The 115,343-nt window shown below is 37.1% G+C and carries 104 protein-coding genes and 4 tRNA genes (1 of these 108 running past the window's edge); 43 read left to right on the top strand and 65 right to left on the bottom strand.

Going from position 1 to position 115,343, the window contains the following annotated elements:
- Positions 1-837, bottom strand: partial view of a hypothetical protein gene (locus AC5YGD_RS00540; protein WP_496141622.1) — the start only. It extends 1,410 nt beyond the left edge of the window; 837 of the gene's 2,247 nt are visible here — the first part of the coding sequence; the start codon lies at positions 835-837; the stop codon falls past the left edge of the window.
- Positions 838-1,099: 262 nt separating this feature from the next.
- Between AC5YGD_RS00540 and AC5YGD_RS00535 the strand changes: the two genes are divergently transcribed.
- Complete coding sequence (locus AC5YGD_RS00535) at positions 1,100-2,731, top strand: choline dehydrogenase (protein ID WP_496141621.1); 1,632 nt, start codon at positions 1,100-1,102, stop codon at positions 2,729-2,731.
- A gap of 44 nt (positions 2,732-2,775) precedes the next feature.
- Here AC5YGD_RS00535 and AC5YGD_RS00530 read toward each other — a convergent pair whose 3' ends face one another.
- The 10 genes from AC5YGD_RS00530 to AC5YGD_RS00485 all read right to left on the bottom strand — a co-directional run bounded on the left by AC5YGD_RS00530 (position 2,776) and on the right by AC5YGD_RS00485 (position 15,111).
- Positions 2,776-2,946 (bottom strand): hypothetical protein, encoded by a 171-nt coding sequence (locus AC5YGD_RS00530; protein ID WP_496141620.1) that lies wholly within the window; start codon positions 2,944-2,946, stop codon positions 2,776-2,778.
- A complete protein-coding gene (locus AC5YGD_RS00525; protein WP_496141619.1) occupies positions 2,915-3,898 on the bottom strand; it encodes a hypothetical protein in 984 nt (327 codons plus the stop codon). The genes AC5YGD_RS00530 and AC5YGD_RS00525 overlap by 32 nt, the downstream gene beginning before the upstream one ends.
- Positions 3,899-4,148: 250 nt before the next feature.
- Positions 4,149-4,811, bottom strand: a complete 663-nt coding sequence (locus tag AC5YGD_RS00520; protein WP_496141618.1) for a redoxin domain-containing protein — start codon at positions 4,809-4,811, stop codon at positions 4,149-4,151.
- Positions 4,812-5,123: 312 nt separating this feature from the next.
- Complete coding sequence (locus AC5YGD_RS00515; RefSeq protein ID WP_496141617.1) at positions 5,124-6,152, bottom strand: ester cyclase; 1,029 nt, start codon at positions 6,150-6,152, stop codon at positions 5,124-5,126.
- Positions 6,153-6,344: 192 nt separating this feature from the next.
- Complete coding sequence (locus AC5YGD_RS00510; RefSeq protein WP_496141616.1) at positions 6,345-6,749, bottom strand: hypothetical protein; 405 nt, start codon at positions 6,747-6,749, stop codon at positions 6,345-6,347.
- 229 nt (positions 6,750-6,978) lie between these two features.
- Positions 6,979-8,040: a hypothetical protein gene (locus AC5YGD_RS00505; RefSeq protein ID WP_496141615.1), complete on the bottom strand. Its 1,062-nt coding sequence runs from the start codon at positions 8,038-8,040 to the stop codon at positions 6,979-6,981.
- 86 nt (positions 8,041-8,126) lie between these two features.
- Positions 8,127-10,175: a serine hydrolase gene (locus AC5YGD_RS00500; RefSeq protein ID WP_496141614.1), complete on the bottom strand. Its 2,049-nt coding sequence runs from the start codon at positions 10,173-10,175 to the stop codon at positions 8,127-8,129.
- A gap of 193 nt (positions 10,176-10,368) precedes the next feature.
- Positions 10,369-11,700: a hypothetical protein gene (locus tag AC5YGD_RS00495; protein ID WP_496141613.1), complete on the bottom strand. Its 1,332-nt coding sequence runs from the start codon at positions 11,698-11,700 to the stop codon at positions 10,369-10,371.
- 173 nt (positions 11,701-11,873) lie between these two features.
- Positions 11,874-14,849, bottom strand: a complete 2,976-nt coding sequence (locus tag AC5YGD_RS00490; protein ID WP_496141612.1) for an alginate lyase family protein — start codon at positions 14,847-14,849, stop codon at positions 11,874-11,876.
- A 79-nt stretch (positions 14,850-14,928) separates the two neighbouring features.
- Positions 14,929-15,111, bottom strand: a complete 183-nt coding sequence (locus AC5YGD_RS00485; RefSeq protein WP_496141611.1) for a hypothetical protein — start codon at positions 15,109-15,111, stop codon at positions 14,929-14,931.
- A 43-nt stretch (positions 15,112-15,154) separates the two neighbouring features.
- Between AC5YGD_RS00485 and AC5YGD_RS00480 the strand changes: the two genes are divergently transcribed.
- The gene (locus tag AC5YGD_RS00480) at positions 15,155-16,738 is read left to right on the top strand and encodes a GDSL-type esterase/lipase family protein (RefSeq protein WP_496141610.1); all 1,584 of its coding nucleotides are present in this window, start codon (positions 15,155-15,157) and stop codon (positions 16,736-16,738) included.
- A gap of 1 nt (position 16,739) precedes the next feature.
- On the opposite strand, the gene AC5YGD_RS00475 is transcribed toward AC5YGD_RS00480, so the two are convergent.
- From AC5YGD_RS00475 to AC5YGD_RS00420, 12 genes are all read right to left on the bottom strand, one after another.
- Complete coding sequence (locus AC5YGD_RS00475) at positions 16,740-17,741, bottom strand: hypothetical protein (RefSeq protein WP_271558556.1); 1,002 nt, start codon at positions 17,739-17,741, stop codon at positions 16,740-16,742.
- A 23-nt stretch (positions 17,742-17,764) separates the two neighbouring features.
- Entirely contained in the window at positions 17,765-19,822 is a 2,058-nt protein-coding gene (locus tag AC5YGD_RS00470) for a hypothetical protein (RefSeq protein WP_496141609.1), read from the bottom strand.
- A 19-nt stretch (positions 19,823-19,841) separates the two neighbouring features.
- A complete protein-coding gene (locus tag AC5YGD_RS00465) occupies positions 19,842-20,063 on the bottom strand; it encodes a hypothetical protein (RefSeq protein WP_496141608.1) in 222 nt (73 codons plus the stop codon).
- A 169-nt stretch (positions 20,064-20,232) separates the two neighbouring features.
- Positions 20,233-21,687 (bottom strand): heparin lyase I family protein, encoded by a 1,455-nt coding sequence (locus AC5YGD_RS00460; RefSeq protein ID WP_496141607.1) that lies wholly within the window; start codon positions 21,685-21,687, stop codon positions 20,233-20,235.
- Between the two features lie 202 nt (positions 21,688-21,889).
- Complete coding sequence (locus AC5YGD_RS00455) at positions 21,890-22,402, bottom strand: hypothetical protein (protein WP_496140863.1); 513 nt, start codon at positions 22,400-22,402, stop codon at positions 21,890-21,892.
- Between the two features lie 128 nt (positions 22,403-22,530).
- Positions 22,531-24,213, bottom strand: a complete 1,683-nt coding sequence (locus AC5YGD_RS00450; protein ID WP_496141606.1) for a hypothetical protein — start codon at positions 24,211-24,213, stop codon at positions 22,531-22,533.
- 70 nt (positions 24,214-24,283) lie between these two features.
- Positions 24,284-25,045 carry a hypothetical protein gene (locus AC5YGD_RS00445; protein WP_496141605.1) on the bottom strand — a complete coding sequence of 254 codons (762 nt, stop codon included), beginning with the start codon at positions 25,043-25,045 and terminating at the stop codon, positions 24,284-24,286.
- A 138-nt stretch (positions 25,046-25,183) separates the two neighbouring features.
- Positions 25,184-25,690 (bottom strand): cytochrome b/b6 domain-containing protein, encoded by a 507-nt coding sequence (locus tag AC5YGD_RS00440; protein ID WP_496141604.1) that lies wholly within the window; start codon positions 25,688-25,690, stop codon positions 25,184-25,186.
- A 408-nt stretch (positions 25,691-26,098) separates the two neighbouring features.
- Positions 26,099-28,399 carry a hypothetical protein gene (locus AC5YGD_RS00435; RefSeq protein ID WP_496141603.1) on the bottom strand — a complete coding sequence of 767 codons (2,301 nt, stop codon included), beginning with the start codon at positions 28,397-28,399 and terminating at the stop codon, positions 26,099-26,101.
- A 247-nt stretch (positions 28,400-28,646) separates the two neighbouring features.
- Positions 28,647-29,870 (bottom strand): polysaccharide lyase family protein, encoded by a 1,224-nt coding sequence (locus AC5YGD_RS00430; protein WP_496141602.1) that lies wholly within the window; start codon positions 29,868-29,870, stop codon positions 28,647-28,649.
- An 89-nt stretch (positions 29,871-29,959) separates the two neighbouring features.
- Positions 29,960-31,612, bottom strand: a complete 1,653-nt coding sequence (locus AC5YGD_RS00425; RefSeq protein WP_496141601.1) for a serine hydrolase family protein — start codon at positions 31,610-31,612, stop codon at positions 29,960-29,962.
- A 59-nt stretch (positions 31,613-31,671) separates the two neighbouring features.
- Positions 31,672-33,024 (bottom strand): hypothetical protein, encoded by a 1,353-nt coding sequence (locus tag AC5YGD_RS00420; RefSeq protein ID WP_496141600.1) that lies wholly within the window; start codon positions 33,022-33,024, stop codon positions 31,672-31,674.
- A 554-nt stretch (positions 33,025-33,578) separates the two neighbouring features.
- Between AC5YGD_RS00420 and AC5YGD_RS00415 the strand changes: the two genes are divergently transcribed.
- Positions 33,579-34,847 (top strand): tyrosine-type recombinase/integrase, encoded by a 1,269-nt coding sequence (locus tag AC5YGD_RS00415; protein WP_496141599.1) that lies wholly within the window; start codon positions 33,579-33,581, stop codon positions 34,845-34,847.
- Complete coding sequence (locus AC5YGD_RS00410) at positions 34,844-36,046, top strand: hypothetical protein (RefSeq protein WP_496141598.1); 1,203 nt, start codon at positions 34,844-34,846, stop codon at positions 36,044-36,046. Before AC5YGD_RS00415 ends, AC5YGD_RS00410 begins: the two co-directional genes overlap by 4 nt.
- Positions 36,047-36,072: 26 nt before the next feature.
- Here the strand turns inward: AC5YGD_RS00410 and AC5YGD_RS00405 are convergent, their stop codons facing one another.
- The 6 genes from AC5YGD_RS00405 to AC5YGD_RS00380 form a co-directional block, all read right to left on the bottom strand.
- A complete protein-coding gene (locus AC5YGD_RS00405) occupies positions 36,073-36,660 on the bottom strand; it encodes a YagK/YfjJ domain-containing protein (protein WP_496141597.1) in 588 nt (195 codons plus the stop codon).
- A 130-nt stretch (positions 36,661-36,790) separates the two neighbouring features.
- Positions 36,791-36,997 carry a helix-turn-helix domain-containing protein gene (locus AC5YGD_RS00400; RefSeq protein ID WP_496141596.1) on the bottom strand — a complete coding sequence of 69 codons (207 nt, stop codon included), beginning with the start codon at positions 36,995-36,997 and terminating at the stop codon, positions 36,791-36,793.
- 460 nt (positions 36,998-37,457) lie between these two features.
- On the bottom strand, positions 37,458-38,063 hold the full coding sequence (locus AC5YGD_RS00395; protein ID WP_496141595.1) for an extensin family protein: 606 nt from the start codon (positions 38,061-38,063) through the stop codon (positions 37,458-37,460).
- A complete protein-coding gene (locus AC5YGD_RS00390; RefSeq protein ID WP_496141594.1) occupies positions 38,063-38,404 on the bottom strand; it encodes a hypothetical protein in 342 nt (113 codons plus the stop codon). The genes AC5YGD_RS00395 and AC5YGD_RS00390 overlap by 1 nt, the downstream gene beginning before the upstream one ends.
- Positions 38,405-38,420: 16 nt before the next feature.
- Positions 38,421-40,616 carry a tetratricopeptide repeat protein gene (locus AC5YGD_RS00385; protein WP_496141593.1) on the bottom strand — a complete coding sequence of 732 codons (2,196 nt, stop codon included), beginning with the start codon at positions 40,614-40,616 and terminating at the stop codon, positions 38,421-38,423.
- Between the two features lie 330 nt (positions 40,617-40,946).
- Positions 40,947-41,020, bottom strand: a tRNA-Met gene (locus AC5YGD_RS00380).
- A 142-nt stretch (positions 41,021-41,162) separates the two neighbouring features.
- Here AC5YGD_RS00380 and coaE point away from each other — a divergent pair.
- Entirely contained in the window at positions 41,163-41,777 is a 615-nt protein-coding gene (gene coaE / locus AC5YGD_RS00375; protein ID WP_496141592.1) for a dephospho-CoA kinase, read from the top strand.
- 27 nt (positions 41,778-41,804) lie between these two features.
- Here the strand turns inward: coaE and AC5YGD_RS00370 are convergent, their stop codons facing one another.
- Together AC5YGD_RS00370 and AC5YGD_RS00365 are read right to left on the bottom strand one after the other, a co-directional pair.
- On the bottom strand, positions 41,805-44,186 hold the full coding sequence (locus AC5YGD_RS00370; RefSeq protein WP_496141591.1) for an FtsX-like permease family protein: 2,382 nt from the start codon (positions 44,184-44,186) through the stop codon (positions 41,805-41,807).
- Between the two features lie 136 nt (positions 44,187-44,322).
- Positions 44,323-44,988, bottom strand: a complete 666-nt coding sequence (locus AC5YGD_RS00365; protein WP_271557159.1) for an ABC transporter ATP-binding protein — start codon at positions 44,986-44,988, stop codon at positions 44,323-44,325.
- A 27-nt stretch (positions 44,989-45,015) separates the two neighbouring features.
- Here AC5YGD_RS00365 and AC5YGD_RS00360 point away from each other — a divergent pair, with 27 nt between their 5' ends.
- Complete coding sequence (locus AC5YGD_RS00360; RefSeq protein WP_496141590.1) at positions 45,016-45,660, top strand: GDSL-type esterase/lipase family protein; 645 nt, start codon at positions 45,016-45,018, stop codon at positions 45,658-45,660.
- Positions 45,661-45,666: 6 nt separating this feature from the next.
- On the opposite strand, the gene AC5YGD_RS00355 is transcribed toward AC5YGD_RS00360, so the two are convergent.
- A complete protein-coding gene (locus tag AC5YGD_RS00355) occupies positions 45,667-45,981 on the bottom strand; it encodes a (2Fe-2S) ferredoxin domain-containing protein (protein ID WP_271556386.1) in 315 nt (104 codons plus the stop codon).
- Positions 45,978-46,808, bottom strand: coding sequence for a 16S rRNA (cytidine(1402)-2'-O)-methyltransferase (rsmI, locus tag AC5YGD_RS00350; RefSeq protein ID WP_496141589.1), 831 nt, complete (start codon positions 46,806-46,808; stop codon positions 45,978-45,980). Before rsmI ends, AC5YGD_RS00355 begins: the two co-directional genes overlap by 4 nt.
- A gap of 168 nt (positions 46,809-46,976) precedes the next feature.
- Here rsmI and AC5YGD_RS00345 point away from each other — a divergent pair, with 168 nt between their 5' ends.
- Entirely contained in the window at positions 46,977-47,699 is a 723-nt protein-coding gene (locus tag AC5YGD_RS00345; RefSeq protein WP_496141588.1) for a BON domain-containing protein, read from the top strand.
- Here AC5YGD_RS00345 and rnhB read toward each other — a convergent pair.
- The 8 genes from rnhB to AC5YGD_RS00305 form a co-directional block, all read right to left on the bottom strand.
- Positions 47,696-48,274, bottom strand: a complete 579-nt coding sequence (rnhB, locus tag AC5YGD_RS00340) for a ribonuclease HII (protein ID WP_496141587.1) — start codon at positions 48,272-48,274, stop codon at positions 47,696-47,698. The two genes, AC5YGD_RS00345 and rnhB, sit on opposite strands and share 4 nt — an antisense overlap.
- 1 nt (position 48,275) lies before the next feature.
- Entirely contained in the window at positions 48,276-49,541 is a 1,266-nt protein-coding gene (gene purD / locus AC5YGD_RS00335; RefSeq protein WP_496141586.1) for a phosphoribosylamine--glycine ligase, read from the bottom strand.
- A gap of 40 nt (positions 49,542-49,581) precedes the next feature.
- Positions 49,582-50,493 carry a tRNA pseudouridine(55) synthase TruB gene (truB, locus tag AC5YGD_RS00330; RefSeq protein WP_496141585.1) on the bottom strand — a complete coding sequence of 304 codons (912 nt, stop codon included), beginning with the start codon at positions 50,491-50,493 and terminating at the stop codon, positions 49,582-49,584.
- A gap of 11 nt (positions 50,494-50,504) precedes the next feature.
- Positions 50,505-50,843: a 30S ribosome-binding factor RbfA gene (gene rbfA, locus AC5YGD_RS00325; RefSeq protein WP_496141584.1), complete on the bottom strand. Its 339-nt coding sequence runs from the start codon at positions 50,841-50,843 to the stop codon at positions 50,505-50,507.
- A 14-nt stretch (positions 50,844-50,857) separates the two neighbouring features.
- Positions 50,858-53,299: a translation initiation factor IF-2 gene (gene infB, locus AC5YGD_RS00320; protein ID WP_496141583.1), complete on the bottom strand. Its 2,442-nt coding sequence runs from the start codon at positions 53,297-53,299 to the stop codon at positions 50,858-50,860.
- 51 nt (positions 53,300-53,350) lie between these two features.
- Positions 53,351-54,826 carry a transcription termination factor NusA gene (gene nusA, locus AC5YGD_RS00315; protein WP_416687119.1) on the bottom strand — a complete coding sequence of 492 codons (1,476 nt, stop codon included), beginning with the start codon at positions 54,824-54,826 and terminating at the stop codon, positions 53,351-53,353.
- Between the two features lie 9 nt (positions 54,827-54,835).
- A complete protein-coding gene (gene rimP / locus AC5YGD_RS00310) occupies positions 54,836-55,297 on the bottom strand; it encodes a ribosome maturation factor RimP (RefSeq protein WP_416695576.1) in 462 nt (153 codons plus the stop codon).
- Positions 55,298-55,339: 42 nt separating this feature from the next.
- A tRNA-Met gene (locus tag AC5YGD_RS00305) sits at positions 55,340-55,416 on the bottom strand.
- Positions 55,417-55,514: 98 nt separating this feature from the next.
- Between AC5YGD_RS00305 and gshB the strand changes: the two genes are divergently transcribed.
- The gene (gene gshB, locus AC5YGD_RS00300; protein ID WP_496141582.1) at positions 55,515-56,471 is read left to right on the top strand and encodes a glutathione synthase; all 957 of its coding nucleotides are present in this window, start codon (positions 55,515-55,517) and stop codon (positions 56,469-56,471) included.
- Here the strand turns inward: gshB and crcB are convergent.
- Together crcB and AC5YGD_RS00290 are read right to left on the bottom strand one after the other, a co-directional pair.
- Positions 56,457-56,858: a fluoride efflux transporter CrcB gene (gene crcB, locus AC5YGD_RS00295; RefSeq protein WP_416695572.1), complete on the bottom strand. Its 402-nt coding sequence runs from the start codon at positions 56,856-56,858 to the stop codon at positions 56,457-56,459. The two genes, gshB and crcB, sit on opposite strands and share 15 nt — an antisense overlap.
- On the bottom strand, positions 56,855-58,108 hold the full coding sequence (locus AC5YGD_RS00290) for an AAA family ATPase (RefSeq protein ID WP_496141581.1): 1,254 nt from the start codon (positions 58,106-58,108) through the stop codon (positions 56,855-56,857). Before AC5YGD_RS00290 ends, crcB begins: the two co-directional genes overlap by 4 nt.
- 168 nt (positions 58,109-58,276) lie before the next feature.
- Between AC5YGD_RS00290 and AC5YGD_RS00285 the strand changes: the two genes are divergently transcribed.
- From AC5YGD_RS00285 to AC5YGD_RS00265, 5 genes are all read left to right on the top strand, one after another.
- Entirely contained in the window at positions 58,277-59,443 is a 1,167-nt protein-coding gene (locus tag AC5YGD_RS00285; protein WP_496141580.1) for a lytic murein transglycosylase, read from the top strand.
- The gene (gene ruvX, locus AC5YGD_RS00280) at positions 59,440-59,868 is read left to right on the top strand and encodes a Holliday junction resolvase RuvX (protein WP_496141579.1); all 429 of its coding nucleotides are present in this window, start codon (positions 59,440-59,442) and stop codon (positions 59,866-59,868) included. The genes AC5YGD_RS00285 and ruvX overlap by 4 nt, the downstream gene beginning before the upstream one ends.
- Positions 59,849-60,808 (top strand): aspartate carbamoyltransferase catalytic subunit, encoded by a 960-nt coding sequence (locus tag AC5YGD_RS00275; protein WP_496141578.1) that lies wholly within the window; start codon positions 59,849-59,851, stop codon positions 60,806-60,808. The genes ruvX and AC5YGD_RS00275 overlap by 20 nt, the downstream gene beginning before the upstream one ends.
- A gap of 2 nt (positions 60,809-60,810) precedes the next feature.
- Positions 60,811-61,368 carry a UPF0149 family protein gene (locus tag AC5YGD_RS00270; RefSeq protein ID WP_496141577.1) on the top strand — a complete coding sequence of 186 codons (558 nt, stop codon included), beginning with the start codon at positions 60,811-60,813 and terminating at the stop codon, positions 61,366-61,368.
- A gap of 105 nt (positions 61,369-61,473) precedes the next feature.
- Complete coding sequence (locus AC5YGD_RS00265) at positions 61,474-61,842, top strand: hypothetical protein (RefSeq protein WP_496141576.1); 369 nt, start codon at positions 61,474-61,476, stop codon at positions 61,840-61,842.
- 54 nt (positions 61,843-61,896) lie between these two features.
- Here AC5YGD_RS00265 and AC5YGD_RS00260 read toward each other — a convergent pair.
- Positions 61,897-61,972, bottom strand: a tRNA-Phe gene (locus AC5YGD_RS00260).
- 68 nt (positions 61,973-62,040) lie between these two features.
- Positions 62,041-62,988: a thioredoxin-disulfide reductase gene (trxB, locus tag AC5YGD_RS00255; RefSeq protein WP_271537145.1), complete on the bottom strand. Its 948-nt coding sequence runs from the start codon at positions 62,986-62,988 to the stop codon at positions 62,041-62,043.
- 47 nt (positions 62,989-63,035) lie between these two features.
- Here trxB and AC5YGD_RS00250 point away from each other — a divergent pair, with 47 nt between their 5' ends.
- On the top strand, positions 63,036-65,372 hold the full coding sequence (locus AC5YGD_RS00250) for a DNA translocase FtsK 4TM domain-containing protein (protein WP_496141575.1): 2,337 nt from the start codon (positions 63,036-63,038) through the stop codon (positions 65,370-65,372).
- On the opposite strand, the gene AC5YGD_RS00245 is transcribed toward AC5YGD_RS00250, so the two are convergent.
- Positions 65,369-65,947 carry a hypothetical protein gene (locus AC5YGD_RS00245; protein ID WP_496141574.1) on the bottom strand — a complete coding sequence of 193 codons (579 nt, stop codon included), beginning with the start codon at positions 65,945-65,947 and terminating at the stop codon, positions 65,369-65,371. The genes AC5YGD_RS00250 and AC5YGD_RS00245 overlap by 4 nt on opposite strands.
- 271 nt (positions 65,948-66,218) lie before the next feature.
- Here AC5YGD_RS00245 and AC5YGD_RS00240 point away from each other — a divergent pair, with 271 nt between their 5' ends.
- The 9 genes from AC5YGD_RS00240 to AC5YGD_RS00200 all read left to right on the top strand — a co-directional run bounded on the left by AC5YGD_RS00240 (position 66,219) and on the right by AC5YGD_RS00200 (position 76,809).
- Complete coding sequence (locus AC5YGD_RS00240) at positions 66,219-67,793, top strand: ABC transporter substrate-binding protein (RefSeq protein ID WP_496141573.1); 1,575 nt, start codon at positions 66,219-66,221, stop codon at positions 67,791-67,793.
- 89 nt (positions 67,794-67,882) lie between these two features.
- Positions 67,883-68,860: an ABC transporter permease gene (locus AC5YGD_RS00235; protein WP_271537149.1), complete on the top strand. Its 978-nt coding sequence runs from the start codon at positions 67,883-67,885 to the stop codon at positions 68,858-68,860.
- A 2-nt stretch (positions 68,861-68,862) separates the two neighbouring features.
- Positions 68,863-69,786 (top strand): ABC transporter permease, encoded by a 924-nt coding sequence (locus tag AC5YGD_RS00230; protein ID WP_271556359.1) that lies wholly within the window; start codon positions 68,863-68,865, stop codon positions 69,784-69,786.
- The gene (locus tag AC5YGD_RS00225) at positions 69,783-71,504 is read left to right on the top strand and encodes a dipeptide ABC transporter ATP-binding protein (protein WP_496141572.1); all 1,722 of its coding nucleotides are present in this window, start codon (positions 69,783-69,785) and stop codon (positions 71,502-71,504) included. The genes AC5YGD_RS00230 and AC5YGD_RS00225 overlap by 4 nt, the downstream gene beginning before the upstream one ends.
- Positions 71,505-71,532: 28 nt before the next feature.
- Complete coding sequence (locus AC5YGD_RS00220; RefSeq protein WP_496141571.1) at positions 71,533-72,618, top strand: M24 family metallopeptidase; 1,086 nt, start codon at positions 71,533-71,535, stop codon at positions 72,616-72,618.
- 80 nt (positions 72,619-72,698) lie between these two features.
- Positions 72,699-73,838: a glycine cleavage T C-terminal barrel domain-containing protein gene (locus AC5YGD_RS00215; protein ID WP_496141570.1), complete on the top strand. Its 1,140-nt coding sequence runs from the start codon at positions 72,699-72,701 to the stop codon at positions 73,836-73,838.
- A gap of 29 nt (positions 73,839-73,867) precedes the next feature.
- Entirely contained in the window at positions 73,868-74,320 is a 453-nt protein-coding gene (locus tag AC5YGD_RS00210; protein ID WP_496141569.1) for an OsmC family protein, read from the top strand.
- Between the two features lie 39 nt (positions 74,321-74,359).
- A complete protein-coding gene (locus AC5YGD_RS00205) occupies positions 74,360-75,175 on the top strand; it encodes an enoyl-CoA hydratase (RefSeq protein ID WP_496141568.1) in 816 nt (271 codons plus the stop codon).
- A gap of 11 nt (positions 75,176-75,186) precedes the next feature.
- Entirely contained in the window at positions 75,187-76,809 is a 1,623-nt protein-coding gene (locus tag AC5YGD_RS00200) for an AMP-binding protein (RefSeq protein WP_496141567.1), read from the top strand.
- A 42-nt stretch (positions 76,810-76,851) separates the two neighbouring features.
- On the opposite strand, the gene AC5YGD_RS00195 is transcribed toward AC5YGD_RS00200, so the two are convergent.
- From AC5YGD_RS00195 to coxB, 7 genes are all read right to left on the bottom strand, one after another.
- Positions 76,852-76,927: transfer RNA gene (locus AC5YGD_RS00195), tRNA-Thr, on the bottom strand.
- 63 nt (positions 76,928-76,990) lie between these two features.
- Complete coding sequence (locus AC5YGD_RS00190) at positions 76,991-77,689, bottom strand: SURF1 family cytochrome oxidase biogenesis protein (RefSeq protein WP_496141566.1); 699 nt, start codon at positions 77,687-77,689, stop codon at positions 76,991-76,993.
- Complete coding sequence (locus tag AC5YGD_RS00185) at positions 77,689-77,907, bottom strand: DUF2909 domain-containing protein (RefSeq protein WP_271537156.1); 219 nt, start codon at positions 77,905-77,907, stop codon at positions 77,689-77,691. The genes AC5YGD_RS00190 and AC5YGD_RS00185 overlap by 1 nt, the downstream gene beginning before the upstream one ends.
- 68 nt (positions 77,908-77,975) lie before the next feature.
- Entirely contained in the window at positions 77,976-78,854 is an 879-nt protein-coding gene (locus tag AC5YGD_RS00180) for a cytochrome c oxidase subunit 3 (RefSeq protein WP_271558684.1), read from the bottom strand.
- Positions 78,855-78,869: 15 nt separating this feature from the next.
- Positions 78,870-79,391 carry a cytochrome c oxidase assembly protein gene (locus AC5YGD_RS00175; protein ID WP_271537158.1) on the bottom strand — a complete coding sequence of 174 codons (522 nt, stop codon included), beginning with the start codon at positions 79,389-79,391 and terminating at the stop codon, positions 78,870-78,872.
- A 102-nt stretch (positions 79,392-79,493) separates the two neighbouring features.
- A complete protein-coding gene (gene ctaD, locus AC5YGD_RS00170) occupies positions 79,494-81,104 on the bottom strand; it encodes a cytochrome c oxidase subunit I (protein ID WP_496141565.1) in 1,611 nt (536 codons plus the stop codon).
- 15 nt (positions 81,105-81,119) lie between these two features.
- Positions 81,120-82,244, bottom strand: a complete 1,125-nt coding sequence (gene coxB / locus AC5YGD_RS00165) for a cytochrome c oxidase subunit II (protein WP_496141564.1) — start codon at positions 82,242-82,244, stop codon at positions 81,120-81,122.
- Positions 82,245-82,569: 325 nt separating this feature from the next.
- Here coxB and AC5YGD_RS00160 point away from each other — a divergent pair, with 325 nt between their 5' ends.
- The gene (locus AC5YGD_RS00160; protein WP_271537161.1) at positions 82,570-83,535 is read left to right on the top strand and encodes a COX15/CtaA family protein; all 966 of its coding nucleotides are present in this window, start codon (positions 82,570-82,572) and stop codon (positions 83,533-83,535) included.
- A 4-nt stretch (positions 83,536-83,539) separates the two neighbouring features.
- Positions 83,540-84,202 carry an SCO family protein gene (locus AC5YGD_RS00155; protein WP_496141563.1) on the top strand — a complete coding sequence of 221 codons (663 nt, stop codon included), beginning with the start codon at positions 83,540-83,542 and terminating at the stop codon, positions 84,200-84,202.
- Here the strand turns inward: AC5YGD_RS00155 and AC5YGD_RS00150 are convergent.
- The 4 genes from AC5YGD_RS00150 to hisF are packed head-to-tail and all read right to left on the bottom strand — an operon-like array spanning position 84,194 to position 86,653.
- Entirely contained in the window at positions 84,194-84,385 is a 192-nt protein-coding gene (locus tag AC5YGD_RS00150; RefSeq protein WP_271537166.1) for a DUF2970 domain-containing protein, read from the bottom strand. The genes AC5YGD_RS00155 and AC5YGD_RS00150 overlap by 9 nt on opposite strands.
- A gap of 2 nt (positions 84,386-84,387) precedes the next feature.
- Positions 84,388-85,284, bottom strand: coding sequence for a heme o synthase (gene cyoE, locus AC5YGD_RS00145; RefSeq protein WP_496141562.1), 897 nt, complete (start codon positions 85,282-85,284; stop codon positions 84,388-84,390).
- Positions 85,284-85,820, bottom strand: coding sequence for a redox-active disulfide-containing membrane protein (locus tag AC5YGD_RS00140; protein ID WP_496141561.1), 537 nt, complete (start codon positions 85,818-85,820; stop codon positions 85,284-85,286). Before AC5YGD_RS00140 ends, cyoE begins: the two co-directional genes overlap by 1 nt.
- Positions 85,821-85,879: 59 nt before the next feature.
- Positions 85,880-86,653, bottom strand: coding sequence for an imidazole glycerol phosphate synthase subunit HisF (gene hisF / locus AC5YGD_RS00135; protein WP_496141560.1), 774 nt, complete (start codon positions 86,651-86,653; stop codon positions 85,880-85,882).
- A gap of 127 nt (positions 86,654-86,780) precedes the next feature.
- Here hisF and uppS point away from each other — a divergent pair, with 127 nt between their 5' ends.
- The 10 genes from uppS to ribF all read left to right on the top strand — a co-directional run bounded on the left by uppS (position 86,781) and on the right by ribF (position 96,257).
- On the top strand, positions 86,781-87,527 hold the full coding sequence (gene uppS / locus AC5YGD_RS00130) for a polyprenyl diphosphate synthase (RefSeq protein WP_496141559.1): 747 nt from the start codon (positions 86,781-86,783) through the stop codon (positions 87,525-87,527).
- Positions 87,527-88,327: a phosphatidate cytidylyltransferase gene (locus AC5YGD_RS00125; protein ID WP_496141558.1), complete on the top strand. Its 801-nt coding sequence runs from the start codon at positions 87,527-87,529 to the stop codon at positions 88,325-88,327. The genes uppS and AC5YGD_RS00125 overlap by 1 nt, the downstream gene beginning before the upstream one ends.
- On the top strand, positions 88,324-89,478 hold the full coding sequence (dxr, locus tag AC5YGD_RS00120; protein ID WP_416695536.1) for a 1-deoxy-D-xylulose-5-phosphate reductoisomerase: 1,155 nt from the start codon (positions 88,324-88,326) through the stop codon (positions 89,476-89,478). Before AC5YGD_RS00125 ends, dxr begins: the two co-directional genes overlap by 4 nt.
- Positions 89,479-89,491: 13 nt before the next feature.
- Positions 89,492-90,610 (top strand): peptidoglycan DD-metalloendopeptidase family protein, encoded by a 1,119-nt coding sequence (locus AC5YGD_RS00115; protein WP_496141557.1) that lies wholly within the window; start codon positions 89,492-89,494, stop codon positions 90,608-90,610.
- An 85-nt stretch (positions 90,611-90,695) separates the two neighbouring features.
- Entirely contained in the window at positions 90,696-91,571 is an 876-nt protein-coding gene (locus tag AC5YGD_RS00110; protein ID WP_496142374.1) for a phosphoribosylaminoimidazolesuccinocarboxamide synthase, read from the top strand.
- The gene (locus AC5YGD_RS00105) at positions 91,562-92,362 is read left to right on the top strand and encodes a DUF2797 domain-containing protein (protein WP_496141556.1); all 801 of its coding nucleotides are present in this window, start codon (positions 91,562-91,564) and stop codon (positions 92,360-92,362) included. The genes AC5YGD_RS00110 and AC5YGD_RS00105 overlap by 10 nt, the downstream gene beginning before the upstream one ends.
- A 7-nt stretch (positions 92,363-92,369) precedes the next feature.
- On the top strand, positions 92,370-93,218 hold the full coding sequence (locus AC5YGD_RS00100; protein ID WP_496141555.1) for an ATPase: 849 nt from the start codon (positions 92,370-92,372) through the stop codon (positions 93,216-93,218).
- Between the two features lies 1 nt (position 93,219).
- Positions 93,220-94,278, top strand: a complete 1,059-nt coding sequence (metA, locus tag AC5YGD_RS00095) for a homoserine O-succinyltransferase MetA (RefSeq protein WP_496141554.1) — start codon at positions 93,220-93,222, stop codon at positions 94,276-94,278.
- Entirely contained in the window at positions 94,275-95,306 is a 1,032-nt protein-coding gene (gene mutY, locus AC5YGD_RS00090; protein WP_496141553.1) for an A/G-specific adenine glycosylase, read from the top strand. Before metA ends, mutY begins: the two co-directional genes overlap by 4 nt.
- 21 nt (positions 95,307-95,327) lie before the next feature.
- Positions 95,328-96,257: a bifunctional riboflavin kinase/FAD synthetase gene (ribF, locus tag AC5YGD_RS00085; RefSeq protein ID WP_496141552.1), complete on the top strand. Its 930-nt coding sequence runs from the start codon at positions 95,328-95,330 to the stop codon at positions 96,255-96,257.
- On the opposite strand, the gene pyrC is transcribed toward ribF, so the two are convergent.
- Complete coding sequence (gene pyrC / locus AC5YGD_RS00080; protein ID WP_496141551.1) at positions 96,249-97,286, bottom strand: dihydroorotase; 1,038 nt, start codon at positions 97,284-97,286, stop codon at positions 96,249-96,251. The genes ribF and pyrC overlap by 9 nt on opposite strands.
- Positions 97,287-97,317: 31 nt before the next feature.
- The gene (gene secA, locus AC5YGD_RS00075; protein ID WP_496141550.1) at positions 97,318-99,981 is read right to left on the bottom strand and encodes a preprotein translocase subunit SecA; all 2,664 of its coding nucleotides are present in this window, start codon (positions 99,979-99,981) and stop codon (positions 97,318-97,320) included.
- Between the two features lie 47 nt (positions 99,982-100,028).
- Between secA and AC5YGD_RS00070 the strand changes: the two genes are divergently transcribed.
- From AC5YGD_RS00070 to AC5YGD_RS00045, 6 genes are all read left to right on the top strand, one after another.
- On the top strand, positions 100,029-100,334 hold the full coding sequence (locus AC5YGD_RS00070) for a hypothetical protein (RefSeq protein WP_496141549.1): 306 nt from the start codon (positions 100,029-100,031) through the stop codon (positions 100,332-100,334).
- An 86-nt stretch (positions 100,335-100,420) separates the two neighbouring features.
- On the top strand, positions 100,421-101,038 hold the full coding sequence (gene petA / locus AC5YGD_RS00065; RefSeq protein ID WP_271541964.1) for a ubiquinol-cytochrome c reductase iron-sulfur subunit: 618 nt from the start codon (positions 100,421-100,423) through the stop codon (positions 101,036-101,038).
- A gap of 8 nt (positions 101,039-101,046) precedes the next feature.
- Entirely contained in the window at positions 101,047-102,270 is a 1,224-nt protein-coding gene (locus AC5YGD_RS00060) for a cytochrome b (protein ID WP_271541963.1), read from the top strand.
- A 3-nt stretch (positions 102,271-102,273) separates the two neighbouring features.
- Positions 102,274-102,957 (top strand): cytochrome c1, encoded by a 684-nt coding sequence (locus AC5YGD_RS00055; protein WP_416695514.1) that lies wholly within the window; start codon positions 102,274-102,276, stop codon positions 102,955-102,957.
- Positions 102,958-103,034: 77 nt separating this feature from the next.
- Positions 103,035-103,667, top strand: a complete 633-nt coding sequence (locus tag AC5YGD_RS00050) for a glutathione S-transferase N-terminal domain-containing protein (protein WP_416695512.1) — start codon at positions 103,035-103,037, stop codon at positions 103,665-103,667.
- A 9-nt stretch (positions 103,668-103,676) separates the two neighbouring features.
- Positions 103,677-104,036, top strand: coding sequence for a ClpXP protease specificity-enhancing factor (locus tag AC5YGD_RS00045; protein ID WP_416695510.1), 360 nt, complete (start codon positions 103,677-103,679; stop codon positions 104,034-104,036).
- Here the strand turns inward: AC5YGD_RS00045 and bioD are convergent.
- Entirely contained in the window at positions 104,028-104,669 is a 642-nt protein-coding gene (gene bioD / locus AC5YGD_RS00040) for a dethiobiotin synthase (RefSeq protein ID WP_496141548.1), read from the bottom strand. The genes AC5YGD_RS00045 and bioD overlap by 9 nt on opposite strands.
- Before the next feature lie 50 nt (positions 104,670-104,719).
- Here bioD and AC5YGD_RS00035 point away from each other — a divergent pair, with 50 nt between their 5' ends.
- Together AC5YGD_RS00035 and leuS are read left to right on the top strand one after the other, a co-directional pair.
- The gene (locus AC5YGD_RS00035; protein ID WP_496141547.1) at positions 104,720-105,658 is read left to right on the top strand and encodes a dihydroorotate dehydrogenase; all 939 of its coding nucleotides are present in this window, start codon (positions 104,720-104,722) and stop codon (positions 105,656-105,658) included.
- An 18-nt stretch (positions 105,659-105,676) separates the two neighbouring features.
- The gene (gene leuS, locus AC5YGD_RS00030; RefSeq protein ID WP_496142373.1) at positions 105,677-108,133 is read left to right on the top strand and encodes a leucine--tRNA ligase; all 2,457 of its coding nucleotides are present in this window, start codon (positions 105,677-105,679) and stop codon (positions 108,131-108,133) included.
- Between the two features lie 24 nt (positions 108,134-108,157).
- On the opposite strand, the gene AC5YGD_RS00025 is transcribed toward leuS, so the two are convergent.
- The 5 genes from AC5YGD_RS00025 to dnaA all read right to left on the bottom strand — a co-directional run bounded on the left by AC5YGD_RS00025 (position 108,158) and on the right by dnaA (position 115,343).
- Positions 108,158-109,018 carry a phosphoribulokinase gene (locus tag AC5YGD_RS00025; protein WP_496141546.1) on the bottom strand — a complete coding sequence of 287 codons (861 nt, stop codon included), beginning with the start codon at positions 109,016-109,018 and terminating at the stop codon, positions 108,158-108,160.
- Between the two features lie 115 nt (positions 109,019-109,133).
- Positions 109,134-111,521 (bottom strand): DNA topoisomerase (ATP-hydrolyzing) subunit B, encoded by a 2,388-nt coding sequence (gyrB, locus tag AC5YGD_RS00020; protein WP_496141545.1) that lies wholly within the window; start codon positions 111,519-111,521, stop codon positions 109,134-109,136.
- 99 nt (positions 111,522-111,620) lie between these two features.
- On the bottom strand, positions 111,621-112,706 hold the full coding sequence (recF, locus tag AC5YGD_RS00015) for a DNA replication/repair protein RecF (protein WP_496141544.1): 1,086 nt from the start codon (positions 112,704-112,706) through the stop codon (positions 111,621-111,623).
- Between the two features lie 13 nt (positions 112,707-112,719).
- Positions 112,720-113,823 (bottom strand): DNA polymerase III subunit beta, encoded by a 1,104-nt coding sequence (gene dnaN, locus AC5YGD_RS00010; RefSeq protein ID WP_416678061.1) that lies wholly within the window; start codon positions 113,821-113,823, stop codon positions 112,720-112,722.
- A 206-nt stretch (positions 113,824-114,029) separates the two neighbouring features.
- Entirely contained in the window at positions 114,030-115,343 is a 1,314-nt protein-coding gene (gene dnaA / locus AC5YGD_RS00005; protein ID WP_496141543.1) for a chromosomal replication initiator protein DnaA, read from the bottom strand.

Raw genomic sequence — 115,343 nt, 5'->3', positions numbered from 1 at the left:
GAAATCTGAGGTCCATTTGGGCTCATCAAGTTTTGCCATTCCAACTAGAGCGCCTGATCCATCAATCTCAATAATCATAGTGCTATAAGTATCAAAGTGTTCACGAGCGTCCGTCTGATCTGATCGTGCAATTTTAAAAACTGCACTTACGTAGTTTTTACCATTTTCACTATAGGCCTTAATAAGTCCATTCCAGGAAGTTTGAGTCGGAGCTAAAGCGGCAAATTGATTGTAAGTAAGTATAAATTCTCCTAGGGGCTGGGAAGAAGAAGGCTCTTTGGTTATCTCCATATCGAAAACCATTGGCCACTCATAATTTTCTTCTTCCGCTCCGTAAGGTATTGAAACCCACATAGTCTGCTTATATGGAGCTGTCGCAGAAGAGCGAGATGTTGTTACTATCATTTCACGATCGACAGGTCCCACACCAACTAAAGGATATAAACTTGAAGGAAGGCGACAAAGTTTTGCATTATGTTTTGCACGGTATGTTGCGTTTGGGTAATCATCTAGATTAGCCAATTTCATAATACATAAGAGATAGTTAATCTCTTCCAACATCTCTGTTCCAGAGGTTGTTTTAACCCAAGAATAAACCGGTTCTTTTGAATAATCCGAAGTTGATCCACCAAATGAGGCAGAGAAACCAGACGAGTTTGAAGATGAGGCGTTAAGTGAAGATGAATTTGAATTGTTTTCGGGCACTACAGGAATATTCCTTGGAGAAGCCATACCTTCAATTGGTATTGGAGTGCCAGTTCCACCACCACATGCTGAAATGAAAACTGAAAGCAGCAGTAAAAGAAAAAGTGGTGGAAACTTGGATAACAATCTCATAATATACCCCAGAAAATTAATAGTATTCTATACCCAATTGAACTAACTGTTCAAAATTTATTAATCAATAATTTGCACAATATTAAAGTTTGTTTCTTACCATAATACTATCATGAGGTTAATAAAAAAGATATTAAGGTGAAATGAGCAGAGGATTACTCTGGAACTGAATATCAACTAGAACTAAAGTCCAAATTTCGTTTGATGTGTGAGGGAGAGTTAATTTAAACTATTGCTTAAAGTGTTTTAAGCGTTGAGTTTTATGGAAAATTATGATTATGTAATAGTTGGCGCCGGCTCAGCAGGTTGTGTACTTGCAAATAAGCTTGGTGAAGATAAGAAACATAAGATCTTAGTTTTAGAGGCGGGTCCAATGGATTACAATTTGATGATCCATATACCTGCTGGTGTTTATAAAGCTTACCGAAACCCAAAGATAAACTGGAATTATTCAACCGAGAATGAACCAGAGCTTTTTGATCGAAATGTTCCAATGCCTCGAGGTAAAGTTGTTGGAGGCTCTTCGTCTATTAACTCAATGGTTTATATGCGAGGTCATCCATTAGATTATGATCGCTGGCAAACTGAATGTGGGTTAAAGGATTGGTCTTATGATCAATGCTTACCTTATTTTAAAGAAGGAGAGAATTCAGATCGTGGTGAAGATGAGTGGCGAGGAGGTAGCGGCAATCTTGGCGTCACAAAAGGTTCTTTTGATAATCCTTTGTTTGATGCACTTGAAGAAGCGGGACGACAATCTGGACAAGGTTATTCTGAAGATCTTAATGGTTTTAATCCCGAAGGTATAGCAAGGCTTGATGCAACCCGAAAACATGGGCGTCGATGCAGTGCTGCTGGAGCATATCTAAGGCCAGCCCTTGCTCGAGGAAATATAACGCTCCTCACAAAAGCACAGGTCATGAAAATAAATATTACAGGTAATTCAGTAAATGGGGTTTCCTTTAGGCACAAAGGAAAGCTTCATTCAGTAAAAGCTAATAAAGAAGTAATACTATCGGGTGGGGCAATAAACTCCCCACATTTACTGATGCTTTCTGGTATTGGCCCATCAAAGCATCTAAAAGAGCATGGAATAGACATTCATACAGATCTCCCCGGTGTTGGCCAAAACCTTCAAGACCATTCATGTGTCATATTACAATACGCATGCAAAAAAAGTTTTCCAATACATAAAGTTAATCAACCTCATCGAAAATTAGCAACCGGTATAAGATGGGTCTTTACTAGAAAGGGAATCGCAACTTCAAATATTTGGGAAGCGGGTGGACTGATAAAAAGCAGTCCAAGTTTAGCATATCCTGACATTCAGTATCACTTTGGTCCAGTAGGAATTGAATATAATGACGACAAAATATCCTTACTACAAGCTTTTTCAATTCATGTAGATCATCTGCGACCTCGAAGTAGGGGGCAAGTAACTCTAAAGTCTGCAAATCCACTTGAAAAACCATTAATGACATTTAATTACTTCCAAGACTCAGAAGATTTAGCTGATATGGTGAATGGATTTAAAAAAGCGCGTGAACTCATTTCACAGCCTGCATTTGATGAATTCAGGGGGGTCGAGTTAATACCGGGTCCACAAGTGCAATCTGAGGCTGACATTGAGCAGTTTATAAGAGATGCCGCGGAGACCGATTATCACCCCAGCTGTACTTGTGCTATGGGGGGCGGTGAAATGGCAGTTGTTGATGACCAAATGAAAGTACACGGAATCAAAAATCTTCGCGTGGTCGATGCCTCTGTTATGCCGCAAATAATTTCAGGAAATTTAAATGCCCCAACTCAAATGATAGCTGCTCGTGCAGCAGATATGATTTTAGGAAAGAAACAATTAAGGCCTATAAAAGCAACTTTTGCGTTTGATGTGTGAGGGAGGGCTAGATTAGTGCTTAACAAAGGTGAACCTGAGAACAGTTAAGTACTTGTGCCAGTTCCAGCTACTAACTTAATAACAGTTGGAGCAAGGTTTTCAAGTGGACTAACCCATAACTCTTGTAACTTGAGACGAGGGTAGGTGTACTTAGTGAGCTCTTGCCTCACCACCATCGGTTGCTTAGTTAATAGCCGGCCTATCTTTACAACCATAAAATTTTTCTGGGTTAAACGTGAATCCACCAGTATTTCTTCTACAGAAAACCTCATACGGGTCCCAAGAGTCCTCTGCTGTTGGTGTTAGATAAACACTCTTTGACATGTCAGGGCACTCCTGAATATTATGGCGGTAGTAGGTATCATTGAATTTGTCTATTATTCGACTCATCCCATTACGATTCTCACCCATTATATCATTGCCTTGAATATGGCCGCTTTGCCCAATATCTCGTTTACCACAGGTAAATCCAACTCCTTGGGTGTGTATCAACTCGTGCAAAATCACCGCCTCTCTTTCATCTTGAGAATAAGATTTAGCAGCCGGAATGAACACTGTCATCAGCGCAATACCGCCCTCACCACCCTTGCTGTTCCCCTCGTACGTATTAAACCCTACCAATATCGCATACACTTTTCTAGAATTATCAAACCCTGCTTTTCTTATATAGTTAAATATATAACTTGCAGGCACTTGAACAGAATTAATCGTTTTTTCAGGAACAGTTGCCCTTAAAAAAGTGATATCCAACTTGCTATCTAACCTATAGTCGAGCTTAAACTGTTGACCAACTCCCTTAGAATTTGGACTTAAAGCTGACCAATACAGAAGGTCTGCATTAGCTTTTAATGCGAGTTTTTCAATCCAGCCATTAACATCTAATCGCTTGTCGGGCGTGTCGGATGCTAGAAAGTAAATATAATGCACTTGGTAATCATCATTTACATCAGATTGATCTTCTGTGAAGCGCCCTGAAACAACAATATTCACACTATCATCTTCACTTACGCCTGAAGCACTTCCAGTAACAAGCCCACCACAGTTATAAACAAAATAACTACCATCAGCAGAAATACTCTTGACTGGCTCACTGCCATCAGGGCACGAGCCCGCAAAACTTTGAGCTGAGAAGAAGGATAGAATTAAAAGTAGGAGCAGTTTCTTCATACTAGGATTGTATATCAACTTGGACTAAAGTCCAAATTTCGTTTCTTGTGTGAGGGAGGTATTATTAATACTTAGCGAAGTTCAATGAGCCTCCCCCCGTAGCCCTAAGAGTCTGAATATATATCCGTTTGGATTGCGAAGCCACAAGACTTACATTCAAAAATCCAATTTAAACCAATGCCACTACTTGACACATTACCCACAATTTGGCCCCTGCCAAGTTTGCTATTTTTGCTTTTGAATAAACATTCTATTTAGAAGGATCTGGAACTTTTCTTAAATAAGGTTTTAAAGTTTTCCAACCATTTGGGTATAACTTTTTAGCCTCATCATCTTTAACAGCAGGAACAATAATCACATCTTCACCTTTGTTCCAATTCGCCGGAGTAGCAACTTTATGTGTAACTGTTAATTGCATGGAATCGATAGCTCTCAATATCTCATTAAAGTTTCTTCCTGTTGCCATTGGATAGGTTAAAAATAATCCAATTCTTTTGTCTGGTCTAATAATAAAAACAGTTCTAACTGTTTGGTTATCAACTGCAGTACGTCCCATGGATTCAACACCCGCATCGTCCTCTAACATATTATAGAGTTTTGCAACTTCCAATTTCTCATCAGCAATGATTGGATAATTTGGTTTGCTTCCTGATACGTCTTTAATGTCTTCTAACCACTTAACATGATCAGAAACTGGATCCACACTTAAACCAATAACTTTTACATTCCTTGCATCAAACTCAGGTTTCATCTTAGCCAATTCACCAAGCTCAGTTGTACAAACTGGTGTAAAGTCTTTTGGGTGGGAAAATAATACTCCCCAACTATCTCCAAGCCAATCGTGAAAAGATATATCTCCCTCTTGAGTTTTGGCTTTGAAATCTGGAGCTATACTGTTTATTTTTAGTGTCATTTTTTTTCCTTTTGGATTTTTTTAATATAAATTTATTTTTTTTAATTATAGTAATTAAAAGTGTTTATTTAAATTAAATAGAATAAAAATATTTTATTTCTAATTTTTTAGTAGATTAGTAGAATTATTTTCTATAAATTAACTTAAATACCAAGTCCTCTTTGAAGTATGAGGGAGGGATTATTAATAGTAAGCCAAGCTCAATGAGCCTCCCCCATACCTTCAAAGTCTGAATAAATAAACGAGGGATGGTAGTTATTTATGAATATTATTCAATGAGTCATATCGATAACGATTAACAACTATCTATTTTTATAAGTCCAATTTAATATCCACCGCTTCAAACACATCATAGTCAAGCTGCAACAACATATCGATAAGATCGACAAACACCCAATTCTCAACTAGCAGATCGCCATCGCGACGCCACCAGTCGGCAACACGAACTGCGAACAACTGTCCCGAAGCTTTCACTCCCAACCAGTCCTTTGTCAAATAGCTTCCATGAGACGGCCATCCACCGGATGCCACATAATTTCCTTCTGCAAATCTGGTGAAATGTCCTTTGACAGCTTTATCTAAATCTGAGCCGGGTTCACCGGTTAAACCAGTTTCTCCTTTTCGGCGTGGATCAAAAACACTTTCGTAAGGCATTTGGAACCGAGCAAAACCATCAATACCGATATAACTACCATAACCAGCCGGTCCGTACCACATCATGTTTTCATGCCAGTAGGGACGCCATGCCTCGTCTTTTGTGTAAAGGCACTTCAACATGTCAAAGACCATATTGACGCTTTTTTTACTCTCAGCATCATCTTGTGGCGCCATCACAATCCCATCACAAGTAATGGGGCCAGGAATAAAAAACTCTTCACCAACGCTTGGAACAGGCAGTGGCCAGCGATCAATCTGTCGCATCAGGTCAATAATGTCAAAAAATAAATAGGATTCTAATGCGCGACCATCTTCCATGCGGTGAAATTCGCCAAATCGTATAAACACAATTTGTCCAGTTGCGGGAATCCCCATCCAGTCTTTCTTAAAGGTTCCAACAAGATGACCATGGCCTGTCACCCAGTCACCACCCTTAGCATTGCCAGAAAAAAGCAATTCAGTACGGCGATAAAGATCGGGCATGGCATATAGCAATGGTTTATACAATGCCTCATACAAGCCAGCAAAACCATTGACAAAATTTATTGGTGCAGTGACATGAATGGCTGCATTCTCGCTATGGAATTCCTTACAGGCGGTGAATAGCCCTCCACTTGCGTTTATACGAAATGTGTCACAATACTTCTTGTATGCCGCCTTATTGGCTTGGCGTGGATCGATCATAATAATCCAAATTGATATATAGTTTAAATTGCAAATTATACAAATTTTATTATCACTTAATTAGAAAAGTCCAAACTTCACTTCATCTGTGAGGGAGGTTAAAAAATTAAGGCCCTTATATAGGGCCTCATCTTATTCTAGTTCTCTACGACTATCTTATTTCTCTGCAATAATTATAAAGATTACTTCGAACTAGTTCCACTCCCAAATATCCCAAGTGGCACTTCCTTCTGCATCAACATCAAAATGGTAAACACAACAAACACCATTAAGACTTGAAAGTGATGGTGCAGATGCTTGAAAATAACACGCCCCTCTAAATTTTGACCCGCCTTCAGCTGTAAAAGTACCCATTCCTGTTGCCCTGAATGTGGCTACTCCATCCTGTGTCATTATTACACCTTGATTAGGGCACTCGCCATAAAGTGTGCCATCTTCTCTCATACTGGAATTATAAGTTGCCATACTTTGGACTTCTGCTCCGGCAAGTGTTCCAACACCTTCTGTAGAAGTGCTGAACTTAGGCAATGAACCTTCAGCTGACAACACTTTATTTGTTGCAGGTCCAGAAATTGAACCAATCTTTTTTCCTAACATATCATTTTCTCCTTTGATTTTGATAATATTTATTAATGCCTTAGATTAAACTTTGGCAGATTTTTCAGATACAGTCATAAACTATACAACCGTAAATTAATTATATGTCAATTTGAACCAAAGTCCAAACTTCGTTTTTTCTGAGAGGGAGGTATTATATGTATGTAGTCGATAGTGACAGGGGGTCCCCCGTACCTTCAAAGTCTGAATATATATGCGAGGGAGGTTTTTATTTGGGAATAATCTTCAAAACTTCTGAGAATGGCTGAGTTATAAATGCATTAAATTCCTTTATATAGTCATCAGAGGATTTTCCAAAGTTTTTTTTGAATGAGCCTTCAAAGCCAAGTTCATCAATGTCTTGATAAAAATTGACTCTATGCCTCTCTTCTCCTTCATTATGGATTAGGTATGCAGTAAACCAAGCGCCAATATTGTAAGCATCATGACCGCCTATTTCATAAGTTAAACTTTTTAAATTCATATTATATTTTTGTTTGTAAGCCTTTATACTTTCACTTAACTTTCTTTTCATTCTTTGCCTCAGAGAGCCTTTGCTATCTGGATTTTGATGATACAAAAGCTGTGCTCTATATTCGGCACCACCTTCATGTAACCAAGGTCTTTTTACATAGTCACCAGTCATTTTCTTATCTCTTTCGCATGGAATATTTCTATTGTCACTACACTTACCAGAAATATGAGCTATTTGATGAATATGAAAATATTCATGTAATAAAACAATCTTGTAGTCTTCCTCAGAGGGTCCTGGTCTTTTGCTGCTCATGATTAGAGTATCAAAGTCGTATGAAAGATGTGATTTTCTATAAGAACTAACTGCTGCTCCGCCTTCATCAACATAACGTGTAAAAATTTGATAATTTTCATTAGCACAGTCCCACTTTTTATTCCATCCACTGTCTAATTGGATATGTCTCTTACAAAAATCATTCTCTAATTTAATTGCTTCAGATTTATTTTGACCAATTACGTAAACTTCAATTGGTCCATAGCTTCCCCATGCATCTGCGCCAACTTTGAGCCACTTTTGAACAATTTCCAAAGTGTAGTTAGTAATGTCGGGCGTTAAAAATATTTGAAGATCTTTTGAAAGAGTTTTTGATGATTTTTGTTCGCCTGTATCGCCTTCAGCTTGAGTATCACAGTTAAAAACAAAATAGGTTCCATCCGCAGAAATACTCTTTACTGGTTCGCTACCATCAGGACAGCCTGCTGCGAAACCTTGAATTGAGAAAAAGGATAATGCTAGAAGTAGTAGTAGTTTTTTCATGGAGGCTATTATAGACAAGTGAAACCAAAGTCCAAACTTCGTTTCATCTGTGAGGGGAGCTTACTTCTGAGATAGTATTACAGACTCTACTCTACTTTTGTTGTTTCTTTTTTGACAATAATATCGTCTATACAAAGTTCGGATTTAGAGGTGACAGCAAACATTACCGCTCCTTTTTTCAACCTATCATCTTCGGTACTTGCAACTTCTTTCCCATTGACGATATAAGAGATATTATTCCCTGAGGCGATTAGTTGAATGTCTGTCCATTTATCTCTTATGGGGGCTTTTGAGCCGTCAGCTATCTTCTTATTTATTCTATCAGCACCTTTAACATATTTTAAGTAAGTATTACCCGTCACACTATTAATAACTGACCTGTACTCACCTTGACGACTGCTATTTTTTCTTATGTGTGTTTCTAATTCACCCCCTTTGCCAGTAGCGAATTTCATCCTGTATGACAAAGAGTAATCACGCCAATTTTCACTTCCTAAATTAAATCCAGCGTAATCATCGGTAGTAACCTTTTTATTGCAATACATTGTATTACCATCACTATCCTTTTTAACATACCACTGGTCGTCTCTATCATCAGCTAGAAGGTCGCGCCCAGCTAAATTTTCAAAGTTTTCACTGAGCAATATTGATCCATCTGCTGAACTCCCAAAGAAAATTTTGTCATAGTATTCATCCCAGTACTCTTTTGCTTTTCTATCAGACTCTCGTCTAGCTTCATTATGCAGAATTAACTCTTGAAGATCCATCAAAGGAGCGGCAGACTTCGCTGTTGTTAATCTTGAACTTGGCTTACCATTTTTAATTCTTTCATATGAAATTTTTTCCCAATCATAACCAAATGCTGTACCTGGGAACTTCATATTATCAAAAACTGCTTGTGTGACTATAATTCTTCCTCTTTCGAAATCAATTAATATAGTTTGACCACCAGCTCCATCCATACCCATGACTGGTCTATTTTCCATTCCTTTATAGCCAGTATGAAAAAAACCACCATAACTACCTGGCATGCCAACTCTTCCAGTATTTCCCTGTGCACCATTTTTTGATATTCTTCTTTCATGAATAGTTTTTAGATATTGTCCAACACAAGTATCGTTTTGCCAGTCATCCAGCATGGCTCTTGCTATCCTTAGGAAGTCATATCGGGTAGTAAAAAATTGATGCCCTAAGGATTTTTCATGTTTATCTGCGCCTGGCGTTTTATTCAGCCAGACTGCATTTTTAATTCCTACTTTTTTCTGAAAAACATCATCAAATAGGTGCTTAAGACCTTCTTCGCCATATGTATAGAGGAGATAGGATAATACGAGATTTGTATTTAAATTTGTATAGTGATATTGATGGTTAGATTTTTTTGAACCTTTAAACTCGGTTGCCATTCTTCTTTGAATAGATTCAATACTTTCATCATTTTGACTATATTCTTTGTCACCCGACGCCATATTCAAAAGGTTAATTAATTTTTGATTATCATAAAGTGTGTTTTTAAGTACTGGCCAATCTAATCTAGAATCGACATTCTTAATTTTCCCTTCACATATCGCATGACCCGCTAAATAAGAAGTGATACTTTTACCCATTGACATGGAGTGATACATTGATGTGTCTGAGAACTTGTCACCAAATCTGTCCTTGGGGGTTATTTCATCGACTACAATCTTGCCATCTTCAAATAATAGATAACTCAACAATGGCGTTGTCTGCATTTGTTTTTTAATGTATTTATCTTCTCGAAGATCAAATTGAAAGTTGAATTGGTTTGATGCTTGGACCGAATAGAACCTTTCGCCTGAAAGCGGTCTGTAGTGTAATTTTCTATAAAGAGACCATTTTAAGCTATCAAAATTTGGTCTCTCAGTTTCAAATATGTAGCCGTTACCACCATAAATATTGATTCCATTGGAGCTTTCATTGCTAGATGACTTTGAAGCTGAAGATGAAGAATTGGTTGATGAAGAGGCATCATTATTGCTGCTACCGCCACAATTGAATACAAAATAAGTGCCATCCGCAGAAATACTCTTAACTGGCTCACTGCCATCAGGACAAGACCCTGCGAAACTTTGAGCTGAGAAGAAGGATAGAATTAAGAGAAGGAATAGTTTTTTCATACTAGGATTGTATATCAACTTGGACTAAAGTCCAAATTTCGTTTCATCTGTGAGGGAGGGTGTATATATCTATCTACGATGTCGAGAGGGGCTCCCCCCCATAGCCTTCAAAGTCTGAATATATATGCAAGGTATAGTAGATTAGTTCATGGTACCAATAATCTTTTGTGGACACTGATACTTATTTAGAGCCTTATTTCGATGGTTTCAAATGACCATCCCAAACTACCTCACCTGAACGACCATAAAGTTCACAGGTTCCAACAATATTATTTTCTTCCTGCCATTTTGTGCATTCATTTAGTGCGTGTTCTTTGGTACTCCCAATGCCACTCTCACAGCGCCCATCCTCACCGGCAACAACAAACATATAGCCTTTAGAATTAAATTCGTTTTTGTTTATGTCCAAGTAACCATTCCAATTATTATTAATCAAGCCTCGACAAACTTCATCAAGTTTAGTGTTGTAATTAACTGATTCAATTTCCTCTTCATCAGAATTTAAAAATTGATTTTTGACATCAGCTTTTGTCATAGAAGTATTAAATCTATAAGTACCATTGTGTTTTTCAATCTTGAACCAATTATCTTTAAGGTATTGAATTTTAGGGTCGTTATCTTGAAATTCTTCTACTCTAGCACAGTTATGAAAAAGGCTACCATTAAGAATTCTTGATTCATCTAGCCAGCCTTCTTCTATTTTTAACCTTAAAGCACCTAATCCTTTTTCAGCAACCCCAGGGTCTTCTAGTTTGAATCCATGACGTGATGCATTTTGTACTACCGAATGAAAGATACTTTGAACGTAGTCCTGTTGTGAATTATCAAAAATAGAAACGGAGTGTTTTGCAAAATATTCTGCAGCAGCTTCTATAACCCAAAGGTCATTTGGACCGCTACAATTATTTCTCAAATCATTTTGTAGAGAATGATAAATTTCATGAAAAAACAAACTGAGTAATTCTTTATTGTTATCTTTTCTTTGCTCTGGGCTAACAGACATCATAACAAATCTTACATCTCTACAGAGAGGGTCCTGGAGTCCACTGTATAAGCCATTTTTCAAAACCCATTCAATATTATTTAATAAATCATTTTTCCCTCTTGCATCAATACAGCTTTTATTTGCTAGAAATTTTTTGACTGTTTGAAGTGTTTTCTTTATTTGAGAGTCATCAATAATTCTTTCATGTGAGACGTGAACTGAGCCTAAGAAATCCATCTCATCATTTTGTGTGACAGATAAAAAATCACCAACAGGATAGATTAGTACAAGATTTTTTGTGATGGTATTTGTCATTTTTGAAGAGGCATAATCTGCCTTATCTGTAAAATAACTATCCTCAAAATCTGTTAAATTAATAATTTGAAAGTCGATTTTATTTGAACTTCCTCCACATTCAAATACAAAATAAGTACCGTCCGCAGATAAACTTTTGACTGGCTCACTGCCATCAGGACAGCCTGCTGCGAAACCTTGAATTGAGAAAAAGGATAATGTTAGAAGTAGAAGTAGTTTTTTCATGGAGGCTATTATAGACTAGTGAAATTAAAGTCCAAATTTCGTTTCATCTGTGATGGAGGTATTATATGTATGTAGCCGATAGTGACAGGGGGTCCCCCGTACCGTTCAAAGTCAGTATATATATGCGAGGGATAGTATCTAAATATTGTCGAACAGATGTGGAAATTAACAAGTCATAGCTCAACATTTGTTTGAAGATAATCTAATATAGAGTCCGTGCCGCCTAGGACTGCTTGGAATAAATCAAAAGACTCCTTATCGTTTGCTTCTTTGAAATAATCATATATACATTGTTGACTCTTAGCAATCTTAACATCAGTGGTTTGACTGATAAAACTTAGCCATCCCCATTCCATTACTTTCGGCCCACATTTCTTTTGAAGAGAGTCACTATGGCGTTTTAAAGGTTCGACTGTCCGGTCATCCACATGAATTACTAGCTCTTGGTTGCCAGCATACTTATAGACTAGGGTTATGAAATCGAACTTTTTATTGCTATTACTTCTTGTGTTTAAGCTTCCTTGAATAACAGCCTTATGAAGTTGATAGGGCTTAAGGTATTCTTCTGAACGTTCTAATTTAAAAGGCCAAGTTTCAATAAAATCTACCTTATCTAGTGTTAAGTTGAATGTCTTATCGTTGATTTTAAAAATCGATAATTCTGATGCGGTTTCAATTTCTTTGGCCTCTTCTTTTATTAGCACTTCAGAACTTTTTCCTGTTTGCAAGTAACTTAATATAGAATTTGTCCCACCCAAGACAGCTTGAAATAGCTCAAACGCCTCTTCATCGTTTGCTTCTTTGAAATAATCATAATGACACTGTTGGTTTTTGGCATTCTTAATATCACTGGTTTCACTGATAAAACTTAGCCAATCGTACTGGTTCATTAAGCCCATGCCACATTTTTTCTGAAGAGAGTCACGGTGCCTCTTAAATGGATTCATTTCAGTAGGTGTTAAATCACCTACGTTGATTGATAGTCTATTTGATTTATAGGCAGCTTGTTGAAATACAAGAGTCTTGAGATCAATTTGCTTACTACTCAGAGTTAGGCTGCCATTTATCTCAGCCTTATGGAGTTCAGAATTATTATTCTTTTTTTGTTTTTGAGAGGGCTCTATTTCAGAAAAATCTACATTATCTAAAGTAAGGCTGAACGCGCCATCTTTAATTTCAAAGATGGATAGTTCAGTCGCTAGTTTTGCTATCTCTGCAATCTTTTCAGCTTGTATTTTCTCAACATTGGCCTTAAGGAGCGCTTTGTTATTTGCCTTTTGTTTCTCAAGTTTTTCCATGCTAATAATTTCAATTTTCCACCAGTCATTGTCCATATGAATACCGGTTATTTGACCGCTATTTATATCTCCCTTGAGATTAGTATAACGGTTGTAGTCGCTATCGTTACTATCCGGCCCATTAAATGAGCTACCCGCATGTAAATAATTACTAATCATAAATATCTGACCATTAGTATTGTAGGAGATGTATAAGTTTTTTCTAAACTCTTTTGATGGGTGAGCGCTGCCACTTAATCTGTTATGAAAACTTTTAGCACTTTCAAATTTACCCACACATTGATCCAGGATGAGCCTATCTGAGCCACTTAATTCCCAGGTTTTAAATTCATTTTTGAAAAACCACTTGGCTTCATAAATACCATTTAGCTTGCTTTCACCACTAAGCTCACTCACTTTGCATTCGGCAAGCTCTTTTTCTTCAGCAGCAATCATCTTCGAAATGTTTTGGTTCGCCGCCTCATAGACTGCTAATCCGCTAATCGGTGTAAAAACTGAGATGAAATGCGGCCAATCGAAGCTAGGTTGAGGCCTTTCTCCAAAATTTCTTTTCCCCCACGGAGTCCCCCAGCTCTTGGTGTAATCAATACTGCTCATTAAATCAGGGCGGTATCTAATCACGTAGCCCTTCGATTGGGCGGCTAAAACCTCAGGATAAATCATTTCAATCCGCCATTTTTCAGCCAGTGATAACTTATCAAACTCATAAGCATCTTTACCTACATAATACCTCGCTGCAAATGCGTATTTGTTGAGCTTTTCAGGATGATAAATAAAATCAAAAAAAGCTCCATAAACTTCATGTATCCTCTTTCCGTGAGGAAGCTGATGCTCATAGAAGTCATAGCCAATCGACTCATATGCGACAGCAAGAAGAGTTAAAACCTCTGGAAGCTGTCTTGAATAACTCAGTGCCAAGGCACCTTTTCTAGCCCATGCAGGAAAGATACCGTCTTTATCAATTGATGCTAGGTTGATTTCAATGTGTCTATTACCGGCAGTAAAAAGTCTCTGATTGTTAGTTCTAAGTCCTAGATAGACAGCACCTAGACCCATGCGCCACCTGTTACTTCCACAATAATTTGTGTCTCCTTTATAGTTATCTTCTACGAGTTCAAATGATTGGGAGTTTTGGAGGTCGCAGCGTCCGTAACCTGGGGGTGGGTCTATGTCATGGTTAATTAGCCAGTCACTCAAATAATTATCTACTGACTGACGCTGTTCTGGCGTGAAATCAAAGTCGTCGTAATAAAGAGCATAGAACGAAGAAAAATCTCCAATGGCCATTAACGCTGAATAAGATTGTTGTCCAAATTCACTTGTTGTGCGCCTTCCAGACCTGTAGATAACGGGCTTTGTTTTTGCCCAGGCTAGTAGAATTCTCTCATACACTTTGATTCCCTCTTTGCGGTCACGAAAGTGGTGATGCGAGAACACTGTCATACACCTTATAAAACGACTAGGCATTTGTAGTTCAGGATTAATCAAGCTTAGATCAAATTCTGAAATTCCACGCTCACAATCGTCAATATATCCAGACATATCCCATACATGCGTTTTATTCGTTATTAAGCCTTCATTAACTGGGCCTTTGAAACGCTCATGAAAACGATAAAGTTCTTCCGGGTCTTTGAAGAGTTGCCAGTTTTCAGGCACCTTTAAATCACGTAAGGGGGATTTAGCAAATTCATGCACTGGAAATGAATTATAAATATCATTCTTACATAGGAATTTAAAGAATGTTCCATCTTCAGAAAGACTTTTATCTGGCTCACTGCCATCAGGACACGACCCCGCAAAACTTTGGAATGAGAAGAAGGATAGGATTAAAAGTGGGAGTAGTTTTTTCATACTAAGAGTGTATATCAATTTGAACTACTTAAAGTCCAAACTTCGTTTCATCTGTGAGGGAGGGTATCTAAATAGATAATTACTTTCTACACACCGTTTCATAAATAGTTGCATAATTTGCTGATGCTGTTGAATAAAACATCGCTTTTTCATAATTATTTTGTTTCCACTCTATATCAGCCTGATGAAGAAAAGTTCCAATTGCTCCATAAATTTCTTGACAAGATTCTTGCGAATAAGGCTCTATTTTTTCACTATCCAAAGCAATGTATAATTATTTAAAAATTTAAAATTAGGCTAATCTTATGCACTATTTATTAACTATTCTACTCACAATATTAACTACTCAAGTAGCCTCTCAAGAATCTTTAATGAAGGTTTTTAATTCAGTAGACCCGTCGTATTCTCAAGAACTTTATGGAATTCATGATCCATCACGGTTCATAGACAATCAAGATGGTCAAATATTGGTTAATACTGGTAAAGAAAATGCTGAAGGTTATAACTGCGGCCTTGAAACTTGGCGTCGAGATAGTGCAAACGATAATTGGAAGCCTGATTTATGTCTAGTTCAAGAAAAACCCGAATGGATTAACGAAGAAATGCCAGAACAGGGTGGTGCTTATTGGGCTCCAGACTTTACGCCAAATGGCCATATTGTTTATAGTGTAACTCCTGGGTTTGATGAGCCAGGCTCCTGCGTTGGCCTTTTAAAGAAATTTGAGAGTACCTGGAAAGATATTGGCCAACCGATTACTTGCTCGTATTCCACTGACCCTGAAATTGGCGCTATAGATCCAAGTGTTTTCAAGGCTTTTGATGGGCGAATTTTCCTTGTTACCGGGGGTGGCTTAATACACATGAGTGAACTAGATCCTAATACCTATGAGTCAACCTCCGGAGACTGGTTTGAGCCTGGACATGATGACTGGTTTGAGATTGCAAGAGGCCCAATGGGTGACAATAACGAATGGGGAGATGCTGATCCAGGGTGGATAGAGGCAGCCTATATTTATCCAAAAAATGAATTCTATTATTTATTTGTTAATTGGGGTGCTTGTTGTTCAGGTATTGAGTCCACCTATAATATAAGAGTTGGAAGGTCAATTTCACCAACTGGTCCCTACCTAGATAAAGAAGGAGTTAATATGATGGATGGAGGCGGCTCTTTACTTTTAGGGTCTCAAGGTAATGAAATTGGCCCTGGACATGCTGGGATTTGGAGTGATAAAAATGGCCAAGACTATATCTCTTATCACTATTATGATAAAAATTTGGATGGTAAATCTTGGGCAGGTGAGCAAGAGTTAAGTTGGATTTCTGGGTGGCCAAGTGTTATAAGCTATCAAACTAGTAAAGATGAAATTAAGAATGAAGTAATTGTTATGTTGGGAGATTCTATTTCTGAAGGAGTTGATTGGAATGAACTAATGGACAAAACTTCAATAATAAATAAAGGAGTAGGTGGTGATACCATAAATGGTTTTGTAGATAGGATAGATGATGTTATAAATCTGAATCCAAGTAAAGTATTCATTATGGGAGGAATAAACGATCTCATTGAAGAGATTGATATTCAAATAATTTATACTAATTATATTTCCATAATTGAAGCATTAAGAGAACATAATATTGAAACGATTATTCAATCGACACTATATACTGCAAGATCAAGTGTTAACCAAGATGAAATTTATTTGAATGAAAATGTAAAACTATTAAATAGAAGGCTAGAGTCCTATGCATCTAGTAATAATATAGACTTTGTTGATCTCAATACAAAACTATCTAATAATGAAATACTTATAAATAAGTACACTACAGATGGATACCATTTAAATGCCAAAGGTTATAGCGTATGGAAAGGGCAGTTAAAGAGCTATATTTAAATTACCATGGCATTGCAACTGCATTATTTTGGGGTAATAAGTTGCATGTAGGAAAATTAGCTGGATGGTCTTCAAAAGTTTCTTTAACGCAGCTATTTTGAGGAACATCAAAATCACTATTAGGCATAAAAGATCTTTTTCCACTGCTTGAGCAAGAGTCAAGCATTTCTGTTCTTCCAGTCCATCTATATATTTCTGATTGAATCCATTTTTTTTGTGTCTGTATTAATTGAAGAAATTCGTACATATGACCATCATAATCCATACCATTTCCATGAAGGCCATGAAGGGCATATTTCCCACATTCTTTGAAAATTACTGGGCTGCCCGATGTATCAAAAAGCATTGGAGGGTTAAGATTGCCATCATGTTTTATTGTTTGTCTTGAACAAGCATTAGTTTTACCACCCCAAATCCTACCATTAAGTAAATGATTATCAAAGAATCTACCTTTATTCATTTGACTATCTCCAGGAACAGCAATATGAAGAGCTTTTGTATTTATCATAGGAAAATTATTCGCAATTGGAATTGGATTGATTTCAATATCTTTATTACATCTATTACAATTTCGATCAACGTGAGCAACTAAAATATCATAACCAGGAGGCTCACCAGTTGACCTTGCAGATATATCAAGTACCTTAGCAATAATAATTTTTTTATTAGGATAGTTTGCTCCATCAACAACGTACATATTTCCCTTATGCTGGCTCCAGTCTGTGTTCCTTATTTTTGCCGCCTCTTGTCCACATGATAAAGTCTCTCTTCTATTAGGTTCAAATCCTAATATATGTGCTGAACTAATAATAATGTCATCTTCTATAAATGTTACATTGGCGCCCCACATATCTTCACCCTGAGCCATTCTTGCTTGAAAGCTATAGGAATTTTGTGAGTCATAGGTGCCACAATTTTGCTTGCATTGCAAAACATTAGGGTCTGCATGAGAAGCGGAAATTAGACTTAATACTAGTATTATAAAAAGAAGTATTTGTTTCATATATATCAAAAAGATTTTCTTAATTAGTAAACATTAATTATATTAGGCTTGTATTCACCATTTGGTATTTTGGTAGGAAATATAAAATCATAATTATTCAATAATTCATATGCTAAGATATCCATTTTCTTAAGATCAAATCTATTGCAGATATTCCATTCATCATTTGGCGAACATTTGTCAGTGTAGGATAAATTAAGAGCATTAATATTGGCCATCAAAATCCAGTAAAAATATTCATGCGCTTGACATTCATAACTGCAACCCTTGTCATTATAGGTGTACCACGCACTTTTTGGGTATTTTGACGGAACTTCTACAAACTTACCACCCCGAGCTTTATCCATTGCTTCATGAAGCATAGATTCCTTATTGCCAAAATATTTTGGATAAACTTCATACCATCCTGCAGAAACAACGTGCCATACCTCTTCTAGATTTGTATCCCATTGACCAGTTTTTTGAATACCACCTATGGCCCACTGGTCTTCATCATAATACATACTTGCAGCCATTCCAATATTATCTTCACAATAGCTACCTCTTGCATTTTCCCAAAAATTTTCTCTATCACTAACACTCCAAACTGGCACAATATAGTTGTTATTTGAAAGATAAGATGCAACTCTAGGATCATCTGGCAGACTGTTCTCATCATTATCTAAATATTGTGCTAATACTCCAGCAGTATGCATGACTTTATTCATTGGTGCTCCAGGTGAGCCCACAACATAAACTCCATATACTTCGACAAATTTATCAAAGCTTCCTCTCATACATTCCCAGCTACTTAAGTCTTTTGATTCTTTACTCTTAAATATATTATTAGTTGGTTTAGCCTCATCATTATTTGAGTACTTATCCAACAGAACTTTGCCATCTTTCGCATATGGCATACATTTTCCGATTATATTATTCTCTTCTTTCCATTTAGTACAATCTATAAAGGCATCATTTTCATTAATACCTACTCCATATTCACATCTGCCATCCTCACCTTCTACTATAAATAAATACCCTCTAGAATTAAACTCACTTTTATTTAGCTCTAAATAATCTTTCCAAAACCCTTTGATTTGACGATTACATGTTCCTTCAATATTTAAGTTGATTTCTTGATTGAGGCTATTATTTTCATTAATATTTAAGTTAATTTCTTGATTGAGGTTTATATTTTGATTACAGTTGTAATCTTCAATTTTATTAGTCAAATCTTGATTATTAGTCTTTCCATTTGTTGGAAAAATTGAGAGAAGACTTTTTAAATCAGGTGGGCTTAAGATTTTTTCAACATAGCATTTATACATTCTATGTCCAAGTGGAAGCTTTTCAGAAATTTCTTTACGATTACCAATTCTAAACTCATCATTTGGGATTCCTATGAAATCTCCCAAGCCCCATTCAACAGCAATTAACCAATATGCAAACTCTGTTGTAATAGCCTTATTAAAACCATCCTCATCGCCTCTATCAAGAATCTCTTTATAGCCTGAAACATTAAAAATTCCTTTATCAATAGCTTCTTGTGTAGCGAGGTTAATCATGGAAGAGGGGTTTCTCCAATCCCAATCTGAGTATTGAATTGAAAAAGCTACATTAGTTATAGTATGGAGTAAGTGTTCAATGACTTCAGTTATTTGCTCTGATTTTATATTTTCTCGCCTGTATTCCCAAATATAGTCAGTAATATTCTCTCTGAAAGGTCCATTCTCAACAATCCTTGATTGAGGTAAGTTATTAAAACTAGTATTAAATTTTTTTTCATAATAATCTGTTCCTTCTAGGCCAATTCTTTGATAAACATAGTTATTTTTAGTAATTTTTAAATATTCAGCCCTCATTTCTGGATCTATTTGACTGTTAGTTTTTAACATTAGTAGATACGTTTTTGCTACATTTTTTAGAAACTTATTAGAAACTTCATCTAGTGAATAAAGTCTTAAATTCTGCACATCAATGTATCTTACAAAAGGGTCAGACTGTTGATCTTCATAAATATTTAGATTTGATTCATCAGCTCCTATAGAAGATATACCCATGAGGCTAGAAACTAATAAAAATTTTAAGAGTAATTTTTTCATATAAATTTTTAAAGATACTTCAATGCATCATCACTTTAATTTCTTTTACGATTATACCTTTACCTTTATTTATCTTATTAGTATCAATAGCAGAATATCCAAGGTGTAAATAATTTGCTGGTGGCTTTTTCTCTGCAAAAGATGCATTACCAGGTCTGACAGCAACCCCTTTTTCTAGATGATTTACTAAAGGGAACAAGTGGGAAGTTTGAACTCCATAGCCCCACTCTGTAGGCTTCATAGATGCTTAGTAAGGTCTTTGCTTAACTAAAGAATAAAGTCTTTAACAGATACCACTTATAGCACTCAAAAGTGGGTGAGTAGGAGTAGTTTCTTCATACTAGGATTGTATATCAATTTGAACTAAAGTCCAAATTTCGTTTCATCTGTGAGGGAGGGTTGTTTTTAACTTACTCTTTTTGTCTCAAATTAATAATTATTTCAAAATAATCATCAAACTTTCCTTTTATTTGGAGTTCGTCTATTGTTCCTTTAAAGTCTACAGGCATTGGGCTGCCCTTACCATTAAGAGCATTGACATTAAATATGGCACTAATGCCTCCCTCTTTATCTATTTTTCCCTCAAAAGTATCGTAATATGAAGGTGAACTTGTTTTGAGAAGTCGGGATTTTTTTGCAACACTAATCTTTCCATCTGATATTTCTAATATACCACTACCAATCTTCATCGATCCCTCAGATGGATTATAACGGCTCAACGTGAATGAATAAGAACCATCAAAAGTGTCTGAAGCCTCTATTGTCGTAAATAGATTAGCGGATTTAACGAGTGGACATATGACAGGATTGTAAAAGTCGTTAATTGATGTAGCTGACTCAAAACTTGCATTTGAAATTTTACAGATAGATCTTGAATGCAATTCTTTATCATCGGAATTATGTAAATACAATGTGTATTCATTAATATTTTGAGAAATGAGATTGTTACATGTATTTATATCTAGTAATTTTTGACAGTTTTTTTCTACTTTCACGCCGTCATAGAAAGCTATTCTTTGGGGCATTTTTTTTGTATTAAAAGTCTTTTTATAGTTAGACATATATGAAGAATATAAACCATACCTTAAACTTAATTCTCTACCTTCTATTGAATTTATATTGGCTCTGCCTTTAACGTCTACTTTTAATTTTCCATCAATCCAAACTTTCATAAATCCTTTTTCAGGGTCTGGGTGCCAGTTTGTATTAAAAATAATTTCAGTCCAATTGCCTAATAAATCCTCATTTGGTTTTAAGACAATATAGGAATCTGGAAACGTTTCGCCATTTCTATTAAATGTTAATCCCGCATGCATGTGCTGAAACTGAACTAAAACCTTAGATGGCTCAAGTCTCTTCCATTGAATTAACGACAATTTTGCCGGAGCTACTGAATTGTAATCTTTGGGTAAATAAAGATAAAATCTATACCATTTTTCTGTTTTCCAATATTCAGTTCCATATGTTAATTCAGCTCTTTCTCTATCATTAGGACAGTCATTCCACCTTGGCTCCTGTCCACATTCTCCATCATTTGACTCAAATCTTATAGAGGTTTTTCCAATTATAGAAAAATCACTTACTGAAACTGGATTGATAGCATGTGGTGCATTCAGAGGACTAAATTCTTCTACTTGAAGGATTCCATCGCCATCCATAGATTTCATAATTTCAGTAAGTGATTTTTTAGAAGCAGCGGCTGAGTTACTTGTCTTGGTAGAAGTATTATTACCACCACAGTTATATACAAAATAAGTTCCATCAGCGGAGATACTCTTTATTGGCTCAGTGCCATCTGGACACGATCCAGCAAAACTATTTATTGAGAAAATTGATAAAACTAAAATCAGAAGTAGTTTCTTCATAAAAGGTTTAAGTTTTAAATGGAATTAAATTAAGGATACCATTTCTCAATTTAAATAATAATATATATGTCAACCTGGACTAAAGTCCAAATTTAGTTTCATCTGTGAGGGAGGGATTATTAATGTGTAACTAAGTTCATTGACCTCATTCGACCATTACATCTCAAACCTTACATAAGGTTTTGAATTGCCATTACCAATTCTAACTTTGGATTATTTGGTGGTGAGCATTTACCGTAGCTTTGAATGCCAAGAGCGTAAACAGGCAAGACACAGCAGATAGCGCAACTCGGACCCAATGTAAGTTGTACCAGAATTCAAGATTTACACGAGCCTCTTCTGGTGTAAATGATTGCGCAACAAACCCATTATTCATTGGTATAAAGTAGACAGCAGATAGGCCAAGCCCGATCAAAGTTAGAACAAGCGCACAAAGCCAATAATTTCGAGCGAGTATAGTTTTCCGTGTGATCCAGATAGCAACAATTATTGCAAGTAAGCTAGGTAAAAACGTTAATGGCAGAGTCATCAAAAGCAAATCAAATTTACCTGCGAAGTCATTCATGAATGCAACTGGCTCTAAGGTTAACCAGAAAGCCGCATGTACCACCCCCATATTGATTAAGTTACCCAGATAAGCACCTGATGTGATAATGGCAATCGCATAGATTGAGAAGCTTAGAACATTTAAATCCACATGTTTTGATCGAGCCATATTAGTCTCTCCTAAAAAAATATGATTATATGTTAACTTAAATTAAAGTCCAAATTTCGTTTGATGTGTGAGGGAGGTCTATGAATATTAACAAAAAGATTTAGCAGTTAATAATTCATCTTGAAACATTATTTTTGTAAGTAATCTAATATAGAATCCGTGCCACTCAAGACATCTTTGAACAGATCTAAAGCCTGCTTATCGTTTGATTTTTGGAAATAATCATAATGGCAGTTTTGGTTCCTATCTTTCTTAATATCGTTGGACTCACTGGTAACAAAACTTAGCCAATCTTTCTTTTTTCCAGTTATCAAACCAAGTCCACATTTCATCATAAGACCACCCATATTTCTATTTAATGGTTTCATTTTAGAGTCACCTGTATAGACTTTTAGAATTTGCCCTTCTATCTGATATTGAGTGCCATCAACGATATGTATTTCTTTGTCATCTGAAATTCGCTCAGCCTGCTCTAATTTGGCTTTCTCCACTGTCGCTTCAGGGTTTTTAGCTAATTCTAATGCTCCCTCAGGAGTGCAATTTGGATTGAATCCAATCAAATCATCTATACCATCTTTAGCATGGTACTTTCTTTTCTGAAGATATACAGCATCGTGCTCTAGTTCTACACCAGTAATAACCTTCATTAGTGTATCTAGTGCAAATGCCGAATGATGTGTATGCATTCTAGTACTATCCTTACTTGAAATCTTATTTTGCTGAGTGCCACTATACTTTCTGCTTGTAAACTGATCCCAATCAGTAATTGCCAAGTTTGTTACTTCTGATGCTTTAACTAATTTTTTTTGTAGTTTTTCCGGAACCTCTGCACCCCATAGATCTGCAATATATACATAACCAAGGGCAATATCTAATCCATAAGAGTGGTACCATCGTGACCTAGCCCCTCTAAATGAATTATTGTTGATGTAGCCATCTTCATAAAACAGTCTGCCCATTGCTGTGAATCTAAAGTTTATTTCTTTTGCGGCAAGTTTCTTATTATTTGTCCAAGATGCATAAACCAATACTGATGTACCACCATTAGCCATTTGATAAAAACCCTGCTCATTTTCTAGAGACTCAATTGGCTGTAGAAACTTCTTGTACATTTTTTTGATATACTGGTCTACAATTTTAAACTCTTGTTGGTTTAATTCATCTCTTAACCATAATGCATTAATCATGTAATTTGAAAATACACCTCTAGCAAATTCATATTCATGAAACCAACAGGGTGAGTTAACATCGCCACCGGCATAGCAACCAGGTTTCTTTTTTACTTCGATATAGCCAATACTGTCATACAAGGTATCTGCTTTCGCCAAATCTATTAAAAAGTTTTTAGCAGTTTTAATATTGGCTTTGTTGTCATTACCAATTGCGTTGTGAGTTGCTGACATAAGAACTTTAATTGGTTCTGTAATATCCTTATGGATAGGACTAATCGAGTTACTATTTGCCTCCCAATCAGCATGCCAATCGTAACCAATCAAGCCTTTAACTCGATTAATACTGCGAGAATCATTAAATGTTGGAGTGCCTTTCATTGCAGAACAAAATTCAATTTCTTTTGTATAAAAGTTGCCGGGAAAGTTAATGTCACTGGCTTTAACACTTCCTTCTTTTACGTTTGTAGACTTTGCACTTGAGGCTTCAGAAGAAGTTGCCGCTGAACCACCGCAGTTGAACACAAAATAAGTACCATCATCAGAAATACTCCTTACTGGCTCACTGCCATCAGGACACGAGCCAGCAAGACTTTGAGCTGAGAAGAAGGATAGAATTAAAAGTAGGAGTAGTTTTTTCATACTAGGATTAAAAGTCAACTTGAACTAAAGTCCAAACTTCGTTTGATGTGTGAAGGGTTATAGGATTAATTTAGAAAGAGATCCGATAGTCAATTTGATAAAGTATGTTTTTTAGATTTTTCGCTTTGTACCCCCATCTGAAACTTCGGAAACTATCGCCCTCACAATCTAGATTTTGTGACTTTGCAGAAACCCCTAAACCCTTAAAGAGCCCTGAATTAGAAAATACTCCAACATTAGGATTTAAACCCCAGCACGTAATACTTGTTTCTGGACCTCCTACGCCATATGTTCCCGTATGATTTGGGTTGCCATAAGTCACTCCACCTATTTCGAATTGAGGATAATTTGTGTCTGTCATCTTTCCATCAAAATAGGATACGTTTAATCCAGCATAGGGAGTTAAGTTAAACCAAGAATTGAACCTATAACTTGGGCCCAAGTTAAGAGTAATTCCTTTCATTATAGATGGAGGCGAAGGATCAACAACATAGCCTCCAACCACAAAAGTCGCACTTATCGGTGTTACTTTCATGCGGCTATGCGTAATACCGGCGTTTAGATATAAATTATCTTTAACTTTTCTATAATAATCCAAGCTAACCGCATAATCTTCTGCTCTTAAACTGTCATCAGTCAGTTTTACTGTTTTGACATTTTTGACGAGATCGCCATATATCAAAGTATGCAAGCCACTAACCTCTCCCATTGAGCCGCTTGAAGAAACTGTAATACCTAATGAAAGTTCATTGACGTTTTGATCAGTATCTTCTTTAGCATTTGTGCTCAAAGTAAATACTGAGCACAATAAGAGTAGGAGTAGTTTCTTCATACTATGATTGTATATCAATTTGATCTAAAGTCCAAATTTCGTTTGATGTGTGAGGGAGGCTTGGATTAGTGTTTAATACACATTTTAATTAAAAGAAGTTCAGAAATGACCTTCATTAATTGAGTAGTTTTTCTCAGTCTATTCCTTCCAAAACGGAACCATTGAGGACCAAACTCCGTCTTTTTTTAAGCGATGATAAGTTGCAGCGACAATATGGAATCCAATAAGCCAATAGATAATTGATACTGCAAATTCATGAATACCAATTACTAAATTAATCAAAAACCCATCCTTTAAATCTAACCAAAATAACCAGCCAATTATTAATCCAGAAAATGGAATCAATGCAAGGCATATATACATTCCATAATGAACAATTTTAGCTGCTAACTTTTGAGATTTAGGTGTGTCATCTGGTATTGATGATTGTTGGGTGGTTTTCATATAAACAAAACGAATAATGAGTAATAATAAAAATGCTAAAGCAAATATTACTTCGAACATTAATAGATTATCGTCTTCTAATTGATTAATACTGTCTATTTGCTTTAGTAAACCATAAAGAAATAATATTACAAAACCCCAATGCAGGAGTTTTGCAAAAGAACTAAAATTTTTATTAATACTGTCTGTTTTTAGATTCATTAGTTAAAAAGTATTTAAAAATGAATTCGATATTATATTTAAAACTTCGTTTGATGTGTGAGGGAGGTATTATTAATACTTAGCCGAGCTCAATGAGCCTCCCCCCGTACCCTCAAAGTCAGTATATATATGCGAGGGATAGTAGATTTTTCTACCTATATGGAATATATAGAATATTATTCTAGTTAAATCAATGACTTACATATAGATAGATGTTAATTAGTTATTATATAATTAATTAGGTAGCAGTTTCTTTTGAGTATATGTCAGAGTATATAATTTTAGATTGTAAATATTAAATGCTTTATTAATAGGGTTTAAATGGGCAAGTTCAATTCCCCTCCATCTCAACCAAAAAAACCCACTTTTGTGGGTTTTTTAAGTTTTAAAACAATAGATAACTAACTACTATATTTTTTTACCTTTGGATACTTTAACCTTGATCGCTGTGCCATCTCTATCAAGTGTTGGCTTAACTGGCATGGCAGCTATCTTTCCAGCATTGTAAGTGATTGTTGGATCTGAGGTAGTTTTATCAACGGTCAGCCCAGAACCACCGACACTTAGCCTTTTCATAGTCAACATTACATCAGTCCCTTTTACAACGTACTCGGTGGTTCCGTCTGTTAGTATTGCACCATCTTTTAGGTTTATTTCTGGCTCCCAATCATGATCATTAGAATCAGAGGAAGAATTATTAAAAAACCATGGAATATTCAAGTGATTTCCATCATAATCCATTTGATACAACATATTATCTCTTTGCGTGTCTCGCCCTGACAGTGCGTAGTTTCTATCATTGGTTGGCACATGCTTGTAACTTATTCTGATTGGCTGATCAAAGGCTACCAATTCACCAGCAGCATTTTTTACAGAAATAAACTTATTCCACTCATTGTCACCCATATTCCATGAGTAGAATGTATCTGCACCATATGATTCACCATTTGTGGCTGCAACTAGGCCCCAAACTTGAACACCCCCTGAATATCTAGAATCAGATAAGTCCAATGTGCTTTTGTTTGGTGCTATGATTTCAGTAGAACCATTTTTTAGTGTGTAATTGGTAGTATCAAACGTTAGAGCTGGACTTTTGCAATTCTCTGGACTATTTCCCCAGCAATTGTAATGGTTATCCTGCTGAGTCTCTAATGCATTAGCGTTAGCAACAGAAAAGTTTGGAACCCACTCCTTAGTGTATAGAGTAGAAGGAACAGAAGTATCCCCTGGCTTCACTGTACTCTCAACATAATATTGAATAGCAGTACTATCAGAAAGTGAGACGCCTCCATTGATATAGCGACCAATTTCTAAGAAAGTACTCAGAGATTCAACCCAGCCACCATCCCACTCATCAGTATTACCAGTGTTAAGGGTGACATAGTTGCCTACAGTAAATGGAGTTAGCACCCAATTACCATCAGAATCATTCCCCATTGTTCCGACTTGTTGGAAGATACTCGAAGCACTGTTCCATTTAATTACTTTGTCTTTTTGTGTGTTGTTATCCCACATATAGAGAGGCAACCCTGCAATATCTGCCAATGTTTTAGATACTTTAACATGTTTTACAAGTTTTCCATTTTTGGCAACAACTGTATAGGTAACAGGATTGGATCCTTCAGAGGTTATTTGAGCGCCGTTGACAATTAGATTCTGACTTTCAGCCCAAATTCCCCAATTTCCAGCGTAGCCAAATTTACCATCTGCAGTTTTAAATGGCATGCCAGCATTAAGACTTAATTTAGCCCCTGTTTCTTTATTGAACACAGCATAGTCGAATGCAGTTTGTTTTAAATCACTGAATTGTTTTGAAAATTCGAATGACGATGAATCACTGTCGAGGAAATCTATGAAGTAATCATCATTAAAAGTTACGTATAAACTATCCGTATCAACTCCATCATTTAGCAATACCCTCATATTTCCAGCTGATAGGTCTTTGTTTGCAATAACGTGAATTGAGTTTGAACCTGAAACAGTAGCAGTTTTGCTAACAGGACTAGTACCAGAATCAATGAACTCCATCTCAGCTAAGCCATCTGCATTTTCAATGGTTTTAATACCCATTTTAAATAATTGCAAATCACCAAGAGACCCCCCAAAACCAGCAGTACCCTCAACATCAAATGTAAAGACGCCCCAAGGTAATGTTGTTTCATTTGCCCCTTTACTGACTTCAATATGGCCTTTTATAAGTATATCAAATGCCCCATTTGGGCCTTCATCTTCGTGCATAGTCATCCAGAAATCAATATTCATTGGGCTAGCTAAATCAGTTCTAGTCACATTGACTGTCATAGGGGTTAATTTTTCAACTTTGGTGGAACTTTTTTTATCGCCACCTGCTGCTTTATTATCATCTCCTCCAGGAGGAGTTATAAGTGCTTTATAAGGCCCATCGTTTACAAAATCTTTGTACCCAGAATCATCAATAATTTTTAGCACATCATTAATCATGTTTAGTGCGTCCATATCACTATCTAACCAGGTATCAGTGAAGTGTGTAGCGTAGTCTGTACCAGTATCACTAAATGCAGCTAAAGAAGCGAAGCTTGCAGCTGATGATTCTGAGGCTCTAGCAACTTCTATATTGGAAGGTAAAGAAAAAGCACTGGTGACGACTGAAGGAGGCGAGTTTGAACTGCTATCACACCCAAATAAAACTAAAGAACTTAATGTAATTATTAATATATTTTTAAAATTCATATCTTACCTTTAATGTAGCATAAAAAATTAAAACTCAATTTTACACTCAATAGAAACAAAGAATAAAAAAGACTGAAGAGAATAGGAGTGAGAGTAGTTTCTTCATACTATGATTGTATAGCAACTTGGACTAAAGTCCAAACTTCGTTTCATCTGTGAGGGAGGTATTATATGTATGTAGCCGTTAGTGACAGGGGGTCCCCGTACCCTTCAAAGTCTGTATAAATATGCGAGGGATAGTGATTATTTATCTCATATCAAAAAAAACTTCATGAGTATGGTACAACCCGCTTAGCTTTTCAGTCTTTATGTTTCCACCGAACATGACTAATTTTTCTTCAAGACCACAACCGACACACATCGAAAAAGTGAAACTAGCTACTATATCTCCATTTTTATCTATTTTCCCTTTAAAGTTATTAAAGAAAGTCGGAGACATTTGACCCAATTTGTTATAACCACCCCTTGAGGTTTTCCCAACAGTGACTATGCCATCATTTATTAGGAGTGAACCATATCCATCTCCCTGAATAGTTCCATCGCCTAGGGTTTTATTAAACACAAACCAATAACTACCATCAAAAGTATTTGAAGTTTCCACTGAGGCTAATGCTTCTTCAATTATCTTTGTTGTTTCTATTGATTTTAAATCAATTGATGCTTCCATTTTTAGCTTATCATCATAACCACCAACTCCAATAGTTGCTTTTATATCCTTGAATAAGAATGAATGGTTAGGCTCACCATTTTTGGTAAAACCACAGCACACATATGCACCAAACATATAATTAACTCCTTTTGGTGATTCATATGATGTCTTACCTTTAATATCCGCTATGATTTTTCCATTATGAATAATTCTTAAATAGCCATCATCTTTAGTTGTTTGATTTGTTTGTACAATAAATTTATTCCAGCCATCAGTCATTGTGCTTAAGATATAACCTGGAATATTATTGCACGTTCCACATTCATATATATTCCAATTAGAGTCTGCATATATATTTTTAGATTTAGGGTCATACCAAATGTGATGAGTTGGGCCTCCACCAAAATTTATTCGTGTTGGTGTCCAAACTGGATAGAGTTCAAATAGAGTAATTCCAATCCCATCGAACCCAAGTCCATCGTCTTTACTAATATCTTTAAATTCAAATGAAAATTCTAAAGACTCATCAGTTGGGAAAGCCCTCTTATCTAAAAGTTGAGAACGAAAAACTTCTCCAGGACGAGTCTTATCAGTTTTTGAAGAACAATCATCTAAATGCCCTCCATCACCTCCTGCATTCGTTACACACCCTGTTGTAATCAAATCAAATTGAATAAGACCATCTCCAAGTGGAGTAATTACCTTACTAATATAGTTAGTAGATTGGGCTTTGTATGAAACGCCTTCCCAATAAAAATTCTCTTGGACTTGAGCGTGAGAATTTAATGCCAGTAAAAACAATATAATTAGTAATTTCTTCATACTAGGATTGTATATCAACTTGGACTAAAGTCCAAACTTCGTTTGATGTGTGAGGGAGGGATTATATAACTATTAACATATTCAGCGACTTAGTCACTACAAAGGTCAACATACTGTTTAGCATTCCATTTGCAAATTAGAGGCTTTTCTGCTGAACCGTCAGCCGAGCCTCCAGATGAAATTCTTTGAGGCGTGTATCCAAGTTTTTCATCCATCGCTTCATAATAATCGTCCCAGTATTCTTTTGCATTTTTCTCAGTCTCTATTGTGGCATTTCTTTCCTTAATAATTTGCTGTGAATCAACAATAGGCTCTGGAGGTGATTTGGCTTTTGAACTTGGTTTGCCATTTTTTATTCTTTCATATGATATTTTTTTAAAATCAAAACCTCCTGGTTGAGGAAACTTCATATTGTCATGAATAGCTTGAGTGGCGATAATTCTTCCTCTTTCAAAGTCTATTAATATAGTTTGCCCTCCAAGTCCATCCATACCCATGACTGGTCTATTTCCCATTCCTTTATAGCCAGTGTGAAAAAACCCTCCGTAACTCAGAGGTAAGCCAACTCTGCCTTCAGTGCCTTGGATGCCATTTTTTGGTATTCTTCTTTCATGAATGGTTTTTAAATATTTCCCAGCGCATGTATCATTTTGCCAGTCATCTAGCATGGCCTTTGCTATTCTTAAGTAGTCATATCGGGTTGCGTGAAATTGAGGCCATAAACTTATGTCATCTTTTTTTGCACGTTCATTTTTAAGAAAGAAAACATCACCTTCAATTCTTGCTTTTTTCTGAAAAACATCATCTAGTAACTGCTGAAATTTATCATCGCCTATCTTATAAATAATATAGGCTCCTACAAGACCTGGATTGAAATTATTATACGTATATATAGCACTGGATTTTTTTGACCCTTTTAGTTCACTTTCCATAATGTCTTGGACAGTAGGGCTAGTGACGGCTCGGTTTGAATTCGAAAACCTATTAGACCCATTCATATATTCTTGAGCGCCTGATGCCATATTCAACACATCAATTAATGTTTGATTATGATAAAGCGTATTTTGAAGTACCGGCCAGTCGTTTAATCTAGAGTCTACGCTGTCAATATATCCTTTACATATTGCATGACCCGTAACATAAGAAATAAGAGACTTAGCAACTGATTGTGAATGGAGTTTCGATGAGTCTGTGAACATGTCACCAAATCTATTCTTAGGCGTTATTTCATCGATTACAATTTCTCCATCTTCATATAATATATAGCTCAACAATGCAGTTTTTTGCATTTGATTTTTTATGTATTTATCTTCTCGTAGGTTGGAATTAAATTTGTAGGGATTGTTTGAAGGTTCAACCAGGTGCGAATATTTCGGTTGTATATCTTCACAATGGAGTTCTTTATTATCTGAACCGCAGAATGGATATATATTATTAGAATATAAATATCTATAAAGATAAAATTTTAAGGTTTCATCATTTGGGTTGGCAGATTCTGGTATTTCAGATATTCCACCAAACCTATCAATTCCTTTAGAGTTATTTTTACTGGATGAGGTAGAGGCTGAAGATGAAGAATTAGTTGATGATGATGTATCGTTGCCACTGCCCGCACAATTGAATACAAAATAAGTGCCATCATCAGAAATACTTTTAATTGGCTCACTGCCATCAGTACACGACCCCGCAAAACCTTGGGCTGAGAAAAAGGATAGCAATAAGAGTAGTAGTAGTTTCTTCATACTAGGATTGTATATCAACTTGAACTAAAGTCCAAATTTCGTTTCATCTGTGATGGAGGTTAATCATTACTCCCCCAAATGACCTCTTCCCCTCGTGCATAAGGTTCACAGGTTCCAACGATATTGTTTTGTTCTTTAGCATATGTGCAATCATTAAATGCGTCTTTTGATGTCTGGCCAATACCATGCTCACATCGACCATCTTCACCAGTGACAAAATACATAAAGCCTTTAGAGTTAAATTCATTCTTGTTTATATCTATATAGCCTGACCAATTACCTTGAATATGTCCCTGACAAATTTCTTCCTTTGGTTGAGGGTTAATTTTACTAATTTCTTCCTCTAGTTGAGAATAAAAAACAGCAATTTCTTCCTCTAGTTCTTCATTGATAATTGATGGGTTAAATTTATAATTACCATCTTGTATTTCAATTTTGAACCAGTTATCTTTTATATACTTAATCTCAGGATTATCATTGCTAAATTGTTGTGCTAGAGAGCAATTATCATGAAATAAACTTCCATTTAAGATATGAGATTCTTCCACCCAGCCAAGTTCAACCATTAATCGTAATGCACCCATACCTTTTTCAGCTATAGCTGGATCTTCCAATTTATACCCCTCATTTTTTGACTCTCTTAGTGCTATTTCAAGAATATTATTAACGTAATTTTTTGATGAATTATTATAAGTTGCAGTCGCATGTTGCGCAAAATATTCTGTCGCTGCCTCAACAATCCAAATATCATTAAAGTTTGAACAAGTATTTTGTAAATCATTTTGTAAAGAGTGATAAATCTCATGGAAAAAAACTCTAATTAAGTTTTTGCTCTTTTTTTCTCTTTCCCAGGGGTCGATAGACATCATTATAAATCTAACATCATCACACATGACTGCCTGTAATCCAGAAGCATAACCATTTGTTAATACCCAATTAATATCATCTAACATGGACATATATGAAAGATTATTTAAACAATCTTGACTTGCAAAGAATTTTCTGGCTTTATCTAGAGCTTCTTCTATTTGCCAATCTTTTAGAACAATCTCATGAGATACCTTAACAGTTCCTAGAAAATCTACCTCATTATTAGGGTTAATTTTATAATCTATAAATGTCCCCACAGGGTAAATCAATGCTAAAGTTTGAGTAATAACATTAGTCATTTGTGATGAGGCATAATTTGCTTTATCTATGAAATAGTTATCATCAAGTTCTGTTAAATTAATAATTTGAAAGTAAGGTGATTTATTATCAGCCCTTAAATATTTATAAATATTACATTTGAATTCAAAGTAAGTTCCATCAGCAGAAATACTCTTCACTGGTTCACTGCCATCAGGACATCCTGCTGCGAAACCTTGAGTTGAGAAAAAGGATAGAATTAAAAGTAGGAGTAGTTTCTTCATACTACGATTGTATATCAACTTGAGCTAAAGTCCAAATTACGTTTCATCTGTGAGGGAGGTATTATTAATACTTAGCCGAGTTCAATGAGCCTCCCCCGTAGCATTCAAAGTCTGTATATATATGCGAGGGATAGTAGATTTTTAATAGTATTTATCTAAACCACTGGTTGTATGCTCTCTAAACCACTGGTTAAGGCGTATTAATTATAAAACAATTAGTAAATATATAATTATTAGCAACTAAGAAGGGCGATGAAATAAGGGTTGAAATCTGTTCTATTGTGTACCCAATGTGTACCCAAACATTATTTTGATTTAAGTGAAATGGCTGAAAGCCTTATGGGATATGGTGGTTATGGGTGGACTTGAACCACCGACCCCAGCATTATGAATATTGACCCACCTAAATACCTATCTTTCCATTATAATACCTCTATGTCCATTACAATCAAATCTATACAAGGATTTATAGGGGATTTATCAAAGACTTTATTCCTATTAATACCCTATCTTATCCCGTCAATTTGTAGCACATATGTAGCACATTCTAAATAATGGCGAAAAAAGAGAACACAATTAGATTTAGTAAAAAAGTATTGGAAAGGCTTCCTATTCCTCAAGGAAACGATAGACCTGTTTATCATGATGACTTGGTTCAAGGCTTACAGTTGAGAATTACTAGTCAAGGAACTATTACCTTCTTTGTTCAAAAGAGAGATGTTAATCAAGTAAACCAAAAAGTTACTATCGGAAGGTTTCCATCATGGACAGTAGAACAAGCTAGAGATAAAGCATACGAGATACTCACAGATTTGGCTCAAGGAATTAACCCCAATCAATCTAAAGCCGAGCGACTTGGCAAACGAAACATAACACTTGAAAAGGTATTTAAAGATTACCAACGCAGTAGAGGTACCAACCTTGAAGATTCAACTATCAAAGGTTACCAAAGTATTATTAATAATCAGTTAAGCGATTGGAAGCTGACTCCCCTTTCAGAAATTAAACAATCTATGATTGAGGATAAGTTCCTAGAAGTAACTCATGGAACTGGGATGTTCATAGAAAAGGATGCTTCACCCACTAGAGCAAACACTATGATTCGTGTACTTCGTGCTCTTTATAATTACGCTATGGTTCAGTATGTAGATAGCCAAGAAGAACCTCTAATCCTCCACAATCCTACAAAGATAATCTCTCACAACAAATCATGGAATAGAGAGAAAGGCCGAACAGGTGTTGTTAAAGATTACAACCTAAAGGCATGGTTCGAAGGAGTCATGAAACTACCCGAGCATGATAAGAATAAAGTTAAGTCAAACAGTTCAGAGGTTGTCCGAGATTTCTTTATCTTCTTAATGTTCACAGGATTGCGTAGGAATGAAGCATTAGAACTTAAATGGGAAGATATAGATCTAAGAGAAAAGTCATTTACCATTGAAGATACTAAGAATCATGAAACACATAAGATGCCTTTAACATGGTTGCTTTTAGAGTTGCTAGAAAGACGAAAGAATGACAATGGAAACCCTTATGTCTTTGTAGGTGAGAAGATAGGCTCACATCTATCACCCCCTAAAAAACAACTGGAAAAAGCGAGAGAGTTAGTGGGCTTTCATTTTACTAACCACGACATAAGAAGAACATTTACAACGACTGCTAACCGCCTTAACTTTAATAAATATGTCCTAGATAGACTTGTTAATCATAAAAACTCTGTTGACTCTAGAGATGTTACAAAACGCTATGTAATCCTCGACATTGAGGACTTAAGAGAGCCTATGACTCAGATAACTGATTCTATATGGAGTCAAATACAATGAGTTACTTTATCCCTCATGCCAAAAGAGAAGGCCTAAAAAGAAAGACAGTTTATGACTTTGAAACACAATTCCTTTTAGTTGGCGCTATTGAAAAAAGATTAACTTCTGAAATTATTGAAACCATACCACTTTGGGAAGACTTATTCAGTATCGGCTTTAAAAAAGAAAAGGATGATTGGGAATTCGACCAATGGCGAGATGTTTATGTCAAACATGGATGGAATGAAGTCAAAGGAAAGCGAAGATTAAAAAATGATGTCAATATACAAGAGTCAGATCAAGCGAACTGGATTAAAACAGGAGTTCTTCCTGATAAACGCTCAGAAAAATGGACTGAATTCACCAAAGAGATTGATGGTGTATCTTCCAGACGCAGTTTTCCAGATGACAAACAAAAGTTCTGGGCTTGGCATATATTGAATCATGACAAAGCCTCATTTAAAAAAAGACATTATCTAGTTAGGGATGCTTCCTTCGACTTGGATTGCCTAGAGTTATATTCAGAGATTTACCTACATGAAGCATTTCTGATAATGCTGGGAATTTCTCCTGATGATATGGATAGAAAAGAGTTTTTTAGTTGGATGTTAAGTGTGGATTTGCTATCAATGATAGTTGACTCTATTCCTGAAAAATTAAAAACAAAATTCGAAGATTTTAAAGAATGGAGTATTCTTAAAAGACGCTTTGGAAAGGGCAAGAAGGTTGAAAAGGTTAGTATTGAAAATGGAAAAGCAACCCTTGACACTATTGAAATCGATACTAAGGAGTTCATTGAATGGGCTTTAAAGAATGACATCATTGAAGAAAATACTGCCCACTTTAGAGATGGCAGAAAAGCACCTTATGACGAATCATTTTCTAAGATGCTTCACAAGGAATTACTTGCGAAGTACTTAATTAGAGATGGCAAACATCACCATGAATGGATATGGAATACGGCAGTTGGTAATGGCTTCAACTCATTCAATTATCTTGGAAGATTATTAGCATTAAATATGCTTCCAATGAAGTATTGGTTGCCCCTTGATAGGAACTCTGTTAGTTGGGAAAACCTAGAACATTATATTGTTGGCGTTAAGAACCCAAAAAATCAAATATCAATTCCAAATAACGCAAGAGTGATTGAGGACATCGTTAAAAAATTAATGGAAGAACATGACAAACGACCTTTGACTGAATACAAAGACCTAGATTAGCCCCTTTTTTTATGGTGTCCAAAAACTCACTTTAATCTACTTGTTTGATAGTCTGAGGATTGAGGATTTCTGTATCCCTTCCCTCTTGGCTTAGCATAGTAAGACAATCTCCAAAAAATAGCATCTCTCGTTTCTTTATAGTTCTCTTTTCTTAGATTGTAATAAAAGTTCTTTAGAAATTTATCGGGTACATTTCCAAACTTAAACCATTTTGATTTGACTGCTTTAATTATTTCTTTTGGATGTCTTACTCTATCACCATCAACGAATAAAACACAATGATAGTGATGAGATTTGGTCTTTGCTTTTTCCCATTCACGAACCCAAGCGTATCCAACTTTTTTTGTTTTATATTTTCGCTTAATCCATTGAATTAAAACATTCATAAACTTGGAAATGTCTTTGTTGTCTTGTGAGGTTTCTCTGTGTTGTAGGATAAAGAGAACAACATGAACTCTCTTATGAATTCTAAAGCTAGCATCCAACTGTCCAAACATCCTCTCAAGGATAGGAACAAAAACACCAAATTTATTAGAAGCGTTTACTTCAATTTCTTCATTGTTGATTGTTAGATAACGAGAATGGTGGACTTTCTTTCTGTTTCTCTTTGGCATAGAAAAGCCTATAGATAATATTACATTACCGTCATTAATATGACACTCCCAAAACCTGCTTTTTATTAAATATTAAAGACTTAGGAGTATCAATTTATTAATAAGGGGTGTTGTAATATCGTGGGTTAAATTAAGCAACTTCACCTGTGTGATTAACTAGTCTTGATTCCATATACTCATCAATGTCCTCTTGACGGTATCGAACTGAACCATTGCCCATTTTGATAAAGGGAAGATTGATTCCCTTTCCGCTACTTCTTGAGTTTGCTAAAGCCTTAGCACTTAACTTAAGTTGCTCACCTGCTTCTTGTGTCGTTCTATATATTGTGTAACCCATTGTTACTCCTGTGTAGTGATTTAATTTCAAGTTAGCCGATATGGGCAACTTAGGAGCAATAATATAGTTAGTGGGAACTTGGCTTCTGACCTGAGATGTACTTAAAAAGTACAGTCAAAAACTGATCTAGTGAACATTACAGTAGTACCCAAGTGTCCTCATGGATTTACGCAAATAGATTTTGTATTTATACCAATTTTCAATGTACTGAAAGAGGGCGAAAAGTGTAATATTCCTAGATGATTTACTAGAGGGAACAAGTGGGAAGTTTGAACTCCATAGCCCCACTCTGTAGGCTTCATAGATGCTTAGTAAGGTCTTTGCTTAACTAATCTATTAAAGTCTTAACAGTACCCCCACAGTTAACTCCTAATCGTTTATTTTTAATGAAGTTTTACTCCACTTATAGCACTCAAAAGTAGGTGAGTAGGAGTAGTTTTTTTGTAATAAATATCATCAATTATTTTTTTAACCATTTTAAATAACATTTTGTTCCAAATCCATTATCAAAATGGAAATGATTTCTGTGCGCACTATTTGTATCTGGAGTCAAAATATTAGAGAAGTAGATGCATGCAGCATCATATGCATCCTTTAAGATTTTTCCGTTATTTGATTTTGTGTTCCAGTCTTTTAGTACACTAACATTATCTATTTCTGATATATCAATAGCAGTTCCGTAACTATGCTCGCTATATATATTTAAACCTGAAATTTTTCTGCAATTATAAGTTCCCATATGAGTAATCTTTTTGGCATCAATTTCATTGAGGTACTTGCCTAAGTTCACTGCAGTAGGACAAGATAATATTAAATTCCCAGATAGTTTTGTATTTTTAAATGAAGTAACTCTGACAGCATTTTTAACCTTACAATTATTATCTGTAAAAGTTCCAAGGGATTCAAAATCCTTAGTATAGAGTTCTAATTCTTGTAAACAATTACTGCTACCCCCTGAAAGGGTATGAAAACGAAACATGTTAAAAGATTTACTTGGTAAATTAAAAAAAACTTCTGATGCAAAAAATAGTAATAAAACTAAGAGAAGTAGAAGAAGTTTCTTCACTAAACCTCTTTCAGTTCTTGTTCTTCAGCATCCGCTAGATTACTTTGATGAATCTCTTTTAGATATAAGACCAGGTTTGGTGTGTATTTTGCTACTAGGAAAATAAAACCTATAAAGTAAACAAACCAAAGTACATCACTCCAGCCATCGATATATAAATCACTTACAACAAAAGCAAAGGTAAACAGTACCGATATGATTGAGGCAATTATTAAGAGTAGTTTTTTATTTAACAGGAAGTTGATTACTTTGCCTTTCATTAAAGTATTTATTCCAATGGTTGCTCCAACAATGAAAACCATAATCATTAAAAGTGTAAATGTACCTGTAAAAATATCCATAGTTAAGCCTAGTCTTCTAATTTTTAGGTAATTTAGTATTTTTGACTGCCTTATTAATAGCTTCTTCATCAATCTCAAAGTCTTCTTCTTGAGTTTCATAGTCATTTTCTTGGTTGAATTCTAATTGATCAAAGCCTTTTGAGCTAATATCCGCATAACTATCGACGCATTTGTTGGCATACATCTCTAATTTAGTAAATAGCTTTTGAATTTTAACTCTTGCATTTTCTTTGACTATGAAGTGCTCAAGCTTGAATTCAGTCTCAGCACGCTCTTCTTCATTAGGGTATCTAAACTCTCTACTTAAATGTAACAATACAAATAATGCAATTGGTTTTGGCATCAAACAAGTTGAAATTGTATCTACCAATTCAAGCTGAGTAGATCTATCAAAAAACTCATTAATTTCAAGAGAGGTCTCACCAATAACTAAATAATCCTCATCATCTAGAAGACTTCTAATTTTTACAAAATAAATAGTCGACATCATGTCAAGAGGATGATCGCCTACTAATAGAGATATAAGCATATCCCATAATCGATTATCTTTAAAGTTTTCTATAAAGTCAGTTTGAGTTGATGAGGCGTCTTCATCATAAATAATTCTTAAGTCTGAATAATCAGCACTGAGCTTAAATGGTAAATGAGTTTCAAATTCACTTAGGTATTTATCTGCTTTTAAATAGACTAGTTTTTTTTGTTGAAGAGCATAAATTCGATCTTTTTCATCTTGTATAGCAAGTGCTTGAATTCTCTGTTTTTCTTCCTCTTCTGCTCTATTTTTTCTTTTAACTTCTTCAAGTATAGCATCTACTTTCTCATTTTCTATCTTATCTAATCTTAACCTCTCTGCCTCTCTTTTACCTCTTGTCATTAATCGCCATAAAAATAAAAGGGCTAAAACAACTAATGCAAAAATTACCCATAATCTCTGCTGCATATCTTTTTTCGCTTTTTGAAGTTCTAATTGAACTTGAGCATTATTACCTCCTTGTTTTGCACTTTTTTCATACCAGTCAAAAGCCTTCTTTAGATCTTTAGGAACACCTTGTCCGTTTTTGTACATATCTCCTAAGTTAAATTGAGCATCTTTATCTCCTTGATTTGCACTTCTTTCATACCAGTAGAAAGCCTTCTTTAAATCCTTAGGAACACCTTTTCCATATTCGTATAAACGTCCTAAGTTAAATTGAGCAGTTCTACTTCCATGTTTTGCACTTTTTTCATACCAGTCAAAAGCCTTCTTTAAATCTTTAGGACCACCTTGTCCATATTCGTATAAACGTCCTAAGTTATTTTTAGCATCTTTATTTCCTTGTTTTGCACTTTTTTCATACCAGTCAAAAGCCTTCTTTAAATCCTTAGGAACACCTTGTCCATAGTAGTAGGAATTTCCTAAGTTAAATTGAGCATCTTTATCTCCTTGATTTGCACTTTTTTCATACCAGTCAAAAGCCTTGTTTAGATCTTTAGGAACACCTTGTCCATAGTAGTAGGAATTTCCTAAGTTAAATTGAGCAGTTCTACTTCCTTGTTTTGCACTTTTTTCAAACCAGTCAAAAGCCTTCTTTAGATCTTTAGGAACGCCTTGTCCATTGAAGTAGGAATTTCCTAAGTTATTTTGAGCCTCTTTATTTCCTTGTTTTGCACTTTTTTCATACCAGTCAAAAGCCTTCTTTAAATCTTTAGGAACACCTTGTCCGTTTTTATACATAACTCCTAAGTTAAATTGAGCATCTTTATCTCCTTGTTTTGCACTTCTTTCATACCAGTAAAAAGCAAACTCTAGATCTTTAGGAACACCTTTTCCATATTCGTATAAACGTCCTAAGTTATTTTGAGCCTCTACATATCCTTGATTTGAACTTCTTTCATACCAGTCAAAAGCCTTCTTTAGATCTTTAGAAACACCTTTTCCATATTCGTATAAACGTCCTAAGTTATATTGAGCCTCTTTATATCCTTGTTTTGCACTTTTTTCATACCAGTAGAAAGCCCTCTCTAGATCTTTAGAAACACCTTGACCATATTCGTATAAACCTCCTAAGTTATATTGACCATATGATGACCCCCCTATAGCTTCTTTTCTCCATTCTCTAGCAGCAGCTTTATAGTTTCCATCTCGAAAAAAGTTATAACCAGCAATGGAATCGGCAAGGACTGGGGCTGATAAGCTTAAAGACAGAAACAATAGGATGAATAGTTTTTTCATACTAGGATTATAATTCAATTAGAACTAAAGTCCAAACTTCGTTTCATCTGTGGGGGAGGTATTATATGTATGTAGCCATTAGTGACAGGGGGTCCCCCGTACCGTTCAAAGTCAGTATATATATGCGAGGGATAGTAGATTTTTCTACCTATATGGAATATGTAGAATATTATTCTAGTAATATCAATGACTTACATTGAATTAGCTATTAATTAGTTATTATATAAATAATCAATTGGGTTGTATATCGGTCGCCCAGTTGTAGCACATATGTAGCACATTGGTATATTTGAGTCTAAGTGAAATGGCTGAAAGCCTTATAGGAGGGTGTGGTTATGGGTGGACTTGAACCACCGACCCCAGCATTATGAATGCTGTGCTCTAACCAGCTGAGCTACATAACCAAAAAGAGCGCCTATTATCGAAATTTTTCTTGAAAAAGTCAAGCTAAACCAGCAAATAAGCATCATATTATTATCATTCTTCCAGTATCAGCTAGAATTCAATATAAAATTTAGTTACTTTCATGCACTTAACTTAATTTTAATGGAACAGAAAGTTCTTAAGATTGCCCTTACAGGGGGAATAGCTTCAGGAAAAACTCTAGTAAGTGATTTATTAGAAATTCATGGATGCTATATCATTGACCTAGACATTATTTCCCGGGAAGTTGTGTTACCAGGATCAGATGGCCTAAGAGAACTCGTAGAAGCTTTTGGTAAATCAATACTTCTATCTGATGGGACACTTGATCGTAAAAATCTGCGTGATGAACTCTTTAAAAAAGGAAGAAATAGAGCGCAAATTGAGCAGATACTTCATCCAAAAATACTCCAGAAAATGAAATCTTCAATGGCTGATTGTAGAGAAGGAATTATGATTGTAGTAATACCCCTCCTGGTAGAAAAAGAACTATGGGGGCCATTCGATAGAGCTATAGTTGTAGATTGTGAAACCGAAACGCAGTTGATACGACTAATGTCTAGAGACAATATTGATAAAGAAAAAGCAAAAATAATGCTGCTTTCTCAATCAAGTCGAGAAAAACGCCTTCAATTAAATAATTATATTCCTACTGATATTATTGAAAATAACTCAAAAATAAGTGAGCTAAAAGACAAAGTAAACACCCTTAATCAAAAACTACTTGCTCTTCTTTAGTGCTTAAATTACTTCTAGCTCTAACAATTACTCATTACGAATAAGTGGGTATACCTTGGGGCTAAAGATACTTTTATTTGCCATCAAAATAAGTACAAAAGATACGGTTGCAGTTGTCAATAAAATCCAAAGCGTCAGCCCTAAATCAAATTTCCAAGTTAGCTGAAGGGTATTCTCAACAACAAGATATGACCCCAAGACTGCAACTGATAGTGCAAAGAAAATCAAGGTGAAGTATATAACAGCAAACTCTATCGTCATGGCTTTAAGTATCGTTGGAAAATCTACACCTAATATTTTGTAAATCAAATTATTGTATCTTCTAAATGTAGTTTGAACCATGACTGCGCTGACAATTACAATCAAACCAATCACAATAACAATTAAAGATATTCCAGTTACGGCTATAAATATTTTATTTAATACGCCGCTAATTTGGGACAAAATCCTATCAACTTTTATAGCTGATACGTTAGGAAACCTCTCGACAACAAGGGCCAGAATATCATTAGAAGATAGGTCTGACTTAAGCGTTCCAATATATTCATAGGGGAGCTTTTTAGCAAAAGCTTTATTAATAATAATTGCAAAGTTAACAGAAATATCCCGGTAATCAACCTCTCTAAAATTCTTTAAAGTTCCAGTGACATCCCTACCCAGTATATTCAGTGTAATCTTGTCATTTATCTTCATGCCTAGGTCATAAGCAGCTCTACTGTCCATGGAAATGAACATCTCATTTTCATTACCAGGCTCCCACCATTCACCCTCAATAATTGGGTTATCTGGCTTTGGTTTTTCTGCCCATGAAATGCGCCTATCGCCCCTAACAACCCATGCAGATCTATTATTTTCTGAGACAATCTCTTCTATAGGCGTTCCATTTAGGGAGATAAATGAAGCACTGGCCATTGGGCTAAATTCAAGGGCTACATTGGGATCCATATTTTTAATAAAAGACTCTAAGTCACTTTTAATATCTCTATCGATGCTCACAAAAAATAAATCTGGCGCCATCGATGGGATGCTATCTGATATTTCTTTTTTTAAATTATTGGCTACAAAACTCAAAGTGAGAAGGAGAGTTAAACCGATGCCTAAAGATATTGTCATAATAGGTGCAAGTGATTTTTTTGCAACAATATTCCTATACGCAATCCTATAGCCATTATTAGAAAATTTATGAAACCTTCTAAGAAAGAAAATTAACAGTTTAGATACGCCATAAAATATAAGCATCGTAATAAAAAATGCTAAAAAGTATAGGACTGTGTAATATTTTTGCTCAGTCTGAAGAACAAAATAAGTAGTCAAAATTGTAACCAGAATCGCCAGTAAAATAATATTCTTTAAAGAGAAGTTTAGGCTTACTGGCTGAAAAGTATTACGAAACAAAGCAACTGCTTTGATCTCACTAATCGAATATAGCGATGGTATTGAAAAAATCAAAACAACTAATAAGCCAATGAAAAAAATATTTAGATAGCCTATCAAGCTCACAGTTGGCTGAAGATCAATGCCTAAAGACTTTGGTAGAAATTCATTCGCCAACAAAGGGCTAAAAACCCCAAATAAATAGGCAATAATAGATGTGCCTATTAATATTAGAATAATTTCATAAAAATACATGAGTTGAATAAAATTCGAAGAAAAACCGATCGATTTTTTAACCGCAATACTAGTATTTCTTTGGTTAACGAAAGAAAGCAAGGTGTTACTGATTCCAATGCCCGCAATTATCATTGCGCTTACTGACACTAAATTTAAAAAGTTAGAAAAGTTATCAATTATCCTATTTAAACTTCGCCCACTCTCACCTGGAAGTCTAGTTTCAATACTATCATCATAGGCAATAATTGATTTAGCCAATCGAGTTTGTTCACCCTCTTCATTAGAATTACTAAACTTCAGCCGGTACTCATGATCAAGAAAACTTCCAGCTGAGCTCAGTCCAAATTGATCATAACTCGACTTACTAATTATTGCAAATTCGCCAAAAACAGCTCGCTCTGCAAGATCTGGAACGGATAAAACCAAACCACCCACGTTAAAACTTTTACCCATAATTACAACATCATCACCAACCTCAACTTGGAGTAAGTTTTGAATGCTCTCATTAATTAAAACAGTTGGCTTTTCTGTATTTAAAAATATTTTTTCAGCAGCACCCTGAGGTGTTGTAATAATCTCACCATAAAGTGGGTAGTTATCATCTACTGCCCGAAGCTCAGAAAACACAGGCGACTGGCCTTTTTTTGAAACCATGGTTGCAAGCTCAATTGTTGAGCTAACTTTACCTAAATCCTTTAACTCTTCAAACACTAAACTAGGTAACGGGTTAATACCACTTGTAATTTGAATGTCGCCACCTAATAACTCTTTAGAGTTTGCTTCAATTTCATTATTCAAAGCCTCCTTGACGGAGAACGTCAGAGAAAGCAAGAGTAAACTAATAAAAAGGGTGCTCGCGACAACCCATAATTTTTTATAGCTTCTAGAAAAATCTCTTATTGCATACTTATTAATTAAGCGAAGTTGCTGAATATCAAACAATTTGACCGTCCTTAATTTCAATAATACGATCGCATCGCTCAGCTATTGAATTGTCATGGGTTACCATAACTAGTGAGGTTTTACTTTTTTTGGTGTAATTAAAAAGCAGATCCATCATGCTTTCTGAATTAGCACTATCTAAATTTCCAGTGGGCTCATCTGCCAGAATAATTTTAGGCTTATTTATTAATGCTCGAGCAATGGCAACTCTTTGTTGCTCGCCGCCAGAAAGTTCACTTGGAAGATGATTGAGCCTATGGTAGAGACCAAAATCTGCAAGCAATGCTTTAGCATCATCGTCTTGATTGTATTTTTGATTTGCCTCGAGCGATAATAAAACATTTTCAATAGCGGTAAGGTTAGGAATTAGATAGAAGGATTGAAAAACAATGCCAATATTTTTTCTTCTAACTTCTGATAGTTTGTCTTCCTTCAGCCCAACAATTTCTTCATTATTAATCTTAATTGAACCTTCAGTAGCAGTTTCAAGGCCTGAGGCAAGCATAATGATTGATGTTTTTCCTGAACCACTTGGCCCAACAATAGAAATAATCTCTTCACTGTTTACTGAAAAATTGATACGCTTTAAAACTTCTACTACATCGTTTTTGGAGCCGTAATTTAACGAAACATTATTGAACTGTATAGCTTCACTCATCGCTTAATCTAATATAAAATTCGGGCAATGATTATCTCAAAAAAACTAAAGCTAAAAGCACTATTTACTGGCTTAATATGCATATTTTTATTTACCGGTGCTTACGCTGCAAACCCTATAAAAATTATGCTCTATGGAGACAGCCTGATGGCTGGATATGGGCTATCTCAAAACGAGAATTTAGCCTCAGAGCTCACGCGTAATTTTGAAGATAACAATTTTACAGTCAGCGTTATTAATGCTAGTATTTCTGGAAACACTTCTAAAAATGGCTTGTCCAGGGTGGACTGGTCTCTTGGAGATAAGCCAAACATAGTGGTTGTGTGCCTTGGTGCAAATGATATGTTAAGGGGCCTTAACCCATTGCTGACAATGGAGAACCTTGATTCAATAATCACTAAGTTTAATCAAAGTAACTCGATTGTAATACTTGCTGGAATGCAATCTCCTGAAAGTATGGGGCCAGATTATAAAATTAAATTTGATGGAATTTATCCTGAACTTGCTGCCAAATATGACTTAATTTTTATGCCTTTTTTACTTGAAGATGTTGCTTTAGAAAAGAAGAACTTACAGGCCGATTATAAGCACCCTAATAAAAGGGGTATCAAGATAATAGCGAGTAACTTATACCCATATATCCTTGAGGGCATTAATCGACTTGAGAAATAATTAAAGCTATTTAATTAGTAATCGCTCAACCACCTTACCGCCCTCTAAGTGAGATGTAAGAATCTCGTCAATATCCTCTTCATCTATGTATTGATACCAAATATTGTCAGGATAAACAACTGCAACGGGTCCATCCTCACAGCGACCTAAACAACGGGATTCACTAACACCAAATTGGCCTTTGCCCAATGTAGAATTCGCGCGACATTGGTCTTTAGCATAACGATAAAGCTCTTTCGCGCCGTTTTCTGAGCAGCACTGCTTCCCATCTTGTCGAATATTGTTACAGAAAAAAATGTGGTGTTTGTAGAAATTATTCATAACTCTATAGCCTTATTGTAGCAATGTTTTTTATCGATACCAGTAATTTTAGCAGCCAATTTTGCCGCTTTTGATGCGCCCATTTCAGCGCAAAGGATTGGCAAAATTTTCCCTAATTGGTTTTCAGCATCAACAAGATCTATTTTATCAGCTGAAGATATTAGTATTACAAATTCACCTTTTTGATGCGCTAAATCAGCAGCAAGGTATTCGATTACATTCTCTATTATGTCAGTGCGGATTGTTTCAAAGGATTTAGTCAGCTCTTTAGCAAGACAGACCTTGCGCTCATTTCCAAATACTTCCAACATGTCCGTTAAAGTTGCCAATATTCGCTTAGGCGACTCGTAGAAAATAATTGTCTCATTAAGGGCGATTTTATTCTGAAGATATTTAATTCTTGCAATTTTTTTTGAAGGCAGAAATCCAAAAAACGAAAAGCTATTGCTTGCTAAGCCAGAAGCTGAAAGGGCTGTAATTATTGCACTAGGTCCTGGGATAGGCACAACCTCAATCCCTTCTTTTTTTGCCTGTGAAACTAAAAAATAGCCTGGATCACTTATCAAAGGGGTTCCAGCATCACTTATAAGTGCAACTGAAATACCAGAATTTAGCTCAGAAATAATAGATTCAGTCTTCTCTCGCTCATTGTGCTCATGAAAAGCTTTTAGGGACGTTGAAATTTCAAAGTATGCAAATAATTTTTTGCTATGTCTGGTATCTTCAGCTAAAACTATATCGACATTCTTTAGTGTTTCGATTGCCCTATAAGTAATATCATTCAAATTGCCAATTGGAGTTGCTACAATAAAAAGCTTTCCTATCATTTTAAAGTCTTAACCAAGGTTCATATATTTGACTACCATTATGCTTTATTAACGTGCATTATTATCAAAATTTATCTATGTCTTTAGCTTTAATAAATACTGATACTACTTTAAAATACAGACATATCTTTTTTTGAAACTTTGGCTAACTAGAAACAAGGAGTATTAATGAAAAAAGTAATTATATTATCTGCACTTCTCATATCATCCACTATCTTAAGTTCATGCGTTCCAATAGTTCAAGGCGCTGCAGCGGTTACTACTGTTGCCACAATGTCTAATGATCGCCGCACAATGGGTGAAATTTTGGATGACAAAACTCTTTATATGAATCTAGGGAACATTGTCAGTAAAGATTCAATGCTAGAAGATACGCATATTAACTTTAATGTCTATAACAAATCAGTATTAATGGTTGGTGAAGTGCCAACTGATGATCTTAAAAGCTATCTTGAGGAAACAATTAAGAAAAGAGCGCCAAAGATGAGCCAACTGATTAATGAAGTAGCAGTGATGCCAAATAGTAGCTACTTAAATCGCGCTAGAGACGGAGTAATTTCAGTTCAGATAGAGGCTCTATTCCTTGATCAAGAAGTATTTCATCCGGCTCATGTTTCTGTTCTTACTGAAAGGGCGACAGTCTACTTAATGGGTTCTGTAACTAAAAGGGAGGCAGAACATGCTACCAATGTTGCTAGTAAAGCAAAAAATGTAAAACAAGTTGTTAAACTTTTTAACTATCTAGCAACAAGGCCTGCAGCAGAAATTGAAAAGGATATCAAGAAAAAAGAAGAGGCAGAGAAAAGAGCTATTCTTGAAGCAAAAAAAGCAGAGCTTGAAGCTGCTCAAAATGAATTACAGCAACAAATCTACGAACTAGAAACAAACTAAAGGTTTTTTATTGGCCGAAAAGTGAATCGATGCTGTCCATCAATTGGGCCATGATTTGATAAGGCAATAAGGTGCTCTTTCGTGCCATATCCTTTGTGGTTTTTAAACCCGTACTCAGGAAACCTTAAGTCCAGTTCCTTCATTTGCCTGTCTCTTATAACCTTTGCAATAACTGATGCGGCCGAAATAACGGGCTCAGTCAAATCTCCTTTAACTATTGCACGGCAATTATCAACATCTGGACAACGATTTCCATCAACAAGAACTTGAAATATCTCGTCTTGATTTTGACTTAACAGCTGGTGCTGTAAACTATTTATTGCTCTTGTCATCGCAAGCATTGTTGCTTGCAATATATTGATCTCATCAATTTCAATGCTACTAGCCTCAGCCACTGACCAAAAGCACTGGTTAGTAATCTGGCAGTAGAAATCTTCACGTTTTTTTGCTGTTAATTTCTTAGAGTCAGTGAGACCCTCAATATAAAAATTAACAGGAAAAATTACTGCTGCTGCCACAACATTCCCAACTAAAGGGCCTCTTCCAGCTTCATCTACGCCAATAATGTTAAGCACCCTATATACCTTTAAAGCCAATGTCAGTTCTAAAGTAGCCCCCTTCCCAACTAACTGAATTAATAAGCTGATAAGCTTTTTCTTGTGCCTCTTTAATGTCCACGCCTAATGCAGTTGCGCAAAGAACTCGCCCACCATTACTGGTAATATTACCTGCATCTAACCTTGTTCCAGCATGAAAGATTTTAGAGTTAGATTCTTCTATAGGAAGATTAATTATTTCTCCTTTTTTATAAGCCTCTGGATACCCAGAAGCAGCCATTACAACGCCCAAAGAAGTCCTCTCATCCCATTCAGCTTTTTCTGAATCCAAATTACCCTGAGTTGCTGAAATACATAATTTAGCTAAATTAGATTTCAAGCGCATCATTATTGGCTGCGATTCAGGATCTCCAAATCTACAGTTGTACTCGAGTACTTTTGTCATGCCTTTATCATCGACCATAAGTCCCGCATATAAAAAACCAGTGTATGGCATGCCCTCGGCTTTCATAGCCCCAACGGTTGGTTTAATAATTTTTTCCATTACATCATCAAAAACTAAAGGGCTTACTATTGGTGCTGGTGAGTACGCCCCCATCCCTCCAGTATTTGGACCCTTATCACCATTATCTCTTGCCTTATGGTCCTGTGATGTAGCCATTGGAAGTATATTACTTCCATCAACCATAACTATAAAACTTGCCTCTTCACCCATTAAAAACTCTTCTATTACTACTCTTGATCCAGCCTCTCCAAATCGATTTCCTTCAAGCATATCATTAATAGCAAGTGTTGCTTCATTTAGAGTATTTGCAATAATTACTCCTTTTCCAGCAGCTAGTCCATCCGCCTTTATAACAATAGGCATGCCCATCTCTTTGACATATTTAATTGCAAGCTTGGATTCAGTGAAGACCTTATAAAATGCTGTTGGAATATTGTTTCTATGCATAAAATCCTTAGAGAATGCTTTTGATCCCTCTAATTGAGATGCTAGTTTTGAAGGTCCAAATATTGCCAGCCCTTCCTCTTGGAAATCATCAACTATGCCCATAACCAAAGGAGCCTCTGGCCCAACAATTGTAATGTCTATAAACTCACTTTTAGCAAACGAAATTAGCGCTGGGATATTTTCAGGGTCTATCATAATATTTGATATTTTTTTCTCTAAGTCTGTGCCAGCATTTCCAGGTGCTACAAATACATGCTCTACTTCATCATATAAAGAGCACTGCCAAGCTAACGCATGTTCACGGCCACCAGAGCCTATTATTAAAACTTTCATAACTACTCCTTTTAAAAACTAAGCTTGAAAAATTTTCCTCTCAAACAAAAACCCTTTTAGGCCAAACTTCAGATAAGACATTATTCTCACCAATACCAATAAACTGTTTTTTTTCGTCATAAAGCTTAATTTTTTGCCCAACATCTAGACCAGAAAACTGAACCTTTCTTCCATGTTTAATATCAAGTGTTTGTTCAGCATCCAAATAAAGCCCTTTAAGGTTTGGTAGCATTTCATCGGCACAAAGAAGAGTTGAATCAAGTTCGCTTAAACCTTTATTTTTTAGTTCCACTAGCTCCTCAAAAGTTCTGGCTTGAGGTATATCAAAATGAGTGAACCCAATTCTTCTTAGCTCAATAACATACCCACCACACCCTAACGATTCTCCTATATCTTCAATCAAGGTTCGAATATACGTGCCTTTTGAACACGAAACTTCTAGGCTTAAAATTTCCTCTTCGTAGCCTTTGAACTTTATCTCATGAATTTTAACTGGCCTGGCTTCTCTTTCAACCTCAATGCCTTTTCTTGCAAGTTTATAAAGAGGCGTTCCGTTTCTCTTAAGTGCAGAGTACATTGGCGGGACTTGATTGATAATGCCTGCAAAATCTAACAAAACATTTTTGATGGCTTGCTCATTAACTCCTTTTGTGGAACCAAAATCAACGACCTGACCATCTGAGTCTCCCGTGTCACTTATTTGGCCTAATTTACCACGCACAAAATAGCGCTTATCGCCATTCAACAAGAACTGTGCAACTTTTGTTGCTTGCCCTAAACATATTGGCAAGAGTCCACTTGCAAGAGGGTCAAGACTTCCAGTATGTCCAGCCTTATTAGCATCGAACAATCGTTTTACATCTTGTAGGACAGAATTGGAACTGTGGCCACTAGCCTTATCAAGAAGTAAAACTCCGTTGATGTCTCTACCTTTTGGGTTGCGTTTAGACATTGTTTATGGGTTTAAATTTTACTTAAGAGATCATCCATTCTAGCTCCAGCATTTGGAGCTGTATCATAAATAAAGTTTAGTGATGGGGTATGCCTTAAGTCTAAGGTTTTTGATAAAGATTTTCTAAAAAAACCACTAGCCTTACTAAGCAAAGCTGCGACAGATTTCTGAGAAAGCTCTTCGACTGAGAAAAAAACTTTTGCACTGGTTAAATCACGAGTTACAATGACGTCAGTAATAACAACCTCTTGGAGCCTAGGATCTTTCGTTTCTTTCGATAACAAGAGGACGAGTTCACGCTTAATAAGTTCGTTTACTCTTTCGGTCCTAAAACTTATTTGTTGTGCCATTTAGAATCTCTGTCCTATAATGTTCTAGCGCGCTCTATACGCTCAAATACTTCAATTTGATCTCCAGGCTGAACGTCTTTGTAATTTAAAACTCCAATTCCACATTCAGTACCAGACTTAACTTCTTTTACATCATCTTTAAAGCGCCTTAGCGATTCTAGCTCACCTTCATAAATTACAACACTCTCTCGCAACACACGAATTGGGCTATCTTTCCTTACAACTCCCTCTTCAACCATACAGCCCGCAATATCACCAAACTTAGGCGATCTAAAGACATCTTTAACGCCCGCAATTCCAATAATATTTTCACTTAATTCTGGACTTAATAAACCGCCCATAATTGCTTTAATATCATCAATTAAATTATAAATAATACTGTAATACTCAATTTTAACACCTTCAGTATCAGCAGCCTTCTTAGCAACAGAGTCTGCCCTAACATTGAAACCAAGAACAACGGCTTCTGAAGCGCTGGCCAAAGAAATATCGGTATTATTAATTGCTCCTACGCCTGAAGATACAACTTTCACTTTAACTTCATCAGTCGAGAGCTCTTCTAAAGCCTCAACCAAGGCCTGTGCTGAGCCACGTACATCTGATTTAATTATCACATTAACTGTAGAAATTTCACCCTCTTCCATAGTGGCGAAGAAGTTATCCATCTTTTCAGCTTGCTGCTTTTGAAGCTTGGACTCTCTATCTTTTGACTTTCTAAAGTCTGCTACCTCTCTTGCCTTGCGCTCACTAGCCACAACAAGAACCTCAGCTCCAGAGTCTGGGACACCTGATAGACCTAAAATTTCAACTGGTGTTGATGGCCCTGCCTTATTAATTGGCTTACCATTATCATCAATAATTTGCTTAACTTTTCCATACTCTTGGCCCGCAATAACAATGTCACCTTTCTTAAGTGTGCCTGACTGAACAAGTATAGTAGTTACTTTTCCGCGTCCTTTATCTAAGCGAGCCTCAAGAACTACGCCACTCGCTGGCTTATCAACAACAGCCTTAATTTCTGACATTTCCGCCGTTAAAGATATACTTTCTAAAAGCTCATCAATACCTGCCCCTGTGAGGGCTGAAACTCCAACCATTAAAACATCGCCGCCCCATTCATCAGAAATAACGTCATGTGTTGAAAGCACTTGCTTCACTTTATCAAGATCTGCACCTTCTTTATCTATCTTGTTAATGGCCACAATAATAGGAACATTTGAAGCCTTAGCATGCTTAATGGATTCAATAGTTTGGGGCATAACGCCGTCATCTGCTGCGACTACAAGAATTACAATATCAGTTGCGGTTGCTCCACGAAGACGCATTTTTGAAAACGCTGCATGGCCTGGAGTATCAATAAAAGTAATTAAATTTCCCTTTTGTTCAACTTGGTATGCGCCGATATGTTGAGTAATTCCACCCGCCTCAGCAGAGGCTACTTTCGACTTTCTAATGTAGTCTAGAAGTGATGTTTTTCCATGATCGACATGGCCCATAATAGTTACTATTGGAGGTCTTGGTGCAGAGTCTGCGTCATCATATGTCTCTTGAACCAAAGTATCTTCAACTGTCTCCTCACTACTTGCAACAGGCGTATGCCCCATCTCCTCTACCACAAGCATCGCTGTATCTTGATCGATTACGTCATTAAGGGTGGCCATAACGCCCATACCCATCATGACCTTTAGTACTTCACCTGCTTTAGTCGTCATTTTGATCGCTAACTCAGATATTTTAATAGTTTCTGGGATTAAAATTTCATGCTTTACGGGCTCAACTGGCATATGAAAGCCATGCTGCGCCTGCTCATCCTGAGTTTTCTGTGAAATATGTGTTCTTTCTTTTTTCTTAAGTTTTCGATTTGGATTATGTCTAGCAACGTGAAGCTGTTTTCTATTTGATGCTGGGGATGGAGTAGACCTTAGTCTCTTAGGGCTCTTCTTTGAATCATTTGATTTTTCTGCCTCTAATTTTTCCTTCTCTTTTTTATCCTGCTCTTCCTTTTCAGTTAATTCTTTTTGTGTTTTTTGAGCCAACTGCTCTTCATTTTTAATTTTTTGCTGACGAACCATGTCATTTCTTTTCGCGTCATGCTGCTCATCTTTTTCTTCGGAAATTCTTCCAGCCTCCAAAGCTTCTTTTGCTTTTAATATTGCAGCGTCGTCAACCTGTTCAGTTGGTGCAGCCTGAGGAACCTCACGTTTCTTTTTCACCTGAATCTTTACACCACCGGAGGAGGATGTATTAGAAGCAGGTTTTGTTGTTTTCCTAGAAACAGAAATACTTGACTTAGTGCTGGAGCGCTTACTCAAGCTAGACATTAGAACCTGCCTCTCATCTGCAGAAATATTCGATTCAGCTGTTTTTCCTGAAATGCCTGCCCCAGATAAAATAGATAAAACCTGGTCAGGTGTTTTTTTGAGTAATTTTGATAAACTTTCTACAGTATGTGCCATATTTTTGCCTATATATTCTAGTTATTGATACTTAAAACACCTATATTAAAATTAGTCAAACCAGCCTTCTTTTTCTCTGGCTGCCATAATAACAGCAGAAGCGCTATCATTTCCAACATCTTGAATTTCCAAAACCTCAACAATTGACAGTTCAGCCAATGCATCTACTGTAGTAATTTCAGCTTCAACAAGTGCTGCTGCTAGGGCCTCGTCAACACCTTCAACGCTGAGTAAGATTTCTGTGGATTCTGCATCTGTTAATGCCTTAACTAACTGCGCATCCTGGGCTCTTTCTTGAAGCTCACCCACCATATCAGAGTCAAATTCTTCAATTTTGGATAATGCATCCGATTCAGCTTCAGCTATTTCATCAAGATTTGTATAGCCCTCATCAATCAAGACAGCGGCTACTTCTGCATCAACACCAAGTTTTTCAGCTAACTTTTCGCCTGTTTTCTGTAACTCTTTCGCCTGGATATCATCTGCATCGCTAATAGACATTACATTAAGTTTCCAACCAGTAAGTCTACTTGCCAGCTTAATGTTCTGACCGCCCCTACCTATTGCAAGTGCTAATTGATCTTCCTCAACCGCAATGTCCATAAAGCCTTTCTCTTCATCAACCACAATTGAGCTAACCTCTGCTGGAGCCATAGCATTAATTACAAACTGCGCAGGGTCTTCATCCCAAAGAATAATATCAACTCTCTCTCCATTTAGTTCGTTTGAGACTGCCTGAACGCGTGCGCCCCTCATGCCAATACATGAGCCAATCGGATCTATCCGCTTATCTTTTGCCTTAACTGCAAGCTTAGAGCGAAGGCCTGGGTCTCTCGCTCCAGCCTTAATTTCTATTACGCCTTCACTAATTTCAGGTACTTCCATAGTAAAAAGCTCGATCATCATATCGTTGACGGTTCGGCTCAGAAAAATTTGTGCACCACGAGGAGTAGACTTAACTTCTTTAATATAAGCCCTTAAACGATCATTTTTTCTAATTGACTCATTCGGTATCAAGTCAAACTTTGAAATCATGCCATCAATTCCGCCCATATCTACAAAAACGTTTCCTCTATCAACTCTTTTGACTGTAACCATGACAACTTCACCAACACGCTGCGTATAGTTATCAACAATAACTGTTCTTTCGGCTTCACGAACCTTTTGAATGATTACCTGTTTAGCAACTTGAGCTGCAATTCTTCCAAACTCTAGAGACTCCATAGGCTCTTCAACAAAAGCATCAATATCTAGACCGTTAGAATCTGCTTGGTAAATATGAAGCTCTGGATCAAACATTTCTCCATCATCATCAACAAATTTTTCACCGTCCTCAATGACTAGCCATTGCCTAAAGGTATTAAATTCACCAGTATGTCTGTCAACCTCAACACGAACTTCAATATTATTTCGCTTCTTTGTTGCAACAGCTAACGCCTCTTCTAATGACTCTATAACATCATCTTTGGTTATATTCTTTTCGTTTGAGATTGCCTCAACCATTAAAAATAACTCTTTACCATCCATGCGCTTCTCCTAAAAATGAGCAACTAAATTTGCTTTTTCGATTAAATCTATTTCCAAAGTAACAGGGCCAAGCTCTGTTACTAATTCTAGTGAATTACTAGCTTCGCTAACGCTACCAATAGCACCAGTAAAGTTTCTTCTTCCATCAATTGGCCTGAATGTTCTCAAACGAACATCATGGCCCAAAAAACGTTGGTAATGCGTAATACTAAAAAGAGGTCTCTCAATACCAGGCGACGATACCTCAAGATTGTACTGCCCACTTATTGGATCCTCAACATCCATTATTGCACTTACTTGGCGGGAAACAACCTCACAATCATCCACCCCAATGCCTTCCTCTGAATCTATATAAAGCCTCAAAATAGAGTGTTTTCCACTGGCAACGTATTCAACGCCCACCAGCTCATAACCCAAATCATTGATACTTGGATTAATTAACGCAACTACTTTGTCAGATATCTTAGCCACAAAAAATTCCTAATAAAAACCCCCAAAAGAGGGGGTCTAAATTGGTAGCGGGGATAGGATTTGAACCTATGACCTTCGGGTTATGAGCCCGACGAGCTACCATACTGCTCCACCCCGCACTAAAGAGGCGAAATTATACGCCCTTAACCTCGCTACTTCAACATATTTCGACGGGCATGTATATTATTAATTAATCTGAATACTTTATACTATCCTAATGAAGCCAATTATACTCGCCATGCTGATGGATGACATTTCCAGCATTAAGCCAATTAAAGATTCCTCATTTGCCATGATGCTAGAAGCGCAAAAACGTGGATGGGATATTTATACTTTTGATAGCACTGATATGTTTTATGGGGACGGAAAAGTTATTGCTAATGCGCGTAAGACATTAGTCAAAGATTCTGAGCATGAATGGTATAAATGTGAAGCGACAGAAGAACTCCAGCTAACTAATATAGATGTTGTGTTTATGCGCAAAGACCCTCCGTTTGATATGGATTATATTTATGCAACTTATCTTCTAGAGCATGCAGAGGATAACGGGGTTTTAGTTGTGAATAAACCAAGCTCACTAAGGGATGCTAACGAAAAACTTTTTGCTTTAAATTTTCCAGACTGCATTCCAGAAACACTTGTCAGCTCAAATATCGAAAAGCTATCAGAGTTTATCTCCAAAATTAAAATAGCAGTTGTTAAGCCGCTGGACGGAATGGGTGGAACTGATATATTTAAACTTACAAAAGGTGATAAAAATATCGAGGAAGTACTCCTAAAAATAACCAATCAAGGAAGTCGCTATATTATGGCTCAGGAGTTTTTGCCTGAAATAAAGAACGGTGACAAACGTATTTTATTAATTAATGGAAGGCCTGTTGATTATGCGCTCGCTCGAATACCAGCAGAAGGAAACTTTAAGGGAAATTTAGCTGCAGGGGCAAAGGGTGTTGGTCAACCACTATCAGAAAGGGATCAATATTTATGTAGTCAAATTGCTCCAATGCTCATTGAAAAAGAGCTTATGTTTGTTGGGCTTGATGTTATCGGTGATTACATTACAGAAATAAACGTAACCAGCCCAACCTGCATTCGAGAGCTTGATAGTCAGTTTAATCTCAATATCTCATCTATTCTCTTAGATGAAGTTGAGGCTAAGTTAGCTCTGCGCTAAATTAAAGCCGTATTTTGCAAGCATTACGCCAAGGCTTGCAGCAAGAAGTGACAGTCCTAAATTTAACAAGATATTTAATAATGCCTGGCCATAGTTACCGCCGCTAAGCATCTCAACAGACTCAATTGAAAGCGCTGACATGGTAGTTAGAGAGCCTGCCAATCCAACAAGTAGCATTAACCGGTATGTCTCACTAAGAAAAAGTTTTTCTAAGACAAAAACTACCAATAGACCTGCGATGAATGAGCCAATAATGTTTGAAATTAAGGTTCCATAGGGGAAGGCTTTATCAAAATAATGCATTGAAAAAACGCCAATATAGTATCGGCAAGTGGCGCCTACAGTGGCACCTATACCGATGCTTACAATGGACGTTAAAGTGTTCATAAATTTGACCTAAGCTGTTTCAACTTTTCTTTAATTTTAATCTCTAGACCTCGGTCAGTGGGCTCATAATATATTTGCTCCCCCATCTCCTCAGGAAAATAAGTCTGGCCCTTACTAAAACCATCAGGCTCATGATGCGCATAGCGATAACCCTTTCCGTGCCCTAACTCTTCCATTAACTTGGTACTTGCGTTTCTAAGATGAGTAGGCACTGCAAAGTCACCTGTATTTTTTGCTGCCTCTATAGCTTGATTAAATGCGCTATAAACTGCATTCGATTTTGCCGCGCACGCACAAAAAACAGCCGCTTGAGCGATGGCTCTATTTCCCTCTTTATCTCCGAGGCGCTCATAAACATCCCAGGCATTAATAGTAATTTGGAGCGCCCTTGGATCGGCGTTACCTATATCCTCTGATGCAATTGCTAGAAGCCTTCGAGCGATAACCTTTGGATCGCAGCCTGAAACAATCATCCTTGCCATCCAATAAAGAGCGCCATCTGGAGAAGAGCCTCTGACGGACTTATGGAATGCAGACAATTGCTGATAATAAATATCCCCGCCCTTATCAAAGCTGCTTACTTTTTCCTGGAGCGTTTTAGCAATATCGTCTCTATTTAGAGTTTTGTTTGATGTTTCAGTTAGCTGCTCAATGATATTAATTAAGCGCCTAGCATCACCATCACTACTATCAATAATCAGGGCTAGTGATCCGTCGTCATCTAGAAGGATATCCTGATTCTTTAATGCTTTTGAGGCAATAGTTGAGAGATCCTCACTGCTTAGCTTATCAAGAATATACACCCTTGATCTTGAGAGTAACGATGCGTTAATTTCAAAAGAAGGATTTTCTGTAGTTGCTCCAATTAATGTAATTAATCCAGACTCAATATGAGGCAGAAAAGCGTCCTGCTGGGCTTTATTAAAACGGTGGATCTCATCAACAAATAGTATCGTATTTTTATCCTGGTGTTTATAGAGCTGGGCGTGTTCTATTACATTTCTAAGCTCTTTAATGCCGTCAAGTACAGCTGACATTTGTTCAAAATGGGCGCCCATCTGCGAGCAGATAATACGGGCAAGGGTGGTTTTTCCAACACCAGAAGGCCCCCATAAAATCATTGAGTGCAGCTGTTTGTCGGCCAAAGCCTTGCCAATGGGCTTATCAGGGTCAAGCAAATGACGCTGACCAATAAATTCGCTCAGCGCACTGGGTCTTAATATCTCTGCAAGCGGTTTGTAGGTTGGCATTAAATTAAGGATTGATTTTATATTTTATAATTATCTTCTTTATTTCATATTAATAGCGCAGATAATTTTAATTTATTTCTAAATAATGTTCTTTTTTCCCACCCATCGTCATCATTACTGCAAAAAAAGTATTAAAATAAGAACGTATTCACGCACTATAACTTACTTATGTTTTTAAGATTTTTTTGTCTCATTTTTCTTACTACAAGCGTTTTTGCAAGCTCACATTCGTTTGAAGAATTTCTAGATCAGGTCCGCAAATCTGCAACTGAGCAAGGAGTTTCTAAATCAACCATTGATAAGGCTTTCTTTGAGCTTACGCCAAGACCTTCTGCCATTGCATCGGACAAAGCTCAAGCTGAGTTTAATCAAAATTTTTGGCATTATGTAAACAAAAGAGTTAGTAAAGTTCGCCTTAATAATGGCAAAGACACGTTAAAGAAAAATGCTTCATTACTAAGCAAAACCTCTGAAAAATACGGCGTCCCAGCCTACGTTATAGTTGCATTTTTAGGGCTTGAAAGTAACTATGGAAATTATATGGGTAGTGAGAGTCTGATTCGCTCTTTGGCAACACTTGCCTATGACAAAAGACGATCAAAGTTTTTTACAAGAGAGCTAATTGCTGTTTTAAAGTTGATGGATAAGAAAACCATTCCGTTTGATGCAACTGGATCTTGGGCCGGCGCAATGGGCGCAGTGCAATTTATGCCAACTAATGTCATCGCGTATGGTGTTGATGCCAATAATGACGGCAAAGTAGACCTGTGGAATGAGAAGGCTGATATTTATGCTAGTGCTGCTAACTTTCTAAACAAACTTGGCTGGAAAAAAGGTGAAAAATGGGGAAGAGAAGCCTTAATTCCTAAAAACTTCGACTATCAATTAACTGGATTAGATAATGAAAAGACAGTTAATGAATGGGCGGCACTTGGGGTTCGACGGGGCAACAACTCAAACCTACCAAAATCAAACTTTAAGGCCTCTTTAATTGTACCAATGGGCCACAGAGGGCCGGCATTTTTAGTGTATCGAAATTTTGATACAATAATGGGATGGAATCGCTCTATCTTGTATGCTCTTTCAGTGGCTTATCTATCTGACAGGCTTAACGGCAACGCAAAACTATCTGCAAAAACTATTGATGAGCCCCTCCTTAGCAAGGAAGACATTATGCAAATTCAAAATACCTTGAATTTACTGGGCTATGATACGGGCACTCCTGATGGTGTGGCGGGATCTAAAACTCGAAAAGCAACTAGACAGTTCCAGTCTGACATTGGTCTTACAGCGGACGGTTATGTCGGTTATGAATTATTTCAACAGCTTCAATGACCGTCAAAACCTACCTTGGTTTTGATGTAGGAACTAAACGCACAGGTATTGCTATTGCCAATAGCCTAACCTCCCATGCAAGTGGAATTGATACGGTTCTTCATCACAAAGATGGCTCCACAAATTGGGAGCATCTTGAGCTAATCATTAATCAGCATGAGGCTGATGCTTTTATTGTTGGGCTACCTCTTAACAAAGAAAATAAAGAACAAGAGATGACCTTTATAGCAAAGTCATTTGGCAGAAAACTAACCAAGCGATTTAATGTTGAGGTCTTTTTTATAGACGAGTATTTATCCTCTTCAGAAGCAAAAAAACAACTAAAATGGCACTACGCTCATAAGAACGCTGATAGAGGTGATGTAGATAAACGTTCAGCTGAACTAATTTTGCAAACTTGGCTCAATGAAACCACACACGATTAGCAACGATTCTCAACTAAACTCAAAAGGAAGGCTAGCTCATCTTTTAGGTTTAAAAGGTCTTCCAAAAAAACAACTCGAAAAAATATTAGACGTAGCTGATGACCATGTCGATAAAAATGGCCAGCTCCAAAAATCTAAGATCTTAAGAGATATGTCTGTCGCCAATCTCTTCTTCGAGCCTTCAACTCGAACACGAAATACTTTTGAAATAGCTGGCAAACGAACGAGCGCTAAAACAATTAACGTTGACCTTGCAAATTCAGCAACTAAAAAAAATGAAACCTTGATGGATACTATGCACACCCTCAAGGCAATGCAAATCGATATGTTCGTGATTCGTCACAAACAAAATGGACTCCCGCATCATGTTGCAGAAAACATGAAAGGTGTATCCATTATAAATGCAGGGGATGGAATTAATGCTCATCCGACCCAAGCCCTGCTGGATATGTTAACCATAAGGCAGCGTAAAAAAACCTTTGATAACTTATCTGTTGCAATTGTTGGTGACATAAGACATTCTCGAGTTGCGCGATCTGGAATACAGGCCATGCAAACTTTAGGCACAACTGACATTCGATTGATTGCTCCGGACACCCTTCATTACAAAGAAGAAACGCCTGGCTTAGAGCGCTTTGATAATCTTCAAAAGGGCATTGAAGGTGCTGACGTTATTATCTCTTTGAGACTGCAAAAAGAAAGAATGATTGCGGCAGACATCCCAGATGAGCAGACTTACTTTGATAGCTTTGGAATTACAAATGAGATCTTAAAATTTGCAAAGCCCGATGCAATTGTCATGCATCCAGGGCCAGTTAACAGAGGAATTGAGCTTGAATCATCAGTTGCAGATGGACCCCAATCAGTTATCCTTCAGCAGGTAACGAATGGCATTGCAGTTCGAATGGCCGTTATGGAAATTTTAGCTGGAGCGTTTTAAAAATGAGTCAACCTATCAATTATGATCTGGCAAAAGATGCCCTTCAAAAGCTTAATACCGATGACACAATTTCTTCAGCCCATGGATTATTGTGCGGATTTTATTGCGTCAAGCAAGATATTCAATTAGATGACTGGCTAAATGAAATACTAGTTACTATTGATTTAAATAACCTAATTGAAAAGGAAGCTCATCATGTGCTTGCAGAGATATTTAATAACACCAATGAACAACTATCAGACCCTACGTTAAATTTTTGGCCAGTGATTGCAGATGATGAGTCACCGCTAAGTGAGCAAGCAAATACTCTTATAGAGTGGTGCCAGGGATTATTGGTTGGCCTTGGACTGAGCTCGGTAGAAGCCTCAGATGAAGAGGTATTAGAGATGATCAAGGACATTAGTGAGATTTCTCAGATGGATGCTGACCTATTAGATAACGAGGAAAACACTCAAGACTTTTATGAAATCGTTGAGTTTGTTCGAATAGGCGTTCTCTTTATTCAAGAAACATTACAGCCCTCAAAACAGGACTTTATCAGCCCTACTCATCTTCACTAAAAAGCTGTCGCTTGATTTAACAGGAATTATTCCCATTAAAGTTTATAATTATATTTAGCTCATTTTGAGCTTAATAGAAAACTTTGATAACTTTAGGAGTAAAAAATGACTTTACAAAATCTACTTAGAGCTCAAGCTATTTTTGTTTGGGTGTATGCATTATTATTTTGGGTTGCGCCTGAAATGGCCGCACAGGGAGCTGGCTGGACAGTTAGCGAAAATATGAGGTCTTTTGGCCAGATTCTATCTGTTCCATTATTTGCCCTTGGCCTGTTTGCATGGATGGCGCCATCTTGGGTGGGAGATAACCTTAATAAAGTTTGTGTTATTTATGGTGTCTATCTTAACCTTGCACTTATTGCAGTTCAGCTTCTACACATTTTAACAGGCGCTGCTTTGCTTGACCCTATGTCTTTATTGCCTGCAATAGTTTTGGCAGCTTTATTCTTCTGGAAGACGCGCGCTTCAAGCTAGAAAATTAGTTATAAAAAAGCCGAATTAAACAATCGTCTAATTCGGCTTATAAAATGGTGGCCACACCTAGAATTGAACTAGGGACACAGGGATTTTCAGTCCCTTGCTCTACCAACTGAGCTATATGGCCAAATCGCGTAATTATACACAAGGCAAAACAAAGCAGACTTTGAATTTCAACCTCGAGCTACTTGATCCCTACAAATTATCTAAAAATCGCTCAGCGTCTAATGCCGCCATGCAGCCTGAACCTGCAGAGGTAATGGCTTGGCGATAAACGTGGTCTGCAACATCGCCAGCAGCAAAAACGCCTTCTATGCTTGTTTGTGTTGCGTTACCTTTAAGCCCAGCCTCGACTTGAATATATCCACTATTAATATCTATCTGGCCCTCAAAAATACCCGTATTTGGCGTGTGGCCAATGGCTATAAAGACACCATGAACATCGATTTCTTTAGTTTTTCCATCATTCCCCTTAAGTCGAAGCCCAGTAACGCCCATATCATTTCCCAAAACCTCTTCTAGATTATGGTTCCACTCAATAGATACATTTCCGTTTTTAGCTTTTTCCATAAGCTGATCAGATAGAATTTTTTCAGACCTAAACTTATCACGTCGATGAATAATAGTCACATGTTCCGCAATATTTGAAAGGTAAAGAGCCTCCTCAACAGCCGTATTGCCGCCGCCAATAACTGCAACTTTTTGGCCTCTATAGAAAAAACCATCACAGGTTGCGCAGGCAGAAACGCCCTTGCCTTTGAAAGCTTCTTCAGAATCCAGTCCAAGATATTGGGCCGTAGCTCCAGTTGAAATTATCACAGCATCCGCAGTATAGGTAGTGTCGCCGCCCTGAAGCGTAAACGGACGCTTAGAAAAATCAACACTAGTAATATGGTCATTAATTATTTCTGTATTAAAACGAAGGGCATGCTCTTTCATACGCTCCATTAAATCTGGACCTTGAAGACCATCATGATCTCCTACCCAATTATCCACATCCGTTGTAGTCATTAATTGACCACCCTGTTCAAACCCACTAACCATTACTGGATTAAGATTTGCTCTTGCTGCATAAACTGCTGCTGAGTAGCCGGCAGGGCCTGACCCAACAATCAAAACTCGACAATGTTTGATATCACTCATTATGAAATACTTTATACTAATTAACCAAATGAGTATTATAAGCTATCTTGAAAAAAAATAATAAACGCACATCTACAAATACCCCCATAAATAATCCGCGCTCAAAGATTGCAAGTGAGTCAATTTTTATACTGCTCTTAACACTTGGTGTCGTTTTCCTTATTTCACTTGTGACATATTCACCCGATGAAGATCCATGGACTGGGGGAGCACAACTAGTTAAACCAGTTATAAATAGTGCAGGAATGTTTGGTGCTTATCTGAGTGATATAAGCATCGGAGTTCTAGGCTATGTCTCTTATATCATCCCCATAGCTTTAATTTGGCTTGGGTATAACTTTCATAGAGATGCAAATAAAGAGCGCAGCAGTCAGATTACCTTCTTGCTTCGATTGACTGCGTTTCTCGTCATGCTTTTTTTTACAGCAGCACTAGCGCATCAATTTGCGCCAGAGATAAAAATTATTGAGGGCCTTAAAGATACATTTTTAGCGGGCGGATGGATTGGCATGTCTATGCATGATCTGGTGTTTTATGAAATTTTTGGCAGCTCATCTACAATAATATATATTGGCATTATTTTTGTTAGCTTTAGTATTGCCTCGAGCGCGTCATGGAGAAGCATCAGCACATTCCTTTTCAAAAAAACCTTTAATAGGGATAAAAAAACTGCAGACAATAACAGCAGTTTAAGGACCAAACCTGAAATTATCAGCCCTACTCCAGCTGCTGTAGAAAAACCTCAAAAAACTGAGAAAACAGAGAAACCTCAAAAAACTGAGAAAACAGAGAACCCTCAAAAAACTGAGAAAACAGAGAAACCTAAAAAAGAACAGGGCAGCAATCTATACAAATCAGGAATATCGGGGGGGCTCCCAAGCCTTTCACTCTTAGATGATGTTAGTAATTCTGGTTTAGGCTACACAGACGAGTTCCTGGTTGAAATGGGCCAACAAGTTGAAATTAAATTAAAGGATTTTGGCTTTGACGTAACAATAACTGCCGTAACTCCAGGTCCTGTAGTGACTCAATTTGAAATCTCGCTTGCTCCAGGAATTAAAGTTAGCCAGATCATGAACCTTAACAAAGACCTAGCTAGGGCGCTGCTTGTAGAAAGTGTTCGCATAGTCGATGTGATTCCAGGCAAACCGGTTATTGGCCTTGAAATTCCAAACAACAATAGAGAAATGATTGGGCTTAAAGAAATCCTTTCAAGTGAAGTATTCACAAAAGCTAAGTCAACGCTTTCCATGGGGCTTGGTAAAGATATCAATGGATTGCCGATTGTTGTTGATCTTGCGAAAATGCCGCATCTTTTAGTTGCGGGCGCTACGGGAATGGGTAAATCAGTAGGCCTTAATGCAATTATTCTTAGCATCCTCTATAAGGCTTCACCAGAGCAAGTAAGGTTTATCATGATTGATCCAAAAATCGTTGAGCTTGCTTCCTATGCAGACATTCCGCACCTTCTTACTCCTGTTGTTACCAATATGAATGAAGCTGCAAGTGCGCTTTGGTGGTGTGTCAATGAGATGGAAAGGCGCTACAGTCTTTTGGCCAAGTTTAGCGTTAGAAACATCGAGTCATTTAATGAAAAGCAGCGCCGTGCTCAAGAGTCTGGAAAACCTTTGTTAGACCCTTCATTTAATCCAGATAACGCAAAAGAAGGTGAAAAGCATCCAGAGCTTGAATCGCTCCCCCTTATCGTTATAGTTATTGATGAATATGCCGATATGCTTGGCGCTCTTGCACAGGAAGACCGCGCTAAGTCTAAGCGAGTTGAGGGCCTTATTGTTCGAATTGCTCAAAAGGCTCGAGCAGCTGGAATTCACCTTATTGTTGCAACGCAGCGCCCTAGTGTTGACGTTATAACTGGTCTAATTAAATCCAATATACCAACAAGAGTGTCTTTTAAAGTTTCATCAAAGACAGACTCGAGAACTATTCTGGATCAGTCAGGTGCTGAGCAACTTCTCGGAATGGGTGATATGCTTTATATGGCGCCAGGCATGACTCACCTTACCAGGGTTCATGGAGCATTTGTAGAGGACAGCGAAATTCTACGAGTCGTGAAGCACCTTAAGAAAAACTCGAGCCCTAACTACTTAGAGGGTGTTCTTAAAGCACAAACTGAAGCTATCAGTAATAAAGATTCTGGACAATCCTCTGGCGAACTAGATCCACTTTTTGATGAAGCAGTGCAAATTGTCACCTCAACAAGAAGGGCCTCCATCTCCAGTCTGCAAAGAAGAATGCGAATTGGCTATAACCGCGCTGCCAGAATTATCGAAGACATGGAGTCCAGTGGAATCGTTAGCTCTATGAATAGCGCCGGAAATAGAGATGTTTTGGCGCCAGAGCCTATTGATCCAGATGAGGCTTAGCCGCTTGGGCATAGGCTAGGATTCCAAAATTCATCTTCAATTTTTCCCATAGAGAAAATTAATCCCACAATATCAGTAAACGAGAACTTCTCGATATCACCAACAGCAATAATATACTGACCTGTATTAGAGTTATTAAATACTCTTATGTAATAAGTTCCAGCTTTAAAAACTCGATCTGAAAGAAAGCTTTCTCCCACTTCTGGACCATTCCAATACCACTGTTTCCCATACTCTTCATACCAAGGTGTCCACTCAAAGTTTTCGCCATCGGCCATAAATAACGGATGGAAATCGGAGTCTAGAACCTCAAAAGAAAATTTTTCATCTAGCGTGCACTCTCCAATTTTCGCGGCCAGAATACCTGCATAAAAGTTAAAATCAGTTTCAGACTCAATTCGATAAAAATGAGGCTCCCCAGTAAGTGTTGAATATATAGCTTTTGAGATTTCAGGCTCTTCAATTTCGTAGGGTGCGTCGGCAGGATAGCTTGAATTTTCATTCATTACTGGCTTATGGGCAATTGAATAGCTAGAAAAGATTAGGAGTGCTACAAAGGTCAGAATTTTTTTCATAATTTTTATAGTTATTTGTAAGATTAGATAATAGGCTTAAAGAATCCTTATTACTCATAAAATATTTATGGTTTTTTTTGAAATATAGTTTTTTTAATTATCTTTTAGATTAATTAATTTATAAGATTAGTTACGGCCATTAGCCAAAATTAACCTTGACCTGACATTTTTGATACTATATAGTGTTGTTAGCCAGCGAAAATTATAGTAGCTGGTTTTTTTATTGAAAATTTATCGCGCCTTATCTTAGGCGTTTATTAAGGAGAAAAAAATGAAAAAGACTTTAAAAATTGTTTTGTCATTCATGCTCATTGGTATTTTTTCATCAGCTTTCGCTAATTCCATTAAATGGTCGATGCCTGGTGATTCTTTAACACTTGATCCGCATGCACAAAACGAAGGACCAACACACATGGTTTCTCGTCAAATATATGAGGGCTTAGTAACTCCAGGTATTAATATGGAAATACTTCCTCAGCTTGCAGAGTCATGGGTCGCAACAGCAGACGATACTTGGATATTTAACATTCGTAGGGGTGTTATGTTTCATGATGGATCATCTTTAACAGCAGGTGATATTGCTTTTAGTATCAATAGAGCAAGAACTGCTCCATCTGATATGGTTGATTTAATTAAAAGTATTACATCCGCAACAGCGCTTAATGACCACACTGTTGAAATAAAAACTGATGGACCAAATCCAATTCTGTTAAACGAATTAACTCAGATATTTGTAATGTCTGAAGCTTGGGCAAAAGCAAATAATTGTGAAGCTTCATATAATTGGGATGCAGGTGAGACATCGTATTGCGCATCTAATGCAAATGGAACTGGACCATTTGAAATTACTTTCAGAGAGCAGGACGTAAGAACTGTTTTTGAAAAAAATAACAACTGGTGGGGAAATCATTACGCACATAACATAGATAAAATTGAATTACTTCCAATTAAGAATGATGCAACAAGAGTTGCAGCACTTCTTTCTGGAGAGATCGATTACACTAATGTTGTACCTGTTCAAGATATTAAAAGAATCAACTCTTCTTCAGGTCATAGTGTGAAAATGACTCCTCAAAATAGAACTATTTTCTTTGGTATGGATCAAGGTTCAGCTGAATTGAATTCATCTAATATTAAAGGAAAAAATCCTTTTGCAGATAAAAGAGTTCGCCTGGCAATGTACCATGCTTTAGATATGGATGCTATTCAAGATAAGGTAATGAGAGGGCAAAGTGTCCCTGCAGGAATTATTACTGCTCCTGGTGTTAATGGACACACAGCAGCTCGTGATGAAAGAATGGCTTATGATCCTGAGACATCAAAAAAACTTTTAGCTGAAGCTGGATATCCTGATGGGTTTGAGGTCACATTGGATTGTCCTAATGATCGTTATATCAATGATGAAGCAATTTGTGTAGCAGCTATTGGTATGTTTGCAAAAATTGGTGTTACAGTAAATCTTGATGCAAAAACTAAGAGTCAGCATTTCTCTGAAGTAAAAGAGGGTGATGCTAATGGTATGACTAGTGACATGTATATGCTAGGTTGGGGTGTCCCAACTTTTGACAGTCACTATGTATATTCATACTTGTTTGAAAGCTCTGGAAGCTGGAATAAAGTAAATTTCAGTAACGCTAGAGTCGACGAATTAGTTGCAGCAATGGGTGTTGAAACAAACTTAGATGAAAGAAATGCTATGATTGCTGAAGCTTGGGATATTACTCAAGACGACGTAACATATCTTCCTTTACATCACCAAGTTGTTAATCAAGCAGCAAAAAGTAATGTCGATGTTCCAATTAGGATGAACAACGAACCATTATTTAGATTTGCAAATGTAAACTAAAAAAGTTATATTTTTCTGGTCAGTTATCTGGCCAGAAAAACATTTCAAGTTGATGTAACATAAACGTCCTTTACATCACCAAGTTCTCCATGTTTATCTATTTCTTTAAAAGACTCTTACAATCTGTTCTTGTAATGATTGTTGTGGCTTTTGTTTCCTTTTCTTTATTCAATTTTGTTGGTGACCCTGTCAATAGCATGACTGGAATAGACGCCTCATACGAAAGACAAGCAGAGGTTAGAGAGATTCTAGGATTAAATGATCCAGTCTATATTCAATTTTCAAGATTTTTAGGTAATGTAATTCAAGGCGATTTCGGCATATCTTATCAACTAAAAAGAGAGGTTTCAGATTTAATTGCTGAAAGAATGCCAGCCACTCTCGAATTAGTATTTGTATCTGCTATTCTGGCAATAGTATCAGGCGTCATTTTAGGGGTTTATACAGGAATCCATAGAGATAGCTTTATTTCAAATATCATCCTTGTTGTTTCACTTGTTGGTGTTTCTCTTCCTACATTCATTATAGGAATACTATTAATTTACCTATTTTCTGTAATACTGGGAATTCTTCCTTCTTTTGGAAGGGGTGAAGTTGTAGAGTTAGGTTTTTGGGCAACAGGTTTTTTAACTGCTTCTGGACTTAAGGCATTAATATTACCTTCAATCACATTAAGTTTATTTCAAATGACATATATCATCAGATTGGTTCGTGCAGAAATGATGGAAATACTTCAAACGGATTATATTAAATTTGCTAGAGCTAGAGGTATCAAAGAAAATACTATCAATTATAAGCATGCTCTTAAAAACGGCTTAATACCAGTAATTACTATTACCGGTATTAATATTGGAACCTTAATAGCCTTTTCAATTATTACAGAAACTGTTTTCCAATGGCCTGGGATGGGCCTACTATTTATTAACGCAGTATACTTTGTTGATATACCGATAATGTCGGCCTACATGATTATGGTTGCCTTTATTTTTGTTATGATAAATTTCATTGTTGATATCACCTATTATTTTATCGACCCAAGAATAAGACTTAAGGAAGAGGCGAGCTAGAGATGTTAAAAAAAACCTTTAATAAAATTTATGATACCGATATAGGGTATAGCTTTTTTAACTCAAAAATTGCAGTTATCTCTACTACTATTTTATTCATTATTTTACTTTGTTCAGTTTTTGCTGGAGTAGTTTCCCCCTACAACCCTTTTGATCCAGCTTCAGTCTCATTAATGGATGCATTTACCCCACCTTCATGGTCTGAGGGTGGAAGCTCTAGTTTTATTCTTGGAACAGATCAACAGGGAAGAGACATGTTCTCAACAATTATCTATGGCTCAAGAATTTCACTAATCGTCGGATTTGCATCAATACTTTTTGCGATGACACTTGGAGTATTCCTTGGCGTTACTGCTGGCTATATAGGTGGTAAATATGAGATAGTTGTCATGCGAATTACAGATGTCCAATTAACAATACCAAGCATTCTAATGGCTCTACTCGTAAATGGTATCGCGAAATCATTCATTTCACAATCGATGCATAGTGACATGGCAATTTACGTGTTAATTTTTGCGATTGGTATCTCTGAATGGCCACAGTTCGCTAGAGTTTCTAGAGCGTCTACTCTGGTTGAAAAAAATAAAGAATATGTTTCAGCTTCGAGAATTATAGGACTATCAAACATTCTAATTATGTTTAAACATATCTTACCAAACATACTTAGGCCTCTCTTAGTGATTGCTACAATCGGATTAGCTCTTGCAATAATCACAGAATCTACATTAAGTTTTTTAGGCGTAGGGGTGCCGCCCACCACACCTTCACTAGGGACATTAATTAGATTTGGAAATAGTTTTTTATTTTCAGGTGAATGGTGGATTACATTTTTCCCAGCTATCTTTTTAATCGTTTTAGCATTATCTATTAACCTACTGGGAGATTGGATGAGAGACGCCTTAAATCCAAAATTAAAAATAAGATGAGTTTTTTAGAGGTTAAAAATTTAAATATTAGCTATCCAACTAGAAAAGAAACAATTGTTGCTAGTAAAGATGTTGAGTTCACATTGGAAAGGGGTGAAATATTAGGCATAGTTGGTGAATCTGGCTCTGGAAAATCTACCATTGCAAATGCCATCATAAATTTAATTGATCCACCAGGAGAAATAACAAGTGGATCAATTAAAATTGATAATTATGAATTAAGAGATAACGAAGAGCTCATTCAAAAATTTAGAGGAAAGAAAATTGGATTTGTTTTTCAAGATCCTCAAACATCCTTAAATCCATTATTTAAAATAAAAGATCAATTAATTGAAACTATTCAAACACATCTAAATTTAAACTATCAAGATGCATTGAAAAAATCGATTCAACTCTTAGAAGAAGTTGGAATAGATAACGCTGAAAAAAGAATTGAAGATTATCCTCATCAATTTAGTGGAGGGATGCGTCAAAGGGTTGTTATTGCTTTAGCAATAAGTTGTGAGCCGGATTTAATTATAGCTGATGAACCAACAACTGCTCTAGATGTAAGTATTCAACATCAAATACTAGAACTACTTAAAGATCTTACTAAAAAAAGAAATTTAGGTGTAATTATTATTACGCATGATATGGGCGTTATTGCTGAGACAACAAATAAAGTTATTGTTATGAGACATGGGCTTATTGTTGAGCAAGGTGATACTAAAGAATTGTTAACGAACCCTAAATCTAATGAGGCTAGAAGCTTAGTTATTTCTGTGCCGCCCACAAATAAAAAAATTGATAGATTCAGGCTTATTAGTCCTGATGGAAAAGAAATTACATCTGATTCTAAAAATTTAACAAAAAAAATCATTAAGACTTGGGGAGTTAGAGAAAAAAATAAAGATAAAAAAATTTTACAACTGGCAGGTGTTACTAAAATTTTTGATGATAAATCTTTGATAAATAATTTTTCATTTGGATCAAAAAATGAGTCTACTAATAAAGTAGAGAAGGCAGTTGATAATGTATCTTTTGAGCTTTTTGAAGGTGAAACTCTAGGTTTAGTTGGTGAATCTGGTTCAGGAAAATCAACAATAGCAAAAATAATTACAGGTCTTGTAAGGCCAAGTAATGGAGAAATTTTTTATAATGATATCTCACTTTATAATTTGAAAAGAAAATATCAAATTGATAAGAGTAGGGGCCAAATTCAGATGATATTTCAAGATCCATATTCATCTTTAAATCCAAGATTTAAAGTAAGAGACATAATATCTGAACCAATAAAGCTTTTTCAAAAAAATATTAATAAGAATGAGCTCACGCAAAATCTTTACGATTTGATAGATATTGTTGGAATGTCAAGACAGTCATTGGATCGATATCCTCATGAATTTTCTGGAGGGCAAAGACAAAGAATATCAATTGCCAGGGCTTTAGCCACAAGACCAAGCTTATTAATTTGTGATGAACCTACTTCTGCTTTGGATGTGAGCATACAGGCACAAGTATTAAATCTTTTAAAAGATATTCAAGATGAGCTTCACCTTACTATGTTGTTTATTAGTCATGATCTTCCTGTAATTAGACAAATGTGTAATAGGATTGTAGTTCTTAAAAATGGAAGTATTTGTGAAACAAAAGAATCTGAGGAATTATTTAATAATCCAGAGCACCAATACACTAAAGAACTTATTAGACTAATGCCTAAAATTGAATCTATAATTTAATTTATTTATAAATTTATTAGAAAAGCTTATGCAACAAAAAATAAACTCTGTGCGCACTCGCATGAAGGATAACAATGTTGATTTAATTGCCCTTGGTCCTGGCACCCATATGAAATGGTTGTTAGGCTTCAACCCCTCTCCTGATGAAAGACCTTGTATGTTATTGATGGGATTAGAAAATGATGCCTTCCTTATGCCGTCAGTAAATGCAGAGGATGCAATGAAGCGCTCTGATATTAAAATGTTTAGCTGGAAAGATGAAAACGGTCCCGAAGAAGCACTAGATGAGGCTCTCTCTTATACCGGCTCATCAAATGCAAAACATATTGCTATAGATGAAGCAATGCGCTCTCACTTTGCTTTAATACTTATCGACGCCTTACCAAAACCGACCTATGAGTTTACTAATTCTACTATTGGCGCACTTAGGATGCGCAAAGATAATGATGAGTACTCTAATCTTAAAGAGAATGCGCTAATCGATGATCGAGCAATGAAAGCTGGTTTTGCAGCAATTAAAGAAGGTGTGACTGAGCTTGAAATTGGTGAAGCAATAAATAAACACTTTATCTCAGAAGGTGCTAAACCTCAATTTTGCATTGTGGGATCTGGCCCAAATGGTGCTTTCCCGCATCATCATACTGGAAACAGAAAAGTACAAAATGGTGACGTAGTATTGATTGATATCGGTGGTCGAAAAGGAACCTTCCCAAGTGACATGACACGCATGTCGGTAGTGGGAGAACCACCAAAAGATTATCTTGAAGTTCATGCGATTATAGAGCGTGCAGTGCAAGCAGCTATGGCAGCTGCGAAACCAGGCGTGATGGCAAAAGAAGTTGACGCTGCTGCCAGAGATGTCATTACTGAAGCAGGTTATGGAGAATTCTTTGTTCACCGCTTAGGTCATGGGCTTGGTATTGACATTCACGAGCCACCTTATATAACTGCAACATCCGAAGTAATTCTTGATGAAGGAATGGTGTTCTCAGTTGAGCCAGGAATTTACCTTCAAGGCAGATTTGGAGTTAGACTTGAAGAGATTGTAATCCTAAGATCTGAGGGACCCGAAATTCTTTCGGAACTGACTCGAGAAACAAACTTTATAACGTAGCCAAAAAGCGCAATAAAAACATCTGCAACACATTGAAAAATGTGTATTATTTCGCTTTTATTTAATGCGAATTAGTGTCTATGAAAAAAGAATTTAGTTTTGGAACCCAGGTGAGGAAGTCTCCATATTTTGATGCGACAGTGCGCTGGGGAGCACAGGGATTTTCAGTCTACAATCATATGTATATTCCTAGAGACTTTGGTGATCCAGTACAAAACTTCTGGAATCTTGTGAATGAGGCCATTCTTTGTGATGTTGCAGTTGAGCGTCAAGTTGAAATAACGGGCCCAGATGCTGCTAAATTTGTACAATTACTAACACCTCGAAACCTTTCCGAGTGTGCTGTTGGGCAGTGCAAGTATGTACTTATTACTGATGAAAATGGTGGCGTATTAAATGACCCCGTACTCTTAAGGCTTGGTGAAAATCACTTCTGGCTATCTTTGGCTGATAGCGATATTTTGATGTGGGCCAAAGGTGTCGCCGTCAACTCTGGACTAGATGTTAATTTAGGTGAGCCTGATGTATCGCCGCTTCAGCTTCAAGGTCCTAAGTCAGGCGATATTGCAAAAGCAATCTTTGGTGAAAGAATAGATAGCCTTAAATATTACTGGCTAGAAGAGTTTGAACTGAATGGGATCCCATTAATCATTTCCAGAACAGGCTGGTCAAGTGAGTTAGGTTATGAAATATACCTACGTGATGGCTCTCGAGGAAATGAACTCTGGGACCACATCATGGAAATTGGCAAACCAATGGGGCTGGTTCCCGGACATACTTCAACAATAAGAAGAATTGAGGGAGGTATGCTTTCTTACCAGGCAGATATGGACTACACTGTAAATCCATTTGAGCTTGGATTAGATCGACTCGTTGACCTTGAAATGGATGCAGACTTTATTGGAAAAGATGCACTTAAAAAAATTCAATCTGAGGGAGTTAAGCGAAGACAAGTTGGTGTAGAAATCTCATGCCCACCTCTTCAGCATCCCAATACCAGCTACTGGCCAATTTTTATAGATTCAAGTGAGGTTGGCTACATAACGTCAGCAGTTTACTCGCCTAGGCTTGACAAAAATATTGCACTTGCTATTATAGATGTTGACTATTCGGCTATAGATATGGTTGCAGAAACTCGAACGTCAGAGGGAAATCATCCTATTAACGTTGTGCAAAAACCATTCTATGACCCTAAGAAAAAAATTACTTCAGCGTCTTAAACCGATCAAAATTATTTAGGAGAAAGTTTATGTCTGAACTATCTATCAAACTTAACTGGAAGAGAAAAGAAGAAGAACTCTCTCCTGGAAAATTTTCTAGCGAACATGAAGTTTCATACAATGATCATTACATGGTTAAGGCTGACACTGCTCCTGACTGGGGTGGCTCAGCTGAAAACACCAATCCTGAACAAGCTCTAGCTGCCTCATTAAGCAGCTGTCATATGATGACTTTTTTAGCTCTTTCAGCAAAAACAAAGTGGCCTATATTATCCTATGAAGATCATGCAATTGCACACCTAGGCAAGAATGATAAGAAGCAAATGATTGTAAATAAAATAGACCTGCATCCAAAAGTATCCTTTGACCATGGTTTTGAAGTTAGTCATGAAGAATTAGAAAAGATGCACGACAGAGCTCACAGATATTGCTTCATTGCAAATACTCTAGACTCTGGCGTAGAAGTTAACATAAACATTTAAAAAAATTTAAAGCGTATATGCTAATATAAGGCTTATTTTATGAGCAACGAGGAAAGTCCTATCGAATCAATACTGCTTGAAGAATTTACTGATAATGGCGTCTTTCGCTTAACACTAAACGATGCCAAACGAAGAAATGCTTTGTCTGAAGAGATGATGACTGCAATGACTCTGTCTCTTAATCACGCCTCAAAAGATGGAAAGACCAGAGTAATCATAATTGCTGCTAACGGCCCAGCATTTTGCTCTGGTCATGACTTAAAACAAATGTCTGCTGGAAGAAATGCTGATGATGATGGGCTCGAATACTTCACAAAAGTTTTTTCATCCTGCTCTGCCCTCATGCAGCTAATTGTCAATCATCCTAAGCCAATCATTGCTGAGGTTGCTGGAGTGGCAGCTGCAGCTGGCTGCCAGCTTGTCGCGTGTTGTGACCTAGCTGTTGGCGGAGAATCCTCACGATATATTACGCCAGGCGTCAATATTGGTCTTTTTTGCTCAACTCCTATGGTCGCGCTATCTCGAAACATATCCAACAAAGCAGTGATGGAAATGCTATTAACTGGAGAAATGGTAGATGCAAATAAAGCAGAGCGCATTGGCCTTATCAATTGCGTTGTAAACGATAAAAATTTAACTATAAGCGCTATGGAGCTTGCTGAAGTGATTGCCTCAAAATCAAGTATGACTTTAAAAACTGGCAAGCAAGCTTTCTACAATCAGAAAGATATGTCTATTTCTGATGCTTACGATTATGCATCAAAAGTAATGGTCGATAATATGCTGACACTTGATGCAAAAGAGGGCATTAATGCATTTCTAGAAAAACGTCAGCCTAAATGGCAAGATGAATAGTCATAACGATTATGGGCAATCCTTACAACACTGATTTAGATCGAAATCCAGCTAACTATCAGCCTCTAACGCCAATTACTTTTCTTGAAAGAGCGGCGTCAGTATTTCCAGACTACACAGCAATAGTTCATGGGTCCATAAAGCGAAGCTATAGTGAGTTCTATCAGCGCTCTTGTCAGCTTGCATCTGCGCTTTCAAAAAAAGGGATTAATCGCGGTGATACTGTATCAGTAATTCTTGCAAATACTCCTGCAATGCTCGAGTCGCATTATGGCGTTCCAATGTGTGGGGCTGTTTTACATAGTATAAATACGCGACTTGATGCCACAACAATTGCCTACCAAATTGATCATGCTAATACTAAAGTGCTGATTGTGGATCGTGAGTTTATTAGCGCTATTCGATCTGCATTAGAACTATCTAAGGTAAATCCGATTTTAATTGACTACAGTGACAGTGAATTTCCAATAAGTGGCTCCCTAAGTGGAGCGGTTGAATACGAGTCTTTTTTATCTGGTGGAGACCCTGGGTTTGATTGGCTTATGCCCGAAGATGAGTGGGATGCAATATCACTAAATTATACCTCTGGAACTACAGGAAACCCGAAAGGAGTTGTTTCTCATCATCGCGGCGCTTACCTATTAGCTCAAGGCAATGCGCTCATTGCCTCAATTAATAAACACGCAGTCTATCTTTGGACGCTGCCTATGTTCCACTGCAACGGCTGGTGCTTTCCTTGGACAATGTCTGCAATAATTGGAACACATGTTTGTTTAAGACACGTCAAACCTGAACCGATTTGGGACGCCTTGTCCGATTACAAAGTGACTCACTTATGTGGGGCTCCAGTTGTTATGTCAACAATTCTTTCACTAGAAAATAGTAAAAGGCGTTTGCTTGAAAACAGAGTTGAGTTCTTTACCGCTGCAGCACCTCCCCCTGAGAAAACACTTACTGAAATGAACGTATCGGGCTTTAATGTCACTCATCTATATGGCCTCTCTGAAACCTATGGCCCTGCAGTTGTTAATGAATGGCACCAAGAATGGAATGACCTTAATAAGGAAAAACAAGCTTCACTAAAAGCCCGTCAAGGCGTTCGTTATCTGCCACTAGAATCTCTTGATGTTGTTAATCCAAAAACCATGAAACCCGTTCCTCATGACGGAAAGACTATTGGTGAAGTAATGTTTAGGGGCAATGTAGTCATGAAGGGTTATTTAAAAAATAAAAAGGCGTCTGAAGAATCCTTTGCAGGTGGATGGTTTCACTCAGGTGACTTAGCGGTCATTCATAATGATGGCTACATTCAGCTTAAGGACCGCTCAAAGGACATTATTATCTCTGGCGGTGAAAATATATCCTCCATTGAAATAGAAGAGGTATTACATAAGCACCCTGCTGTTAATGCAGCAGCAGTTGTAGCAATGCCTCATGAAAAATGGGGCGAGTCCCCTTGCGCATTTATAGAACTTAACAAAAACCAGAAAGCCTCAGAAGAGGAGCTTGGTCAATGGTGCCGTGACAACATGGCTTCATTTAAATTACCACGTAAATTTATTTTTGAGGCCATTCCAAAAACCTCAACTGGAAAAGTACAAAAATTCATTTTACGAGAACGAGTAAAAAATTAACAATAAAAAAGCGGTCATTTAGACCGCTTAATACTTATTTATTGGTGCCGAAGGCCGGACTCGAACTGGCGACCTACTGATTACAAATCAGTTGCACTACCAACTGTGCTACTTCGGCTTAGTGGGAAATTATACAGTAAGCTTTTTTATTTAAAGAATGTTTTATACCATCAAAATTTGATTATTTTTTGCGCTGCTTTATCGCAATACGAATTCCTATTATTGCAAGAACAAGGGCCATCAAAAACCATTGAATAGCATACCCTATATGCTTTTCAATACTTCCAGTGTAAGGCTCCCATTTTCTAATGAAACCATTAGAGTCAGACGCATCTAACAAGCCAATGACACTTGAAAAATCAACCTTGGCTCTATCAGCCATATCTTGTAGGTCGATCGATTGGATTAGGACTGGAAATTGAATACCAATTTCACTTGGCTTGAGCTCCATTCTCTTAATTGGTTTTGAGATCTGTACCTTTATTTCTCTAGTCTCTTGTCCAATAACTATATCTGCTAATTTATCTCTACGCCCGTTCCATGGAATAAAACCTCGATTAATTAAGATAGCTTTTGACTGGCCTTCTAAGGCATAAGGAGTTAGAACATAATAGCCTGAAACTTGGTCAACAATTTGATTGTCATAGATAAACTGCTTATCACTTAAGTACTTTCCCTGAAGTCGAACCTCATAATACTCTTTGCTTTGAAGGCCTTCTTCTTTCTTGATAAGTTCAACACTGCCAGTATTCGCCTGCTTTATTGAGGTCTCAATACTGCGTTTGTCATCGGCGCGTTCCAGCTGCCAAAAACCGAGGGATACTAAAAATGCAAAGGTCGCAGTTATTAGAATCGAAGGAAGAATAAAACGTAAGCTCATTATTGGGTTGGCAGCAGGTTAAAGTTATTAGGCTCTATCCATCCAATATAATTAGCAAATAGTAAAAAGACAAACAAGAAAACTGAAAGAATAATCCTCATTCTTAGCGCTTTAAACATTTTGTCAGAACCTTCTCTGCCTCCTTTAAGTAAGCCAATAACAGCGGCGCCTAAAAAGAAAAATATTAATACAATTATAGCTATTACAAAATAATCCATAGTTTTCCTACGTTAATTGAAAAAAAGACCCCAACGAAGGGGCCTTTTACAAAACCATATATTCGTAATTATATCCAGTATACGAATATGAATAGCCCTAGCCAGACTACATCAACAAAATGCCAATACCAAGCAACGCCTTCAAAGGCGAAATGATTCTCCAAATTGAAGTGTCCTTTTTGAATACGATAAAGAATTACTGTCAGCATAATCACACCAATGGTTACGTGGAAACCATGGAATCCTGTCAGCAAGTAAAACGTTGATCCATAAATTCCAGAAGTTAGCTTTAATCCATCGTGGTAGGCATGTCCATACTCAGTAATTTGGAAGCCCAGGAACACAACCCCTAGCGCAATTGTTGCTAGCATCCAAGCCATCAATGCATTTCTATGGCCAGCCCTTAAAGCGTGATGAGCATAAGTTAAAGTAACACCTGAAGTTAAAAGAAGTCCCGTATTTAGCGCTGGAAGTCCCCAAGTATCTACTAATTTAAAGTTAGTAGCAAAAGTAACGCCGTTCTGCCCTACTTCACCAGGAGTAGTAATAAGAGGCCAAGCTGATTTAAAGCCCTCCCACAACTCTGGCGTATAAATATTGTTGTACTCACCACCAAGCCAAGGCACACTCAAAACTCTTGCGTATAAAAGAGCACCAAAGAAGGCTGCAAAAAACATTACCTCAGAAAAGATAAACCAACTCATTCCCCATCGAAAAGATTTGTCAACTTGTGAATTGTAGAGTCCGCCAATACTCTCACTGACAACTGTTCCAATCCACCCAAATAACATAAATGCAATTATTGCAAAACCCAAAACCATCACAGGCCAGCCCCAACTTACATCATGCATTTGGTTCGCAAACCCTACAAATAAAGTTGAAACACCAATTGATCCAATAATCGGCCAGTAGGTGCCATGAGGTACATAATATTTTTCGTTACTCATTTTTCTTCCCCTTTCTTAACTATCTAACTTATAAAAATTATAGGACAAACTAACATCTTTGATCCACTCATCCATTTCAGGCTCAATTACAAATCGAAGCGTCATTTCGACCTCTTCATTAGGTTGAAACGCCTGCTTTACAAAACAAAAACACTCTAGCTTTTTAAAGTGAAGCGCCGCATCTGTAGGCGCAACACTTGGAATTGCTTGACCATAAATTATTTCATCGGTCGTATTTTTAGCAATGTAGCTGGTAGTATAAAACTTTCCAGGTATGACTTCCATCGAGCTTACTTTCGGCGCAAACTGAACTGGGAAGCCAGGAGTCGTTGCCGCAAAAAAACTAACACTCACCAATCTCTCTTCATTTACTTGATACTGCTTTTCTGTTTCTACTCTACCAGTCTTTCCATTAAAACCTGTTATGTCGCACAGCACATCATATAAAGGCACCATCGCGTAGGCAAAAAAGAACATCAAGATTGGAACGGAAACTAGCTTTATCCAAAAACTTTTTGTAATTTTTTTTCTTTCCACGTCAGGAGTTAAGGGCAATGGTTAGTGCATATAGCCCAATTGCAACACCAGCAACTATCAATGCAGTTATACCAACACCTCTATTGTTTTTTTTATCTACCATTAATTACTCTGAGACTCTGCCAAAATTTCAGCTCTTGTTGGCGGAACGTCAAACGTATGATAAGCAATTGGTGATGCTAAAGTCCACTCTAGACCTTTAGCGCTTTCCCACGGTCTTGCATCTGCTGGCTTACCATTACGGATGCAATTTACAACAATGTAAGTAAGCAATAAGAATGACAGTCCAAAAGAAAATGCACCAATTGAAGAGATAAAGTTAAAGTCAGCAAACTGAAGTGAGTAGTCAGGAATACGACGCGGCATTCCAGCAAGTCCCAAGAAGTGTTGAGGGAAGAACGTTACATTAACCGAGATAAGCGCCCACCAGAAATGAAATTTAGCTAGGGGCTCGTTGTACATCTTTCCTGTCCACTTAGGAAGCCAATAAAATACTGCTGCAATGATTCCCCATAGGGCTCCAGTTACAAGAACATAATGAAAATGAGCAACTACAAAATAAGTATCGTGGTACTGAATATCGGCTGGAGCGATGCCAAGCATTAGTCCAGAAAAACCACCAATCGTAAATAAAAATACAAACGCAAGCGCCCAAAGCATAGGTGTTTCAAAGCTCAAAGAACCCTTCCACATCGTCGCAACCCAGTTAAAAACTTTTACTCCAGTAGGGACTGCAATTAACATTGTTGCGTACATAAAGTAAAGCTCGCCTGCCACAGGCATTCCCGTTAAGAACATATGGTGAGCCCATACTATGTATGACAAAAATGCAATCGATGCCGTTGCATAAACCATTGAAGAGTAGCCAAAAAGAGGCTTCCTAGCAAAGGTTGGAATAATATGAGAGATGATACCAAAGGCTGGCAAAATCATAATATAGACCTCTGGATGACCAAAGAACCAAAAAATATGCTGGAACATTACTGGATCACCGCCGCCCGCCGCATCAAAAAATGCTGTGCCAAAGTTTCGATCCGTCAGCATCATCGTAACAGCTCCTGCTAGAACTGGCATTGCACCAATTAACAAAAACGATGTGATTAACCATGTCCATACAAAAAGTGGCATGTCCATTAATCGCATTTCTGGGGCTTTCATATTAAGAACAGTAGCAATAATGTTAATCGCTCCCATAATTGAAGAAAATCCTAGTAAGTGAATTGCAAAAATGAAGAAGTCAGTTGAGTCTGGAGCAAAGGTCGTTGAAAGTGGTGCGTAAAAAGTCCAGCCAAAAGCAGGCGCTCCGCCCTCCATAAAGAACGTACTCAAAAGAATTGCTCCTGCAAACGGCAAGATCCAAAAACTCCAATTATTCATTCTTGGCAGAGCCATATCCGGCGCTCCTACCATTAAAGGAATAAGCCAGTTTGCCAAACCAACAAAGGCCGGCATAATCGCTCCAAAAACCATAATTAAACCATGCATTGTAGTCAGCTGATTATAAAACTGTGGTTCAAATAATTGCAAGCCAGGCTGTAAAAGCTCTGCTCGAATTCCCATTGCAAGTGAACCACCTATAAGAAGCATTGCAAATGCAAACCACATATATAGTGTTCCAATATCTTTATGATTGGTTGTTTTAACCCATCTTAGAAGTCCTTTTTCAGGGCCATGACCGTGATCATCGTATGCTGCCGTTGAAGTTGAGCTCATATATTTCTCCTTAAATTAACGTGCAGATGTAACATCTGAAGGTTGAACAACTGATCCATTATTACCAAAAGATCTTCTTTCGTATGTTATTACTGCAGCTATGTCAGAATCACTTAGCGCCTTAAATGAAGGCATTCTTCCGACCACTCCATTTATAACTAGATTAAGTTGGTATGCTGCTGGGCCATTGGCTACCTCTGATCCAATCATTGCAGGAAAGACACCAGGAATACCGGTGCCGTCTTTTTGATGACAGCCCGAACAGTTTGCGTTGTATACAGTTTCTCCCTTAGCAACAAGATCTGCCTCAGTCCAAACTTGAGTAGCGCTTGCAAGTTCAGCAACTTTTTCAGCCTGCATACTTTCAACCCACTCAGCGTAGTCAGCTTTAGAAACAACATCAACAACAATAGGCATAAACCCATGGCCTTTTCCGCACAGCTCAGCGCATTGACCTCTATAAGTTCCAATTATGTTGGGTTTTGCCCATGCATCATTTATAAATCCTGGGTTTGCATCCTGCTTAAGGCCAAACGCTGGAACCCACCAGTTATGAATTACATCATTTGATGTAATCAAAAAACGAATTGTTGTATCTACTGGAACGACTAAACGCTTGTCAACTTCGCGAAGGTAGCCGCCCTCTTTATGAACAGCTTCACGCTCTTCAGGTGTTCCCTTGATAACATCCATAGACGATTGTGCGAGATTAGAAGCAAAGCTTATGCCCTCTTCAGGATAGTCATATTGCCACTTCCACCTTACTCCAGTTACCTTTATAGTCATATCAGCCTTATCCAGAACCTCAATGTCAATAAGTGTCTTTGAAGCTGGGATAGCCATTGCGATTAGAATCAAAACTGGTATTCCTGTCCATAAAAACTCTACTGTCGTGCTCTCATGAAAGTTAGAAGCCTTAGCTCCTTTTGACTTTCTGTGTGCAATAATTGAATAAAACATTGCGCCAAAAACAACAACACCAATTCCTACACAAACCCAAAATACCATCATGTGAAGGCCCCAAATATCGTTACTAATATCTGTAACGCCTTTGGTCATATTGAATGTGTATTCTGCCAAGACAGACTTGGAGCTTAAAAGTGCAATAAATGCGCCGGTAAGTTTAAACAATAATTTCATAGAATCTCCGAATTAAATCTTTGTATAGCTATATTATTAATTAGATATATAGCTCTTAAATATGCAATTTCAATTTTCAAATAAAAAATGCAATCAAATGATACCTGTTTATCGTCTTTTTACCAAGTAAAAATTCACCTTTATTCTCAATATTGGTTGAACTTTTTTCGCTTGTCATCCTAGCTGTAAAAAAGAAAGACCAAAAGATTGAAAATGCAATCAATACCCATATATATTATCAAGAAATGAAAAATAATTAACGTAATTTTTCAAAATTTAACTTGCTTCAATTAAAATATCTCTCTGACTAAACTAATTACCGACTATGTTCAATAAAACCATTAATATTTCCTTAATCTTAGCTCTTATAGTTGTCATTCTTGGGGCCTATACTCGACTTGCAGATGCAGGACTTGGCTGCCCAGATTGGCCAGGATGTTATGGCGAGTTATTAGTTCCAGATGTTATTTCGAGTGAATATGAAAGGCCCCTTGATGTTGCTAAAGCATGGAAAGAAATGGTTCATAGGTATGCCGCCTCAATACTAGGACTTTCAATACTTGTTATATTTTTACTGGCAGTATTTCGTAAAACCGAAAGAGAGCAATCTATTAAACTTCCCACAGCTTTACTTTTACTGGTGGGATTTCAGGGTGCGCTTGGAATGTGGACTGTTACCGAACAGGTTCACCCAGGCATAGTTACCATGCATTTGTTTGGAGGCTTCTCAACAACCACTTTGTTATTTTGGCTTTTTTTGAATCAGCGTTCACAAGCAAAAATTGGGCAGCCTGTTTTAAAACGCCATAAATTAATGCTCATCATAGTAACCGCTTTACTGATATTCCAAATATTTCTGGGCGGCTGGACAAGTACTAACTATGCAGCACTTTCTTGTGGTGAGTATTTTCCTACTTGTTTAGGTGAGATGTGGCCTGAAGATATGGACTTTAAAAATGCCTATTATTGGGGTGAGCTTGGAGTCGATTATGAATTTGGAATTTTGGAAAATCAAACTAGAACTGCTATTCAGATGGTTCACAGAGTTGGAGCGATAGTTGTTACTGTAGCGATACTTTCATTATGTTTTGTTTTAGAGAATTATCCTACATTAAGGCGGAATATTATTGTAGTTTTAGGCCTCTTATCGGCCCAAGTTGCACTTGGTATTATCAATGTTGTTATGTCTTTACCAATGTTTGCTGCGGTTATGCACAACGCAGTTGCTCTTTTTCTTTTATTAAGCTTAATAAGCCTCGCACATAGAATGTTTAATCAAAATACTGCTTAATAATATGAACAAAACTACCCAAATATCTTTACTTTTGGTAGTCATAATTGCAGCTATGGCTACCTTTTTTTATGCTGGTGGTAAGCCAAATATGCAGGATCTCAAAAAATCTGTTGCCCCTGCAGCATCTTTATATCCTGAGGCAAAGTCTGTTTCGGAGAAGCTAAACTTTATTAATGATGGGTCAATAGCGACGCACTTATCAGATGTGTCTCAAGGAAAATGGGTGCTATTATATTTTGGCTACACATCATGTCCAGACGTTTGCCCAATAGACCTTTCAAAGATCAATCTGACATACCGGTTGATGGAAAATCAAAAGAAACTTCAAGTTGTTTTTATATCAGTAGACCCTATGCGTGATATTGGAAAGCTTGATCAGTTTGCAGGCGCATTTAACCCTACTTTTTTAGGTTTGACCGCTCATCAAGATGAGCTATTGTCAATTAGCAGCTCGTTAGGGGTTTATCATGAAGTAGTTGAATCACAAAAATTAGCTCTGGAAGATCATAGCAATCATGACCATGGTGGTCACTATGACATTGATCATACAAGCAGCTACTTGCTTTTTAACCCAGAATTAAAGCTCACAGCTCTTTTGACAAGTCCTCATGAGCCTCTAGCAATGGCAAAGGCAATTGATATAATTATCAAAAATCTAAGGTAATACAAGCCTAACTGCAAATAGAATAGTTCCAATAAAAAGTGCGGTCATAATAATTCCAACGATAACGTAAGGCCAAGGACCAGTCTTCTCTGTAGACTCAAAATCTTGCGCTAAATGTTTCTTTTTTCCAACCCCAATCATTGCAGAAGCTACCGCTCTAAAAACTTGTAATAAAGATCCCATTACTAGGAAGAAACTCCAAAAGTCATCAAAAGATAGTGATCGAGCAGCAAGGCTAGGAACAAAACCATTAAATAATTAATTGAGAATTTAAAGGTTTTAAATGCAATGTGAGGATTTTCAGGCTCTATAAAAATCTTAATAGAGTAGCCTAAAAATAGTGCTCCTAGAGTTGCAGCTGAAACTAAGTAAATTAAACCGCTCATACCTGTCAAGTAAGGCAGCAGAGCAACCAAAAATAATAGCACTGTATATAAAAGAATTTGTACTCGAGTGAATTCAAGGCCATGAGTAACTGGAAGCATTGGTATTTCAGCTTTTTTATATTCCTCTCGCCTATGAATTGCTAACGCCCAAAAGTGCGGAGGCGTCCAAATAAAGACAATTAAAAAAAGCAAAAGTGCGTATTCAATTCCTTGAGAACCTGCTATAGAGGTCCATCCAAGAACTGGAGGCGCAGCGCCTGCAGCGCCGCCAATAACTATATTTTGAGGCGTAGCCCTCTTTAAATACATTGTATAAAAAACAGCGTAGCCGATCAAAGAAATAAGCGTCAAAATTGCAGTCAATAAGTTAACATAAATTACCAATAATGAAATGCCCACAATGCCTAAAAAGAACCCCCATATCAGCGCTTGGTTTCTCGTTACTCTGCCCTCAGGCAAGGGGCGTCGATCGGTACGAGACATCTTTGTATCAATTTTTTCATCGACCACGTGATTAAAAACTGCAGCGGACATTGCGGCTAATGATATTCCTGCAGAAGCGACAATAATTAGAAAAAGATTAGGAAGGTATGGCACTGCTAACAGCATTCCAACAACAGCCGTAAGCAAAATCAGCGAGACAACTTTGAGCTTACAAAGCCCCAAGAGGTCTCTAAGAGAGGGAAGACTGCCCATTAACCTATCCTTGAATATTTAAGTAGGCGCTTAAGATCCTTTAGCACAAACTTAATGTTGATCTCTTTTGAGTTGTAGTAAAGCATAAAGTTACCAATTGGATCAATTAAAAAAATTGAGTTTTCTGGAAACTCTGCAAGCTTAGCAGCTAACTTTTTATTAGTAACTCTAGCTATAAGTAAGTTTTCATCGCTAACCATAGGCAGCGAACCATCTTCAGTAATCAAAACTCTTTGAATTCTTCGCATGTCCATGTTTATGAGGGTGCGGATCGTTTTAATATCTGCTACAGCCTGTTCACAGATGCTATCACAGTTTTTTGAAGCGTATGCAAGCGTCCAAAAGCCATTAAATGTGGCATCGTCTTCAAATTCAATATCGGCTTTTTCAGTTGTTATAACTGGGCGAATAAGCTCACCATAGTTAACTGTATTCTGACTGAAATAAGTCGGATTCAAATAAAAAAATAAAGTACCAATGGCTATGGGCAGAATAAATATCGATAACAATACCCAAAAATCTTTTTTTACTGTCATTTGTTCCCTAGAGTCAAAACTGCGTAATGATACGCTTATGAACTTAAAAACTCAACCAGCTAAAGCCTAACTTCTATGCCTTTTTCTCGCATTGCTTTTTTAGCTTCTTCTATAGTAAACTCTCCAAAGTGAAAGATGCTAGCAGCAAGAACTGCATCGGCTCCACCATCAATAACGCCCTCAGATAAGTGTGATAAATTACCAACCCCGCCAGAGGCAATTAAAGGAACGTCAACCGCATTAGAAACTGCCTTAGTTAGCTCAAGATCAAATCCATTTTTAGTGCCGTCCCTGTCCATTGATGTTAGAAGAATTTCTCCAGCACCATTTTCTCCTTCTGTCATTTTTACGGCCCAATCTATGGCATTAATACCTGTAGGTTTTCGCCCTCCATGGGTGAATATTTCCCATTTCAATGGATTAGAGGAGACTCGCTTTGCATCAATAGCTATAACGATACACTGGGAGCCAAATATAGTGCAAAGCTCATTAATAAGTTTTGGGTTAAAAATTGCAGCAGAGTTAACTGCAACTTTATCAGCACCCGCCATTAACATTGCCCGAACATCATCAGCTTTTCGAATGCCGCCTCCAACAGTGAGCGGAATAAAGACCTGATTAGCAATCCTCTCAACCATTTCTATCGTGGTGTTTCTTCCTTCATATGATGCTGTAATATCTAGAAATGTTATTTCGTCAGCACCTTCATTATCATAACGCTTTGCCACCTCAACCGGATCCCCAGCATCTTTAATATCAATAAACTTAACGCCTTTGACAACTCTCCCGTCGCGGACATCTAAGCATGGGATTATTCTTTTTGCTAAGCTCATGAAGCATTATTTTACCGCATAAACCTAGTCAGATTTTTTAGTGCATTATGTTAATGATAGTATCAAGCCCCATCAATGGATACTTTGGATTAGGTTTTGAAGACCCTAATAGGTATAATTGCGCTCCATGACTGAAAAAAAACTAGGCTCATTTAAAGACGAAAAACTACCTCCCCAGCATATAGCTATCATTATGGATGGAAATGGAAGATGGGCAAAATCAAAGCACCTTCCTCGCTCAAGTGGCCACCAAAAAGGGGTTCAAAGTGTTAGAAAAATTGTTAAGCATTGTGGTCAGTTGGGTGTTAATACTTTAACTCTATTTGCTTTTAGTAGTGAAAACTTAAATCGCTCTAGTGAAGAAGTTGGGCTTTTATTCAAGCTTTTTTTAACTGTTTTGAAAAATGAAACAACGAAACTAAACGATAACAATATTAAGCTTAAAATTATAGGAGATCTTTCCGTTTTTACTCCTGAAATACAGCGGCTAGCTGTTGACGCAGAAAAACAGCTCAAAAATAATAATGGCCTCAATCTTGTTATAGCTGCAAACTATGGTGGTCAGTGGGATATCGCAGAATCTGCCAAAAAAATTGCCATTAAGTCTGTCAACGGAGAAATCGATCCTGAAAAAATTGATGCTCCCCTTTTCCACGCGCATTCTTCTCTCGCAGACTTCCCTAAAGTAGACCTGTTAATTAGAACAAGCGGTGAAGTAAGGATAAGCAACTTCTTGCTCTGGGAGATTGCTTATAGTGAACTATATTTCTGTAACACCTTGTGGCCCGACTTTGATGAGCATGAACTAGATGCTGCCATAGAGTCCTTTCACTTGAGAGAGCGCCGATTTGGAAAGCGAAATGGTGAAAAATAATGCTTCTTAAGAGAATCTTAACGGCCTCTATTGTTGCGCCAATTGCAGTTTTTGGTATTTTGGTATTGACTCAAACTAGCTTTGCATTAGCCGTTGCTTTAATTCTTATTATTAGTTCTTGGGAGTACTGCAATCTAATTCAAATAAAGCATTTAGCAGGTAAGGCTCTTTATGCTTTACTTATATTATTAGTAACCTATTTTCTAAGTAATGCTCTTTCAAATTTAACTATCTTATATGCTGCTGCGTGGTGGTTAATCGCCTTAGTTTGGGTAGTAATATTTCCAAAAGGCTCTCGCCTACTCAGAAAAAATTTATTAGTTAAGCTAGTCAACGGTTTGTTTATTTTTGTGCCAATGGCAATCGCATTGATGGCACTTCACTTGTTAAACCCCATGCTAGTGTTGTCTCTTTTAATTTTAATCTGGGCGGCAGATATTGGCGCTTATTTTGCAGGTAAGCTTTTTGGTAAAACTAAGCTATGTCCAAGTGTTAGTCCTGGAAAAACACTTGAAGGAGTATTTGGTGGGGCTGCTCTTGCTCAAGTGGTTGCTATTTTGTATGTATATGTTTCAAACCAAGCGCCGTTATTGAGCGATTTTTTAATATTTAGTTTTATAGCCCTGGTGATTTCACTTGTGTCAGTTCTTGGTGACTTATTTGAGAGCGTTTTAAAGCGCATTGCAGAAGTAAAAGATAGTGGTAATATCCTTCCTGGACACGGCGGAATACTAGATAGAATAGATAGCTTAACATCGTCTGCTCCAATATTTTTTCTTTTAATTATGTTCTTGCTATGAAAAATGTAGCTATTTTAGGGGCAACGGGCTCAATTGGACTAAACACACTAGCAGTTATGTCACTTCATCCAGAAAAATATAACGTCTTTGCCTTAACGGCAAACAATAGCTGGAGGGAAATGGAAAAGCTTTGCATTAAGCACATGCCAAAATTTGTAGTAATGGCTAATGAAGGGGCTGCAGAGAGCTTAAGAAAAGTTGTGCCAGAAGGGGTTATCGTATTACAAGGTGAGGGCGCTTTAAATGATATAGCCTCTCATAAAAATACAGATTTTGTTATGGCGGCAATAGTTGGAAGCGCTGGACTATCCTCAACTTTTGCAGCGGTGACCTCAGGAAAAAGAGTTATGCTTGCAAATAAGGAGTCTCTAGTCCTAGGTGGTAATTTATTAGTTGCTGCCGCCAAAGAGTCTGGGGCAGAATTAATCCCTGTGGACTCAGAACATAGCGCAATATTTCAATGCCTGCAAGGTGGCAAACAGGGCCTTAATAAAATACAGCTAACTGCTTCAGGCGGTCCTTTTCTAAAAACACCAATAGCAGAACTTAATAAAGCAACCCCAAAACAGGCCTGCGCGCACCCAAAATGGAAAATGGGCCAAAAAATATCAGTTGACTCTGCTACCATGATGAACAAAGGCCTGGAGGTAATTGAAGCTCACTTCCTATTTCAACTTTCGTCTTCTAAAATCGAGGTAGTAATTCATCCCCAAAGTATTATTCACTCGTTTGTTTATTTTAATGATGGCAGTGTGTTATCCCAACTTGGACTGCCAGACATGAGAAGCGCCATATCTTATGCATTATCCTATCCAAGCCGGCAAACTTCTGGTGTTGAAGAGCTTGATCTTACCAAGCAAACATCACTAGAATTTTTATCGCCCGATATGGATAGGTTCAAGTGCCTAGGACTAGCATATGATGCTTTAGAACAAGGGCAGAGTTCCCCTGGAACGCTTAATGCTGCAAATGAGGTTGCTGTGGACGCTTTTTTAAATAAAAAAATAGGGTTTCTAGACATTAGCAAAATTATAGAAAAAACCTTAGCTATAGCTCCTATTTCGAGGCTTGACACGCTTGCAAGTGTTGTGGAAAATGACTATCTTTCTCGTCAAATAGCTCGGTCTGTTATTGAGCCGAGTCTTTCATAACAAACCGTCCTAAATGTATAAATCTTTCTTAATCACCTTGTTATCATTTTGCGTTTTTTTAAGCGCTCCTTCTGCTGCCAGTGGAACACATGACTATAGTTTTAAAGTGTCAAGAGGCGACGCGTTTTACAAATTCTTCTTTAGTACAGGCCTATCAGGAAAGCTTCTCAAAAAACTAATGGCCTCTGATGAACGGGCTCAGAGGCTTAATAATATTTATCCTGGTGACAAGTTTAGGATAACCCTGAACGATAATCACGAGCTAGACCAAATCATTTATAGTCCAGCTAATGACAACCCTTTATTTATAACCTATGATGGCCAATCTTTCAATTATGGAAAAGCCAATATCCAGCCAATTGGGAAATTATCTCAGACCATAATTACAATCCAAAAGTCTCTAAACTATGACGCCAAAAAAGCCGGGGTAGCTGCTGAAGTTACTAAAATGATGGTTGATAACTTTTCATGGGAGATGGACCTTAGTAGAGACCTAAGAAAGGGTGACAAATTTATGTTGTCTTGGAATGGAGGAAAAACTCCAATTGCAATGATTTACGTTGGAAGTAGAAAAACTATTGCACTTTTTTCATATAAAAATACGCTTGGTCAAAATAAATACTTTACTTCAAAGGGCGCCACTATAAACGACACCTTTGCATTTGCACCTACAAAATATAATCGAATTAGCTCGGGCTTTACAAAAAGGCGCTTCCACCCTACGCTCAAGATCTATCGCTCTCATCGAGGCACTGATTTTGCAGCTCCCTCTGGAACACCGGTCTACGCGCCTGCAAAAGGAATTGTGAAATATAGGGCCACGTTATCTGGCTATGGCAACGTTATCTATTTAAAGCATGGCTCCAACTATCTTACCGTTTATGCCCACCTATCAAAATTTGCTACGGGCTTAAAATCTGGAAAAAAAGTTAAAAAAGGGGAATTAATTGGCTATGTAGGGACTACAGGTCAATCCACTGGTCCCCATCTTCATTATGAAATTCGCGTTAATGGTATCCACCAAGATCCTGAAAAAATAAAATTACCTAAACAATCTTTCGTGCCAACTAGCGCAATGCCAGAGTTTCAAAAAAGGGCAAGACAAATTCTTCAGAATCTAAACATAAAGTAACACTCTCTTATTCTTCAGTTTTATCAATACCCCAGCTATTGCGCAATCGATTAAAATGAATACTTTAGTTTATTTTATAGTTCTTATGCATTCCAGTTTGCAAACAAAGCTATCCCTACCTCTTCTTCATCGCGGCAAGGTGAGGGATATTTTTGATATTGATAAAGACAACATGCTTATAGTGACAACCGACAGGCTTTCAGCTTTTGATGTTGTTTTTGATCAGCCTATTTCAGAAAAAGGAAAAATTCTCACATCAATAGCAAACTATTGGTTTGATAAAACTGAGCACATTATTCAAAACCACCTAACAGACATTGGGCTTGATGAAGTGTTGCCAGGTAACGAGGCTGAAGCGCTTGAAGGAAGGGCAATTGTTGTAAAAAAACTCAAACCACTGCCTATTGAAGCTGTTGTAAGAGGCTATTTAATTGGCTCTGGGTGGAAAGAATACTTAGGGTCAGGGTCTATTTGTGGAATAGACCTCCCTCCTAATATGGTTCTTGCTGAAAAACTTAAAAACCCTATTTTTACTCCTTCTTCAAAAGCTGCACCTGGTGAGCATGATGCCAATATATCTTTCAAAGAAGTTGCTTCGCTAGTGGGGAAAGATATTGCAGAGCAAATCAAAAAAATAAGCCTTACTCTTTATAATTTTGCTGAAAAACATGCGCTATCTCGAAGTGTTATTATTGCTGACACAAAGTTTGAATTTGGCCTGGACTCTGAAAACAAGTTGACACTAATGGATGAAATTTTAACTCCAGATTCTTCAAGATTTTGGTCTTTGGCCGACTATTCTTCAGGGAAAAGTCCAAAAAGCTTTGATAAACAAATTATTAGAGACTATCTTGAAACTCTTGACTGGGATAAAACCCCTCCTGCTCCGATAATTCCAGAGTCAATTATGAATAAAACTGCTGAAAAATATAGGAACATTCAATCGATATTATGCAGTTAAGTGGCCACATAAAAATGATGAACACCGCTCTTGAAGTGGGCAGCGCAAAATATAGCCTTCCTATTGGAGAGAATCTAATTGACATGAACGCTGTTGTAGGAAAGCATATTGAGCTCAAATATAATGACGTAATACTTTGTGCTAATTGTGGAGTGAGGACTAAAAAAAGCTGGTCTGGGGGGTATTGCTTTCCCTGTACACAAGTTTTAGCTAGATGCGACTTATGCATCATGAGACCTGAGACTTGTCACTATTTTAAGGGCACTTGTAGAGAGCCACAATGGGGTCTTAACTACTGTTTTCAGCCAACCATTATTTATCTTGCAAATACATCTAAGCCTAAGGTTGGAATCACCAATAAAAAAAGGATTTATAGCCGTTGGATTGAACAAGGGGCAGTTTCAGCGCTGCCTATACTTGAGGCAAAGTCACGTCTAGAGTCTGGGAAGATTGAAGTTGCATTAAAACAATTTGTTGCCGACAAAACAAACTGGCGAAATATGCTAAAAAATGAAGTGGAGCAATCAAATCTTTCGTCTCTAAAAGAGATATTACTAGGTGAAATTGCAGGCACAATAAAAGAAACTGAGGCCACAGTCCTTAGTGATGATGAGGTAAATATAAACTACCCTGTGCTAAAATATCCTACAAAGGTTGTGTCTTTAAACTTTGATAAGACGCCTATCATCACAGGTGTTCTAGAAGGCATAAAAGGACAATATTTGTTGTTGGACAGTGGCGTGCTTAATATAAGAAAATTTAGCTCGTATCACCTTACAATCAGCAGCTAATGGACTAATGAAAGTCAATATGATAAATTCTGCCAAACAATTTATAAATCAAAAAAATAAGCGATTAACACTTCTTGGGATGTCTGGTGTAGGGAAGACTCATCTTGCTAAACTTATTGGCGAAGAAGGTGGTTGGTACCATTTTTCTGGAGATTATAGAATTGGAGCGACTCATCTTAAAGAAGTCATTATTAACAATGTAGCTAACAAAATGAAAAATGATTCGTGGCTTAAGCCACTTATGGAAAACAACTCTATAAGTGTTAATAGTCAAGTTACTTTTGATAACTTAGAGCCAATTTCTGCGTTTCTTGGAAAAGTTGGCAATCCTGAAGAAGGTGGCCTTCCTATTGAGGAGTTTATTCATCGCCAAAGTCTTTTTTTGGAAGCAGAAAAAAAGACAATGTATGAGGTTCCTCATTTTATTAATAAGTCTTTAAAAGACGGTTATGCTCATTTTATTAACGATGCTGGGGGAAGTCTATGCGAGCTAGAAGACAGAAAACTTTATCAACTTCTGTCAGAAAAAACACTAATTATTTATATTAAAACAAGCAAGGAAAATGAGAGATTACTGATTGATAGAGCTAAAAGCCAGCCAAAGCCAATGTACTATAACCCAAAGTTTTTTGAGGAAGCTCTTCACTCCTTCTTGAAAGAAAATAGTTTAGCTTACGCAGCTCAAATTAACCCAAATGCTTTTGTTAGCTGGGTGTTTCCAAAACTAGTTGCAGATAGGCTTAAAAAATACAACGCACTTGCAGATGAATACGGCTGCACAATAGAAAGTGATGCGCTTCATAAATGCGGCTCTGCAAAGGACGTCTTAAATTTAATCTCTAGCGCGCTTAAATAACATGCCTCTAATAGCACACTCTAAACTACCTTCATTTGAACGTCTTGCAAAACAGGGCGAAACAATTCTTTCTATTGAGAGGGCTCAACATCAAACCATTAGAGAGCTTCATATTGGGTTATTAAATATGATGCCCGATTCTGCGCTTGAAGCAACAGAGAGGCAGTTTTTTCGATTGATAGGCCATTCAAATCAAATTGCTCAGTTTTATGTCCACCCTTTTTCACTTTCAAGCATCAAAAGAGAAAAACATGCGACAGCGCACATTAAAGAGCACTATAAAACCTTTGAAGAAATTAAACTTCAAGGACTTGATGCGTTAATTATTACGGGCGCTAATGTGACTGATCCAGACCTTCAGCTCGCTCCATTTTATGAGCAGCTGAGAGAGGTCGTTGACTGGTCTTATGAAAACGTAACCTCAACCTTATGCTCTTGCCTTGCAACCCATGCTGTTTTAGAGTTTAAGTATGGCCAGAAAAGAAAGGCCATTGGAAAAAAACATTGGGGCGTATTTCCTCATCAGGTAATTGATAGAACACACCCTCTTGTTAAGGGTGTTAACACTCGCTTTGACATACCACACTCAAGATTTAATGAGATCACTGAGTCCCAATTTGAAGAGGCAAAAGCTGTAGTTTTAGCTAAAAGCGCAATTGGCGTTCACCTTGCAGTCAGTCCTGATCTTTTTAGAATTGTCTTCTTTCAAGGGCACCCTGAATATGACTCCATCAGCCTTTTAAAGGAGTATAAAAGAGAAGTTTCGCTTTACCTCGAAAAAAGAACCTCAGACTATCCGCCATTTCCAAGCAATTATTTGTCACTACAGAGTTGCGCTATTTTGACAGAGTATCGTGCTAGGCTTATAAATAAAACAGCGACTATTAAAGAATTTCCAGAAGAGATTCTTACAAAAACCCTAGATAATACCTGGCATGATAGTGCTAGTGCTATTATTAATAACTGGATTGGCTGTGTTTATCAGGTAACTAATGAAAACATTAGAAAACCTTTTATGCAGACTATTGACCCAAATAATCCGCTAAACCTAGAGATGTGACGGAGTTAACGAGTGGTCTCTTAAATTGGTTTATAAAACATGGCAGAAAAAACCTTCCTTGGCAATCTAGTCCTCCAAATGTATATCACGTATGGCTATCTGAGGTTATGTTGCAACAAACTCAAGTTAAAACTGTTATTGATTATTTCAACAATTTCATTAAAAAATTTCCAGATATGACCTCGCTTGCTAATGCAAGCGAGGATGATGTTTTGGCCGCATGGGCTGGCCTTGGTTACTATAGCCGAGCTCGTAATTTGCATAAAACTGCACAAATTACTTTATCACTATATGGGGGGATTTTTCCCAAAACCTATTCAGAGGTTATAGCGCTTCCTGGGGTTGGCAAGTCAACTGCTGGAGCTATCTTATCTCTTACGTTCAACCAGCCACATGCAATCCTTGATGGCAATGTGAAACGCGTCTTGACAAGATACCACAGGGTGGAAGGTCACTATAGTTCGAGTAATGTTATGAATGAATTATGGCGTCTTGCAGAACTTCATACTCCTGAAAAACAAAATGCAGAATACACACAAGCAATAATGGATGTTGGGGCTACTGTTTGCACCCCAAGAAAACCACATTGTCAAAGCTGCCCTATATCAAAAAATTGTGACGCCTTTAATCATAATCAACAGGACATCTATCCAAATAAAAAGCCTAAAAAAATAAAACCTGAACGAAATATTGTATTCTTAATTTATAAAAATGAAAAAGGTGAAATTTATCTTACAAAAAGATCAAGCGAAGGAATTTGGGGAGGGCTATGGAGCTTTGCTGAGTGCTCAGAAAACGAAGAAGAAATAGAAGAGAAAATTATTAGCCACAACCCTAAGGCAAAAATCGTCCAATCACTTCCTAAATTCAAACACACATTTAGTCATTACACTCTTTGGATTAGTCCAATTATTGTAAGTTCCCCAGGATCATCTGATAATTACTACAAAACACATAATATTACTCTTGGTGTTCCCGCACCAGTTAAAAAAATTATTCATTCACTTGATTTACTAAATCATCATTAAAGCAGTGAGTAAAATAGCATAATGGAACTAATACGCGGCCTTCATAATCTTAAACATCAATCTGGCTGTGTTCTTACCATTGGCAATTTTGATGGTGTACATGTGGGACATCAGGAAATACTAAAACAACTTGTCTCAACTGCAAAAAATAAAGGCATACCATCTCTTGTAATTTCTTTTTCTGTGACCCCTGAATCTTTTTTTGGAAGGACAAAAGCGAAACTAAGCAGCTTTAGGGACAAACACCTTTTTCTTGAATCGCTTGGCATAGATAAACACCTTTTAATAAGATTTAACAAAGCTTTTTCCGAAATAAGCGCTGAGTCTTTTATCAACCAAACTCTGGTTAACAAAGTTGGCGTAAAGCACTGCTTCATTGGCGATGACTTTCGATTTGGTAAGGGCCGTCTTGGAGACTTTTCAATGCTTCAAGAGATGTCATCTGAAAAAGGCTATTTAGTTGATAAGATTAACGCTGTCCATCTTAAAGGCCAGCGAATTAGCAGTTCAGCAATACGAAAACTGCTCTCCCAAGGAGACTTTATAAAAGCTGAAACGTATCTTGGAAGGCCTTTCTCAATTAGTGGCAGGGTTGCGCATGGTGAAAAAATGGGGAGAACAATTGGATTTCCTACGGCAAATATAAGTATCAGACGAAAACTCAGCCCTGTTCTCGGCGTCTATAGCGTACTAGTTAAAATTAACAATAAAACCTATACTGGTGTGTGCAATATTGGTAAAAGACCAACAATAGGCGGTACCAAGGTCCTTTTAGAGGTTTTTATTTTTAACTTTAATCAAGAAATTTATGGTGAGCGTGCGACTGTTGTTTTTAAACAAAAGTGTAGGGATGAATTAAAATTTAATTCACTTGAAGAACTTAAAAGTCAAATTAAAAATGATGTTGAAAAAAGCAAAGATTACTTTAAAGGTATGGATTTTTTAAGTTAATAGCTTCCAAGAGAGGTCCTCTCCCGCAAAAAAGGGCACCACATGTGAGCCAGAAAAATTATAGCTCTCAGGTATTCGCCACGTAGTCTTTTCTAGTGTAATTTTTTCTTGGTTTCTTTCAAGGCCATAAAAATCAGCGCCAAAAAAAGACGCGAACCCCTCTAGCTTTTCAATTTTTCCATTCCTATCAAATGCTTCAGCATAAAGCTCAATGGCCGCATGTGCGCTAAAAACCCCCGCACATCCACAGGACGCTTCTTTTTGATGCTTCTCGTGTGGCGCCGAATCTGTGCCTAGGAAAAATTTTGGACTTCCTGAGGTCGCTGCTGCAATTAATGCCTCTTGATGAGGCGATCTTCTTTTCAGCACAGGTAGGCAATAAAAATGTGGCTTAATTCCACCTACGAGCATATGATTCCTGTTTGCTAAGAGGTGATGCGGTGTTATTGTTGCCGCTATATTTATTTCACATTCATTTACAAAGTCAACAGCGTCTTTTGTTGTTATGTGCTCAAGAACTATTTTGAGGCCAGGAAAGTCTCGCACTAGTTTAGTTAACATTTTGTCTATAAAAGCTTTTTCTCGGTCAAAGATATCAACGTCATTATCAGTTACTTCTCCATGTATTAGAAGCGGTAGCCCTTCTTTTTGCATTTGCTCTATAGCAGGGTATGCGCTTAACAGGTTTGTCACTCCACTATCTGAGTTAGTTGTAGCTCCCGCAGGATAAAACTTTACTGCATGAACTTCTTGGGCTTCACTCGCCTCAATAATTTCATTTTTAGTTGTGCTGTCTGTAAGATAAAGCACCATCAGAGGGTTAAAGGTTGTTTCTGCTGGCAAAGCGCTCATGATTTCTTTATGATAAGCTATTGCTTGCGATACATCTCTTATTGGCGGTGAAAGATTTGGCATAATAACCGCACGTCCCATCTGTAAAGCGCTCATGCCAACAACAGACTTCATTGCAGACCCTCCTCTAAGGTGCAGATGCCAGTCGTCCGGCTTAGTGAGCGTTATTTTCTCCATTTAGAACGCGCTGCCTCCAAAAAAATAAGCTTTATCCATGGCATTGCTTATATTTTTTTCCAGATCCACAAGGGCAAGGGTCATTTCTCCCAACCTTTAACTTGGAGGGCTGTCTAGTAATCCTTGGTCTTGGAGTTATGGGCTTTTTTGCCTGCGCGGGGCTGATCTTTTCTTGGCTTTGCAGCTCGCCAGAAGTTGGGGTAGATTGCGCATTAGCCTGATCAATATTAAGACTACAAAGCGCCTTAACCATTTCACTATTGATTGTGTCAAGCAAAGCTGTAAACATCGAAAAAGACTCTCGCTTGTACTCCTGCACAGGATTTTTCTGCCCGTATCCTCTTAAATTAACGCTTTGCCTTAGCTGATCCATAACCGCAAGATGGTCCTTCCAGTGCTGATCAAGGGCTCGAAGCATAACTGCTTTTTCAAAGGTTCTCATAGTTTCACTGCCTATAGCAGTCTCTTTAACCTTATGTGAAACCATAAAACCTTCCAATATCATTTTTAAAACTTGGTCAACATTAAGGCCTTCGTCAATACTTTTTTGTACTGGTATATCTGAAGAGTAATCTAAAGCTAAAGCACTTTCAAGGCCCCCAACATCCCAATCCGCCTCAAGTACTTTTGGAGAAATATATTGAAAAAATAGGTCGCTAATTACGCCGTCCCTAATAGCCTCATACCGCTCCTTGACATCTTCTGTCCCCATTAACTCATCTCTTAGCTGGTAAACCACTTTTCTTTGATCATTTGCAACATCGTCATATTCAAGAAGGTGTTTTCGCGCGTCATAATGCATCCCCTCTACTTTCTTTTGTGCATTGGCAATTGTTTTATTCAGCCAACTATGTTCAAGGGCTTCTCCTTCCTTCATACCAAGCTTTTTCATCATGGAGGCTGTTTTTTCAGATGCGAATATCTTCATTAAGCTATCTTCAAGTGACAGATAAAACCGCGTTGATCCAATATCTCCCTGTCTTCCTGATCGTCCGCGTAGCTGGTTGTCGACCCTTCGTGACTCATTGCGCTCTGTACCAATTATGTGCAGGCCTCCCGAGTCTATAACGCTTTGATGCTTAGCTTTCCAAGACTCTGTTTCTGCCTCATTAGCGCCCTCTAATGGCCTTCCTCCTAAAACAATGTCTGTTCCCCTTCCAGCCATATTTGTTGAGATAGTTACGGCTCCTGGCGCCCCAGCATTTGCAATAATCTCAGCCTCACGTTGGTGCTGCTTCGCGTTAAGAACCTCGTGTTTAATTTTATTTTTCGTTAGAAGAGCGGAAACACTTTCAGAGCTTTCGATGCTGTTTGTTCCCACAAGAACTGGTTGCATAATTTTTTGACACGCCTGAATATCTTTCATAACAGCATCAAGCTTTTCATTCATCGTTCCATAAATTAGGTCTGAGTGATCAATCCTTGAGGAGATTGTATTGGGAGGAACAACAACAACCTCTAGGCTATAAATGTCTTGAAGTTCTGATGCTTCTGTTTCAGCTGTTCCTGTCATTCCTGATAGCTTCTCGTAAAGCCTAAAATAATTTTGATATGTTATTGATGCTAGGGTTTGGTTTTCTTTTTTAATGCTTACATTTTCCTTTGCCTCTATTGCCTGATGAAGCCCTTCCGACCATCTTCTGCCTTCCATTGTTCTTCCAGTAAACTCATCAACAATCACAACCTCGTCATCTTTAACGAGATAATCAACATTTTTTTTAAACAATACATGGGCCCTAAGTCCTGACAATAAGTGTTGCATCAAAATAATATTGCTGGAGTCATATAAGCTTGATTCTGGGGCTAAGGCGCCAGCGGCTATAAGCATGTCTTCAGCTTTAATATGTCCATCATCAGTAAGAAAAACCTGTTTATGTTTTTCGTCAAGAGTGTAATCTCCTGCAACTATAACCTCAACCTCCTTGCCCTCCCCAACTTCGGTTTGAAGTGTGAAGCTTGGAATCATTTTATCTATCGCGATGTAGACCTCAGCATGATCGCCTGTTGGCCCAGATATAACTAGTGGCGTTCTAGCCTCATCGATTAAGATCGAGTCAACCTCGTCAATAATTGCAAAGGCAAGCTTCTTTTGTGTTTTTTGCTCTTGAGAAAAAGCCATATTGTCTCTAAGATAGTCAAAACCAAGCTCATTATTTGTTGCATAAGTGATATCACAAGAATAAGCTTTTTGTTTTTCATCACCAGACATTCCTGAAAAAACCGTTCCAACTGAAAGCCCAAGAAAAGAAAATACTTTTCCCATCCATTCAGAGTCACGCTTTGCTAAATAGTCATTCACAGTTACAATGTGGACTCCTCTTCCAGCAAGTGCATTTAGATAGGCTGGCAGTGTTGCAACCAATGTTTTTCCTTCACCAGTTCCCATTTCCGCAATACTGCCCTCATTAAGAACCATGCCGCCAATAAGCTGGACATCATAATGCCGCAAACCTAAAACTCTTTGGCTTGCTTCTCTGACAACGGCAAAAGACTCAGCTAAAATGCTTTCCTCACTCTCTTTATTGCTTAGCCTCTCTTTTAGCTCTGCCGTCATTGAGACAAGCTCGTCATCACTCATCGAGCGCATCTTTTCTTCCAACGAATTAATTTTGGAAACTTGGCCGTTATACTTTTTTATTAGCCGGTCATTATGAGACCCTAAAACTTTTGATAAAACATTATTTATAATACTCATAGAAGACGAACGAAATTAATTAATAAAACTGGGGTATTTTCTCATATATGCAAGACAAAACAAAAGGAAACCCTACAAATTTTAAAGTTGGCAGCAATCTAAGCTCTTTATTTGAAAAAGCAAAAGAACATAACCACTTAAACGCATTAATTAAGGCGCAGTACTCTGCACAGTTTAAAGGTCTTAATCTTTGCTTTTTAGGCTCTCAAGGCGTTACCCTACTTGCTAAAAACTCATCCATAGCCTTCCGAGCTGAAAAACAAAAAACAAATCTCCTCTCTTTAATTAAACAAATCGAGGGCCTAACAAATATCAAATCAATCACTATTAAGGTTGATAAAAAAAACTACTAGTCATTTGGGTCATTTTTTGCTTTTAAATATCAACCATTTACATTATAATGGTGCGGCTTTTTATCTTAATATCTTAAAACATTTTTATGTCCGAACAAACAATCGACCTAAAGAAAAGACGTTTTTTAACCAAAGCCACTAGTGTAGTTGGTGCGGTTGGTGTTGGTTTTGCAGCATGGCCTTTTTTATCAACATGGAAACCGTCGGCTAAAGCTAAAGCAGCAGGAGCCCCTATAGATGTTGATATTTCTAAATTAGAGGCTGGTCAGCTTGTTCGTGTCTTATGGCGTAAAAAACCTGTGTGGATATTTAAACGTGATGAAAAAGCATTAGAGTCTCTTGACTCAGAAGACCTAATTAAAAATCTTGATGATCCAAACGGTACAGGCAACTCTAAAAACCAACAGCCAAATTATGTAACGTCTAATTTTCGAGCCATCAAAAATAAAGAAAGTGTTGCTGTTATCGTTGGAGTTTGCACTCACCTAGGCTGCTCTCCAACCTATAGACCAGAGCCTGGTGCAGCTGATCTTGGTGGAGACAGTTGGAAAGGTGGTTTTTATTGCCCATGTCATGGCTCTAAGTTTGACCTTGCTGGAAGGGTTTATGCAGGTGTGCCTGCCCCAACTAACCTAGTAATCCCTCCGTATCAATACGTCACTGATTCATTGATTCGTATTGGAGTTGACCAACAAAAAACATAAGAGAAAATATGAATAATAAACAAAGTTGGATAGACCAAAGATTTCCATTATCTAAAGTTATTAATGAACATTTAGCAGAATACTACACCCCCAGAAATTTTAACTTTTGGTATTTCTTTGGTGGCTTAGCAGTAGTGATGCTTTTAATGCAGCTGGTTACTGGGATATTCTTAACCATGCACTATAAGCCTGACGCAGAGTATGCTTTTGCCTCCGTTGAGTATATTATGAGAGACGTTGAATGGGGCTGGTTTATACGCTATATGCACTCAACAGGGGCCTCTGCTTTTTTTGTAATAATTTATCTTCATATGATGCGCGCCCTTTTATATGGTTCTTATAAGGGACCGAGGGAATTGATATGGATACTTGGCATGGTGCTGTATATTCTTTTATTGGCTGAAGCTTTCATGGGCTATGTTTTGCCTTGGGGACAAATGTCGTTTTGGGGTGCTCAAGTAATTATTTCACTTTTTGGATCAGTTCCGATTGTAGGGCCAGATTTATTAGTTTGGATTTTGGGTGATTATGCTGTTGGTGATGCGACTTTAAATCGTTTCTTTTCATTGCATGTTGTTGTCATTCCACTTATTCTTGTTGTTCTTGTTTTTTTGCATATTGTTGCACTTCACCACGTTGGATCAAACAATCCAGATGGAATTGAAATAAAGAAAAATAAAGATGTGGATGGTATTCCAAAAGACGGAATCCCCTTTCATCCATACTTCACAATTAAAGATAGTGTTGTTGTTGTTGGGTTTTTATGGATATTTTGTGCAGTTGTTTTTTATGCACCAGCACTAAACGGGTATTTTCTAGAGGCTCCGAATTTCATCGAGGCCAATCCACTTAAAACGCCTGAACATATTGCGCCATTATGGTACTTAACTCCCTATTACTCAGTATTAAGGGCAATCCCTCCACTGTTTGGCTCACAATTTCCTGGAGTATTAGGAATGTTTGCAGCGCTTGGAGTGTTTTTCCTCCTTCCTTGGCTAGATCGAAGTCCAGTTAAATCAATACGCTATCGAAGCCCAATCTATAAATGGATTCTTGGGACTTTTGTTGTCAGCTTTATTATGCTAGGCTGGCTTGGTGTTCAACCGGTTACCCCTTTATATGTTTTACTGGCTCGTATTTTTACGACTTTGTATTTTTCATTTTTTATCTTAATGCCCTGGTTTAGCACTCTAGGAAAAACCAAAGAGGTTCCAGAAAGGGTTACTGGATAATATATGAATATTAAATTAAAATTAATAGTTGGCTTATCTGTTCTTCTTTTTTCCGTAAACATTTTTGCTGCTAGTAAGGTTCATTTAGATCATGCAGATACTGATATTTTTGACGAAGCCTCCTTACAAAACGGCGCAAAACTTTTTATGAATTATTGCTCAGGTTGTCATGAGATAAGCTTGATGCGTTACAATCGAATTGCTAAAGACCTAAACCTAACCGAAGAGCATGTTGCTAGAAATCTAATGTTTGCTGGAAATAAAGTAGGGCAAGCCATTACTACAGCTATGCCAGAAGGCGCTGCAACTAAATGGTTTGGAGGCGTTCCGCCAGATCTTTCTTTAGTTTCAAGGTCAAAAGGAACTGACTGGATTTATACTTACCTCAGAAGTTTTTATGATGACGAGGAGAGAATTTTTGGGGTAAACAATAAAGTTCTGGTAAATGCTTCTATGCCAGATGTCTTATGGTCATTAAGAGAAAGTCAATCTGAAGCAGGGTTTGACCAGAGCGTTCTTGATATAACAAATTTCTTAGACTATGTTGGTGAGCCAGCAAAGCTAATCCGCCTAAAACTAGGTAAATGGGTATTACTGTTCCTTAGTATTCTATTTATTCTTGCCTATATGCTTAAGAGAGAGTACTGGAAAGATGTTAAATACGGCATATGGAGGCCGCGCGATTAATTTCTGATACAATCTTTATCTTTACATCCCTTGCTCTAAAAGGCAAGGCTATTTTTTTTTAATTTGGTGCAAAAACTATGTTATCTAAACCTAATCCGTCTTCAACGACCCTCTATGCTGCTTCTGAAGAGCTTGAGTCACATGCAGTTCGATTTATTATGGCTCACAAGTTAATTGAGCGAGAGGTTATAGAGCTTAAGTTTGATGAAATGCCAGAAGAAGTTTTAGAGCTCAATCCTTGTGAAACTCTTCCAACACTTTTTGATAGAGGAATGGTTCTATATGACCTCTCTGTAATTATGGAATACCTAGATGAAAGATTCCCCTTTCCTCCTCTTTTGCCAGTTGATCCTATTGAAAAGGCGGAAAAACGCCTTCTAATTTATCGTTTCACGAGATCAGAAGGCTGCTGGTACGAGCTTGTTGATAAAATTCTACATGGCGCCAAAAAGGAAAGTGATGCTGCAAGAAAAACTTTACATGGAAATCTTATAGAGCTACTGCCTTTATTCTCTCATAAGCCCTATTTTAAAAGTGAAACAATGACCCTTGTTGATGTCTGTATCGCCCCCATTCTATGGCGTCTTAATCTTTTGGGCATATCTTTAGACGGTAAAAAAGCAAAACCAATTATGGAATACGCAAACAGGCTTTTTGAAAAAGAGGGCTTTCATGAAAGCCTAACTTTTGCTGAAAAGGACTTTAATTAAAAAAAACTTATGTCAAGTGTAGTCCCCTATTTAATCCGTGCTTACTGTGATTGGATAGAGGACTCTAGTTTTACCCCTCATATACTCGTTAACTCTGAAAAAACAGGTGTTTCGATTCCTGAAGGCTTTGCAAGTGACGGTAAAATTATTTTAAACATTGCCTCTTCTGCAACAGAAGGCCGAGTAATAACCAACAAGTCTATTAGCTTTAAGGCTAGATTCAATGGAAGGCCTGAAAAAATTATTGTACCGTGCAACTCGGTATTATCTATTTATGCCAAAGAAAATGGTGAGGGAATGTTTTTTGACAACAAAGCTGATCCCCTTGATCAAGAAAACCAGAAACCAAATCTAACTATATTAGATTAGTCTTTCAATTTTAGAATTAAAAAATTCAATATTGCCTTTTGCAAAAGGAAGTATTGGAACATCTGTATATGCAGCAAGAGACTCTTTATTAGAAAGCGTGTTCGGTTTAATTTCGTTTAACACAAGACACACAATTTTTAGATTATTTTTCTTTGCAGCCTCAATAGCCAGCAATCCTTGGCTAACAGCGCCTAGCTCGTCTCGAACAACAATGATAACTGGCAGCTGAAGACAAACGGCAAGGTCAGAATTAAGGGATCTTTCTGCAATTGGGGAATAGATCCCACCTGCCCCCTCTACTAAGACAAAACTGCCTCCCACTTGGTTGTTACAGGCACTTACTAAGTCATCTAAACTTAGCGCCTTTCCAACACTTGCACTGGCTTCTTCGGGGCTTGCTTCAAGAGTGAAGCAATTAGGACATACTATGTTTAAAAGCTCCTTAGAATTGCAGGCCTCTTTAAGTGCAACAGCATCTTTTGGAATATAGTCTCCATTCAACAGCTCACAATTTGTTTCAACAGGCTTTCGAACCTTAACCTCTCTTGCCTTACTGAGATGCCTAACAATTTCAATGGCTACAGTAGTTTTACCAACCTCTGTATTACTGCCTGTTATAAAAACTCCATTCATAGCAACATTTTAGACGAAGTTATCAACCTCCAAGTCGCCATAAAAGTATAATGACGGCAATGCAAAATAATCTTAAAACAAGTTTTTGTGGGATGGCATTAAACTCACCAATCATTTTGCTTTCCGGGTGTGTTGGGTTTGGTGAAGAGTACACTCGAATCAAGGGCTTCTCTAACTCCGATGTCGGTGCGGTCTGCTTAAAAGGGACTACTCTTGAGCCAAGGCTTGGAAATAAACTACACAGAATTGCTGAAACTCCTAATGGAATGCTCAACGCTATTGGCCTTCAAAACCCAGGAACAACTGCGGTCATAAACGACATAATGCCAGGCCTGGATAAACAAGAAACTAAATTCATTATTAATATCTCTGGATCAACCGTTGAAGAATATGGTGAAATTGCAAAACACTTTGATGACTCTGATATCGATGCCATTGAAATCAATATCTCATGTCCAAATGTAAAAGAAGGTGGGGTTGCTTTTGGTAATGACCCCGAGATGTCTTTTAGAGTTGTTGAGATTTGCAGAAAAAACACCGCTAAGCCAATTATTACAAAGCTATCTCCAAATCAAACAGACATTGCCTCCAATGCATTAAGGTGTATTGATGCTGGAAGTGATGGGCTTGCCGTTATAAATACAGTCATGGGAATGGCTATTGATATTGAAAAACAAAAGCCAGTAATAGGAAATAATCAAGGAGGGCTATCTGGTCCTGCTATAAAACCGATTGCACTTCTGAAGGTTCACCAGGTTTACCAGGTTAGTAAAAAATACAATGTCCCTATAATTGGTCAAGGGGGAATTGTGTCGGCTAATGATGCGATTGAATTCATCATTGCTGGGGCAGACACGGTTGGTATTGGAACTGCGCTCTTTTATGATCCCCTTGTTTGCCAAGGAATAAACGAAGGGATTAGTAAATATCTAATAGAACACAACATGAAAGACGTTCAATCTTTAGTTGGCTCTCTTAATTTAAATTAAAAACTTATAAAATTAATGATGCAAAAAGAATATAACGCCACTTTAATTGAAAAAGAAGCACAAGAATATTGGGCTACAAATAACTCATTTGTTGTGGTTGAAGATAAAACTAAAGAAAAGTATTTCTGCCTATCAATGCTGCCTTATCCTTCTGGAAGGCTTCATATGGGTCATGTTCGAAACTATAGTATCGGCGACGTAATTTCAAGATACCAGAAAATGCTTGGAAAGAATGTTATGCAGCCTATTGGCTGGGATGCATTTGGACTTCCAGCTGAAAACGCTGCTATAAAAAACCAGGTTCCTCCTGCTGGGTGGACTTATGAAAACATTAAGCACATGAAAGAACAGCTTGTAGAGTTGGGTTTTGGTTATGACTGGTCAAGAGAATTAGCAACTTGTCATCCAAAGTACTATCGCTGGGAACAATGGTTTTTTGTAAAGCTATTTGAGAAGGGCCTTGTGTATAAGAAAAAAGCAGTCGTAAACTGGGATCCTGTAGACCAAACAGTTTTGGCTAATGAGCAAGTGGTTGAAGGTTGTGGCTGGCGATCTGGTGCGCCTGTTGAAAAGAAAGAGATTTCTCAGTGGTATATGAAAATAACTGACTACGCAGAAGAGCTTCTTGCGGACATACAAAAACTCGACGGCTGGCCAGATGCTGTAAAAATGATGCAAACAAACTGGATTGGCAAATCTGTTGGACTTGACATTAAATTTACGCTTAATGACTCTGAAGCACTAACTGTATATACCACAAGACCTGATACTTTATTAGGTGTTACTTATCTTGCAATTGCTGCAGAACATCCTCTTGCTATTAAGGCTGGAAAGGGTAGCAATGAAATTCAAATGTTTCTTGAAGAGTGTAAAAAAATTGAAACGGCCGAAGCAGCTATTGAAACCATGGAGAAGAAAGGCATTGATTCTGGATTGACTTGTATTCATCCAATAACGGGCGAATCTACTCCAATTTGGATAGCAAATTTTGTTCTTATGGGCTATGGAACTGGAGCAGTAATGAGTGTTCCTGCACATGACCAAAGGGACTATGAGTTTGCAAAAAAATATAATATATCCATCGTGAATGTTATATCCGACCACAGTGGTAAAGTGGATACTAGCAAAACAGCATATGTTGAAAAAGGAATTCTTATAAACTCTGGCGAGTTTAACGGCTTAGGCTTTGACCAGGCGTTTAGCGCAATTAGTGAAAAACTTTCAAACCTGAAAATGGGAGAGCTAAAGACTAATTATCGTCTTAGGGATTGGGGTGTTTCAAGACAGCGTTACTGGGGCTGCCCAATCCCAATAATTAATTGTCCTTCTTGTGGAGCTGTTGCAGAAAACCTTGAAAACCTTCCTGTAAGGCTTCCTGAAAATGTTGAGCTTGATGGTGTTGGCTCTCCATTAAAAAAAATGCCTAATTTTTATAGCGTATTATGCCCTAAATGCGGCGGAAAGGCGGAAAGAGAAACGGACACTTTTGATACTTTTTTTGAGTCTTCTTGGTACTTTGCAAGATACACATGTGTCGATCAAAACAATGCTATTTTGGATGAGCGTGCTGACTATTGGCTTCCTGTAGATCAATATATAGGTGGAATTGAACATGCAATCTTGCACCTTTTATACTCGCGTTTTTTTACAAAACTATTGCGTGATGAGGGAATAATTAAAGCGAGTGAACCTTTTACAAATCTTCTTACACAAGGAATGGTTTTGAAAGATGGCGCTAAAATGAGCAAATCAAAAGGAAATACAGTTGATCCTCAAGAAATGATTGCCAAATATGGAGCTGATACGGCTAGACTTTTTATACTTTTTGCAGCGCCGCCAACACAAGATCTTGAGTGGTCTGACACTGGAATTGAAGGGGCTTTTAGGTTTATAAATAAATTTTATCGTCTTGTTGCTGGCTTTGTAGACTCCAATAAAAAAAATAAAGCTTTGAAAGTTGGTCTTGAAGATCTAAATGATGAGCAAAAAGAAGTTAGGAAAAGAACACATTTAGCGCTCAAAAAGGTAGGTGATGATTTAGGCAGAAGACATTCATTTAATACAGCCATTGCAACCATGATGGAGCTTAACAACACTTTGTCTAAATTTACAGATACGACTGAAAAAGGAGTCGCTGTTAGGAAAGAATCGATTGAAATCATGGTCAAGTGTCTTAGTCCAGTAATTCCCCATTTATGTCATCATCTTTGGCTTTTATTAGGCGGTAAAGAGGCTGTAGTCGATGCTAAATGGCCAGTTGTTGACGAATCTGCGCTTATTCAAGACAATATACAAACCATAGTCCAAGTTAATGGAAAATTAAGAGCAAAAATGATGGTCCCATTAAACTCTGACAATCAAAAAATCCAAGAGTTAGCTTTTACTGATGAAGGAGTTAGTAAACATATAAAAGACAAAGAAATAATTAAAGTAATTATTGTTCCAAACAAACTTATAAACATAGTTGTTAAATAAAAATTATAGTCACTGTGAATGGAATTAACGATTTAACATTTTTTCAATTTGCTCCCTTAATATTAACTCCATTACAAAGCCCATTTTACCTCCAGGAACAACCAAGGTATTTGGCCGTGACATAAAAGAGCCCGCAACCATATCTTGTAAATAAACAAAGTCGCAGTACTTGTGATCTTCAAATCTAACAACCACAAAACTTTCATCCTGAGTTGGTATGTCTCTTGCAATAAAGGGGTTTGAAGTGTCTACCGTTGGAACACGCTGAAAATTAATATGTGTTCTTGAAAACTGCGGCGTGAGATAATTAATATAGTCCCACATTCTTCTGTGAATTGTGTCTACTGTTGCCTCAGCCGAATAACCTCTTTGCTCCTTGTCTCTATGAATTTTTTGGATCCATTCTAAGTTTACTACAGGTACTACACCAATCAACAAATCAACAAATTTTGCAACATCTATATTTCCATCTTTAACACCGCCATGAAGCCCTTCATAGAAAAGCAAATCACTGTCCCTTCCTGCCTCCTCCCAGTCAGTAAACTCTCCAGCTTTTTTTCCAAAAGGGGTGCCTTCTTCGTCAGAATGAATATAGTAGCGGCGCTTACAATGGCCTTTTTCTCCATAATCTTTAAAGGTGCTTTCAATCAAATCAAAGTGGTTGGCCTCTGGACCAAAATGACTAAAGTATTTATTTCCTTTTTTATCTTCAGCCTCCATGGTGCTTTTCATTTGCTTACGATCAAATTTATGAAAGCTATCACCTTCAATAATTACTGGAGTTGCTCCAACACGTGAGAAAATATGATTAAATGCATTTTTAACGGTCGATGTACCAGCACCAGAAGACCCAGTTATAGCAATTACCGGATGTTTTATTGACATGGCCCCACTTCATTATAAGAAAACTCTATTTATTATCTTACAAACAAGGTCAAGGTGTTAATAAATAAATTCATAACCGCTTGAATTTAAATCACGGGGGGACGTTTTTACTTAATTAAAAATCTAAGTTATCAACTTTTAGGGCGTTTTGTTCAATGAAGTTCCTTCTTGGCTCTACTTCATCTCCCATTAATGTTGTGAAAACATCATTAGAGGCTATAGCGTCTTCAATTTTCACTCGAAGCATTACTCTTGTCTCTGGGTTCATCGTAGTGTCCCAAAGCTGATCAGGGTTCATCTCTCCTAGCCCCTTGTATCTCTGAAACCCCTGTCCTTTTCTTGCTTCAACAAGTAAAAAATTCAGAGCCGTAGAAAAATTAGGTGTTTTAATTTCTTTGGCGCCTTTTTGAATGTATGTCTCATCATCAAACATACTCTCAACTTGATCTGAATATGCCTCAATTTTTTTATACTCTGTTGAGTTAAAAAAGCCCTCATCAAGACAAATATTTGTCACTTCTACTCCATAAGTTTTCAAAGAGTACAGGATGCTATTATTTTTAAACTCTAAAATATTTTGCTCAGACATCGAGCTATTGTTGTTCATTTTTCCTTGAAGTTTAACGCACCATTCTTTCGATCCTTTTTCGTCAGATAAGTCTAATTTTGGCATTCCCAACATAGACATTAACAAAGGCTCATTATATTTTTTACCAACTTTTTCAATAGTGCCAATTGTACTATAGTACTTAGTAACAAGCTTTTCAAGCGCCATCCCCTGAATAGCTGGCGCGTCCTTACTAACAAAAAGACTAGCATCATGGATTGCCTCTTGCTGAAGATATTCATTAAGCTCAATATCATCCTTAAGATAGCGCTCTTGCTTGCCTTTTTTAATTTTATAAAGGGGTGGTTGTGCAATAAATAAATAGCCATTCTCAATTAGCTCTGGGTAGTGGCGATAAAAGAACGTTAAAAGTAGGGTTCTAATGTGGGCCCCATCAACATCGGCGTCTGTCATAATAACTATCTTGTGATATCTAAGCTTTGTAAGGTCATACTCTTCTTTACCAATACCACAACCCAAAGCAGTAATCAGTGTTCCAACCTCTTGAGATGATAGAATTTTTTCGAATCTTGCTTTTTCTACATTTAAAATTTTACCTTTTAGGGGGAGAATTGCTTGTGTTCTTCTGTCCCTTCCTTGTTTGGCTGATCCTCCAGCAGAATCACCCTCTACTAAGAAAATTTCTGATTCAGCAGGATCTTTAGTTTGACAGTCACTTAGCTTTCCTGGAAGTCCCGCTATATCTAAAGCGCCTTTACGACGAGTCATTTCACGTGCTTTTCTAGCAGCATCACGTGCCCTGGAGGCATCAAAAATTTTCCCGATAATAATTTTAGCTTCTGCAGGATTTTCAAGAAGATACTCACTTAGTTTCTCACTTACAGAAGACTCAACTGGCGCTCTAACTTCAGATGAAACTAACTTATCTTTTGTTTGTGATGAAAACTTAGGGTCTGGAACCTTAATTGACAATATAGCAGTTAAACCCTCTCGAGTATCTTCTCCAGTAATAGCAGCTTTTTCCTTTTTTGCCAACCCTGATGCATCTATAAAGTTATTAAGAGTTCGTGTTAATGCAGCTCTTAAGCCAGCAAGATGCGCCCCACCATCTCTTTGTGGAATGTTATTAGTAAAGCAATATACACTTTCATTGTAGGAGTCACTCCATTGGAGTGCTACGTCAACAGTAATATCGTCTTTCTCTGTAGAAATTGAAATAATGTCATTATGAATTGGGTTTTTAGACTTGTTTAAGTGCTCTACAAAAGCTTTAATACCGCCTTCATAAACAAAAATATCTTTTTGATCAGTGCGCTCATCATGAATTTCAATACGAACACCTGAATTTAAAAAAGACAGTTCACGTAATCTATTTGACAAAGTCTCAAACTTAAAAACCGTTTCAGTGAAAATCTCCACACTTGGCTTGAAGTGAATTGTTGTACCTGTTTTATCTGATTTTCCTATGGTTTTAATTGGTGAAACTGGAACACCCAGAACATAGTCCTGCTCATAGCTTTCACCAGACCTATGAATGGATAGTTTTAGTGTTTCAGAGAGGGCGTTTACTACAGAGACACCAACTCCATGAAGACCACCAGAAACCTTGTATGAGTTATCATCAAACTTACCGCCAGCATGAAGTACGGTCATAATAACTTCAGCTGCAGATATTCCTTCTTCAGGATGTATATCGACTGGTATTCCGCGACCATCATCGGTTACAGATATTGAGTTATCATCATGTATTACAACCTCAATTTTTGAGCAGTGGCCAGCTAGAGCCTCATCAATTGAATTATCAACAACTTCGAACACCATATGATGAAGACCAGTGCCATCGTCTGTATCACCAATATACATTCCAGGGCGCTTTCTAACAGCATCTAAACCCTTTAAAACTTTAATATTGGAGGCTTGGTATTCTTCAGTCATAAATGGCCCTTAAAAAATGAATTTATTATACCACGGGTAGTAACTTTGTCGATTAATCATATAACATTTTTCACATTGATGTAATAGAGCAATTACAGCTTAAACACTAGTTATAACTCCATTCTTAATATGGTAAATATTGGTTTTTTTTGGGTCTAAAGGTAGGTCTTTATTTCCAATATCGGTTATAAATATTTGTATATTTAGGTTTGTCAAAAAATCAAGTATTGAGTTAATTTTTTCCTGGTCTAGCTCCGAAGAAATATCGTCAATCAGAACGACTGGGTCAGAGTTGTTTTTTGCTAAAACAAGTACTTGAAGCATCCAAAAAACAATTGAAAGTTTCTTTTGTTCCCCCCTTGAAAGAAAGCCTTCGTTTTTTTTACTTAAATAGAAATCAATTGAGGCCCTGTGTGGACCGCACCCTAAATGTTTGTTTTTTATAAAAGAACTTTTGTTGTTTTGGAGATATTTTTTAACTTCGTTTTGGTTAAGGCCATCAACATCCTTTACCCAGCCTGTTTGTAATTTAAACTCTAGGCTTTTTGTGGAATCAACAAAACTCTTAAGAGACAGCAAGGAGCTCTCTTCAAGTATTTGTGTCAGTTTCTGTATGTAGTTTATTCGAGCTTGAGTAATCTCAACAGACAAGAAGGCGAATTTTGAGAACCACTCTTCAAGTTGATTTTGATTGTTTCCTGTTAGTATTGCATTTATATTTTTTAGGGCTTTATTATAGGATTTATATGTTTTTAATACTTCTTTGTTGTCATGGAAAACACCCCAATCTAGATAAGATCTTTTAAGTTTTGGTGTTCCGCCTACTATAAAACCCCTGTCAGGAGAAATAATTTGTGTTGGTAGGTGTTGGCTTAAAAGGCTATTACTGGTAATTTTTTCAGTGCCAATTACAATGGTGCTTTTACTTTTAGATTTACTTAAAGTTACCTTTTCACCATCGATTATTGCATTTATTTGAATAAGGTCTTTTGCAAAAGGAATTACATCTTTAATATTTTTTGTTTTAAACGATCTACTGTGTCCTAAATAATATATAGACTCAATAAAGTTAGTTTTTCCTTGGCCATTACTGCCAAGAACTAGGTTTATATTTTTGTTGGGCTCTAGATACTGATCGTTTAAATTTCTAAATCTTGCAACATGCAGTTTCTCAATTATTGCCATGTATTAATTTTGGCTATATTCTCATTGGCATGATTATGTACTGATAGCTTTCATCACCCATCGCGCTTAGTAAACAGGACTTGTTTTCGCCACCTGGTATAACCATATTTACTTCTTTTGAGCTTAATTTTTCTAGAACAGAGATTAAGTAATGGATGTTAAAAGCAATTTCAAGTTCTTTTTCTTGTTTTGTAACTTCTATTTGCGTTTCAGCCCTTCCTCTTTCTGAGTGAGAAAATATACTAAGTTTGTCATCTCTAAAAACTAGTTTTACACCCTTTGTTCTTTCGTCAACAAAAATTGATGCCTGTTGTAAGCTAGAGAGAAAGTCTGCTCGATCTATAACAATTGTGTTGCTGAAGTCGGTTGGCATAACTTGCTTATAATTTGGAAAATTCCCATCAATTAAACGACTAATAATTTTCGTATTTGTATCTACTAATGAGAAATAGTTGTCTGATAGATGAATTTCTGCCATATCTTGAGTACTTTTATTTAGTAGTTTGGTTAACTCTAACACTGCTTTTCTTGGAAGAATTACTGTCTTTTTATCTTCTAAATTATTGCTTTGTTTTACCTCACCAATTGAGAGTCTATGTCCATCAGTTGCTACAACAGTTAACGAGTCTTTGTTTAATTCAAAAAATAGTCCGTTTAAATAAGCCCTTATATCTTGATTTCCCATAGAAAAACTTGTGTTTTCTATTAGTTCTTTTAGTGCTTCTTGTTTTATTTTTATTACGCTTGTATTTTGTGTTTTAGGTAGTGCTGGAAAATCTAAATGATTGAATGTATTTAACTCAAATGTATTCTTATTTGCATTTAGATAAACTTTATTTTCTTCAATTTTAAATTTAATTTTTGTTTTTTCTGGGAGTTTTCTTACAATATCTATTAGATCTTTTGCATATATTGTGAATGTTACCTCTGTTTCACTTTTTATTTCATTTGAAGCACTAATTTCAAGCTCCATATCTGTTGTCGTAAGCGTTAATACTTTGTCTTTTAATTGAATTAATACATGCGAAAGTATTGGGAGGGTTTGTTTTTTTTCAACAACCCCAATTACAGTTTGTAGTGGTTCAATTAATTCTTCAACGCTTAATTCAGTGTTCATAGGCTGGATGTCTTTATAAATTAATTATTATTATTATTAGTGTTCTTATTTTTTGTTAATTTCTATTTTTTTCTTTTTAAAATCAACAGCATAAGTGGTGTATATCTTGTTAATATCTTCAGGTTTGTTTTTACACTATTGTTAGTTATTGTTCTAATTATAAGATGTTTTGTTTCTTATCAACAACACAACTTATAATTTTTTGTTTATAAGTTAGTAATTTTAATTGTTATATTTTCAATATCGTTTTTTATCTCTTCGTTTGTATTTATAAGCCCTTTTAGTTTTTCACAGGAATACAAAACCGTAGAGTGGTCCCTGTTTCCAAAATTTTGACCAATTTTTGCTAGCGATAAAGATGTTAGTTCGTGACATAAATAGATTGCTATTTGTCTTGCTTTGACTAAATGCTGTTTTCGCGAATTTGAAATTAAGTCAGAAACTGTTATCCCATAAAACTTACTAACTGTTTTTTGAACTTCATTTACTTCAATAATAAGTTTTTTTGGTTTAATTAGATCACCTAGTGCGCCCTCTACAACATCTTTGGTTATAAAAGAATGATCTATTTGAGAAAAGTCAACAAAAGCCTTTAGTTTAAGAAGCGCCCCTTCTAGATCTCTAACATTCGAAACAACATGACTTGCAATAAAAAGAGCAACATCCTCACTAAGATCAAGAGATATCTGAGGATTTTGAGACTTCTTTAATAAGATAGCTGCCCTCATTTCTAACTCTGGGGGTGAAAGCTGTAAATTTAAGCCTTGCGAAAAACGAGTTTTAAGCCTATTTTCAAGATCTTTAATATTTTTAGGTGGTTGGTCACATGTAAAAATAATCTGTTTTTTTGTACTGAACAAAAAATTAAAAATATGAAAAAATTCTTCTTGTGATTTATCTTTGCCAGCTATTAAGTGAATGTCGTCAACCAACAATAAATCAGCTGACTGATAAAAGAGCTTAACATTTTCTATCGTATTATGCCTTAGGCTGGTTGTAATATTTCTTACAAAATCCATTAATGGAACATATATTATTTTTGTATTGGGGTTTTTTTCTAGCGCAAGATGCCCTGCAGCTTGCATCAGGTGGGTTTTTCCAAGGCCAGACTCACCATAAATAATAAAAGGATTGTATGGAGAGGCCCCAATCTTCTCTGCAATCTGTCTACTCGCAAGAGCCGCAACCTGATTAGCACTTCCTAAAACCAGACTGTCAAAAGTATATTCTGGGAATAATGGAGTTGTATGGTGCTTTGTTTGACCGGCAATTTTTTTACTAGAGTCAACAACGCCAAACCTAACCTTTAGTTTTCGATCAAACTCTGATACTGCGAGAACAATTGCAGCCTCTAGATTTTTATGGTTATTTATATACTTAAGTGCAGAAGCACTAGGCGCATAGAGGTAAAGAGTCTCATTTCTTTCTGCTGCTTTTAGGGGCTTAACCCACACACTGAACTCACCTAATGGCAGTGTATTTTTTAGAGATTCTAGGCACTGGACCCAAGTCTGAGACAT

The sequence above is a fragment of the Candidatus Pseudothioglobus sp. uisw_070 genome (assembly GCF_059512545.2).
The sequence above is the reverse complement of the archived record's forward strand: the minus strand, read 5'-3'. Positions and strand labels throughout refer to the sequence as shown.

Excerpts from the sequence above, each read along its gene's own strand:
- AC5YGD_RS00185 (WP_271537156.1), bottom strand. The coding sequence starts at position 77,907 with ATGGATTATTTTGTAATAGCTATAATTGTATTAATATTTTTCTTTTTA.
- AC5YGD_RS00245 (WP_496141574.1), bottom strand. The coding sequence starts at position 65,947 with ATGAAAAAAATTCTGACCTTTGTAGCACTCCTAATCTTTTCTAGCTAT.
- coaE (WP_496141592.1), top strand. The coding sequence starts at position 41,163 with ATGGAACAGAAAGTTCTTAAGATTGCCCTTACAGGGGGAATAGCTTCA.
- rsmI (WP_496141589.1), bottom strand. The coding sequence starts at position 46,808 with ATGATAGGAAAGCTTTTTATTGTAGCAACTCCAATTGGCAATTTGAAT.
- AC5YGD_RS00230 (WP_271556359.1), top strand. The coding sequence starts at position 68,863 with ATGTTAAAAAAAACCTTTAATAAAATTTATGATACCGATATAGGGTAT.
- AC5YGD_RS00355 (WP_271556386.1), bottom strand. The coding sequence starts at position 45,981 with ATGAATAATTTCTACAAACACCACATTTTTTTCTGTAACAATATTCGA.
- gshB (WP_496141582.1), top strand. The coding sequence starts at position 55,515 with ATGAAGCCAATTATACTCGCCATGCTGATGGATGACATTTCCAGCATT.
- AC5YGD_RS00495 (WP_496141613.1), bottom strand. The coding sequence starts at position 11,700 with ATGAAAAAACTACTTCTACTTCTAACATTATCCTTTTTCTCAATTCAA.
- AC5YGD_RS00405 (WP_496141597.1), bottom strand. The coding sequence starts at position 36,660 with ATGCCAAAGAGAAACAGAAAGAAAGTCCACCATTCTCGTTATCTAACA.
- AC5YGD_RS00510 (WP_496141616.1), bottom strand. The coding sequence starts at position 6,749 with ATGTTAGGAAAAAAGATTGGTTCAATTTCTGGACCTGCAACAAATAAA.
- ctaD (WP_496141565.1), bottom strand. The coding sequence starts at position 81,104 with ATGAGCTCAACTTCAACGGCAGCATACGATGATCACGGTCATGGCCCT.
- truB (WP_496141585.1), bottom strand. The coding sequence starts at position 50,493 with ATGTCTAAACGCAACCCAAAAGGTAGAGACATCAACGGAGTTTTACTT.
- AC5YGD_RS00105 (WP_496141556.1), top strand. The coding sequence starts at position 91,562 with ATGCAGTTAAGTGGCCACATAAAAATGATGAACACCGCTCTTGAAGTG.
- AC5YGD_RS00070 (WP_496141549.1), top strand. The coding sequence starts at position 100,029 with ATGCAAGACAAAACAAAAGGAAACCCTACAAATTTTAAAGTTGGCAGC.
- recF (WP_496141544.1), bottom strand. The coding sequence starts at position 112,706 with ATGGCAATAATTGAGAAACTGCATGTTGCAAGATTTAGAAATTTAAAC.
- AC5YGD_RS00420 (WP_496141600.1), bottom strand. The coding sequence starts at position 33,024 with ATGAAGAAACTACTCCTACTTTTAATTCTATCCTTTTTCTCAACTCAA.
- dxr (WP_416695536.1), top strand. The coding sequence starts at position 88,324 with ATGAAAAATGTAGCTATTTTAGGGGCAACGGGCTCAATTGGACTAAAC.
- AC5YGD_RS00150 (WP_271537166.1), bottom strand. The coding sequence starts at position 84,385 with ATGGGATCTTTATTACAAGTTTTTAGAGCGGTAGCTTCTGCAATGATT.
- AC5YGD_RS00490 (WP_496141612.1), bottom strand. The coding sequence starts at position 14,849 with ATGAAAAAACTACTCCCACTTTTAATCCTATCCTTCTTCTCATTCCAA.
- dnaA (WP_496141543.1), bottom strand. The coding sequence starts at position 115,343 with ATGTCTCAGACTTGGGTCCAGTGCCTAGAATCTCTAAAAAATACACTG.
- AC5YGD_RS00450 (WP_496141606.1), bottom strand. The coding sequence starts at position 24,213 with ATGAAAAAACTACTCCTACTTTTAATTCTATCCTTCTTCTCAGCTCAA.
- metA (WP_496141554.1), top strand. The coding sequence starts at position 93,220 with ATGCCTCTAATAGCACACTCTAAACTACCTTCATTTGAACGTCTTGCA.
- AC5YGD_RS00530 (WP_496141620.1), bottom strand. The coding sequence starts at position 2,946 with ATGGTTGTAAAGATAGGCCGGCTATTAACTAAGCAACCGATGGTGGTG.
- purD (WP_496141586.1), bottom strand. The coding sequence starts at position 49,541 with ATGAAAGTTTTAATAATAGGCTCTGGTGGCCGTGAACATGCGTTAGCT.
- AC5YGD_RS00190 (WP_496141566.1), bottom strand. The coding sequence starts at position 77,689 with ATGAGCTTACGTTTTATTCTTCCTTCGATTCTAATAACTGCGACCTTT.
- AC5YGD_RS00060 (WP_271541963.1), top strand. The coding sequence starts at position 101,047 with ATGAATAATAAACAAAGTTGGATAGACCAAAGATTTCCATTATCTAAA.
- AC5YGD_RS00215 (WP_496141570.1), top strand. The coding sequence starts at position 72,699 with ATGAAAAAAGAATTTAGTTTTGGAACCCAGGTGAGGAAGTCTCCATAT.
- nusA (WP_416687119.1), bottom strand. The coding sequence starts at position 54,826 with ATGGATGGTAAAGAGTTATTTTTAATGGTTGAGGCAATCTCAAACGAA.
- pyrC (WP_496141551.1), bottom strand. The coding sequence starts at position 97,286 with ATGGAGAAAATAACGCTCACTAAGCCGGACGACTGGCATCTGCACCTT.
- AC5YGD_RS00425 (WP_496141601.1), bottom strand. The coding sequence starts at position 31,612 with ATGAAGAAACTACTACTACTCTTATTGCTATCCTTTTTCTCAGCCCAA.
- AC5YGD_RS00435 (WP_496141603.1), bottom strand. The coding sequence starts at position 28,399 with ATGAATTTTAAAAATATATTAATAATTACATTAAGTTCTTTAGTTTTA.
- secA (WP_496141550.1), bottom strand. The coding sequence starts at position 99,981 with ATGAGTATTATAAATAATGTTTTATCAAAAGTTTTAGGGTCTCATAAT.
- AC5YGD_RS00500 (WP_496141614.1), bottom strand. The coding sequence starts at position 10,175 with ATGAAAAAACTATTCCTTCTCTTAATTCTATCCTTCTTCTCAGCTCAA.
- AC5YGD_RS00475 (WP_271558556.1), bottom strand. The coding sequence starts at position 17,741 with ATGAAACAAATACTTCTTTTTATAATACTAGTATTAAGTCTAATTTCC.
- AC5YGD_RS00160 (WP_271537161.1), top strand. The coding sequence starts at position 82,570 with ATGTTCAATAAAACCATTAATATTTCCTTAATCTTAGCTCTTATAGTT.
- AC5YGD_RS00265 (WP_496141576.1), top strand. The coding sequence starts at position 61,474 with ATGACTTTACAAAATCTACTTAGAGCTCAAGCTATTTTTGTTTGGGTG.
- AC5YGD_RS00115 (WP_496141557.1), top strand. The coding sequence starts at position 89,492 with ATGTATAAATCTTTCTTAATCACCTTGTTATCATTTTGCGTTTTTTTA.
- AC5YGD_RS00460 (WP_496141607.1), bottom strand. The coding sequence starts at position 21,687 with ATGAAGAAACTACTTCTGATTTTAGTTTTATCAATTTTCTCAATAAAT.
- AC5YGD_RS00225 (WP_496141572.1), top strand. The coding sequence starts at position 69,783 with ATGAGTTTTTTAGAGGTTAAAAATTTAAATATTAGCTATCCAACTAGA.
- AC5YGD_RS00180 (WP_271558684.1), bottom strand. The coding sequence starts at position 78,854 with ATGAGTAACGAAAAATATTATGTACCTCATGGCACCTACTGGCCGATT.
- AC5YGD_RS00110 (WP_496142374.1), top strand. The coding sequence starts at position 90,696 with ATGCATTCCAGTTTGCAAACAAAGCTATCCCTACCTCTTCTTCATCGC.
- AC5YGD_RS00385 (WP_496141593.1), bottom strand. The coding sequence starts at position 40,616 with ATGAAAAAACTATTCATCCTATTGTTTCTGTCTTTAAGCTTATCAGCC.
- infB (WP_496141583.1), bottom strand. The coding sequence starts at position 53,299 with ATGGCACATACTGTAGAAAGTTTATCAAAATTACTCAAAAAAACACCT.
- AC5YGD_RS00285 (WP_496141580.1), top strand. The coding sequence starts at position 58,277 with ATGTTTTTAAGATTTTTTTGTCTCATTTTTCTTACTACAAGCGTTTTT.
- AC5YGD_RS00455 (WP_496140863.1), bottom strand. The coding sequence starts at position 22,402 with ATGGCTCGATCAAAACATGTGGATTTAAATGTTCTAAGCTTCTCAATC.
- AC5YGD_RS00220 (WP_496141571.1), top strand. The coding sequence starts at position 71,533 with ATGCAACAAAAAATAAACTCTGTGCGCACTCGCATGAAGGATAACAAT.
- AC5YGD_RS00050 (WP_416695512.1), top strand. The coding sequence starts at position 103,035 with ATGTTATCTAAACCTAATCCGTCTTCAACGACCCTCTATGCTGCTTCT.
- AC5YGD_RS00025 (WP_496141546.1), bottom strand. The coding sequence starts at position 109,018 with ATGTCAATAAAACATCCGGTAATTGCTATAACTGGGTCTTCTGGTGCT.
- crcB (WP_416695572.1), bottom strand. The coding sequence starts at position 56,858 with ATGAACACTTTAACGTCCATTGTAAGCATCGGTATAGGTGCCACTGTA.
- AC5YGD_RS00445 (WP_496141605.1), bottom strand. The coding sequence starts at position 25,045 with ATGAAGAAACTACTCCTACTCTTATTGTGCTCAGTATTTACTTTGAGC.
- AC5YGD_RS00055 (WP_416695514.1), top strand. The coding sequence starts at position 102,274 with ATGAATATTAAATTAAAATTAATAGTTGGCTTATCTGTTCTTCTTTTT.
- AC5YGD_RS00200 (WP_496141567.1), top strand. The coding sequence starts at position 75,187 with ATGGGCAATCCTTACAACACTGATTTAGATCGAAATCCAGCTAACTAT.
- AC5YGD_RS00470 (WP_496141609.1), bottom strand. The coding sequence starts at position 19,822 with ATGAAAAAATTACTCTTAAAATTTTTATTAGTTTCTAGCCTCATGGGT.
- AC5YGD_RS00520 (WP_496141618.1), bottom strand. The coding sequence starts at position 4,811 with ATGACACTAAAAATAAACAGTATAGCTCCAGATTTCAAAGCCAAAACT.
- dnaN (WP_416678061.1), bottom strand. The coding sequence starts at position 113,823 with ATGAACACTGAATTAAGCGTTGAAGAATTAATTGAACCACTACAAACT.
- AC5YGD_RS00415 (WP_496141599.1), top strand. The coding sequence starts at position 33,579 with ATGGCGAAAAAAGAGAACACAATTAGATTTAGTAAAAAAGTATTGGAA.
- bioD (WP_496141548.1), bottom strand. The coding sequence starts at position 104,669 with ATGAATGGAGTTTTTATAACAGGCAGTAATACAGAGGTTGGTAAAACT.
- AC5YGD_RS00400 (WP_496141596.1), bottom strand. The coding sequence starts at position 36,997 with ATGGGTTACACAATATATAGAACGACACAAGAAGCAGGTGAGCAACTT.
- AC5YGD_RS00410 (WP_496141598.1), top strand. The coding sequence starts at position 34,844 with ATGAGTTACTTTATCCCTCATGCCAAAAGAGAAGGCCTAAAAAGAAAG.
- AC5YGD_RS00515 (WP_496141617.1), bottom strand. The coding sequence starts at position 6,152 with ATGATCGATCCACGCCAAGCCAATAAGGCGGCATACAAGAAGTATTGT.
- gyrB (WP_496141545.1), bottom strand. The coding sequence starts at position 111,521 with ATGACTGAAGAATACCAAGCCTCCAATATTAAAGTTTTAAAGGGTTTA.
- hisF (WP_496141560.1), bottom strand. The coding sequence starts at position 86,653 with ATGAGCTTAGCAAAAAGAATAATCCCATGCTTAGATGTCCGCGACGGG.
- AC5YGD_RS00480 (WP_496141610.1), top strand. The coding sequence starts at position 15,155 with ATGCACTATTTATTAACTATTCTACTCACAATATTAACTACTCAAGTA.
- AC5YGD_RS00125 (WP_496141558.1), top strand. The coding sequence starts at position 87,527 with ATGCTTCTTAAGAGAATCTTAACGGCCTCTATTGTTGCGCCAATTGCA.
- rbfA (WP_496141584.1), bottom strand. The coding sequence starts at position 50,843 with ATGGCACAACAAATAAGTTTTAGGACCGAAAGAGTAAACGAACTTATT.
- ruvX (WP_496141579.1), top strand. The coding sequence starts at position 59,440 with ATGACCGTCAAAACCTACCTTGGTTTTGATGTAGGAACTAAACGCACA.
- AC5YGD_RS00360 (WP_496141590.1), top strand. The coding sequence starts at position 45,016 with ATGATTATCTCAAAAAAACTAAAGCTAAAAGCACTATTTACTGGCTTA.
- uppS (WP_496141559.1), top strand. The coding sequence starts at position 86,781 with ATGACTGAAAAAAAACTAGGCTCATTTAAAGACGAAAAACTACCTCCC.
- cyoE (WP_496141562.1), bottom strand. The coding sequence starts at position 85,284 with ATGGGCAGTCTTCCCTCTCTTAGAGACCTCTTGGGGCTTTGTAAGCTC.
- ribF (WP_496141552.1), top strand. The coding sequence starts at position 95,328 with ATGGAACTAATACGCGGCCTTCATAATCTTAAACATCAATCTGGCTGT.
- AC5YGD_RS00535 (WP_496141621.1), top strand. The coding sequence starts at position 1,100 with ATGGAAAATTATGATTATGTAATAGTTGGCGCCGGCTCAGCAGGTTGT.
- AC5YGD_RS00525 (WP_496141619.1), bottom strand. The coding sequence starts at position 3,898 with ATGAAGAAACTGCTCCTACTTTTAATTCTATCCTTCTTCTCAGCTCAA.
- AC5YGD_RS00270 (WP_496141577.1), top strand. The coding sequence starts at position 60,811 with ATGAGTCAACCTATCAATTATGATCTGGCAAAAGATGCCCTTCAAAAG.
- AC5YGD_RS00390 (WP_496141594.1), bottom strand. The coding sequence starts at position 38,404 with ATGGATATTTTTACAGGTACATTTACACTTTTAATGATTATGGTTTTC.
- AC5YGD_RS00140 (WP_496141561.1), bottom strand. The coding sequence starts at position 85,820 with ATGACAGTAAAAAAAGATTTTTGGGTATTGTTATCGATATTTATTCTG.
- AC5YGD_RS00290 (WP_496141581.1), bottom strand. The coding sequence starts at position 58,108 with ATGCCAACCTACAAACCGCTTGCAGAGATATTAAGACCCAGTGCGCTG.
- AC5YGD_RS00345 (WP_496141588.1), top strand. The coding sequence starts at position 46,977 with ATGAAAAAAGTAATTATATTATCTGCACTTCTCATATCATCCACTATC.
- trxB (WP_271537145.1), bottom strand. The coding sequence starts at position 62,988 with ATGAGTGATATCAAACATTGTCGAGTTTTGATTGTTGGGTCAGGCCCT.
- AC5YGD_RS00205 (WP_496141568.1), top strand. The coding sequence starts at position 74,360 with ATGAGCAACGAGGAAAGTCCTATCGAATCAATACTGCTTGAAGAATTT.
- AC5YGD_RS00440 (WP_496141604.1), bottom strand. The coding sequence starts at position 25,690 with ATGAATCTAAAAACAGACAGTATTAATAAAAATTTTAGTTCTTTTGCA.
- AC5YGD_RS00210 (WP_496141569.1), top strand. The coding sequence starts at position 73,868 with ATGTCTGAACTATCTATCAAACTTAACTGGAAGAGAAAAGAAGAAGAA.
- AC5YGD_RS00240 (WP_496141573.1), top strand. The coding sequence starts at position 66,219 with ATGAAAAAGACTTTAAAAATTGTTTTGTCATTCATGCTCATTGGTATT.
- AC5YGD_RS00275 (WP_496141578.1), top strand. The coding sequence starts at position 59,849 with ATGAAACCACACACGATTAGCAACGATTCTCAACTAAACTCAAAAGGA.
- AC5YGD_RS00365 (WP_271557159.1), bottom strand. The coding sequence starts at position 44,988 with ATGAGTGAAGCTATACAGTTCAATAATGTTTCGTTAAATTACGGCTCC.
- AC5YGD_RS00505 (WP_496141615.1), bottom strand. The coding sequence starts at position 8,040 with ATGAAAAAACTACTACTACTTCTAGCATTATCCTTTTTCTCAATTCAA.
- AC5YGD_RS00430 (WP_496141602.1), bottom strand. The coding sequence starts at position 29,870 with ATGAAGAAATTACTAATTATATTGTTTTTACTGGCATTAAATTCTCAC.
- AC5YGD_RS00465 (WP_496141608.1), bottom strand. The coding sequence starts at position 20,063 with ATGAAGCCTACAGAGTGGGGCTATGGAGTTCAAACTTCCCACTTGTTC.
- leuS (WP_496142373.1), top strand. The coding sequence starts at position 105,677 with ATGCAAAAAGAATATAACGCCACTTTAATTGAAAAAGAAGCACAAGAA.
- AC5YGD_RS00035 (WP_496141547.1), top strand. The coding sequence starts at position 104,720 with ATGACGGCAATGCAAAATAATCTTAAAACAAGTTTTTGTGGGATGGCA.
- AC5YGD_RS00100 (WP_496141555.1), top strand. The coding sequence starts at position 92,370 with ATGAAAGTCAATATGATAAATTCTGCCAAACAATTTATAAATCAAAAA.
- AC5YGD_RS00235 (WP_271537149.1), top strand. The coding sequence starts at position 67,883 with ATGTTTATCTATTTCTTTAAAAGACTCTTACAATCTGTTCTTGTAATG.
- AC5YGD_RS00155 (WP_496141563.1), top strand. The coding sequence starts at position 83,540 with ATGAACAAAACTACCCAAATATCTTTACTTTTGGTAGTCATAATTGCA.
- AC5YGD_RS00045 (WP_416695510.1), top strand. The coding sequence starts at position 103,677 with ATGTCAAGTGTAGTCCCCTATTTAATCCGTGCTTACTGTGATTGGATA.
- petA (WP_271541964.1), top strand. The coding sequence starts at position 100,421 with ATGTCCGAACAAACAATCGACCTAAAGAAAAGACGTTTTTTAACCAAA.
- coxB (WP_496141564.1), bottom strand. The coding sequence starts at position 82,244 with ATGAAATTATTGTTTAAACTTACCGGCGCATTTATTGCACTTTTAAGC.